Below are 113071 nucleotides of genomic sequence, written 5' to 3' on the forward strand. Positions count from 1 at the left end.
AGTCGGCACTGACGGCGGCCGCGGGCGTACCCCAGCTGGCCGTGCTGCGCGACCCGACCACGGGCGGCGGCTGGGCGACGCTGGGCGCGGGCGCCGACATGATCCTGGCGCTGCCCGGCGCCCAGGTGGGGTTCGCCGGGTCGCGGGTGCGGCCGGCCGACGCCGATCCGGCGGCATACACGGCCGAGGCGCAGTTCGCGTCCGGGCATGTGGACGCGGTGGTACCGGCCGAGGACCTGCGCGCCGAGGTGGCGCTGCGCCTGCGACTGCTGACCTTCCGCCGTGACGGGACGCCCGCCCCCGTCCCGCCGGCCCACGGCGACACAACGCTCCCGGAGACCGGCTGGGACGCGGTCGAGTCGGCCCGCTCGCCCGCACGGCCCCGCGCCGAGGCCTACTTGGACGCGTACTTCACCGAGCGCGCCGCCGTCTCGGGCGACCGCTGCGGCGGCCGGGACCCTGGCATGCTGTGCGGCTTCGGGCTGTACGAGGGCAGCGGCGGGGATGCCGACGGAGACGGCGACGGAGGCGGCGGCGGCGGCGGGGAAACCGTCGGATCCGCCGACAGAGGCACGGACGGATCCGGCCCGCGCACGATCGCGTACGCGGCCCAGTGCGGCACCGCCACCCGCCCGTCCGGCTACCGCACGGCGGCCCGCCTGATCCGTCTCGCCGACCGGCTCGGCCTGCCGGTCCTGACCCTGGTCGACACTCCGGGCGCCGCGAACGACGCGGCGGCGGAGGCGGCCGGTGCGGGACCGGCGATCGCCGAACTGTTCACGGCGGTCGCGACCGCCCGGGTCCCCGTGACCACGCTCCTGATCGGCGAGGGCGGCTCGGGCGGCGCCCTCGCGCTCGCGGCGCCCGGCAACACCTGGGTCGCGCCGTCGAGCTACTTCTCCGTCATCGCACCCGAACTGGCCGCCGCGATCCTCAAGCGCCCGGACTCCGACGTACAGGCGACCGCGAACGAACTACGGCTCAGACCACAGGACTTGGTGGACCTGGGAGTCGCCCGCGGGGTGGCGGGAACGTCAACTCACCCGAACAAGGGAACAGTTGCTCCCCAGAACAGGTGATCGTCACGTATGCGTTTGCTTTTGTCCTATGTGACCAACGATGCTGACGGTGCGCAAGCAACGGGCTGCAGACCGTGACGATGCGCAGTCCCAACTCAGCACAGGTACAAGGAGAACGTCCCACCATGAACGTCATCACCGACATCCTCGCCGGCATCGCCCACTTCCTCGGCTGGCTCGTCTGACCGGAGCCACCGGCCGACGTCGCGATCCGTCGCGCGGAGTCACGCAGGGCGCCGTCTCCCCCGTCCCAGGGGAGGCGGCGCCTTCGTGTGCAACGGACAACGGCAGCAGCCCTGTTGGGCCACAATGGGACCGGCCGCAGTCGATCACGAGTACAGGGGCGCCGCGTGGGCGAGTACATGGAGTTCAGGACCGAGGACGGGACGCTCGTCCCGGTGGACTTCGCAGCCGACGACGACGGCCAGCATCTCGTCAGCGACTCGGACGGCGCCGTGCGGGCCACCCGTACCTTCGAGAGCTCTCTCGCCGGAGTGCGGTCGGCAGCCGAGGCGGCACTCAGGGTGTTCCGTGACGGGTCGCTCAAGCCGGACTCGGTGGAGATCGAGTTCGGGGTGAAGCTCACGGCCGAGGCGGGCGCCCTGATCGCCAAGAGCACGGTCGAGGGTCATCTCGTGGTCAAGCTGGCCTGGTCACCGGGGCAGCAGAACCAGGTGACGGTCGTCGGGCCTCGCGTGGCCGCCGCCGACGCGGTCGAAGGCGCCGCCGTCGTCACCCCGCCGCAGCCGCCCGCGCCACCGGCACCGCCCGCGCCACCGGCACCGCCCGCCCCGCAGCCATGAACGCCTCCTGGCAGGCCCGGATCCGCTGCGGCCGTGAGTCGGGTGCCGGGTTCCTGGTGACCGACCGGCATGTGCTGACCTGCGCCCACGTGGTGAGCTGCCGCGACACCGACGAGGTCACCGTCACCTTCCCGCAGCTGTCCCGCGACGCTTCCCCGAGCTCTTCGAGCAGCGGATACCCCATGCCCGCCCGCGTCGTCGCCCATGGCGGCTGGACCGGCGGGCTCGACCCGGGCGATCTCGCCGTACTCGAACTGGACGAGCCGGTGCCGCTCACGCCCGCCGAGTTCGCCTCGCCCGCCGAGGCCTACGGCGATCCGCCGCGCGCCTGCTCGCGTACGGGTTCCCCAAGGCGTACCACGAGGAAGGCGTGCTCGCCGAATACCGGGCCACCGGCGACCAGTTGATCACCCAGGAGTGGATCCAGCTGGAGGCCTGGGGCCAGGCCGGGCAGACCTTCGCGCCGGGTTTCAGCGGCGCAGCTGTGACGCTCGCGACCAGCGGCAAGGTCGTCGGCATGGTCACCTCCGCCGCCCGCAGCAAGGAAGTACGCAACGGGCGGATGCTCCCCGCGCACGTCATGGCGCACTACTGGCCGAGGCTCGGGGACCTCATCCCGACCGGCGGGATCAGCGCACGGGACAAGGAGCGGCTGCGCACGCTGATCGAGGCCACCGACGCACAGAAGACCTGGCGCACGGCGGGCTGCGCACCCGACCGGCTCTACCGCGACGCGGTGGGCCCGCTCCCGCCGCCGCTGCGGCGGCTGACCTCCCTGTGGGACGTGGCCTGGTATCTGCTCAGCGAGAGCCAGGACACCGAGGCGATCGGCCGGTTCGCGGCGCGCCTGGCCGACTACTGCGAGGACGCGGCCACGCGTGCGGCGTTACGCGGGCTGCTACGGGGACAGGTGTAGCGCCGCCGAAATCCTCGTCCGCGACAACGGCTGTCTCGTCATCACCGAACCCGGCGTCTTCACCCTTCCGCTGCTGCCGTACCTGATGAGCGAACTCCAGGCACTGCGGCGCGAGTTGCCCGCGCGGGTCAGCCTGCGGGTGATGTTCTGGCGCAACATCCGGCCGGCCACCAGGGACTGACCTTCCTGGGACCGTCGATCGATCTCGGCCCCGGCGACAGCCTGGTGATCCTCTCGCGCCCTCTGTACGAGGACGCCGTGAGCGGGCACGCACTGTTCCCCACTGGAGCCTTCATCCCCATGGCACGGCAGGGGGGTGAGGCGGTGGCATACGTCTACCAGGTGCCGCCCGAGCCCACAGCCACCGGCCCCATCGCCGGCCAAACGAACACCGGACCACAGGAGTCGGCCCAACCCCGGAGCCGGCCGGACCGCCGGACCGTGACAACCCGGCGTACGCCGACCCACCCGCCCCGACCACGGGCGAACCGGAACCTCCCCGCGACCTGATCCGCGGCCCGTTCCCGGTCACGGAGATAGTCCACCCCCGGTGACCGCGACCGTCGGCGAGGTCAGGTCGGCGACCGAGCCCGCGAGGAAGTCGCCCAGGCGCGGGCCGCCCGCGACCACCACGATGAACACACCCTGCAGCCGGCCGCGCATCTCGTCGGGCGTCGCGGCCTGCAGCATCGTCGAGCGGAACACCATCGAGACGGTGTCCGACGCACCGGCAGGCGCGAGGCACAGCATCCCGAGCCACAGCTGCCGCGTCAGTCCGAACGCGGCGATGAACCCGCCCCAGCCCACGACCGCGAGCACGATCGCGAACCCGTGCCGGTGCACCCGCCCGTGCCACCCCGAGAACACCCCGCCGAGCGGCGCCCCCACGGCCGGGCGCCGACGAGCAGCCCGGTGGTCGTGGCATCCCCGTGGAACCACACCACCGCGACCGCGGGAAGCACGGCCCGCGGATGCGCGAGGACCATCGCGCACAGGTCGGAGAAGAAGGTCATACGGGGGTTCGGCCGGGTGGCGAGAAACCGCAGCCCGTCCAGGACGGAGGCCCGCTTGCGGGTGTCCCCGCTGCCGGAACGGTCCGGCTTCGTCGAGGGCAGCCGCCACATCGCGTACAGCGCGGCAGTGAAGGTGACGGCGTGACACATGCCGCTGGACGCGTAGAGCCCGAGCTTGCGCCGGTCGACGGTGTCGGCGATCGCGCCCCCGTACAGACCGAAGGCGACGAGGGGGTACCTCCCTGTTCGAGCGGAGCCGAGAACTTGGGGGGGAGGGACCAGCGAGAAGAGCCCGACGAGACCGACGGAGAAGTTGGACCCGGTGATCTCGTACCCCTGCAGCGAGATGGCGAGGGCGGTCATCGCCTGGCCGGTCCAGGAGACGGTGTTCCCGATCCACAGGCGCCGGTAGTCGGCGGAGGTGCGCAGCGGGGTGATGTCGGCGAGGATGCGTACCCGGCGACGCGCGTTCCGACCGGGTATTTCCTCTTCTTCGGTACGGCCCTTGCCGTCGGAGGGGGCACTGGCCACACGGGATGGTAACCCTCGCTGCCCCGAGCACCCCCTACACCAGGTCCACCCGTCCGGCCTCTCCCCGCCCGGCCCACCCCAGCGCGCGGCCCGTCCGGGGCCCCCGCACGATGCGAAAGGGACCGCCGGCCGGCGGCCCTTCACGGTCTGTGCCTCGGGAGGAATTCGCCATGACCGTCAGCCTGGAGCAGCTGCGTCGCTGCCATATCGCCGTAGACCTGGGCGCCGCGCGGACCCGGGTGTTCGTCAAGGGCGCGGGCCTCGTCGTGGACGAGCCCAGCGTGTGCGCCGTCAACACCCGTACGGGGGCGCTGATCGCGGTCGGCGAGTTCGCCGAGCGGATGACGGGCCGCACCCCCGCGTACATCCGCGTGGTGCGTCCGGTCTCCGGCGGCACCGTCGTGGACATCGAGATGTGCCGCCGGATGCTGGGCCACCTCCTCGACGACAAGCTCCGCCGCACCCTGCGCCGCAAGCCCCGCCTGCGCGCCGCGGCCTGTGTCCCGCACGACGCCGATCCGCTCGCGCAGCGCGCGGCCACCGAGACGCTGATCGGCCTGGGCGCGCGCAGGGTCGAGCTGGTGGACACGCTGATCGCCGCGGCCGTCGGCTGCGGTCTGCCGGTGGAGCGGCCCGAGGCCACGATGATCATCGTCTGCGGCGCGGCGACCACGCAGGTCGCGGTGCTCTCGATGGGCTCGATCGTGACGGCCGACCGGATCCCGGTGGGCGGCGATGCGATCGACCACGCGGTGGTGCAGCATCTGCGCCAGCAGCACGAGTTGATGCTGCCGAGCCAGTCCGTACGCCCCCTGCAGCTGGCCCTCAGCGGCAACGGCCTGACCCCGCAGGGCCCCGAGTCCACCGAGATCCACGGCCGCGACGTGGCCACGGGCCTGGCCCGCTCGGTCCAGGTGCAGACGGCGGCCGTACGGGACGCCATCCACACCCCGCTGACCGCGGTGCTCGACGGCATCGGCCGCGTCCTGCGCGACTGCCCGCCGGATCTGGTGGCCGACCTCGCGGACCGCGGCATCATGATGGTCGGCGGCAGCGCGCGCCTGCCGGGCCTGGACCAGATGCTGCGCGACGCGACCGGTATGCCGGTGCACATCGCCGAACGCCCCGACGTCTGCGCGATCCTCGGCCTCGGCGCGATGCTGGAGGGCCGTATCGAGCCGATGCAGCTCAATCCGCTGGCGGACTGACTTCTTGCGGGTCCGGGCGGGGCTTGCGGCCGCGCAGTTCCCGTGGCCCGAACAGTCCCCGCCCACCCGGGGGCCGAAGCCCTTCTCAGGCTATCGGCCCCCACTGACAACGCCCCCGAGCACCCCTGACAACAACCTCGACCCCACTGCCAACGGACCCCCAAGCCCCCCCTGGAGACGCCTCCCGTGTCGCAGTCCCTGCAGTTCATCGGCGCCCTGCTCGTGCTGGCGTCCTGTCTGCCCGCGCGTCTCGGGCGCCTGGCGCCGGCGGCGACACCCCGTCTCTGGCTGCGGTTCGTGGGGGCTTCGCTGATCACGATGGACGCGTTCGCCGAGCAGCAGTGGGGCTTTCTGCTGCTCGGCGGCGCCTGCGCGCTGTACGCACTCTCCGGCCTGGTGGACTGGGCCCGCGGCCGCCCGGCGCCCGGCCGCGAACCCGCCTGACCCGACCGGTGGGCGAGCGAATGGGAGGGTACCGGGATGAGCACGGGAATGAGTGACGACAACGCCGATACGGAGAGCAGCGAGGCAACCGCGGCCCCGGACCGCAGCAAGGCAACCGCCGCACCGGACCGCAGTCCCGCCAAGGGCGCCCACCCCACCGAGGGCGCCCGCCCCGCCGGCGCCCCCGACGAACCCCTCCTCGAAGCGGTCCTGAGCGTCGGCGCCGACCTCGAACTGCGCTCCACGCTGCAGCACATCGTGGAAGCGGCCGCCCGTATCGCCGACGCGAAGTACGGCGCGCTCGGTGTGGTCGACCCCGAACAAGGCCGTCTCACCGAGCTGTTCACGACCGGCATGGACGAGGAGACCCGCGAGCGGATCGCCCGCCTGCCCTGCGGCGAGCTGGGTGTGCTCGGCACCGTCGTCAAGGACCCGCGGCCGCTGCGTATCGACGACCTCACCGCGCATCCGCAGTCCTGCGGCATGCCGCCCGGCCATCCGCCGATGCACAGCTTCCTGGGCGCACCGATCCTGGTGCGCGGCGAGGTGTTCGGGAATCTCTATCTCACCGAGAAGCGCGGCGGCCCCTTCACCCTCGGCGACGAGCAGGTCCTGCGGATCCTCGCCGCGCAGGCCGGTATCGCCATCGGCAACGCGCGCCTGTACGAGAACGCGGCGCAACGCGAGCGCTGGATCGAGGGCACCGCCGCCGTGACCACCGCGCTGCTCGGCGGTGACGCCCCGGGCGACGCCCTGATGGTCGTGGCCGAGCAGGCCCGCAAACTCGCCGACGCCGTGGCGGGCGTGATCCTGCAGCCCATGCCGGACGGCGGCATGGAGATCGTCACGGCGTCCACGTACGAGGATCCGGGCGCCCTGATCGGCACCCAGATCCACCCGGGCAGCCCGGTGCTCGCCCAACTGCTCGGCGGTGAGCCGGTGTTCGTCGAGGACTCCGCGACCGACCCGCGGATGACCACGCCGGTCCGCACGCGGTTCGGCCCGAGCATGCTGCTCCCGCTGCAGAGCGACGGGCGCCTGATCGGCACGCTCGCGCTCCCCCGCGCCCGCGGCGCGCGTCGCTACACCGCCCTGGAGCGCCTGCTCGCCACCCAGTTCGCCCATCAGGCGGCGCTCGCGCTCGTCCTCGCCGAGACCCGGGTCAGCCGCGAACGGCTCGCCGTGTTCGAGGATCGCGACCGCATCGCCCGGGATCTGCACGACCTGGTGATCCAGCGGCTCTTCGCGACCGGAATGATGCTGGAGTCCGCCCAGCGCAGGGCCCAGGTGGACGATGTGCAGGGCACGATCGGCAAGGCCGTGGACGAGCTGGAGTCCACCATCCAGGAGGTCCGTACCGCGATCTTCGCCCTCCAGCAGCCTCCCGCGGACGCCCCCACCACCTTCCGCGGCAAGGTGCTCCGCGAGGCGGCCGGCGCCGCGGCCGCGACGGGCGTCACGCCCTCGACGCACTTCCACGGGCCGGTGGACGCCGCGCTCGGCGAGCGCACGGCCACGCAGCTCCTGTCGGCCCTGCGCCGCGCGTTGGCCGAGGCCTCCCGGCGCACCGCGGTCTCCCGTATCGAGATCACGGTCGACTGCGCGGCCGAACTCCCGGACGGGCGCGCGGCGGTACGCCTCACGGTGTTCGACGACGGTGCGGCGGACACCCCGTCCCCCGACCCGTCCGAGGGCGGCGACGGGGGCACGACGGTGACCTGGCAGTCACCGCTGTAACGCCCCTGGCCTGCTTCTTCGAGATCCCTTCGACGGATCCCGCGCAGCGGGTTGTCAGGGACATGAAGCGCTCCTACAGTCACAGGAGCCGGTGAAGTGGGAGCGCTCCCAAGCACGGGGAGCCGGAACCGCTCCGGAGTCCGCCTTCCCCCCTGCGCCGCCAGGGCCGGCTCCGGAGCAACCCCACCGCCCCCTCGCCCGTCCACTCGCCCGGCGCGCGCCACCTCCTGCCCGTACAGCCAGAGGAGCACCACCACCCCCCGACCACAGGAGACACGATGGCTCGAAGCACAAGACGCCTGCTGTCCTTACTCGCGGCCCTGGCCACCCTGCTCGGCGGGCTCGGCCTCGCCCTGCTCGGCCAGGGCAGCGCCCAGGCGCACGGCGTGACGATGACGCCCGGATCGCGGACCTACCTCTGCTACCTGGACGCCAAGACCGGCACCGGCGCACTCGACCCGACGAATCCGGCGTGCAAGGCCGCGCTCGCCGAGAGCGGCGCGAACGCGCTGTACAACTGGTTCGCCGTGCTCGACTCCAATGCGGGCGGACGCGGCCCGGGTTACGTCCCGGACGGCAAGCTGTGCAGCGCCGGCGACCGCTCCCCGTACAACTTCACCGGCTACAACGCCGCCCGCGCCGACTGGCCGAGGACGCACCTCACGTCCGGGGCGACGATCAGGATCAAGCACAGCAACTGGGCGGCGCACCCCGGGGACTTCCGGGTGTACGTGTCCAAGCCCGGCTACTCGCCCACGCAGCCGCTCGGCTGGGGAGACCTGGAGCTGATCCAGACCGTCACCAATCCCCCGCAGTCGGGCTCGGTGGGTTCCGAGAGCGGCCACTACTACTGGGATCTGACGCTGCCCTCGGGCCGCTCAGGTGACGCGATGATGTTCATCCAGTGGGTGCGCTCGGACAGCCAGGAGAACTTCTTCTCCTGCTCCGACATCGTCTTCGACGGCGGCAACGGCGAGGTGACCGGCATCCGCGACCCGGGCGGCACCCCCACGCCGGACCCGACACCGACGCCGGATCCGACGCCCACACCGGATCCGACCGACCCGCACAGCGGGTGCATGGCCGTCTACAAGGTGACGAACAGCTGGACCGGTGGCTTCCAGGGTTCCGTCGAGGTGATGAACCACAACACCACCGCCCGCGACGGCTGGGCCGTGCGCTGGCAGCCGGGCACCGGCACCCGCCTCAACCAGGTCTGGAACGGCACGCTCAGTACGGCCGCCGACGGAACCGTCACGGTCAGGAACGCGGACTACAACCGCACCATCCCGCCGGACGGCACGGTGACGTTCGGCTTCACGGCCACCTCGACCGGCAACGACCTGCCGGCCGGCTCGATCACCTGCGTCGATCCCTGACAGCGACGGCGCCGGCTCCCGCTCGCCCGGGGGCCGGCGCCGCACGCGTGCCGGGAGGGCCTCAGTCCAGGCAGGCCTCGGCCCGGGCAGGCCTCAGCCCGGGCAGGCCTCAGCCCGGCCAAGTACCGGTCATACGGCGGGTGGCGGCGGCGCCCGCACGGTCGATGGCGGCCTTGACCCCCGCGAACACGGCGCCCTGCAGGGTGGCGGCGAGCAGTACCTCGCCCCAGCCGCGGTGCTCGTCCGTCGCGTCGGGGGCGTCCTCCTCGTGGCCGAGCGCCTGCCACGCCTTGCGGAAGACCATGCCGGCCACCATGCCGCCGAGCGCTCCGAGAGCGAACCCCACGGGCTTGTAGGCGATCTTGACGGCGTTCATCGGCAGCTCTCCCTGTTCGTCTCGGCCCGGGCCGCCGAACGGCGGCTCCCGGCACCCGCTCATGCCGCCACGCGGGTACCCAGACCTGCCGGAAGCTCACCCCGTCCGCTCAGAGCCCGCCTCTCAACTCCCGCCTGCGCCCCGACGCCCGCCGCCGCTCACTCCTCGACGCGGCGCCGGTCCTCCTCGTCCCAGCTGCGGGTGTCGCGCGGCTCCGCGTACGGTTCGTCGCCCAGCGGATGACCGCCGGCGACGGCGCGCTGACGCAGGACCTCCGCGTCGAATTCCAGGCCGAGCAGGATCGCCAGATTGCTGATCCACAGCCAGACCAGGAACACGACGATGCCCGCGAACGTCCCGTAAGTCGCGTTGTACGAGCCGAAGTTCGCGACATAGAAGGCGAACCCGGCCGAAGCCAGCATCCAGATCAGCAGGGCGAGGAAACTGCCGGGCGTGATCCAGCGGAAGCCGCGGGACCTGACGTTCGGAGTGGCCCAGTACAGCAGGGCGATCATGAGGGTCACCAGGACGACGAGGAACGGCCACTTGGCGATCCCCCACACCGTCAGCGCCGAGTCGCCGATCCCCAGCGCGGTCCCCGCCTGGCGGGCGAGGCCGCCCGTGAAGACGACGATGAGCGCGCTGATCACGGCGAGAACCATGAGCACCACGGTCATCCCGAGACGCACGGGCAGCACCTTCCAGACGGGCCGCCCCTCGGGCATGTCGTACACCGCGTTGGCCGCGCGGATGAACGCCGCCACATAGCCGGACGCGGACCAGGTCGCCAGGACCAGACCCACGACGGCCATGACGGACCCGACACCGCCGCTGTCCTGGAGCTGCGTGACCGCCTTGGTGATCACGTCCCTGGCCTCGGCGGGCGTCAACTGCCGCACGTTGTCGAGGACTCGCCTGGTGGCGGACTCGCCCGCGATCCCGAGCAGGGACACGAGGACGAGCAGCGCGGGGAACAGCGAAAGGACCCCGTAGTACGTCAGCGTCGCCGCACGATCGGCCAGCTCGTCCTTACGGACCTCCCGCAGCGTCCCCTTGACCGCGGCCCACCAGGACCGCTTGGGCAGCTCACTCGGCCGGTCGGGGGCCTGTCGTTCCTTCTCGGGTCCCTCGGGGGACTTCGACAACGGAGCCATACGACAGCGAGTAACCGCACGACGGGTGATCACACCGGCCGGACGCATGGCCATAATGCGCCGGTGAGCAGACCTCCCGTTCCGTTGCCCGCCGAGCACATACCGTCCGGCACCACCCCTTGGCGGACCTCCGACGCCCAGCGCTGGCTCGCCACCGCGCCCGCCCTGTGGTCCCACCCCCTGTGGGCGCTCCTGGCGTTGGCCGGCTCGGCGGCATGGGCCGTCGCCTCGGCCCCACTCGACGCATGCACCACTGCCGCGCCGTGCGGCACCGACTGGCCGGGCAATGCGGCCTTCGGCCTGCTGGCGCTGACTCTGTACTGGGTGTGGCGGCAGCCGCGGCTCGCCCTTGCGGGGCTCGCGGCCGTGTCGGCGCTGTCCCTCATGGACACCGCGTTCACGGCGGAGCTCGGTGAAACCTCGACTCTCGTGTTCCTGGGCGCCACCGCGTTCACCGCAGCCGGGCTCGTCCACCGGCTGAGCGTGGCGGGACGCCAGCGGGCGCGCGCCCTGGAGACGGCCGGACCGGTCGCCCGGCCCCTGCCCGCCGCGGCACGGAACTTCCGCCGGGGAGGTTTCTCCTTCTTCCTGGCCGCGGTGTTCCTGGCCGTCGCAGGGTTCGGCGGCTGGCAGGTACAGCAGGTCGTCGACACGTACGAGGAGCGGGCCGCGGCCGCCACCCCTGTGTCCGGGCAGGTCACGGACCAGAGCCGGAACGACGAGGACATCGACGTCCTCACGGTGGAGGCCGACGGGCGCACCCACCGTTTCGAGACGGCCTTCCCCGAGGACTTCCCGGTGGGCAGCCAGGTGGACATCGTCGTGGACGGTGACTGGACGGCGCTGGTCGCGGAGCCGTACGACGCCTTCGGCTGGGAGTTCCTCACCCTGGCCGGCGCCGTCGTGGGGCTGGCGTTCTTCGCCAACGGCGTGGACGGCCTGACCCGTTCGAAGCGCCTGCGGCGCGGCCCTGTGCCGGTGCTGCGGGTGCTGGTGCGCGAGGACCACGAGGACGCCCGCACCTGGGTGTTCGCCGCAGACGACCTCGAGGGCCGGCAGCCGGTCCTGCATTTCCACTCGCTGTGGGCCTACGAGAAGGAGGACGACGAAGCGCACGAGGATCACGTGGACGACGAGGACGACCCCGTCGTCGGCTTCCGCAAGGCCGCTGACATCCTCCGGGGCGAGGACCCGCCCCCGCCGCTGCGGGAGGCCGTCCTGTACGGCGCCTTGTACGCCGGCGCCGAGGTCGCGTTCGTCGCACGCGACGACGCCGACGACCCCGAGGTGGGGGTGCAGTGCAGCGTCACCGCCCTGAAGCCGGCCGCCCCGGCGCTCCCGGCCCGCTGGACGCGCCACCACCGCGCGCGCAAGAGCCCGCAAAGGCCCGTCGACGAGATCACCGCGGGACTGACGCCCACGACAAGCGCACGGACATGGAAGGCACACAGCTTCTCGCGCGCGGTGGGCCTGGGCCTCCTCGTGGTCCAGGGCGGCGCCACCTGGGCCGCACTCGACGACGAGCCGACCTGGTACTGGCTCGTCCTCGCCGCGAGTCTGGCCTGGCTGGTGACGACCGCGGCGACCGCGCTCACCTGGCGGATCACCGCCGACCGGGACGGACTGTGGGTGACCGGGGCCTGGCGCGTCCAGCGGGTCCCCTGGGACATGATCACGTCCGTACGGCACTCCGAGGACCGCATCAGGATCGGCCGCACCGAGGACTCCGCCGTCGAACTCGCCCCCACCGGCTGGGCATGGATGGAGCGCCGCCTCGGCCGCGCACCGCACGCGGTGCGCGCCGCCGAGGAGGTGCAGGCACTGCTGCTCCGCCCGGAACTGCGCCCCCTGGAGGAAGCCCCACCGGGCCGGCAGGGCATGCCGGTCGGGCCCCCGCTGGTGGCCCTGTCGGTGCTGCTTCTGCTGTGACCGGACCTGCGTGCTCCCAAAACACTGAAGGCCCAGCTCAGATCGTTTCTGCGCTGGGCCTCTGGGTGGGGCGGGTGGGACTCGAACCCACGGCCGACGGATTATGAGTCCGCTGCTCTAACCGGCTGAGCTACCGCCCCTTAGCGGCGTGTCGCGTACACATGTACGCGCCGTCTGCCGCAGCATAGCCGGTCATACGATCTCCCGCGTCGGATGGCCTGCTCTGCCCTGAGCTGCGGACGACGGTCCACATCTGGACAGGACTTCAGGCCCGAGCGGATGGTTGCACCGGACATGAAAAAGGACCCTCAAGGGGTCCTTTTCCCGCTGCTCTCCCGACTGGACTCGAACCAGTAACCTGCCGGTTAACAGCCGGCTGCTCTGCCAATTGAGCTACAGGAGATCGAGCTCCCCCGACTGGACTCGAACCAGTAACCTGCCGGTTAACAGCCGGCTGCTCTGCCAATTGAGCTACAGGGGAATGCCTCGTGTGCAACAAGCTCACCTACCTGGGTGTTCCCGGGGCGGCGTGTGCTCGCTGCGACACATACATTAGCGCAAGCAGGGGGGTGCTCCGCCAATCGGTTCCGGGTAGGCGGCCAGCATCGGACGCTAACGGAAGGGTGGCAGCCATGCGGTACAAGCTCACGTTCGTCGCCGGACTGGCCCTCGGCTACGTGATCGGCACGCGTGCGGGACGCGAGCGCTACGAGCAGATCAAGAAGTCGGCACGCCAGATCGCGCAGAACCCCGCGGTCCGCAACACCGTCGAATCGGCCGCGCAGAGCGGCCGTGAGGTGGCCGGCAAGGCCTTCGCGTCGGTGAGCGAGAAGGTCGGCGACAAGATGCCGGACTCGGTCGCCGACCGGGTGCGCTCGCTGCGCGAGAAGTCGCAGAGCGGCGCCGAGGACGACTGGGGTACGAGCAACACCTGAGGTCCGCGTCCGAAGCCCGGGGTGCGCAAGGCGCCCCGGGCTTCGGCGTGTGCAGCGAACATCACACTCCGGCCCCTCGCCACCCCCGCCCCGTAAGGCACACTTCACCGCATGGGGATAGTCGCCGGGCTGGACAGCTCTTCCGAGTTCACACGCATCGTGGTCTGCGACACCGACACCGGTGCCGTGATCAGGCAGGGCTATGCCCCGCATCCGCTGGACAGCTCCGGGGGCAGGCCCTCCGACGTCGACCCGCAGGCCTGGCTGCTCAGCCTGGGCGAGGCCGCCGCCGGCGGGCTGCTCGAAGGCGTGCAGGCCATCGGGGTCTCCGCTCAGCAGAACGCTCTGGTGACGCTGGACTCCCACGGCAACACCGTGCGTCCCGCGCTGGTCGGCGGCGACAAGCGGGCGCAGGTCGCCGCGGCCGATCTGATCGACGGGCTCGGCGGGCGGCAGGCCTGGGCCGAGGCCGTGGGCTGTGTGCCGGCCGCTCAGCACCCCGTGACCAAGCTGCGCTGGCTCGCGCGCACCGAGCCGGAGAACGCCCAGCGGGTCGCTTCCGTGCTGCAGGCGCACGACTGGCTGGTGTGGCAGTTGCTCGGACGGCCCGCGCGCAGGACCGCCGACCGCGGTGGCGCCTCCGGTACCGGCTACTGGTCGGCCGCGACCTCGTCGTACCGGCCGGATCTCGTGGAGCTGGCGCTCGGGCAGCAGGCATCGCTGCCCGAGGTGCTCGGTCCGGCCGACGCCGCGGGGACGACGCCCGAGGGGCTGCTGATCTCGGCCGGTACCGGCGAGACCATGGCGGCCGCGTTCGGGCTCGGCATCGGGGTCGGTGACGCGGTCGTCTCGCTCGGGGCGTCCGGGTCCGTGATGGCCGTGCACCACGAGGCCCTGGTCGACCCGACCGGGATGATCACCTCGCTCGCCGACGCGACCGGAATGCATCTTCCGGTGGTGCACACGCTCAATGCCGTACGGGCGCTGCGGGGCACCGCGGACCTCCTGAGCACCGATCTGGAGGGTCTGTCGGACCTGGCGATGAAGTCGACGCCGGGGTCGCACGGGCTCGTACTCCTGCCGTATCTGGAGGGCGAGAAGACTCCGCAGCTGCCGCACACCGCGGGCACGCTGCACGGGCTTCGGCGTGAGTCGATGAAGCCGGAGCATCTGGCGCGGGCCGCGTTCGAGGGCATGCTGTGCTCGCTCGCGGACGCGCTCGGTGTGCTGCGGGCGCGCGGGGTCGAGGTCCGGCGGGTGTTCCTGCTCGGGGCCGCCGCCGAACTGCCCGCCGTACAGGCCGCCGCTCCGATGCTGCTCGGTGCGCAGGTCCTCGTGCCGCAGCCCGCGGACTACGCGGCGCTCGGCGCGGCACGGCAGGCCGCCTGGGCGCTCGGTGTACAGCAGGGCACGCTGCACCCGTCCGCTCCCCCGGCCTGGCAGGGGGCCGCTACGCAGGTGTTCGAGCCGGGTGAGGAGCTCGCCGTCGGGCAGGCCGTGCGCCAGCAGTACACGGCCTCGCGCGAGCAGACCCATCCGGAGGCTTTCGGGGGCCTGAGCGTCTGAGGCCCCGGGCGGCTTCAGCTCAAGGGCGGGCGGGATTTTCTTGACCCGTCCTTGAGTAATTCGGTTGAGCTCCGGTCGGTGGAGTGTCGCAGGATGGCTGGAACTGAAACGTTGCCTCCGGCTACTGCGATAGGTATCGCGTGCTCATACGACTCCTGCGGGAACATCTCGCTCCCTACAAGAAGCCCATAGCCGTCCTGGTGCTGCTGCAGTTCCTGCAGACCTGCGCCACGCTCTACCTGCCCACCCTGAACGCGGACATCATCGACAACGGTGTCGTGGCCGGGGACACGGGCTACATCCTCACCTTCGGTGCCGTGATGATCGGGATCACCGTGGTGCAGGTGGTGTGCAACATCGGAGCCGTCTTCTACGGCGCGAGGACCGCCGCGGCGCTCGGCCGCGACATACGGGCCGCGATCTTCGACCGGGTGCAGTCGTTCTCGGCCCGTGAAGTGGGCCATTTCGGGGCGCCGTCCCTGATCACCCGCACCACGAACGACGTCCAGCAGGTGCAGATGCTGGTCCTGATGGCGTTCACGCTGATGGCCTCGGCACCCATCATGTGCGTCGGCGGCATCGTGATGGCGCTCTCCCTCGACGTACCGCTCTCCGCGATCCTCGTCGCGGTCGTGCCGGTGCTCGGGATCGCCGTCTCGCTGATCGTGCGCAGGCTGCGGCCGCTGTTCCGCACCATGCAGGAGCGGCTCGACACCGTGAACCGGGTGCTGCGCGAACAGATCACCGGCAACCGGGTGATCAGGGCCTTCGTGAAGGACGGTTACGAGAAGGACCGTTTCAGGAAGTCCAACGAGGACCTCACCGAGGTCTCGCTCGGCACCGGCCGGCTGCTCGCGCTGATGTTCCCGATCGTCATGACGACGGTGAACATCTCCTCGATCGCCGTGGTCTGGTTCGGTGCGCACCGGATCGACAGCGGCGGGATGCAGATCGGTGCGCTGACCGCGTTCCTGGCGTATCTGATGCAGATCGTGATGAGCGTGATGATGGCCACGTTCATGTTCATGATGGTGCCGCGCGCCGAGGTCTGCGCGGAGCGGATCTCCGAGGTGCTGGACACCGAGTCGAGCGTCGTGCCGCCGAAGGACCCGGTGCGTGAGCTGCGGGCGCACGGGCATCTGGAGATCCGGGACGCGGGCTTCCGCTACCCGGGTGCCGAGGAGCCCGTCCTCAAGGCGGTCTCGCTCGTGGCGCGGCCCGGTGAGGTGACCGCGGTGATCGGGTCGACGGGCTCCGGCAAGTCCACGCTGCTCGGGCTCGTACCGCGCCTGTACGACGCGACGGAGGGCCAGGTCCTGGTCGACGGGGTCGATGTGGGCACGCTCGCCCCGCAGTTGCTCGCGCGCACCGTCGGTCTCGTACCGCAGAAGCCGTATCTCTTCTCGGGGACCGTGGCGACGAATCTGCGGTACGGGAATCCGGACGCGACCGACGAGGAGCTGTGGCACGCCCTTGAGGTGGCGCAGGCGGCCGAGTTCGTACGGAAGCTGGAGAACGGGCTCAACTCCCCCATCGCGCAAGGCGGGACGAACGTCTCGGGCGGTCAGCGGCAGCGGCTGGCGATCGCGCGGACGCTGGTACAGCGGCCGGAGATCTATCTCTTCGACGACTCCTTCTCGGCGCTCGACTACGCGACGGACGCGGCGCTGCGCACCGCGCTGGCGCGCGAGACCGCGGAGGCGACCGTGGTGATCGTCGCGCAGCGGGTGTCGACGATCCGCGACGCCGACCGGATCCTGGTGCTCGACGAGGGCAGCGTGGTCGGGGTCGGCCGGCATGACGAACTGATGCGGGACAACGGGACGTACCGGGAGATCGTGCTCTCCCAGCTCACGGAAGCGGAGGCTGCCTGATGGCGGGGCCGGCAGGGCGGATGATGGCCGGTGGCGGGCCCGATCAGCGCTCCATGGACTTCAAGAACTCGGGCAAGCGGCTGCTCGCGCAGTTCAGGCCCGAGCGCTTCACGATGTACGCGATGATCGTCGCGGTCATGCTCAGCGTGGGCCTGTCCGTGGTGGGTCCGAAGATCCTCGGGCACGCCACCGACCTGGTCTTCGCGGGCATCGTGGGCCGCGACATGCCCGCGGGCGCCACCAAGGCCGAAGTGCTCGACAGGATGCGGGCGGACGGTCAGGGCGACCAGGCGGACATGCTGTCCGGGATGGACTTCACGCCGGGTGAGGGCATCGACTTCGATGCGGTCGGCGAGACGCTGCTCTTCGCGCTGGTCGTGTTCCTGATCGCCGGTGCGCTGATGGCGGTGGCGACCCGCCTGGTGAACCGGGCCGTGAACATGACGGTCTACCGGATGCGCGAGGACCTGCAGGCGAAGCTGTCGCGCCTTCCGCTGTCGTACTTCGACAAGCGGCAGCGCGGTGAGGTGCTCAGCCGCGCGACCAACGACATCGACAACATCGGGCAGACGCTGCAGCAGACCATGGGCCAGCTGGTGAACTCGCTGCTCACCATCGTCGGTGTCCTGGTGATGATGTTCTGGATCTCGCCGCTGCTCGCCCTGGTGGCGCTGATCACCGTGCCGCTGTCGTTCTTCGTGGCGAAGAAGATCGGCAAGCGCTCGCAGCCGCACTTCGTGGCGCAGTGGAAGTCGACCGGCAAGGTCAACGCGCACGTCGAGGAGATGTACACCGGGCACAACCTGGTGAAGGTCTTCGGGCGGCAGGACGAGTCGGCCAAGCTGTTCGCGGAGCAGAACGAGGCGCTGTACGAGGCCTCGTTCAAGGCGCAGTTCAACAGCGGGGCGATGCAGCCGCTGATGTTCTTCATCTCGAACCTGAACTATGTGCTCGTCGCGGTCGTGGGCGGGCTGCGGGTCGCGTCGGGTGCGCTGTCGATCGGTGACGTACAGGCGTTCATCCAGTACTCGCGCCAGTTCTCGATGCCGCTGACGCAGGTCGCTTCGATGGCGAACCTGGTGCAGTCGGGGGTCGCCTCGGCCGAGCGGATCTTCGAACTCCTCGACGCGGACGAGCAGTCGGAGGACCCGCAGCCGGGTGAGCGGCCTTCGCGCCTCGAAGGCCGGGTGTCCCTGGAGAAGGTCTCCTTCCGTTACGAGGAGGACAAGCCGCTCATCGAGGACCTGTCGCTGTGCGTGGAGCCGGGGCACACGGTCGCGATCGTCGGGCCGACCGGCGCGGGCAAGACCACCCTGGTCAATCTCCTCATGCGGTTCTACGACGTGACGGGCGGCCGGATCACGCTCGACGGGGTCGACATCGCGAAGATGTCCCGCGACGAACTCCGGGCCGGGATCGGCATGGTGCTCCAGGACACCTGGCTGTTCGGCGGCACGATCGCGGAGAACATCGCGTACGGGGCGCCGAAGGACGTCACCCGCGACGAGATCGAGGACGCGGCGCGTGCGGCGCATGCGGACCGGTTCATCCGGACGCTGCCCGAGGGCTACGACACGGTGATCGACGACGAGGGCACGGGCGTCAGCGCCGGTGAGAAGCAGCTGATCACCATCGCGCGGGCGTTCCTGTCCGACCCGGTGATCCTGGTGCTCGACGAGGCGACGAGCTCGGTGGACACCCGTACCGAGGTGCTGATCCAGAAGGCGATGGCCCGCCTCGCGCACGGCCGTACGTCCTTCGTGATCGCGCACCGGCTCTCCACGATCAGGGACGCGGACACGATCCTGGTGATGGAGAACGGCGCGATCGTCGAACAGGGCACGCATGACGCCCTGTTGGCGGCGGACGGGGCGTATGCGCGCCTGTACAAGGCGCAGTTCGCGGAGGCCGTGGTCGAGGTCGAATAGTCCGTACGTCCGGCGTCTGGACCGCGCTGTGGGCGGCGGCGCACCCTGGGAGCATGCGCAAGGGTGCGGCCGCCGCCGGCAGCGCGGTCTTCTTCGTCGTGGCCCCCGGGACCGTGGCCGGGCTGGTGCCGTGGCTGCTCACCGGGTGGGCGGCGGGCGGGCCCTGGTGGGTGCCCGTCCGGGTCGTCGGCTGGGTGCTTCTGGTGGTCTCGGCGGCGGTGCTGCTGCACTCCTTCGCGCGCTTCGCCGCGCAGGGGCTCGGTACACCCGCTCCGATCGCGCCCACCGGGCATCTGGTGGTGACCGGTGCGTACCGGCATGTACGCAACCCGATGTACGTGGCCGTCTTCGCCGTGATCCTGGCGCAGGGCCTGGTGCTCGCCCGGCCGGTCCTGCTCGGTTACGGGCTGCTTGCCTGGGCGGTCATGGCCGCGTTCGCCCGCGGCTATGAAGAGCCCGCGCTGCGCGAGCAGTTCGGCCAGGAGTACGAGGACTACCGGCGGGCCGTGCGGGGGTGGCTGCCCCGCCTCGTGCCGTACCGGACCGGTCACGCGGACCGGCGCGGGCAGCCCCCGTTTCAGTCCAGATAACCCCTCAGCTGGTCCGCGAAGGCGTGGTCGCGGAGCTTGTTGAGGGTCTTCGACTCGATCTGGCGGATGCGTTCGCGGGTCACGCCGAAGATGCGGCCGATCTCCTCCAGGGTGCGCGGGCGGCCGTCCGCGAGGCCGTAGCGCAGCTGGACGACCTTGCGTTCGCGCTCGCCGAGCGTGGAGAGCACGGCCTCCAAGTGCTCGCGGAGCAGCAGGAACGCGGCCGATTCGACGGGTGAGGTGGCGTCGCCGTCCTCGATCAGATCGCCGAGCGCGACATCGTCCTCCTCGCCGACGGGCGCGTGCAGCGAGACCGGTTCCTGGGCCAGGCGAAGGACTTCGCTGACCCGCTCAGGAAGCAGGTCGAGATGGTGGGCGACCTCTTCGGGCGTGGGCTCGTAGCCACGCTCCTGGAGCATCCGGCGCTGGACGCGGACGACCCGGTTGATGAGTTCGACGACATGCACCGGCACCCGGATGGTGCGGGCCTGGTCGGCGAGTGCGCGGGACATGGCCTGGCGGATCCACCAGGTCGCGTACGTGGAGAACTTGTAGCCGCGCGCATAGTCGAACTTCTCCACCGCCCTGATCAGGCCCAGGTTTCCCTCCTGGACGAGATCGAGCATGGTCAGACCGCGGCCCACGTACCGTTTGGCGACCGAGACGACCAGGCGCAGGTTGGCCTCGATGAGGCGGCGCTTGGCCATCCGGCCCATGACGACCAGCTTGTCGAGGTCGAGGGCGAGTTGAGAGTCGAGGTCGGGGGTGTTGGCGAGCTTCTCCTCGGCGAACAGGCCGGCCTCGACCCGTCGCGCGAGCTCCACCTCCTCGACCGCGGTGAGCAGCGGGATACGGCCGATCTCACGTAAGTACTGGCGGAACAGGTCGGACGAGGGGCCGCCGGTCTCCGCGCGTGCGGGCCGCGGCTCGGGCGGCTCGGGCAGTTCGGTCTCGTCGGCGGCTTCGGGGTGGTGTGCGGCCCGGCTCTGCGGGGGGACGGCCGCGATGAGCTCGGCGGGGGTGTCCGGCTCCGGCTGAGTGCCGCTGGGGATACCGGACTTGCTCAATGTCTGGGTCTGGGTCTGCACCGGGGCGACCTCCAGGGTGATCGCGGCCGCTCGGGGGGTTCGCGGCAGCGGTACGTCGGGGACTTCACCGGTGGCCACGCCACCGTGTGTCCCGTGATCTGTGAGCGGATCCGCGGGGGTTTCGGGCCCACGCCCGGTGGTCCTGCCGCGCTCCGAGGACTCAGGCACCGACCCCAGTGTGGAGTACGACACATCCCCGCCACGAGGGGCGTGCGGTGACTTTTTGAGTCCGGTCCGTGACCGGTCGGTTACCCGCAGAACAAACTCGCATGCTGGTTCGGCCGGGCTCTGTCAGGATCGAACGATGTACGAGCACCATGGCGCGCCGACCGCACCAGAGCCCCCAACAGCCCGCTACGAGGCGCATGTCACCGTCCGGTGCGAGGACGCGGAGGCGGTGGCGCTGTTCGGGAAGTGGGCGGCGCGCGAGGGTCTGAAGACCACCCATATCGTGCTCGCGCGGGGCCGGATGCGCTCGCAGCCGATGCTGACCCTGCGCGAAACGGGTTCTTTCGCGGCGCAGTTGGCGTCGGCGCGTGCGGTGGCGGGGCGGCTGCGGGCGGCGGGCTTCGATCCCGTACGGATCAAAGTGGAGTCGACGCCGTGGGCGCCCGAGGTGCCCGCGCGGCCAACGGGCCGTGAGCACTTCGAGCACCATGTGAAGCTGCTGCTCGACGAGGACTTCGACCGGGCGGCGCTCACCGCGGTGGCGGTCGCGCACGGGGCGCATCTGTCGTGGAACGCTCGGCGGGTGCGGGACGGCGGGCGGCACGAGCGGTTCGTGACGCAGCGCTGCTTCGGGGTGCCGGCCGCGGAGGCGGGGCGGGCTCTTGAGCGGCTGCTCGTCGATCTTGCGGGGTATGAAGTACTGGGGATGGAGCGGGAGTTCGTGCTGTTCGACAGCGATCTCTCGGTGGACGACGGATGGATCGGGGAGCCGGCATGAGCATGCGGGAAGCCGGCGCGAGGATCCGGGGAAACGGCGTGAGGATCGGGGGCACGGCGTGAGTGCGGGTACGGGAAAGAGCGAGGCGTGGCGGCGGTTCGGCCGGGGCGACGTCCACCACGTGCCGGACGAGGAGCTGAGCACAGGGCAGCGCGAGGAGCTGAGTCTGCCGCGTACGTTGCGGCCCTCGGACAGCCGGGTGATCCAACAGGCCGTGTTCGAGCCCGCGTTCAAGCATCTGGACCGGGCCTTCCGCGCGCTCGACCCGGGGTTCGCGGACCAGGAGCAGGCCGCCGCGTGGCGGGCCGCCCGCCAACAGGCCCTCCACACCGTGCTCGCCGCGGTCGCGGACTCCGAGTGGGCCGGTTCTCTGGTGCTGCGCGGCAGTGTGCTGCTGCCGGTGTGGCTGGGCGAGCGGGCGCGGGAGCCCGGCGATCTGGACTTCGTGGTGGTGCCGCAGGACTGGCGGATCGACGAGAAGCGCACGGGGCGGATGCTGGACGCGCTGGCCCGGGGCGCTCAGCGCAAGGCCGAGGAGCAGGGCGGGCCGCTCGCCGTCGCGGCGGGCAGCGCCCTGATCGAGGACATCTGGACGTACGACCGGGTGCCGGGGCTGCGCATGGTGCTGCCGTGGTCCGTGCCCGGACTGCCGGGCGGAGAGGTCCAGTTGGACTTCGTCTTCAGCGAGTACCTCGCGACGCCGCCGCAGCCGGCCGAGCTGTCCGGCGGGGTCGTCGTGCAGGCCGCGACGCCCGAGCTGTCCCTTGCGTGGAAGGTGATGTGGCTGGTCAGCGACAGCTATCCGCAGGGCAAGGACCTGTACGACGCGGTCCTGCTCGCCGAGCGGTATCCGCTGCGCTGGGAGCTGCTCGACAAGGCGTTCCGGCTGGCCGAGGCGGAGCCGTATCCGATCCGTCAGGTCGAGATGGCGGACGTGGAGCAGATCCGGCCCTATCTGGAGTGGGACGACTTCCGCAGGGAGTACCCGCAACTGGACGCGGACCGCGACGACTTCGTGGACCGGCTGATCATGGCGCTGGGGCCGACGTTCCTCGAGGCTCCGGAGGGCAGGACGTCCGGGAGCTGACCTGGGGGACATGGCCTCGGGGAGCCGGCCTCGGAACCCGACCTCCGGAAACCGGCCTCAGAGCGCCGCCGCGCCCCGGTCCTGCAGGGCCCGGTTGTACCGCTGGAGGACCATCAACTCCTCCTGTACGGCGGCCAGCTGGGCCGGGTCGCCGTGTGTGCCGAGGCGGGCGAGGGAGCCCTGTACGTCGCGGATGCGGCGGTCGACGGCGCGGCGGCGGACCCACACGAGCTGCTCGCCCGCGTAGTTCTCGTCGACGGTGCGGCGCAGGATCGCCTCGACCGCGAGCTCGGTGACCATGGCGCGCACGGCGTCGTCGGGGGCCGCCTCACGGACCCGTACGAGATAGGCCTGGGAGTCCTGCATGCCGTACTCGGCGCCGCCCGCGTCCATGATCGCCTGGCGTACGGCGGCGTAGGGCGGGGCGGTGAACTCGTCCACGCCGTATGCGTCGAAGGCCGGGGAGACCAGCTCGGGGCGCTGGAGGGCGAGCTTGAGCAGCTCGCGCTCGGTGGCGTAGGCCGGGTTGCGCAGATTCAGGGGTGCGCCGCCCGAGGCCGGGCGGGCGCCCGTCTCCTCGTACGAGGCGGAAGGCTGGGGCCGCCGGTCGTTCTGGGGGCGGCCGCCCTTGTCGCGGGCCCAGCGGGCGAGCTGGGCGACGCGCTTGACCACGAACTGGGTGTCGAGGATGCCGAGCATGCCCGCGAGCTGGACGGCGACCTCGTGCTGGGCGCCGGTGTTCTTGATCCGGGCGACCACCGGCCCGGCCTCGTCGAGCGCGGCGGCGCGGCCCGCGGGGGTCTCCAGGTCATAGCGGCCCACGATCTGGCGCAGCGCGAACTCGAAGAGCGGGGTGCGCGGCTGGACCAGGTCGGCCACCGCGTCGTCGCCCTTGGCCAGGCGCAGCTCGCAGGGGTCCATGCCGTCGGGGGCGATGGCGATGAAGGTCTCCGCGGCGAACTTCTGGTCGTCCTCGAAGGCCCGCAGAGCCGCCTTCTGGCCGGCCGCGTCGCCGTCGAAGGTGAAGATCACGCGGGCGCTTCCGTTGTCCATCAGGAGGCGGCGCAGAATCTTGATGTGGTCGCTGCCGAAGGCCGTGCCGCAGGTGGCGATGGCGGTCGGCACGCCCGCGAGGTGGCAGGCCATGACGTCGGTGTAGCCCTCGACCACGACCGCGCGAGACGACTTCGCGATCTCCTTCTTGGCCAGGTCGATCCCGTACAGGACCTGTGACTTCTTGTAGATCGCGGTCTCGGGGGTGTTGAGGTACTTCGGCCCGTTGTCGTCCTCGCGCAGCCGGCGCGCGCCGAAGCCGACGACCTCGCCGCCGATGTCGCGGATCGGCCACATCAGACGGCCGCGGAAGCGGTCGATGGGGCCGCGGCGGCCCTCCTGGGAGATGCCGGAGGTGATGAGCTCCTTGTCGGAGAAGCCCTTGCCGCGCAGATAGCGGGTGAGGTGGTCCCAGCCGGCCGGGCTGTAGCCCACGGAGAAGTGCTCGGCGGCGGCCTGGTCGAAGCCGCGCTCGGCGAGGAAGACCCGGCCGATCTCGGCCTCGGGGCTGGTGGCGAGCTGCTCCTGGTAGAACTGCGCGGCGATCTTGTGCGCCTCGATCAGGCGGATCCGCTCGCCGCGCTGGTGGGAGGGGTTGTACCCGCCCTCCTCGTACCGCAGCGTGATGCCCGCCTGGCCGGCGAGCCGCTCGACCGCCTCCGAGAAGGTGAGGTGGTCGATCTTCATCACGAACGTGATGGTGTCGCCGCCCTCCTGGCAGCCGAAGCAGTGGAAGAACCCCTTGCTCGGGCTGACCTGGAAGGACGGCGACTTCTCGTCATGGAAGGGGCACAGGCCCTTCAGGTTTCCGCCGCCTGCATTGCGCAGCTGCAGGTACTCGGACACCACGGCGTCGATCGGGACCGCGTCCCGTACCGCCTTCACGTCCTCGTCATTGATCCTGCCTGCCACGCATGAAGTCTACGGTGCGGCAGTGACAGTCCCCGCTCACTCCTCCAGGAGGGATTCAAGTGGGGTCGTCGGGTCCGCGAGGCGCTCCTGGTCCGGGCGGATGCCGGTACGGATGAGCTGCTGGATCGGATCCGTTACATCCCATACGTTCACGTTCATCCCGGCCAGGACCTTGCCGTCCGCGAGCCAGAACGCGATGAACTCACGCTTCATCGCATCGCCGCGGATGAGGACCTGGTCGTACGAGCCCGGGGGCGCCCAGCCCGAGTACTCCAGGCCCATGTCGTACTGGTCGGAGAAGAAATAGGGGACGCGGTCGTACGTCACCGGGCGGCCGAGCATCGCGCGCGCGGCGGCGGGGCCGCCGTTCAGGGCGTTCGCCCAGTGCTCGACGCGCAGCCGGGTGTCCAGGAGCGGGTGCTGGGCTGCGGCCACGTCGCCGGCCGCGAAGATGTCCGGGTCGGAGGTCCTGAGCGAGGCGTCGACCGCGATGCCGCCGCCGTGGGCGCGGTCCACCAGGGCCAGGCCGGCGGCCTCGGCGAGCGCGGTGCGCGGGGCCGCGCCGATCGCGGCGAGTACCGCGTGGGCGGGGTGCTCGTCGCCGTCGTCGGTGCGGGCCGCGAGGACCAGGCCGTCCTGGCCGACGATCTCGGTGAGCCTCGCGCCGAAGTGGAAGCGCACCCCGTGCTCGCTGTGCAGCTGCGCGAAGACACCGCCCAGTTCGGGTCCGAGCACGCCGTGCAGGGGCGTCGGCTCGGGTTCGACGACGGTGACCTCGGCGCCGAACTCGCGCGCGGCGGCGGCCACTTCGAGGCCGATCCAGCCCGCGCCCGCGATCACCAGATGGCCGTTGTCGCGCCCGAGCTGACCGAGCACGCCCTTGAGGCGCTCGGCGTGGGCGAGGCGGCGCAGATGGTGCACGCCGGTGAGGTCGGTGCCGGGGATGTCCAGGCGGCGCGGTTCGGCGCCGGTGGTGAGCAGCAGCTTGTCGTAGCCGACGACGGTGCCGTCGCCCAGGCGCACCTCGTGGCGCTCGCGGTCGATGGCCACGACGGGCTGGCCGAGGTGGAGTTCGACATCGGCCTGCGCGTACCAGGCCGGCTCGTGCACGAAGACGCTGTCGCGCTCCTCCTTGCCGAGCAGATAGCCCTTGGACAGGGGCGGCCGTTCGTAGGGCCGGTCGCGTTCGTCGCAGAGCAGTATCACGCGCCCGGTGAACCCTTCGGCGCGGAGGGTCTCGGCCGCCTTCGCTCCGGCGAGTCCGCCTCCGACGATGACGAACGTCTGATCCGCGTCGACCACTTGGTGCCTCCTAGCTGTTCACTGCGTGTGCTGCCCCTGCGTTCACCTCAAGGGAGCGTCCCGCACAGAGTGTGATGGGGGAAGGGGGCACGGAGCGAACGAGCCAGTATTTCGTCACTCCGGGTCAGGTCGGCGCGGCGTCGTGGGGCGACGTCACCGCGGCGCGGTGAGGCGGCGGTGCAGGGAGCGGGCCGCGGCGTCGGTGAGGGCGGCGATCTGGTCGACCACGACACGGGCGCGCGCCTTGTCGTCGGCGGCCGTGTCGAACAGCGCGCGGAACTGCGGGTCGAGACCCTCCGGGGCGCGGGCGGTGAGCGCGGCGGCCAGCTCGGCGATGACCACGCGCTGGTCGGCGCGCAGCCGCTCCTGCTCGTCGCGCTGCATCACGTAACGGTCGGCGACCGCCTTCAACACCGCGCACTCGTACCGGGTTTCCTCCGGTACGACGAGTTCGGCGGCGTACCGCGTGAGGCGTCCCGGGCCGTACATCGCGCGCGTGGCGCCCTCCGCGGCCAGGCAGAAGCGGCCGATCAGCTGGCTGGTGGCGTCCTTGAGGCGGGCCTGCGCGACGGCGGATCCGTCATAGCCGTGCGGCCACCACTCCTGTTCGAGGAGCCGGTCGAGCGCGGCGGAGAGCTCCTCGGGGTCGGTGCCCTCGGGGACGTAGCGGCCGATGGCCACCTCGAACACGGCCCGTCGTTCGGGCTCGGCGTGCAGGCAGTTGGGGTCGATGTGGCCGGCGTGCAGCCCGTCCTCGACATCGTGCACGGAGTACGCGACGTCGTCGGACCAGTCCATGACCTGGGCCTCGAAGCAGGTGCGGTGGCCCGGCGCCTCCTTGCGCACCCACTCGAAGACCGGCCGGTCGTCGTCGTACACACCGAACTTCGGTGACGTCGGGTCGGTCGGGTGGGCGCCGCGCTGCCAGGGGTACTTGGTGGCGGCGTCGAGGGCGGCGCGGGTGAGGTTGAGGCCCACCGACACCAGCTCGCCGGAGCTCTGCGACCGTACGAAACGCTTGGGCTCGATCCGGGTCAGGAGCCGCAGCGACTGGGCGTTGCCCTCGAAGCCGCCGCAGTCCGCGGCGAACTCGTTGAGCGCCTGCTCGCCGTTGTGGCCGAAGGGCGGGTGGCCCATGTCGTGCGAGAGGCAGGCGGCCTCGACGAGGTCCGGGTCGCAGCCGAGCGCGGCGCCGAGCTCGCGGCCGACCTGGGCGCATTCGAGGGAGTGCGTCAGGCGGGTGCGGGGGCTGGCGTCCCAGGCCTGGTTGCGTGTGCCCGGCGTGACCACCTGGGTCTTCCCGGCGAGGCGGCGCAGGGCGGAGGAGTGCAGGACCCGGGCGCGGTCGCGCTGGAAGGCGGTGCGGCCGGGGCGCTTGTCGGGCTCGGGGGCCCAGCGTTCGAGGGCCGCGTCCTCGTAGCCGAGGGGCGTGCTGCGGGTTTCGTGCCGGGTGCCTTCGTACGGGTCTTCGTGCGTGCCTTCCATGCAGTGACAGTAGCTCGGGTGGGGCGCACCCCGTACGTCCGTTACGCCGGGACGAGCCGGAGGTGTCCCGTGGCGGCCGGGCTGCGCAGGGCCTGGTCGTAGCGGTGAAGGAGCAGCCGGGCCACCGCCGGGTGGGTACCGAGCGGTGCCGAGGCGATCCAGGGTGCGGCCTTGGCGCAGTCCGCCGCGAAGCGGCCCGGGGCCGTGAAGCAGGAGGCGATCGCGACCCGGTGCCGGCCGCGGGCGGCGAGCGCGCGGATCGCGGCGGGTACGGCGGGCGCCGCGGCGCAGGCGTAGGCGGCGACGACGGGGACGCCGAGGCGTTCGGCGAGCTGTCCGGCGATCCGGCGGGTGCCCGCGGAGGACTCGGGGTCGCGCGATCCGGCGGCGGCGAGTACGACGCCGCTCCCCCGCCGGATCCGGTCGGTCAGCTGCCCCTCGGCGGGCCAGCCGGCCTCGACGAGGCGGTCGTACAGCGCCTCGATCAGGAGCGGGTGCTCCCCGAGCGGCTCGGCGATCCGGGTGCGCAGGGCGGCCGCGCGGGCCGCGGCGGGCAGGTCGTGCTTGACGTGGAACCCGCGGCTCAGGAGCAGCGGTACGAGGACGGCGTCGGTGGTGCCCTCGGCGGCGAGCGCGGCGAGGGTGTCGGGGAGCAGCGGCTCGTCGATCTCGATGTGCCCGAGACGGACGGCCAGTTCGGGCCGCAGCTCGCGGACGCGCTCGCGCAGCGCCTTGACGGTGGCGAGGGTCGCGGGGTTGCGGCTGCCGTGGCCGACCAGGACCAGGGCGGGGGCCTGCTGTGCGTCGGGGTGCCGGCGGCCGTCGAGCCGCACATGGCTGAGCTGGCTGCCGAGCTGGGCGCTGATGCGGCCCATGAGCGTGGCGGTGCTGTCGAAGGTGGCCTCGGCGAGCGCGGTCTCGGCGGCGCTGTCGAAGACGGCCGCGGGGACGGGGGCCGCGGCGACGGGGATCGCGGCGACGGGCGCCGCGGCCGTGCCGCCGCCCGCATTCGTACGCGGCAGCGGCTCGGGCTCGTCGGTGCGAGAGGCGGAACGTGCGCTCGAAGCCGTCATGCGGCAAGCCTGACGGGTGCACATTGCCGGGTCGTTGCGCGGCGATGACAGGTGATTTCGCCTCGTTCACGCACCCGCCTCGGGGATTGTCAGTGACGTACGCGATCCTGGGCGGCGTGGGGGTGCTGCGCGGCCTGTGGGGGGCCGGCGGCCGCAGGTGGCTGTGGGGTGACCGGTGGGAGCGGCGGCCGACGGTTGCGAGGCCTGCGGTGGTGGCGTCCCGAGGCCTGGGGGTTCGGGAATTCATGGGGAAGTTCGTCTACCTGCTGTACGGCGCGCTCACCTGGGGCGTGCGCCTGTGCGCGGTCGGGACCTGCGTGGCCGTCTCGGTCGCCGGGATCCTGGCGCTCGGCGCGCTGAGCGGGCCGCCGCCGCTGGACGGGGCGCTGGCCTGGGGCTGGGTCGCGGCCGGCTGCGCCCTGGGCCGGCCCGTCCTGCTGTGGATACGCAAGGGCGTGGACGAGGTGTCCTGGCGCTGGCCGTATGTGCGCCGGCCGGCCTTCGCGACCGGGCGCGTATCGCTGTCCAAGCACGGTGAGGACGAGGCCGCCGAGGGTGAGCGGTGGTGGCCGGACGAGGAGCCGGAGGGCCCGCTCGGTGCGCCGGTGTGGGTGAAGCTGCGCCGGTGCCTGGCCCTGATACCCGTCGCGATCGCCTCCGCGGCGGTCTTCGGTCTGCTCGGCGCGGGCCTGGACGAGGACGGGGCGGTCGCGCGGATGCAGCGGGAGGGGGCTGTGGCGACGGTCGGCACGGTGGCCGAGGCGCCGCGCGGGGTGCGCGAGAGCCGTGACGACGAGGGGGTGCTCCATGGCTACTGGTCGGACCTGACGCTCCAAGTCCCGGCCGCCGACCGGCCGTTGCCCGCCCGCCATGCCTATACGGAGGCGAAGCCGGCGCGCGGGGACCGGGTCGAGCTGCTGTGGGCGCCCGGCCGGCCCGGGTGGGGCGCCCATGTCGACGAGACGGATGACATGTCGGCGCGGGCGGAGACCCGGTGGGAGCTGTTCCCCGCGCGCGGGCCCGGCGAAGGCAACCTCTTCGTGCTGGTCCTGATGGGTGTGGTCGTGCTCGCCTTCGGGCTGCCCCTGACACTGGCCGCGGAGTACGACGAGCTGCATGAACAGGCCTGGTCACCCTTGGCGCAGACGGGGTACGGGGTGGTGGCGGCCGGAGTGTTCCTGCTGCAGCGGCCGGTGCTGCTCGGCTCGGGTGTGCCGGACAACTCGGCGCTGGCCCTCGCGACGTGGCTGTGTTTCCTCGCGCCGATGGGGCTGCAGATCGTCCATGGAGCGCGAACGTTTCTGCGGTGACGCGGTGGCGCGCCGACGAGAGGCGCGGAACACATACGGGCAAAACACCCCCGAGGGAACCAAGCAGCCACTCCCGGCGTAGATCAAGAGGTACGTGCGACAACGGGGGTGGACATGCGGATGCCGGGAGCCGGCCGAGCGGCCGGGGCGGTGCGGGCCGTGCCCGCGCGGCCGGCCGCGGTGCGAAGGCGCCTGGGCGCGCTGTGGTCGTGGACGCGGCGCACCCTGCGCACGCGGCGCGGACAGCGGCGGGCCGTGCAGACGCTGATGCTGGGGTGTGTGCTCACGCTGCTGCCGTCCACATGGATGCATGCCGCCGCGGCCGGGCGGGTCGGCGATGTGGCGGGGGCGCCGAAGACACCGGTGGCCGTGGTGTTCGGGGCCGGGCTGTGGAAGGGCGAGCCCTCGCCGTATCTGGCGCACCGGCTCGACTCGGCGGCGGAGTTGTACCGTTCCGGGCAGGTCGAGGTCCTGCTCGTCACCGGGGACAACAGCCGGGTGGAGTACGACGAACCGGATGCCATGCGGCGCTATCTGACCGAGCACGGGGTGCCCGACCGGCGGATCGTGAGCGACTATGCGGGGTTCGACACCTGGGACTCCTGTGTCCGCGCGAAGAAGATCTTCGGGGTGGACCGGGCCGTGCTGATCAGCCAGGGCTTCCACATCCGCCGGGCGGTGGCGCTGTGCGAGAAGGCGGGGATCGACTCGTACGGCGTCGGGGTGGCCGAGCCGCACGACGCGACCTGGTACTTCGGGGGCGTACGGGAGCTGCTCGCGTCGGGGAAGGGGGCGAGCGACGCAATGCTCGGACGGGACCCGAAGTTCCTCGGGGAGCGGGAGGACGGGGTGCGCAAGGCGCTGGCCGGCCCGCGCTGAGAGGCGAGGCAGGGCAGGCAACCGGCAGCGCGCCCACGCGAGGATGAGCAGGCAACCGGCAGCGCGCCCACGCGAGGATGAGCAGGCAACCGGCAGCGCGCCCACGCGAGGAAAGCGGGTCAACCGCCCATGAGTGCCCGCACCGTGGGCCCGGCGGTCCAGCCGCCGTCGACCGCGAGTTCCGCGCCCGTCATGTACGCCGCCGCGTCCGAGAGCAGGAAGGTCACCGCCCCCGCGATCTCCTCCGGGACGCCGACGCGGCCCATCGGGGTGCCCGGGTAGCCACCATCGCCGGGCTTGATGCCCAGGCCGGAGGTCATCGGGGTGTAGGTCATGCCGGGGTGGACGGAGTTGACGCGGATCCTCGCCTCGGCGAGTTCCACGGCGGCGATCTTCGTCAGACCGCGGACACCCCACTTCGACGCACCGTAACCGGCGGTCCGGGGCAGCCCGGTGAGGCCGGCGGCCGAGGAGATGTTCACGACGGAGCCGCCGCCGTTCTCGCGCAGGACGGGTATCGCGGTCCGCAGGCCGAGGAACACCCCGGTCAGGTTGATCTCGATCACCTGGCGGAAGTGCTCCACCGTCTCGTGCTCCAGAAGCTCACCGGTGGCGATGCCCGCGTTGTTGACGAGTCCGTGGACGGGCCCGAACTCCGTCCGCGCCGTGGCGAACGCCCCCTGCCAGTCCGCCTCGCACGTCACGTCGTGCCGCAAGAAGCGCGCGGCCTCCCCGAGCGCGGCCGCGGTCTCGGCTCCCTCCTTCTCCAGCACGTCGGTGATCAGGACCTTCCCGCCGCCTTCCACGATCGCCCGGGCGGTCGCGGCGCCCAGCCCCCTCGCGCCGCCGGTGACGATCACTGTCCTGCCGCTCAGCTCTGCGGGCATGGGCTTCCCTCCGGATTCCACGGTCGGCGCCGCGTACCGGCACCGCTCAACCGGCCTTCCCTATATGACTGTTAGGCATATAGGGAAGGCCGGGCCAGTGTGCCAGGGGCCGCCGCGGATGTCAGCGCCCCGCACGAGAACTCCCATCGCCCCTCACCACCGCACCCCCACCCCGCTGAGCCCGCCGTACCCGGCGCGTAACGCGCATGGGTATGGGGTGTAACACCAGGCACGCACGCTGGGCGTATGGCGAAACTCGTACCGTCCGGCACCTCCGGTCCGACCCTCACGCACTGCCCGTACTGCGCACTCCAGTGCGGTATGGGGCTGTCCGTGACGGACGGGCGGGTGGAAGTCGTGGAGCGGGCCGAGTTCCCCGTCAACCGGGGAGCCCTGTGCGGCAAGGGGCAGACCGCGCCCGCCCTGCTCGACCGGGCCGCGCGGCTGACCGAGCCGCTGGTCAGGGATCCGGAGACGGGCCGCCTCGCCCCCGCGAGCTGGGACCACGCGCTCGGCCTGATCGCCGGGCGGCTGCAGGGGACCAGGGACGCGCACGGAGCCGACGCGGTCGCGGTGTTCGGCGGCGGCGGGCTGACCAACGAGAAGGCGTACACGCTCGGGAAGTTCGCGCGGGTCGTGCTCGGCACCTCGCAGATCGACTACAACGGGCGCTTCTGCATGTCGTCGGCCGCGGCCGCGGGACGCAAGGCGTTCGGGATCGACCGCGGCCTTCCGTTCCCGCTGGCGGACATTCCGCGTACGGGTTGTGTGATCCTCGTCGGTTCGAACCTCGCCGAGACCATGCCGCCGGCCCTGCGGTACTTCACGGAGCTGAAGGAGAACGGCGGCACCCTGATCGTCATCGATCCGCGCCGCACCAAGACCGCCGAGCAGGCCGATCTGCATCTGGCCCCGCGCCCGGGCACGGATCTCGCGCTGGCCCTCGGGATGCTGCATCTGGTGGTGACGCAGGGCCGTACCGACGAGGCGTTCATCGCCGAGCGCACCACCGGCTGGGAGGGCGCGCGGGCCGCGGTGATGGCGCACTGGCCCGAGCTGGTCGAGCGGATCACCGGGGTGCCGGTGCCCCAACTGCGGCGCGCGGTCGAGATGTTCTGCGAGCCGGAGAACGCGATGGTGCTCACCGCGCGCGGACCCGAGCAGCAGGCCAAGGGCACGGACACGGTCGGTGCCTGGATCAATCTGTGCCTGGCGACCGGGCGCGCGGGCCGTCCGCTGTCCGGATACGGGTGTCTCACGGGCCAGGGGAACGGGCAGGGCGGACGCGAACACGGCCAGAAGGCCGACCAGTTGCCGGGCTACCGCGATCTCGCCGACCCTGCGGCCCGCGCCCATGTGGCCGAGGTCTGGGGCGTGGACCCCGACTCGCTGCCCGCGCCGGGGCGCAGCGCGTACGAGCTGCTCGACGCGCTCGGCGGCGACATCAAGTCCCTGCTCCTGATGGCCTCCAACCCGGTCGTGTCCGCGCCGCGCGCCGCACATGTCGAGGAGCGGCTGCGGTCGCTCGACTTCCTCGCCGTGGCCGATGTGGTGCTCTCCGAGACGGCGGAGCTCGCGGACGTGGTGCTGCCGGTGACGCAGTGGGCCGAGGAGACGGGCACGCTCACCAATCTGGAGGGCCGCGTCCTGCTGCGGCAGCGTGCGGTGACGGCGCCTTCGGGGGTACGCAGCGATCTCGACGTACTGAGTGAACTCGCGGCGCGGCTCGGGGTGGAGAAGGGGTTCCCGACCGATCCCGAAGAGGTCTTCGAGGAGCTGCGCCGGGCGAGCGCTGGCGGCGCGGCGGACTACTCGGGCATCACCTACCGGCGGCTCGTCGAGGAGGACGGGGTGTTCTGGCCCTGCCCGGAGAACGGCGAGTCCGCCGCGGCCGACGGCCCGACGGGTTCGGGCGCCGGGCCCGCGGCTTCCGCCCTCGGCACGTCGGCCGACGGCCCCGCGAACTCGGCGGAAAGCCCCACGGGTTCAGGCGCCGGTGCCGTCTCGGGGGGCGGCACCGGCCCGGAGTCCGCGAGCGGGGACGCCCGGCACCCGGGGCCCGCGCAGCTGCCGGCCGGCCGGCACTCCGGCACTCCCTCGGGCCCGCACCCCGGCACTCCCCGCCTGTTCCTCGACCGGTTCGCCACCCCCGACGGCCGGGCCCGCTTCGCGCCGGTGACCCACCGGCCGGCCGCCGAGGAGACGGACGCCGAGTATCCGGTGGTCCTGACGACCGGCCGGGTGCTCGCCCAGTACCAGTCGGGCGCCCAGACCCGCCGCGTACCGGAGCTGAACGCGGCCGCACCGGGCCCGTTCGTGCAGCTCCATCCGCGGCTCGCAGACCGGATCGGGGTCGGTGAGGGCGACCCCGTCTCGGTGGTGTCGCGCCGGGGCAGGGCCGTGGCCCCGGCGCGGATCACCACCGCGATACGGGCGGACACGGTGTTCATGCCGTTCCACTGGGCGGGCGAGGGCCGGGCCAACACGCTCACGCACCCGGCGCTCGATCCGACCTCCCGTATGCCGGAGTTCAAGGTGTGCGCCGTACGCCTGGAAGCAGCCGGGCAGTCGGCGGAAGCAGCCGCACGACCGGCCGAAGCGGCCACGCCGTCGACGGAAGGCCTCAACTCCCCGCCCGCGTAAGCCAGTCCCCGCCCGGCAGCACCCGCCCGCCGGCCCGCAGCCGGGCCGCCACCGCGGGTGCCGCCACGTACACCCAGGCGTCCACCGGTCCCGTGGCCGTCTCGACCGTACGGGCGATGCGTTCGTAGTCGTTGTGCGGGTCACCCGGGACGTAGTCCTCCAACCGGTCGAGCAGCGCCAGGAGTTGGGCGTACTCCCCCGGCGCGGGCCGCACGACCTCGCCGTGGACGGTGCCCGCGCCCTCGACCGCGTACGGATAGCCGGGCCCCTCGTACAGGTCCGCCCCCACCCAGCGGGCGGGCTCCGCGGCGACGGTCCGGCCCGCCAGGAACCGCCGGTGGTTGTACTCGCCCGGCCGCAGCGTCCCGTACACGAAGAACGGCAGCACCCCGCCGTCCGGTCTCACTGGGTCGTCTCGCGGCGGACCCAGTCCAGGTACGCCGCGCTGCCGGCCGCGACCGGGGTCGCGATGATCTCCGGTGTCTCGTAGTCGTGCGCCTCCTGGAGCCACTCCTGAAGCAGCGGGTAGCGCTCCGCGGTGGTCTTGAACAGGATCTGCCACTCCTCGGCCGTCTCGGTCTTCCCCTCCCAGCGGTAGACCGACGTGACCGGCGCGGAGATCTGCGCACAGGCCGCGAGCCGCGCGTCGACCGCGCCGCGCGCGAGCAGCTGGGCCTTGAGCGCCGCGTCCGTCGTGGTCAGCACGGTCCACACACCGGAGCCCGTGGACGCCTCCGTCATGTCCTCCCCTTTGCCGGTCATGCCCTCCCTCTTGCCTGCAGCGCCGTCCCCCGTGCTCGCACCCGTCGTACCCGTACCCGTGCCCATTGCCACGTCCACGCCTTCCCTTCCGCAGCCGAGTTGCCCTGGAGATCCAGGCCGAAAGTCCCTATTTGCCGCCATACGTCATAACTGGCCCCGACTGTTACATAACGGGCGGGTTTTCGTGATGCACGCCCCCTACCGTTCCATTGTGGTGGCCGACCCCTCGCCGAATCCCCGGCATTCCCCCTGGTCGGCCACCACCCCCGCGCCGGCCCCCCACGTCCGCGCGCACTCCGCCCGACCGGCCCCTCGTTCGGCCCGGACCCCCGCTCGCCCAGGACCCACCCTCCGATCTGGACCACCGCATGAACCGCCTGTCCCGACGCACCGTGCCGACAGCACTGGCCGCAGCCGCCCTGGCCGCCGTGCTGCTCGGGGGCTGCGGGAACCAGAACGGTCTCGCCGAGGGCACCCGCGCACCCGACGTATCCGAGCAGCCGCACCCGCGGGCGATCTGGCCGGCCTGGTCGGAGTCGCTGCCGAACGCGCTGGGCGACGGCGTCGCGGGGCAGGAGCCGCCGCCCGCGCTCAAGCGGCTCACCGTGCCGAAGGGCGGCTTCGCCGAGGTCGATGTGCGCGACGTGCTGCGCGCGGACCCGGACATGCGCGGATACGCGCGGCTGCGGGACATCTCGGGGCCCGGCCGCTCCGGCATCCGGCCGCCGCGGCTCGTCGACCTCACCGGGGACGGGCACGACGAACTCGTCGTCGCCGTCGACACCTCCTCCGGCCGCACCGTCGTCGCGGTCTACACGGCGCGCGACGGCAAGGCCTACCGCATCCTCAAGTCGGGCGGACAGCGCCTGTGCGTGGAGGCGGTCGGCAGCGATCTGCTGCTCCGCACCCCGAGGAACGGCGGCGAGAACGCCGTGCGCTACCACTGGAACGGTGTGCTGCTCGCGGCGCTCAGCGACACCACCACCTACCCGCGGACCAGCGGCTCCGCCACCCAACGGCCGCGCCCCGGCCACACGGAATCCTGCCCGGCGGACAACAGCGCGGACGGGGGCGCCCCGTGACGGACCGCATGCGCGCCCGGCTCAACGGACTCGGTCTGCGCTGGAAGATCGCCGCACTGCTCGCCTCCGGCTGCGCCCTGGTGGCGCTCGCGATCGGCGGTCTGATCCACCACGCCCGGTACGAACAGGTCGCCGACCAGGCGCGCACCAACGCGACCGCCGAGCTGGTGCGCGTACGGAAGGTGTACGTGGCGACCGGCAGCGTCGACCACGAGGACTCGGCCGCCGCGATCGACTCGCCCGCCCTGCCGGCTCCGCTGCGGGCGGCCGCCCTCGCGAAGCGGCGGACGACCTATCTGCGCCTCGACGGGGACCATCCGGCGGTCTGGGCGGCGCGGCCGATCGGCGAGAAGTCGGTGCTCTCGGTGAAGCTCCCGCTGGACGACGCGCGGGACGAACTCCACGAGCTGGACAACCAGTTGATCGCCTGGGGCACGGTGGTCGTGGCCCTGGCCGCGCTCGGCGGCGCCGCGGTGGCCAGCCGGGTGAGCCGCGATCTGCGCACCGCGGCGGCCACCGCGCGCAAGATCAGCGAAGGCGATCTGGACGCCAGGATCAACCACCCCCGCCCTCCCCGTACGAAGGACGAGGTGGCCGAACTGGCCTGCGCCGTGGACACGATGGCCACGACACTGCAGCAGCGTCTGGAGGCCGAGCAGCGGTTCACCGCGGATGTCGCCCACGAACTGCGCACCCCGCTGACCGGACTGCAGACGGCCGCCGAGCTCCTGCCGCCGGGACGGCCCACCGAGCTGGTGCGCAACCGGGTCGCCGCGCTGCGCACCCTCACCGAGGACCTGCTCGAAGTGGCCCGGCTCGACGCGCGGATCGAACAGCCCGACCTGGAGGTGCACCCGCTCGGCAAGCTGGTGGCGGGGATCATCCAACGGGCCGGATACAAGGCCGAGTTCACCGGGGACATGGACGCGCTCGTACGGACCGACGCGCGCCGCCTGGAGCGCATCCTCGCCAATCTGATCGTGAACGCCCGCCGCCACGGCTCCGCCCCGGTCGAGATCCTGGTGGCGGGCACCTGTGTGACCGTGCGCGACCATGGCCCAGGCTTCCCCGAGCATCTGCTCGCCGAGGGTCCGCAGCGCTTCCTGACCGGCGCGAAGGAGCGCGGCCAGGGCACGGGCCTCGGCCTGACCATCGCGCTCGGCCAGGCCGAAGTGATCGGCGCCCGGGTCGAGTTGGGCAACGCGGACGACGGCGGCGCACTGGCCACCGTCGTCCTGCCCGCAGCGGACACCTGCTAGTACGGGCGCACCGCCTTGGCCTCCCGCAGCGCGAGCGCCCACCACATCAGACGGTCGAGCAGCAGCTTCGCCGCGGCGTCGCACTCGGCCGGATCGCGGTGGCCGCCCTGCGCGTCGAAGTGGCCGAAGGCGTTGTGGAAGGAGACGGTGTCGCGGACGGTGACGGCGTGCAGCTCCGCGAAGACCGTGCGCAGCTGCTCCACCGCGCGCAGACCGCCCGAGACACCCCCGTACGAGACGAAGCCGACGAGCTTGGCCTGCCACTCGGTGAAGTGCCAGTCGATGAGGTTCTTCAGGGCGGCCGGGAACGAGTGGTTGTACTCGGGCGTGAGCACCACGAACGCTTCGGCAGCGGCGAGTTTCGGGGTCACGGCCGCGAGCTGTGCGCGCACCTCGGCGGAGGGCTGATGGGACAGGGCGGTGGGCAGATCGTGCTCGGCCAGGTCCACGATCTCGACGTCGAGGTCGGCGCGCTCGCGGACATGGGCGAGGAACCAGTCGGCGATCACGGGCCCGAAGCGGCCGTGCCGGTTGGAGCCGATCACCACGGCGAGCTTCACCGGGGAGCGGTCGGCGGGGGCGGACAGGGCTGTCGGTTCAGCAACGGTTGTCATGCGGTTCAGGCTCATACTTAAACCAAGGTTGAAGTCAAGCTAGCCTGGCGACATGACCGCACTCGCCTGGGACGCCACCGAAGCCACCGTCGGAGAACTGGCCGCACGCAGCGGAGTCGCGCCCTCCGCACTGCGGTTCTACGAACGCGAGGGCCTGATCACCTCCCGCCGCACCACCGGCAACCAGCGCCGCTACAGCCGCGACACCCTGCGCCGCGTCGCCTTCATCCGTACATCGCAGAAGCTGGGCATCCCGCTCGCGACCATCCGCGAGGTGCTCGGCCTGCTGCCCGAGGACCGCACCCCGACCCGCGAGGACTGGGCACGGATCTCGGAGTGCTGGCGCGAGGACCTGGACCAGCGGATCCGCACGCTGCAGCGGCTGCGGGACAACCTGACGGACTGCATCGGCTGCGGCTGCCTGTCCATCGACCGGTGCCGCCTGTCGAATCCGTACGACGAACTCGGCAGCCACGGGCCGGGACCGCGCCGCCTGATCGAGGAGGACCCGGCCTGCGCGCCGGAATGCGTGCCGGACCCCGTGCCGGCCGGGGGCTGACTCCTTCGCGGTCCCTGGGGGCTGGCTCCTTCGCGGTCCCCGGGGGCTGACTCCTTCGCGCGGTATGTCTACCGTTCCTCCATGACCCCACTCCCCTTGCTCCGTGTCGAGATCGACGGCCGTCCGGCGGACGCCGAGTCCCTGCTGCACCCGGCGACCACCGCGTACGGGCACTTCACCGCGATGCAGGTGCGCGGCGGCGCGACCCGGGGTCTCGCCCTGCATCTGGAACGGCTGCGGAAGGCGACGGACGAGCTGTGGGGGCAGGAGCTCAACGGCGAGCGGGTGCGCGGGCTGATCCGGCACGCGCTCGGCGACACGTACCCGGACGCCTCCGTACGTGTCTATGTGCACTGTCCCGAGATCACCCCGACCGTCATGGTGACCGTGCGCGGACCGCAGCGGATGTCCGGCGCCGAGCAGGCCCTGCAGTCCGTCGCGTACCGGCGTCCTGCCGCGCACATCAAGCACCTCGGCGGGTTCGGGCAGGGCTACTACGGGCAGCGGGCGCGAGCGGCGGGGTTCGACGACGCGCTGCTCGTGGAGGACGACGGCACGGTCCTCGAAGGCGCCGTCACCAACATCGGTTTCCTCGACGACACCGGTGTCGTCTGGCCCGCCGGGCCCTCCCTCGACGGCATCACACTGCAGCTGCTCGAGCCGCGGCTCGCCGGCGCCGGGCTGCCCTCGCGCCGCGCGCGGATCACCCTCGACGGCCTCGGCGCCTTCCGCGCGGCGTTCGTCACCAACTCGCAGGGCGTCGCGCCCGTCGGCCGGATCGACGACACCGTCTTCCCCGTCGACGAGAAGCTGATGGAGCGACTCCACGAGATCGACGCGGCCGTCCCCTGGGACACGGTGTGACCATCTGGGCACGGCCCCCGTGGGACACGGTGTGACCGCCTGAGCACGGCCCCTGTGAGCCGCGTCACCCGTTCACAGGCGCGGCGGCCAACTCGTCCGAGGCCGTACGCGTACGGCGATGACCTGCTGGAACTTACGGGGCACCGGGCCGAATACCGCCGCAACCGCCGGATGATCGACAGGCGTACGGCGCCGACTGGCACTTACCTCGGAAGCGAGGGCGCGACCGAGACGGCGGCACAGGGGGTGCCGCGGGCCGCGCGCCGCCGGAGGAAGCCCCATGCGCATCGCCGCCACCCGTCTGCTCGCAGCATCCGCACTCGCCCTGTCGGCCGGCCTCGCGGCGGCACCGGCAGTCGCGGACAGCACGGGCACCGGATCGCTCGAGCTGTACCCGACGAGCGTCACCCCGGGCGGAACGGTCACGGCGAACACCCCGTCCTGCGGCACCAGCGGCACCGCGGCCGGTGACGCGAGCGCCGTCGGCGCCGGCGGCTTCCGGCTGCAGCCCACCACCCACGCCCAGGACGCGGTGGGCAAGTTCACCGTGCCGAACTCGGCCTCGCCCGGCACGTATGCGATCCGGGCGAAGTGCGCGGGCGGCGCGGAGGTGTCGGGCGATCTGATCGTCACGCTCACCGCTCCGAGCAAGCAGCAGGTCGCACCGAAGGGGCATGTGAAGACGGGGGTCGGCGGCGCACTCGGCCCCGACCCCGTGCAGACCGCGGCGGGAGTGGCGGCCCTGGCCGTCGCCGCCGCGGGCGGTACCTGGCTCCTGCATCGCCGGGCGAGAGGCGACGGGATCTGACGGACACCCTCCGCTGTCCACCGGTACCGCCGTCCCCGCCCCCTCCTCCGACGTGACCGCACGCGGCGGCGGAGGGGGACGAGGGGTCCGGCCAGGGCTGTGTTCTGTGGATCGGGCCGCGCGGTCGCGGCCCACGAACCCTCTGAGGGGGCACGATGGCGTACGACTCAGGCTCCGGTACGGATGACGTCGCGGCCCCTGCCGGACGGAAGGACGCCGGGCAACGCGGCCTGCGGCGCTCGCTGAATGTCGCGATAGCCGCGGTGACCGTGCTCGCGCTCGGCTGCGGGGTGTGGCTGCTCCAGCACGGCACCGCGAGCTCCCCGCCGCCGCAGCCGTCGGCGGCCCAGGCGGGCGGTGACGGTCCCGGCGACGGTGCCGGTCCGGCCTCCGGAGACGCGGGTGCGCCCGCTCTGCCGCCCTCGCCGCCGACCCGGATAACCATCCCGTCGATCAAGGTCGACGCCCCGCTCACCGGCCTCGGTCTCATGAAGGACGGAAGCCTCGAAGTGCCGCCCGCCGCACGGCGCGACCTGGCCGGCTGGTACGAGTCGGGCACGACGCCCGGCGACCGCGGCACCGCGATCGTGGCCGGGCACGTGGACAACGCCGAGGGCCCCTCGGTCTTCTACGCACTCGGCGCGCTGCAGAAGGGCCAGCGCATCGAGGTCCGCCGCACCGACGGCCGCACCGCCGTGTTCACGGTCGACGCGGTCGAGGTCTACGACAGCCGCGCCTTCCCCGACGACAAGGTGTACAGGGCGGCCAAGCGCCCCGAGCTGCGGGTGATCACGTGCGGGGGCGGCTACTCGAAGAAGACCGGGTATCTGGGGAATGTGGTGGTCTTCGCGCATCTGACGGGGGTGGTGTGAGGGGCCGGCCTGCCCGGGCTACTTGACCCACTGTTCGTACGCCATCGTCGCCACGAGCGCGAACACCACCACGAGCAGCACGATCCGTACGAAGCCGCTGCCCTTCTTGAGGGCGGTGTGGGCGCCGATGGTGCCGCCGGCGAGGTTGAACACGGCCATCAGGGCGGCCAGTTGCCACAGGACCACGCCCTGCCAGGCGAAGATCCCGAGCGCGCCCGCGTTGGTGCAGACGTTGGCGATCTTCGCGGTGGCCGAGGCCCGCACCAGGTCGAGGCCGAGTACGGCGGTCAGGGCGAGGACCAGGAACGTGCCGGTGCCGGGTCCGATGAGCCCGTCGTAGAAACCGATGCCGAGACCGGCGATCCCGATCGCCGCCCAGATCTGGCGACGGGTGGCCGGTCCGGGGGCGGGCGCGGAGCCGAAGGACGGCTTGAAGATGACGAACGCGGCCACACCGAGCAGCACCACCATGATGACGGGCTTGAGCACCTCGGTACTCATGCCGGCCGCGAGCACGGCACCGCCCATCGAACCGGTGAGCGCCGCGAGTCCGATCCGTATCGCCGTACGGACGTCGATCGGTGTCTTGCGGACATAGGTGACGGCCGCACCGGTCGTCCCCACGATCGCCACGGCCTTGTTGGTGCCGAGCGCGGTCGTCGCGTGGGTACCGGCGGGAAGCCCGACAAGCAGAGCGGGGATCAGCAGCAGCCCCCCGCCTCCGACCACCGCATCGATCCATCCTGCCGCCGCGGCGGCGAGGCAGAGCAGGACGATGACGGTCAGGGGTATGTCGGGCATGATCGCGACCCTAAGTCACGGGGTAGGTGTGCCGTCCATGGAATTGGCCGCGCTTGAGCGACATCTGAGCTTCGGGATCTGAGCTTCGGGATCTGAGCTTCGGGATCTGAGCTTCGGGGCGCGCCCCCCTTCTCAGCCCGCGAGCGCCGCGATGATCTGACGGGTGGTCTGCGCGGCGACACGAGGGCTGACGGCGGCGTACGTGGTGTACGCGTTGAGTCCGGTGGCCAGGGCCCAGCCGCGGCCTCGCAGCCAAGTGGCCTCGTCCACGCCGAGTTCCGTACGGAAAACCGCGCGGCTCTCGGCGGACAGCAGCGTGAACGCGATCATCAGGTCACAGGCCGGGTCGCCGACACCGAGCCCGCCGAAGTCGATGACCGCGCCGAGACGGCCGTCGGCGGTCAGCAGGTTGCCGGTGTGGAAGTCGCCGTGGAACCACACCGGCGGGCCCTGCCGGCCGGGAGCGGCCAGCGCGGCGTCCCAGAGCCCGGTCATCGCGGCGGCGTCAAAGGTGCCGGCGGTCCGGGCGATCGCGGCACGCGTGTCCCGGTCCCTGGCAAAGAGCGGCTCGCCGGAGAGATCCCCGTCGGCTCCCTCGGTGGTGAACTGCTGCAGGGCGGTGAGGAATCGGGCCAGTCCGGTGGCGGCCTCGACCGAGTCGCCCAGCTGCTCCACGGTCGCGGGCTCGCCGTCCAGCCAGCGGGCCACCGCCCACGGCCAGGGGTAGCCGAGATCCGGTGCGCCCACCGCGACCGGCGTGGGGACGGGCAGCGGGAGGTGGTCCGCGAGCAGCGGCAGCCAGCGGAACTCCTTCTCCGCCTGGCCGATGGCGCCGGCGTGCCGCGGCAGACGTACGGACAGCTTGTCGCCGAGGCGATGGATCACGTGGTCGGAGCCGGCCGCGTCGAGGAGAGTGAGAGGCAGGGCGGACCACTGCGGGAACTGGGTGTCGAGCAGTTGCCGGACCAGTGCCGTGGTGATCTCAGGGGCGCTTCCGAAGGTCGTTTCGGTGGTGCTCCCGAAGGTCGTTTCGGTGGTGCTCCCGGGGGTCGTTTCGGTGGTGCTCCCGGGGGCCGTTTCGGGAGTGCTCCCAGGGGTCGTGTCTGGGGTGCTCCCAGGGGTCGTGTCTGGGGTGCTCCCGGTACGGATGTCCGTACGGTCGGTGCCGGTCAACTGCAGCTCCTGGTAAGCGGGTTGCCGAGAGTACCGCCTCAGGGCGCGGCCTGTGGGTGGGCCGGGGCGGTGGGGAGGCGGTCGGGGGCCGGTGGGGCGGCGGGGTCGATCGAGAGGGTGAGCAAGGTGGCCGCCAGGGCGCTGGCGCCGGCGAGCGAGGCGGCGAACTTGCGGCGGGCCTGGTGGGTGGGGCCGGGGGCGGGCTTGCGGTGGCGGGCCATGGGGTGGCTTCCGTTCTTGGGGTGAGGGGTGAGGGGTGAGGGGTGAGGGGTGAGGGGTGAGGGGTGAGGGGTGAGGCAGGGAGGGAACGGGGCAAGGAGGGAGGCGGGGAGGGGAGCGAGGCGGGAAGGGGAGCGAGGCGGGAAGCGGCTTGCGCGGCGGGAAGCGGCTTGCGCAGCGCGGGTGTTGTCAGTGGGCGCCGATAGGGTTGGAAGGGCTCGGCCCCCAGGGAGGGCGGGGTCTGTCCGGGGAGCTAGAACGTGAAGTTCTCGGCGTGGATGTGCTCCTCCGGCACCCCGGCCCGCACCAGCGCGGCCGTCGCCGCCTCCGCCATCCGCGGTGGGCCGCAGAGGTAGACGTCGTGTTCGGCGAGGTCGGGCACGAGGTTGCGCAGCGCCTGCGGGGCGAGCGGGTCGAAGGACGCGTCGGACGGGCCGAGGAGGTAGTGGAGCGCCGCCTGCCGGGTCGCCGCTATGGCTTCCAGTTCCTCGCGCAGAACCAACTGGGCCGCGTTGTTGGCCCGGTAGAGCAGCGTCACCTCGCCGGGACCGCCGGGGAGCGTCTCGAAGAGGGCGCGCATCGGCGTGATGCCGACCCCGCCCGCGAGCAGCAGTACCTTGCGGCGCGTACGGCGGTGCGCGGTGAGCGCGCCGAACGGTCCGGTGGCCAGGACCCTCGTACCGGGACGCAGCCGACGCATCCGGCGGGTGTGGTTCCCGGCGGCCTTCACGGTGATGCGCAGGGTGTTCTCGCGTACGGGAGCCGAGAGCGAGAAGGGCAGCGCGGTGTGCCAGAGCCTGCGCTGCAGGAACCGCCAGCGGAAGAACTGCCCCGGCTCGGCCCGCAGTTCGTCGAGCCCCTCCCCCTGGATCATCACCGAGACGACCTCGGGGCCCTCCCGGCGTACCTCCGTGACCCGCAGCGCGTGCCGCAGCGCCTGCCGTACGGGGACGACGAGCCGGTACCAGAAGAGCAGCGCGGCGACCGTGGTGTGCAGCAGCGTCCACGTCCATACGGCGAGCATGCTGCCCGCGATCTCGGGCCCTGCGAGCTGGTGGGCGAAGGCGAGCGCGGCGGCGAGATAGGTGAGCAGGTGCAGGGCGCGCCAGGTCTCGTGCGCGACGCGGCGGCGCACAGCGCGGGCGGAGGTTACGGCCACGGCGATGAGCAGTCCGGTACCGAGGGTGGCGGCGGCGAGGGCCGGGTAGCCGAGCAGTTCGCCGCCGGCGGTCAGGAGGTCGGTGCCGCGGTGCACGGCGTATCCGCACAGTGCGAGCACGGTGTGCCCGACGCACAGGCCGATCACCCAGCGTCCGCCCCACGCGTGCCAGCGGGCGAGCCGGTCGGCGCCGACACCGTGCTCCACGGCGGGGACGCGGGCCATGAGGAAGAGCATGACGAGCACGCCGTATCCCGCGAGCAGCCCGCTGAGATGGGCCCCGGTCGCGAACAGCGCGTCGAGCCGCGCGGAGGGGTGCACCTGCACGGCCCACAGCGCGGTGACGGCTGCGGCGCCGGCGAGGAGGCTGCTGCGGAGACGGGCGGGGGAGATACGGAGGGGGGCGGCGGGGGTGACCGCGCGGGCCGGGGTGACCGAGCCGGGCTCGGTGACCGAACGGGGCCGCTCCCCCGCCTCCTCCGTATGCCCGAGCAACACCCTCAGCCCATGCGCCACCACACTCCCCACGGCACGCGTCCGCGGAACGCGCGGCGGCACGGCAGACCGCAGCGGCTCGGCAGGTCGAGGCCGTCCGGGGGGACGCGGCGGTCCGGCGGGACGCAGTGGCACACCCGCCCCCGCGCCGCCCGGCCGCGGCCCCGCCGCCTCGGTCTGCTCGAGATACGCGGCGAGGGCGGGGTACTTGGCCAGCCCCGGTCCCTGCGCCACGTCCCCGAACGGCGCGTCCCCAACTGCAGCATCAGTACTCACGGCGCCTGAACATAGGCCTTCCGGGCCCGACAAATCACCTGGTCAGAGCCGCATCGGTGATCCTTAAGGTTGCTTTGAGGATCGGCTCAAGGCCGGTTAAGAACCAACCGGTCGGCAGCGGCTATTCGCCGCTGAACGGCTCGAAGCCGATGTAGTCGAGAGGGCATTCGTCGCTGCGTCCCAGCCAGGGCAGGCCCTCGGTCGTGAAGCGGCCGCGCAGCCACTCCAGCAGGGTCTCGGTCAGGTCGCTCTCGAGCGGCGGGCCCTGGTCGGCATGGCGCGGTACGACGATCAGCCGCCAGTCGTCCGGAGTGGCACCTTCGGTGAGCCAGCACAGCTGGTCGCCGTCGATGGAATCGGCGAAGGGCAGGAAGCCCCCGGGCTCGGGCCAGACGGCGAGCGGGTGGTACTGCGGGAAGTCGGCGCGGTGACTTCGGTAGGTATCCGAGTACCACTCGGCCCAGGGCGCGAGCGCGTACTGGTCATCACCGAGCGGGGTGTGGAAGCGCAGCCAGCCGGCCCAGGTTCCGGCCCCGTACTGCTCCATGAGCCGCACATACGCGCCGGGCAGCCGCGTTCCCAGCCGCTCGTGCAGCCACTCCCAGCCATGCTTCCCGAGCGCGGGTGACTCGGGCGGGGGAACGAGTGCGGTCAGCGCCTCGAGCCCACTGCCTTCGGTGAGCGCCGAACGCTGCCGGGCAGTGGGCTCCGGTCGCCGTGGCGGCGGTGTCCACGCGGTCGGCTCCAGATCCGTCAGCAGGGCGCTCCTGGCGACGACCGGCCGCAGGCCGTCGGCCACGAGCCGGGCCAGGGTCGGCACGAGTGGGGTGCGGAAGCGCCGCCATGGGTCGCGGCCCGCGTTCTCGTCGTCCTGACAGTGCATCACGACAGGCCACTGGTCGGGGTCGTCGGATGCCGTGGTGTCCCAGAACAGGGTGTCCGCGGTACGGGTGGCGCCGAAGGGAAGGACCCCTGGGGCGGCACGCCGGGTCTGCTCCACCCAGTTCCCGTAGTCGAACCACCCGCGGTGGGCACACGGCATGTGCAGCCAGAGCCATTCGCCGATGTCGAGCGGGCCGTACGCTGCGGCGATGGTCTTGTAGTCGCCGGGCAGGCGGGTCCCCAGCCAGGTCTCGACCGCTGCCCAGTCGACCGGTACGGCGAAGCCGGCCGGCGGTTCGCCGAAGATCCCGGCGAATGCATCGAGGTGTTCATGCGAAGCGCTCACGGGCCTATCGACCGCTCCCAGGGCCGAATGGTTGCCCCGCATCCGCCCCGGCACCTCACACCCCCCACCCCACCCCGCTGAGCCCCCCGTTCCCAACGGGAAACCGGGGCGATCCGGTGGGGCAACACCCGCCGCGCACTCTGAGGGCATGGGACAGCGCATCGTGGTCATCGGGGCCGGCACCGCCGGGGCGCGGCTCGGTCTGCGCCTCGCCGGGAGCGACGCCGACGTCACGCTCGTCGGAGCCGAGCCGCACGCTCCGTACAACAGAGTGCTGCTCGCCGACGTGCTCGCGGGCCGCTATCCGGCAGAGGTGACGGCTCTGCCCGATGCCGGCCCCGTGGTCCAGGACCGGGTCGTCCGCATCGACCGGGAGGCGCGCAAGGTCCACCTCGCGACCGCCGCGCCTCTCCCCTACGACTCGCTCGTGCTCGCCACCGGCTCCAACCCGGTGCTGCCCGCCCTGCGCGGTCTCACCCACGGGCTGCCGGAGAACGTGCACGCCTTCCGCACCATGGACGACTGCCTCGCGCTGGACGAGGCGGTACGGGAAGGAGTACGCGCGGTCGTCATCGGCGGCGGGCTGCTGGGCGTGCTGTGTGCGCAGGCGCTCGCCGAGCGCGGCGCGCAGGTGGTGCTCGCGCAGCAGGGCGAGCACATCATGGAGCGCCAACTCGACGCGGAGGCGGCTGAGTTGGTACGTGAGCACCTCAGGCTGCGCGGCGTGGAGGTGCACACCGAGTGCCGTGTGCGCGAGGTGCGCACGCACGGCGGCCGGGCGGTCGGAGTCTCGCTCGCCGACGGTTACGCGCTCGGTGCCGATCTGATCGTGCTCGCCTGCGGGGTGCGGCCGAGCACCGTGCTGGCCCGCGAGGCCGGGCTCGAGGTCCGCGGCGGCATCGTCGTCGACGACGAGCTGCGCACCAGCGACCCCGCCGTGCATGCGATCGGCGACTGCGCCGAGCACCGCGGCCGTACGTACGGACTCGCCACGCCCGCCCTCGAACAGGCCGACGCCCTGGCCGACTTGCTGCTACACAAGGGCGGCACGTACGAGGGCACGCGTTCCCTCACCCGTCTGACCCTCAGCGACGCGGGTCAACTCCCCCTGGATCTGGCCACGTTCGGCGACCCCTCGATCCGCGAGGGCGATGACGTGATCCGGCTCACCGACGCCACCCGCCGCACGTACCGCAAGGTCGTCGTCCGTGACGACCGGCTCGTCGGCGGGGTGCTGCTCGGCGAGCTGGGCGCCGTGGGGGCGCTCGCCGAAGCCTGGGATGCCGCAGAGCCGCTGCCCCAGGACGCATCACTGCACCATCTGCTCACCCACGACGGAGGCTTCTGACATGCCGCCCACTCTTCCGGCCGCCGATCGGCCCACCCTTCTGCTCGTCGGCCACGGCATGGTCGGCCAGCGGTTCCTGGAGGCGCTCGTCGAGCGCGGTGCGACCGAGAGCCACCGTGTGGTCGTGCTGTGCGAGGAGCCGCGTGCAGCCTACGACCGCGTCCATCTGACCTCGTACTTCGAGGGCAAGAGCGCCGAGGACCTGTCCCTCACCCCGGTCGACTTCATGGCGAAGCACGGCATCGAGCTGCACCTGGGCGAGCCCGCGGAAAGCATCGACCGCGGTGCGAGGACCGTCACCACGCCGAGCGGCCGCTCCTTCGCCTACGACGTCCTGGTCCTCGCGACGGGCTCGTACCCCTTCGTGCCGCCGGTGCCGGGCAAGGACGCCGAGGGCTGCTTCGTCTACCGCACGATCGAGGACCTCGAAGCGATCGAGGCGTACGCGAAGGACTCGACGCGCGGCGCCGTCGTGGGCGGCGGGCTGCTCGGCCTGGAGGCGGCCGGTGCGCTCAAGGGGCTCGGACTGTCCACGCAGATCGTGGAGTTCGCGCCGCGGCTGATGCCCGCGCAGGTCGACGAGGGCGGTGGCGCGGCCCTCCTGAAGACCATCACGGGCATGGGCCTCGATGTGCGTACGGGCGCGGGGACGCAGGAGATCGTCACCGACGAGGCCGGCCGCGTGACCGGGATGCTCCTGACGGACGGGACCGAACTCCCCACGGATCTCGTGGTGTTCAGCGCCGGTGTGCGTCCGCGCGACCAGCTCGCCCGTGACTGCGGTCTCGATGTCGGTGAGCGCGGCGGCATCAAGGTCGACGAGGAGTGCCGTACGAGCGATGACGCCGTGTACGCGATCGGCGAGTGCGCGCAGACCGTGGACGGCAAGGTCTACGGCCTGGTCGCGCCCGGCTATGCGATGGCGGAGGCGGCGGCGGACGCGATCGCCGGGTTCCCGGGCTCGTTCACCGGTGCCGACATGTCGACGAAGCTGAAGCTGCTCGGGGTGGACGTGGCCTCGTTCGGCGACGCCCACGGCGCCACGGAGGGCTGCCTCGACGTGGTCTACGCGGACTCGCGCTCGGGCACGTACAAAAAGCTGGTCATCGACCCGGACGGGAAGCTGCTCGGCGGTGTCCTGGTCGGCGACGCGGACTCGTACGGGATGCTGCGGCCGCTGACCGGCTCGGTGCCGCCCGTCTCACCCGAGCAGCTGGTGCTCCCGGCCGGCGCGGGCGGTCCGGTGAAGCTGGGCCCGGACGCGCTGCCCGACGACGCGATCATCTGCTCCTGCCACAACGTCACGAAGGGCCAGATCTGCGCCTGCGGCACGCTGCCCGAGGTCAAGCAGTGCACCAAGGCCGGTACGGGCTGCGGGAGTTGCGTCAAGACGATCCTGCAGCTGCTTCCGCAGAGCGGCGACAAGGGGCTGTGCGGCTGCTTCGGCCACACGCGTGCGGAGCTGTACGAGATCGTCAAGGTCAAGCGGATCACCTCGTACGCGCGGCTGCTCGACGAGCACGGCCGTGAGAGCGCCCGGGGCAGCGAGGGCTGCGAGATCTGCAAGCCGACGGTGGGCTCGATCATCGCCTCGCTCGCGCCGTCGATCGGCGCGGAGGGTTATGTCCTGGCGGGCGAGCAGGCCGCGCTGCAGGACACCAACGACCACTTCCTCGCGAACATGCAGCGCAACGGCTCGTACTCGATCGTGCCGCGCATCCCCGGCGGTGAGATCACGCCCGAGAAGCTGATCGTGATCGGCGAGGTGGCGCGCGACTACGGCCTCTACACGAAGATCACGGGTGGCCAGCGCATCGACCTCTTCGGCGCGCGGGTGGACCAACTCCCCGGCATCTGGGCCAGGTTGGTGGACGCGGGCTTCGAGTCGGGCCACGCGTACGGCAAGGCGCTGCGCACGGTGAAGTCCTGTGTCGGGCAGACCTGGTGCCGTTACGGCGTGCAGGACTCGGTCCGTATGGCCATCGACCTGGAGCTGCGCTACCGGGGCCTGCGCGCGCCCCACAAGCTGAAGTCCGCGGTCTCGGGCTGTGCGCGCGAGTGCGCGGAGGCCCAGTCCAAGGACTTCGGCGTGATCGCCACGGCCAGCGGCTGGAACCTGTACGTGGGCGGCAACGGCGGTATGACCCCGCGCCACGCGGACCTGCTCGCGCAGGACCTGAGCGACACCGAACTGATCCGCCTGATCGACCGCTTCCTGATGTTCTACATCCGCACCGCCGACCGCCTGGAGCGCACGGCGAGCTGGCTGGAGCGCCTGGAGGGCGGCCTCGACCACCTGCGCGAGGTGATCGTCGAGGACTCGCTCGGGCTCTGCGACGAGCTGGAGTCCCTGATGGCCGACCATGTCGCGGGCTACAGCGACGAATGGGCCGAGACGCTGCGCGACCCCGAGCGCCTCGCGCGCTTCGTGTCCTTCGTGAACGCGCCCGGCACGCCCGACCCCACCGTCCAGTTCGTCGCCGAGCGCGACCAGATGAAGCCGGACCTCCAGGTCCTGATCCCTCTTGACGCCGAAGGAGCGCTGAGCGTCCGATGAACCTTCAACTCAGGCTGGATGAAGGCTGGTTCACCGTCTGCGCGGCCGGTGCGGTGCAGCCCGGGCGCGGGGTGGCGGCCCTGCTGCCCGACGGCCGCCATGCGGCGCTGTTCATCGACCGCACCGGCCGGGCGTACGCGATCGACAACCGCGACCCGTTCACGGGGGCCTCGGTGCTCTCGCGCGGCCTCCTCGGCTCGGCCTCCGGCCGCGCCTTCGTGGCCTCCCCGCTCCTGAAGCAGCGCTTCGACCTGGAGTCGGGCCGGTGCCTGGACGACGAGGAGATCGCCGTCCAGGCCTACGAGGTGCGGCTCGGCTGACCGCGGACGCGGGTCAGGGGCCCGTCACCAGTAGAAGGGCCCCTCCGCGCGCCAGGTCATCTTGCCGAAGACGTCGTTCGTCTCCGGGGTCGAGACGGTGATGTTGCTGACCTTCAGCCCGTACTGGACCCTCGAACGCCCCTCGGGGCAGGTGAAGTCGACGGCCGCGAAGTTCAGGAAGAACCCCGGGCCGAACTCCCGTGTCGGATCCGAGCGATGGGCACTGACGACCCAGCCGGCGTCACCGTGGTAGTACACCCAGGCCAGCGGCTGCTGCGTGGTGCGCACCACGAACGACGTGCTCCAGTCGAAGCTGCCGTCGGCCGCGGTGCAGCCGAAGGTCCTTGCCGTGTCGGCGGCGGCGGAGAACCCGTCGTCGCCGAGGTTCCCCGCGATGTAGCCGGGCAGGTCGCGCACGCCGTGCAGCGTGGTACTGACGGTGAACCCTCCGCAGCCGTCGGTCGGGTAGTACTCGTGGTACCGCAGCTGGCACTTGCGCGGCCCTTCGGCCGAATCGACCACGGGGTCGTAGACGGGCCCGGGCACAAGCCCTGTGTGCTCGACCGTCATCGAGGGCCCGCCCGGCACGTCCGCCAGGACCTCCACGACCACGGGGTGCGCCTGCGCGGGGCCGACTGCCCCGAGGACGAGCCCCAGTGCCGCGGCGGCCGCGAGGAGCCCCCGCATCACCGGTCTTCTCCTGCCTCTCCTCGTCATCAACTTTCCCCCCTGTACGTCGAGTCGAAGAATGCGGCACGACCGTAGCGGGAGCGCTCCCGCCCCACCACGCGAATCGAGCACTCCGCTCGGAGGCACCCGTTCCTTCGGCGCAGGACAGCAATATTTGACCAGTCGTTCCAGTTAAGCCTAGAGTCGTCGACATGGCCCGCACCAAGGAGTTCGATCCCGACGCAGCGCTGCAGGCCGCCATGGAGCTGTTCTGGCGGCGCGGCTACGAGGCGACCTCGATGGCCGATCTCACCGGCCACCTGGGGATCGGGCGGGCCAGCCTGTACGCGACGTTCGGGAGCAAGCACGAGCTGTACCTGAAGGCGCTCGACCGGTACGGGGAGACCCGGGACCCGGCCCTGGTCGAGGAGCTGTCCCAGCACGGCCCGGTCCTGCCGGCCGTCCGCGCACTGGTGCGACGGTTCGCCGACGAGGCCGCGGACGAGACGACCCGCCTGGCAGGATGCCTGGTCACGAATACGGCGGCGGAGCTCGCCGCCCACGACAGGGATGCCGCGCGCCGGGTCGAGCGCAGCTGGGAACACCTGGAGACGCCGCTCCATTCGGCGCTCCTGCGGGCGCGGGCCCAGGGCGAGCTGCCCGAAGGCAGCGAGCCGCTCGCGCTCGCCCGGATGCTGGTCGTCCTGATGCAGGGGATCCGCGTGGCCGGCAAGGCCTCGAGCGATCCGGGACGCGTACGGGACGCGGCCGAGCAGGCGCTGAAGCTGCTCGACGGCTGAACCGGCGGACACGGCCCGCAGCCCGCGCACGGACAGGGGTGCCTTCGACGGCACCCCTTCCTTACGCCGTAATACTGAACCGATCGGTCAAGAAAGAGGGGGATCATGACCGCGCTCCACCAACCACACGCGACGGGCACACCGAGCGACCCGGCCGGACAGAGCGGCCCGGACGCACCAAGCGGCCCGGATGAGCCGAGCGGCCCACGCACACCGAGCGACCCGGGCACACCGAGCAACCCGGGCCCGCCGAGCAGCCCGGACGCCGCACTCCACCCGCCCACCGACTCCCCGCCCCACCCCACCACCGCCGCCTTCGCCCTGCTCGGCACGGTCCAGGCCACCCTGATCTTCACCCTCGCCGCCCTCGCCGTCCCCCTCCCCCGCATCGGCCGTCAATTCGGCCTGGCCCACGCCGACTTGATCCTCCTGAGCGCCTCGTACGGGCTGGCCTTCGCCGGGCTGCTGCTGTTCGGCGGGCGGCTCGCCGACCGGTACGGAGGGCGGCCGGTGTTCGCGGCCGGGCTCGTGGTCTTCGCCGCCTCCTCCGTGCTCGTACCGCTGGCGCCGACGTATCCGGTGCTGCTCGGCGCGCGGTTCGGGCAGGGCGTGGGCGCCGCCCTGACGGCGCCCGCCGCGATGGCGCTGCTGCGCGCGCTCTTCCCCCGGCCCGCCGCGTACGGAAGGGCGATGGCGACCTGGGGCGGGCTCAACATGCTCGGGGCGACCGCGGGGAACGTCCTGTCCGGGGTGGCCACGGCCCTGTGGTCCTGGCGTGCGGCACTCGCGGTGCCGGTCCTCGTGGCGGCCGCGGCGCTGACGCTCGCACCCCGACTGCTGCCGGGTGCCTCCCGCAGGGACGCACCCACAGAACCCGCAGCACTCTCCGCCCCCACCGCACCCATCGCACCCACCGCGTCCGGCAAGTCCCGCCCCGCCCTCGACCTCCCCGGCGCCCTGCTCGCCACCGCCGGTGTGACGCTGGTCAGTTACGGACTCGTCGTCTCCGACACGTACGACTGGATCTCGGGCGCCACCCTCGTGCCGTTGCTCGCCGGCGCCGTCCTGCTCGCGGCCTTCCTCGCGGTGGAGCTCCGCGTGCGCGACCCCCTTCTCCCGCCGCGCTTCCTGCGGGACCGGCGCCGGGCCGTCGGGCTGCTCGCGGTCGCGGTGACGGCCGCCGGAGCCTCCGTCACCTTCGTCGTCCTGTCCCTCCAACTCCAGGAGGAGCGGGGCTGGTCGGCGCTGCAGACCTCGGCCGCGTTCATCCCGTTCGCGGTGGCGCAGCTGGCCGCCGCGCGGGCCGCCGCTCCTCTCATCGCACGCTTCGGGGCCGCGCGGACCACCGCGTACGGGCTCGGCACGGCCGCCACCGGGCTCGGCCTGATCGCCCTGACGGGTCTCGCCGAGCAACTCCCGTACGCCTACAGCCTGTTGCCCGGCACGCTTCTGCTGCCCGCGGGCGCCGCCGTGGCCTTCGCGGGGGCGGCCGTCCTGTCCACCGACCGCGTGCCGGCCGGACAGGCCGGACTCGCGGGCGGCGTCTTCAACACCGCGATGGAGGTGGGCGCGTCGGCCGTCTTCGCGGCGGCGATCGCGCTCGGCGGGGACGCGGCGACCTTCGCGGCGCTCGCGGTCGCCTTCGTCGCCGTCGCGCTCCTCAACTCCCTTCCGAACAACCACCGTTGAGATCACCTCACACCTCAGGAGTACGTATGTCCACCACCGCTCGCACCCGCTTCATCGGCAAGTCCGTCCTCGTCACGGGCGCGGGCACCGGCATCGGCCGCGCCGTCGCGCTGGCCTTCGCCGCCGAGGGGGCGAAGGTCGTCGTCGCCGGGCGCAAGCAGGGGCCGCTCGACGAGACCGTCGCCCTGATCGAGGCGGCGGGCGGCACCGCTTCCGCCGTGACCGCGGATGTCAGCAAGGCCGCCGACGTACGGGAGTTGACCGCCGAAGCCGTACGCCGGCACGGCCGCCTCGACGTGGCCGTCAACAACGCCGGCGTCTTCCGCGGCGGTGGCCCGCTCGCCGAACTCGCCGTCGAGGACTGGCAGACCCTGCTCGACATCAACGTGACGGGCGTCCTGCACGCCCTGCAGGCCGAGATCGGCATCATGCGGGGCCAGGACGGCGGCGGCACCATCGTCAACATCTCCTCCAACCTCGGCGCCCACACCCGCATCCCCGGAGTCGCCGGCTACCTGACGTCCAAGGCCGCCGTCTCCGCCCTCACCCGCGCCGCCGCACTCGACCACATCGGCGACGGGGTGCGCATCAACGCAGTGAGCCCGGGAGCCACCGACACCACCATGTCGCTGCTCCCCGGCGAGACCGAGGCCGACCGGGCCGTCCGCATGAAGGCCTCCAACCCGCTCGGCCGGGTGTCGAGCACCGAGGAGGTCGCGGCGGCCGTCCTGTACCTGGCGTCGGACGACGCGGCCTCCATGGTGGGCACGGACCTGGTGATCGACGGGGGCGCGTCGGCCTGACACTCCGCGGCACATCGGCCTGACACTCCGCGGCGCATCGACCTGATCCCGCCCGGCGCCACCCCTCGGCTGGGCTTACCCACGGGTAAGCCCAGCCGTAGGCTTGCGGTCAACCGAAGCTTCCCCTTCCGGAAGGACCGTCATGACCGCCTGGACCGCGCGCGACATCCCCGACCAGAGCGGCCGCACCGCGGTCGTGACCGGCGCCAACAGCGGTATCGGCCTGGCGGCCGCCCGTGAGCTGGCCCGGCGCGGTGCACGGGTGCTGCTCGCCTGCCGCAGCGAGGCGCGCGGCAAGGAGGCCGAGGAACGGATCGCGTCCGAAGTCCCGGGCGCCGAGGCCGAGTTCGCGGCACTTGACCTGGCCGACCTGCAGTCCGTACGGGACTTCGCGGCCGCCTTCCGCGGCGAGCGGCTCGATCTGCTGATCAACAACGCGGGCGTGATGGCCCTCCCGTACGGGAAGACGGCCGACGGGTTCGAGACCCAGTTCGGCGTCAACCACCTCGGCCACTTCGCGCTCACGGGACTGCTCCTGCCGAAGCTGCTCGCGACGCCGGGCGCGCGGATCGTGAACGTGTCGAGCGGCATGCACTTCCTGTCGAACATCGACATCGGCGACCTCAACTCCGAGAAGAACTACCGGCGTTGGGTGGCCTACGGCCGTTCCAAGACCGCGAACCTGCTCTTCACGCACGAGCTGGCGCGCCGTCTGGACGCGGCCGGCTCCGAGGTGGTCGCGGCCGCCGCGCACCCTGGGTTCGCCCGGACGAATCTGCAGACGGCGGGGGCGCGCATGGAGGGCCGCAGGCTCGCGGAACGCGTCGCCGGACTCGGTACGCAGATCCTGGCCCAGTCCGCCGAGGCGGGCGCGCTGCCCACGCTGTACGCGGCGACGGCGCCCGGGGTGCGCCCCGACTCGTTCACCGGGCCGCGGCTGCAGGGCTGGCGCGGGGCGCCGGTGAAGTCCGTACGCGCGAAGTGGACGCTGAACGATGCCGCGGGCGAGCGGCTGTGGGCGGCTTCGGAGCAGCTCACCGGGGTGACCTACGAGCTGAAGTGAGCCGCCGCCGCGGGTGCGCCGGGCGGCGCGAACGTCCTGCCGGAGGGCGGCCCGAACGTCGGGTCAGGCCGCGGCCCGCAGCTCCACCGCCGCCAGCGGGATGAAGCCGAGCCCGTCGCCGGAGGTGTCGGCCCGGCCGCCCGACAGGCGCTTGAGCATGGCCACGGCGATCCGCTCGCCCTGCGCCTTGGCGCGCTCGGCGTGGGGGCCCGCGTGCAGTCCGTCGACGGTGGCGTGCCACAGCTGGACCCAGCGCCCGAAGTGCTCGGCGGTCATCGGCTCGACCGAGTGCAGGGCGGCGTGCGGGGCGAAGGCGTTGCGCTGGTACTCGGCGCTGCGGAAGAGGGCGCGCTCCCAGAAGTCGGTGATCCGGGGCAGGTGGACCTCGAGGCTGGTGCCGGCGATCTCGGTGAAGAAGGGGCCGATCAGCGGGTCGGCGAAGGCGGCCGTGTAGAAGCGGCGCAGCACGACATCGAGATCGTCGCGCCCGGCGATGTCGGCGCGGTCACGGGCAGCGGAGTGCACGGATTCCATCCTGTCAGGGTCCGCTCGCGTGCGTACCGGGAACAGGGCCGCAAGGCCCCGTGCCGCGGGGCCGAAAGTCCCCGCCGCACCGCGGCGCCCTTCTCATCCGTCCGCCTGCTCCAGCAGCCCCTTCAGCTCGGTGAGCCGCGCCCGCCAGAACTCCTTGTACGCGGCCACCGCGTCCGCGTCGTCCAGCCTGTGGTGACCCAGGGTGATCTGGGTCTTCTCGGGTCCCTTGACCGTCAGGAAGACGGAGATCCGGCTGGTGGCGCCGTCCCAGTCGGCGGTCAGGGACTTGCCGGGGCGGTGCGTGCGCAGGGCCAGATCGCTGTCGGGGAGCCATTGGCGGCGGACCTTCTCGTCGGTGAAGGCCTCCGTGACGCGTACGGCCGGTGCGTTCACGGTCTTGCTCGCCGAGGCCTCCCACGTGCCGTCGCAGGACTGGCCGACCTCGCGCAGACCCCGCTCCTGCTCGTAGCCGACGGTGATCGACTGGGCGTGCCAGCCGTTGACGCCGTGCTCCTCGCGCAGATGCCGGGCGATCTCGGTGTGGCCGCGCCGCCCCGCACCCCACTTGTCGAGCACGGCGAACCAGCCCACCCAGTCCTTGCCGGTGGCCTCGCTCAGGACGGCGGCCGACAGCTTCTCGGTGATCTTCTTTCCGGCGCCGGGGCCGGTGCTCTTCGCGGCGTCGGAGCCGGCGCTCTTCGCGGTGCTCATGAGCCCGACGCTAGGACGGGGGCCGCGCCCCGGCAAACCTGCGCCCACCCTTCGCCCCTTGTTCATGTACAGACAACACTGCCCGCCTAGGTTCTCCAACCGCGCGACCCCGCCGCCGCACCGGCGCGCGGGGCGTCCCCCACCACCTGGAGAGACAGTGGAACGTCGGACCTTCCTGCGCGGCGCGGTCATCGGCAGCTCGGCGGCCGCCTTCGGCGGCACGCTGTGGCGCGGCGCCGCCTTCGCCGACCCGGCCCAGCCCGGCACGGGCCCCTACGGCGCGCTCAAGACGGCGGACGCCAACGGGATACAGCTGCCCGCGGGGTTCACCAGCAAGGTGATCGCCCGTTCCGGACAGAAAGTCGGCTCCACCTCGTACACCTGGCACAACGCCCCCGACGGCGGCGCCTGTTACGCGGACGGCAGCGGCTGGATCTACGTATCGAACTCGGAGATCAGCCCCGGGGGCGGCGCGGGCGCGGTGAAGTTCTCCTCGGCCGGTGCGATCACGGGCGCCTACCGGATTCTGTCCAACACGCGCACCAACTGCGCGGGCGGCAAGACCCCGTGGAACACGTGGCTCTCCTGCGAGGAGGTCGACCGGGGCTACGTCTACGAGACAGACCCGTGGGGCGTGAAGGCGGCCGTGCGCCGGGACGCGATGGGCCGGTTCAAGCACGAGGCGGCCGCGGCCGACCCCGTACGCCGGACGATCTATCTCACCGAGGACGTCTCCGACGGCTGCTTCTACCGCTTCACGCCCACCACCTGGGGCGATCTGTCGGCCGGAAAGCTGGAGGTCCTGAAGATGGGCTCGGGCACCAGCGGCCCGGTCACCTGGGCCCAGGTCCCCGACCCGTCCGGCGCCTCCGCCTCGACCCGCAGCCAGGTCTCCGGCGCCAAGCGCTTCACGGGCGGCGAGGGCTGCTACTACGCGGACGACACCTGCTGGTTCACCACCAAGGGCGACAACCGTGTCTGGCAGTACAACGCGGCCGCGCAGACCCTCGAACTCGCCTATGACGACTCGCTGGTGAGCGGCCCGCCGCTGACCGGTGTGGACAACGTGACGGGCACCGCGTCCGGCGATCTGTTCATCGCCGAGGACGGCGGCAACATGGAGATCTGCATGATCACGCCGGATGACGTGGTCGCCCCGTTCCTGCGGATCACCGGGCAGTCGGGATCGGAGATCACCGGCCCCGCCTTCTCACCCGACGGCACGCGGCTGTACTTCTCCAGCCAGCGCGGCACGAGCGGCAGCTCCTCGGGCGGCATCACGTACGAGGTGACGGGGCCCTTCCGCAGCTGAGGACCACGTCTCAACGGCTGAGCAGCCGCCGGCCGAGCGGCGTCAGCGTGTGCAGGACGCTGGGGCCGTCACGGACCGTCGAGACCAGGCCCGCCTCGCGCAGCACCGAGGCGTGCTGGCTCGCGGAGGCCGGTGACACCCCGACCCTGCGGGCGAGTTCACCGGTCGTGCAGCCGCCGTCGACGGACGCGAGCACGGCCGAACGCGTACGCCCGAGCAGCCGGTCGAGGGGCCCGCGCCCTCCGGCCGGCCGCCCGGTGCCCGCGCCGGTGCGGCGCACCGGGTAGACGAGGACCGGCGGCAGGTCCTCGTCCACCAGGGTCACGGGCCTGCGGGCACAGAAGTACGAGGGCACGAGGACGAGTCCGCGCCCGGCGAGGTGGATGTCGTGCGGCATCGGATAGTCGGCTTCGAGGACCGGCGGTTTCCAGCGGAGCACGGGCCGCAGCCGCGCGAGCATCCCCTCCGTGCCCCCGTCGAGCAGCCCGCGCAGCGCGACCGCGCGCTCGGCGTCGACCTGGGCGTGGACGCGGTCGAGATAGGGCGCGATGCTCGCCCGGTGGTAGTCGCGCAGACTGCCGGTCAGCAGTCCGAGCGTGTGCCGGTCGCCGTCGGCGAGCGGCTGCAGCCACGTCGGCACGGCATCCAACCGGCCCATTTCCAGGCCGAGTTGCTTACGCGGCGTCGAGGCCAGCACGTCCAGGCTCTCGTCGATGGAGCCGTGCAGCGCGCTCGGCGTGAGGAAGTCCGGGAAGTTGCCGCGCTCCGGTATCAGCGCGCCCATGACACCGAGCGCCCGCCGCCCGCGCTCCGGATCGCCGCCGAGCCGGTGGCGGGCGCCGGCCCGCCAGCCGTCCAGCTCTCCCGGGGCCCAGCGGTCGCGCAGCCGGTGCAGGCTGAGCACCGTCTCCCAGAGCAGATGCGCCCGGTCCGCGATCCGTACGCGGGTGAGATCCGCAGCCGTGAAATGGATCCGCAGCACGTCGATTTCCCCCTGTCCGACTCCCCTATTTGGACTGAACCGAAATGCCTCGCGGTTCCTTCCTATCCCCTCGAGGATGGTTCGGGCACGGCTCGTGCGGGGGTACGGGGAGCACGGTGAGCTTTGCACAACTGCGCCCAGGACGGACGAAGTCGGCGGGAGCCGCCCTGGCACTGTTCGCGGCGGCCTTGGTGAGCTGCGGTTCCTCGGGGGGAGGACCGGACACCGGGGCCGCCGCGTCCCGTGCGGCCGACTGGGCGCCGCCGGGCGCGGAGATCACGGAAACGCTGCGGTACGCCGAGTAACTATTCGTTGCGGCGTGTATGCATACCCGCGGAATCAACTACTCCGTCCGCTCTCCGGACATGATTCCCCGGCCGCCCAGGGAATTCCCGTACGGAATAGACGATGCGGAATGGGCCCGCACTCATGGATTCGGCACGGCACCGCACCAGACGGGCCTCGCCCGCCTCGGCCGCCACCCGACGGCGTAGTGGGCCGGTCCGTCTCCGTGCATCTTCCGGGTCCATGGGTGAACCGGCAGGGCACTGGCGGGAGTTGAACAAGGCGTACTGGGACGAGCGGGTGCCCATTCACCTGGGCGGGTCGTTCTACGACATGGAGGGGTTCCGCGCCCGGCCCGATTCCCTGAAGGACTTCGAGACGGCCGAGATGGGGGACGTCAGGGGCAAGCGGCTGATCCATCTGCAGTGCCACTTCGGCCGGGACACACTGTCGTGGGCGGCACGCGGAGCCCGGGCCACCGGTCTCGACTTCTCTCCCCCTGCGATCGAGGCGGCCACGCGGCTCGCCACCCGACTCGGCCTCGACGCACGCTCTTTGACCGCGGATGTCCACGACGCGGCCTCGGCGGTCGGGGGTGAGACCTTCGATGTCGTCCACGTCCGCTTCGGGGCGCTGAACTGGCTTCCCGACATCAACCGCTGGGCGTCCGTGGTCGCCGAACTGCTCGCCCCCGGCGGGCAGTTGTATCTCGCGGAGTTCCATCCCTTCGGCTTCGACCTCGACGACGAGACGGCGAGCACGGTGACCCACGACTACTCCACGAGGGGCCGGAGGCCTCGGGCGGCCCCGGTACGTACGCGGACGAGACGGCGGCGACCGAGGCCGACGAGACCATCGAGTGGCGGCACAGCCTGGCGACCGTGGTCTCGTCGATCGCCGGAGCCGGTCTGCGGATCCGGTTCCTGCACGAGCACGACCACACCTTCTGCCTGCAACGGCAGTCGCTCGTACGCCACGAAGGCGATGTCTACCGGCACCCCGAGGGCACGCCGCGCATCCCCCTCACCTACTCGATCCTCGCCGAGAAGGCCTGAGCCGAAGACCTCGGCCCACGCCAGGTGCCCGCCGTCAGCGGTTCGGCAGCGTGCGTGGGTAGCCGAGGCGGGCGAGGAGGCTCGTGTCCCCGAAGCGGGTGAGCGCGTGGATCCGGTCTCCGCGCAGGGTGAGCACCGTCAGACCGTTCGCCCGCAGGATCGGGGCGTGAGGATCGGGGAGGTAGAGCACCAGAGCCGGCTGGCCGTTGGCGCGGGCGGGGAGGAAGGTCATCTCCTGGAGCTGATGGGAGGTCAGGAACCGGGCGATCGCCTCGGGTCCGCGGTACCCGACGGGCTGGGGCGGCATGGTCAGCCTGGCGTCGTCGGTCAGCAGGGCCACCAGTTCGGCGACATCGGAGCGCTGGAACGCGCTGACGAACCGGTCGACGACGGCCGCTTCGGCCGGCGACTTGGGCACCGGCACGTCGTACGGGTGAAGGCCGGGCGGGAGGGCGGCCCGGGCCCGGACGAGCGCACTGTTGACGGCCGCCTGCGTGGTGTCGAGGATCCCGGCGGTCTCGGCCGCGGGAAAGCCGAGCACGTCACGGAGCACCAGGACCACACGCTGCCGCGGCGGCAGATGCTGCAGACCCGCCACGAACGACAGAGCGATCGACTCCCGGGCGTCGTACCGGGCTTCGGGGCCGGGCGTCAGGCCGTCCGCATCACCGGGGTAGGGCTCGAGCCACCACGGGTCGGCGGCTCCGCCCTGCGCCGGGCCGGGATCGGGCAGACCCGCCGGCTGCGGCCGGCGGGATTCACCGCGCAGGTGGTTGAGACAGCGGTTGGTGGCGATCCGGTACAGCCACGCCCGCAGTGACCTGCCGTCGAACCGGCCGATCGAACGCCATGCCGCCAACAGGGCCTCCTGAAGTACGTCCTCGGCGTCCTGCACCGATCCCAGAATCCGGTAGCAGTGCGCCTGCAGCTCGCGGCGGTGGGGAGCGATGAGTTCACGGAAGGCCTCACCGTCCCCCGCCTGGGCAAGGGCAAGGGTCGCTTCGGTCATGGGGCGGACTGTCCCTTCGTCCGGGCTCTCGGGCTTCTGACAGTGCAACACCCCTGACGGCCCGGATTCATCGCCGTCGCGCCGGTGAATCCTCCGCACGGCCGGTGCTTCACCTGGCAGACGCGCTCACCTGCGGATTCCACCGGCAGCAGTGCGGATTCCACCGGCAGAAGGAGGCACCATGCGCAATCTGATCGTGAGCAGCCTGGTCTCGCTCGACGGCGTCCACGGCGACCCGCAGTCATGGGTCGGGGACTTCTTCGACCAGCAGGCCGCCGAGGAGGCACTCGCCGTACTGCGCGAGAGCGACGCCATGCTGATGGGCAGGACCACCTACACCGAGTTCGCCGCCGCCTGGTCCTCGCCCTCCGGGCTCTACCTGGACCGGATCAACGACATACCCAAGTACGTCTTCTCCTCCACCCTGACCACAGCGGACTGGAACAACTCGACGCTCGTCCCCGGCGACCCGGTCCCCGCCGTGCAGGAACTGAAGAAACAGGGAGACGGGCATCTGATGATCTACGGCTACGGCCGGCTCGCCCAGACCCTCCTCGAACACGGCCTGGTCGACCGGCTGAACTTCCTCGTCGTCCCGGTCATGGCGGGCGGCGGCACTCCGCTGCTGCGCCCCGGCAAGCGCACGAACCTGCGGCTGGCCTCCGTCAGGGAGCGCCGCAACGGCGTGGTCGCTCTCTCCTACGCGAACGCCTGACGTCTCCGCGTACAGACAAAGCGCATCGCGTACAGACAAAGCGCATACAGACAAAGGAGGCGCCCCCCGCACAGGGGCGCCTCCTTCGATGGACCCGGGGCCGTCGACGAACCGGTGAGGGTTTGTCAGGGCATGACCCGCCGACGGCCCCGGTGGTTCAGCCACCGGTCATGGTCCGGCCTCAGCGGCTGTCGCTGCCCTTCGACGCGACCGCGGCGCGGCCGGCCTCGAGACGGGCGACGGGGATACGGAACGGGGAGCAGGACACGTAGTCGAGCCCGACCTCGTGGAAGAAGTGCACCGACTCCGGGTCGCCGCCGTGCTCACCGCAGACACCGAGCTTGAGGTCGGGACGCGTGGCGCGGCCCTGCTTGACGGCGTGCTTCACGAGCGAGCCGACGCCGTCCTTGTCGATGGTCTCGAACGGCGAGACACCGAAGATGCCCTTCTCCAGGTACGCGGTGAAGAAGCTCGCCTCCACGTCGTCGCGGCTGAAGCCCCAGACCGTCTGCGTCAGGTCGTTCGTGCCGAAGGAGAAGAACTGCGCGGCCTCGGCGATCTGACCGGCCGTGAGCGCGGCCCGCGGCAGCTCGATCATGGTGCCGATGGTGAGCTTGAGGTTGGTGCCGGTGGCGGCCTCGACCTCGGCGATCACCGCGTCCGCCTCGTCCTTGACGATCTCCAGCTCCTGGACGGTGCCCACCAGCGGGATCATGATCTCGGCCCGCGGGTCGCCCTTGGCCTCCTTGCGCTCCGCGGCCGCCTCGGCGATGGCGCGGACCTGCATGGCGAACAGACCGGGGATGACCAGACCGAGGCGCACACCGCGCAGACCCAGCATCGGGTTCTGCTCGTGCAGCTTGTGCACGGCCTGGAGCAGGCGCAGGTCGTTCTCGTTGGCGTCCTTGCGGGACTCGGCGAGCGCGACGCGGACCGAGAGCTCGGTGATGTCGGGCAGGAACTCGTGCAGCGGCGGGTCGAGCAGCCGCACGGTGACGGGAAGGCCGTCCATCGCCTCGAAGAGCTCGATGAAGTCCTTCTTCTGCAGCGGAAGCAGCTCCTTGAGCGCTTCCTCACGCTCGTCGTCCGTGTCGGCGAGGATCAGCTTCTCGACCATCTCGCGACGCTCACCGAGGAACATGTGCTCGGTGCGGCACAGGCCGATGCCCTGGGCGCCGAAGCGGCGTGCGCGCAGCGCGTCCTCGGCGTTGTCGGCGTTGGCACGCACGCGCAGACGGCGCTTGCCGTCGGCGAAGGACATGATGCGGTGCACGGCGGCGACCAGCTCGCCGGCCTCCTCGGCGCCGGCGTGCATCCGGCCCTCGAAGTACTCGACGACGGGCGAGGGCACGACGGGCACCTCACCGACGTAGACCTTGCCGGAGGAACCGTCGATGGAGACGACGTCGCCCTCCTCGATGACCACACCGCCCGGCGCGGTCATCCGGCGGCGCTTGGTGTCGACCTCGAGCTCCTCGGCGCCGCAGACACAGGTCTTGCCCATGCCGCGGGCGACGACGGCGGCGTGCGAGGTCTTGCCGCCGCGCGAGGTCAGGATGCCCTCGGCGGCGATCATGCCGTCGAGGTCGTCGGGGTTGGTCTCACGGCGGATGAGGATGACCTTCTCGCCGGAGCGCGACCACTTGATGGCGGTGTACGAGTCGAAGACGGCCTTGCCGACCGCGGCGCCCGGCGAGGCGGCGATACCGCGGGCGATCTTCTCGACCTTGGTGTCCTCGTCGAACCGCGGGAACATCAGCTGCGCGAGCTGCGCGCCGTTGACGCGCTGCAGCGCCTCGGCCTCGTCGATCAGGCCCTGGTCCACGAGCTGTGTGGCGATACGGAACGCGGCGGCGGCGGTGCGCTTGCCGACGCGGGTCTGCAGCATCCACAGCTGACCGCGCTCGATGGTGAACTCGATGTCGCACAGGTCCTTGTAGTGCGTCTCGAGCGTCTCCATGATCTGCATCAACTGGTCGTACGACTTCTTGTCGATGTTCTCGAGATCGGCGAGCGGCACGGTGTTGCGGATACCGGCGACGACGTCCTCGCCCTGCGCGTTCTGCAGGTAGTCGCCGTACACACCCTGGTGTCCCGAGGCGGGGTCGCGGGTGAAGGCGACGCCGGTGCCGGAGTCGGGGCCGAGGTTGCCGAAGACCATCGAGCAGACGTTGACGGCGGTGCCGAGGTCGCCCGGGATGCGCTCCTGGCGGCGGTACAGCTTGGCGCGGTCGCCGTTCCAAGAGTCGAACACCGCGGTGATGGCGAGATCCATCTGCTCGCGCGCGTCCTGCGGGAAGTCACGGCCCGCCTCACGCTTGACGATCTTCTTGAACTCCTTGACCAGCTTCTGGAGTTCGGCGGGGCCGAGGTCGGTGTCGACCGTGACCTTCTTGGCCTCCTTGGCCGCGTCGAGCGCGTCCTCGAAGAGCTCGCCGTCCACGCCGAGGACCGTCTTGCCGAACATCTGGATCAGACGGCGGTACGAGTCCCACGCGAAGCGCTCGTCGCCGGCCTGCTTGGCGAGACCCTTCACGGAGGCGTCCGAGAGGCCGATGTTGAGGACGGTGTCCATCATTCCGGGCATCGAGAACTTGGCGCCCGAACGTACGGATACCAGCAGCGGGTCGTCGGCCTGGCCGAGCTTCTTGCCCATCTTCTGCTCGAGGGCGTCGAGGTGCGCACTGACCTCTTCGCGCAGCTCAGCGGGCTCGGTGCCGCTGTCCAGGTAGACCTTGCAGGCCTCGGTGGTGATGGTGAAGCCCGGAGGGACCGGAAGGCCGAGATTGGTCATCTCGGCGAGGTTGGCGCCCTTTCCGCCGAGGAGGTCCTTGAGGTCCTTGTTCCCCTCGGTGAAGTCGTAGACGAACTTCTGCTTCTTGTTTTCCGACACGGGTCTCGACTCCTCGAGGCTCGGTGGCTGCCCTGACGTCGAGGAACATACCCAGATCGAAGGCTTCTGAGGAGATACACCTGAGCGCCCTACGGCCGTAACCACCCGTCCGCCAGCAGATCGAAAGTGACCCTTCGGTAGGCGAAGTTTTCATCCCCCGAAGGGAGCTTGACCTCATCGAGAAAGATTGCGCTCACATGAGCGGGATCTGGAGCAGTTGAGTTCAAGTCTTGAACGCAAAAAGGGTGGCACCCCGTGCCACCCTTCAGGCCCCACACACCTTCAAGATCCGCTCATGTGAGCAGTGAGCTTCTCAAGGTGGCGAGAATCACGCGATTATCGATCATCAATCGGCGGGCTTTCCCAGGGTCCGGACGCCGTCTTCCCAGCCTCCGGACACCTCCTCAGCCGCCGGACGTGTCCAGCTCCGCCTCTTCGCTCACGCCCGCGCAGTCGTACGGGTCCTTGAGCCAGCCGTCCGGCAGCACGACCCGGTTGTTGCCCGACGTACGGCCGCGCGGGCCGTCCGCGCCGACCGGCCAGGCCTGGTCGAGATCCAGCTCGTCGAGCCCGCCGCGCAGCTCCTGGAGGGAAGAGGTGATCGCCAGGCGCTTGCGCATCTCGGAGCCGACCGCGAAGCCCTTGAGGTACCAGGCCACATGCTTACGGAAGTCGATGACACCGCGTGCCTCGTCACCGATCCACTCCCCGAGCAGCGTCGCGTGCCGCACCATCACCTCGGCAACCTCTCGAAGCGAAGGCGCCGCGGGGGCCTGGTTGCCCTCGAAGATGCCGACCAGGTCGCCGAAGAGCCACGGCCGCCCCAGGCAGCCGCGGCCCACGACCACTCCGTCGCAGCCCGTCTCGCGCATCATGCGCACCGCGTCCTCGGCGGACCAGATGTCCCCGTTGCCCAGCACCGGGATCTCCGGCACGTGCTCCTTGAGCCGCGCGATGGCGTCCCAGTCCGCGGTGCCGCCGTAGTGCTGGGCCGCCGTGCGCCCGTGCAGCGCGATCGCCGTGACGCCCTCCTCGACCGCGATACGGCCCGCGTCGAGATAGGTGATGTGGTCGTCGTCGATGCCCTTGCGCATCTTCATCGTGACCGGCAGATCGCCGGCGCCGCTGACGGCCTCGCGCAGGATCGCGCGCAGCAGGTTCCGCTTGTACGGGAGGGCCGAGCCGCCGCCCTTGCGGGTGACCTTGGGGACCGGGCAGCCGAAGTTGAGGTCGATGTGGTCGGCGAGGTTCTCCTCCGCGATCATGCGGACGGCCTTGCCGACGGTGGCCGGGTCCACTCCGTACAGCTGGATCGAGCGGGGCTTCTCGGTCTCGTCGAAGTGGATCAACTGCATGGTCTTCTCGTTGCGCTCGACCAGGGCGCGCGTCGTGATCATCTCGCTGACGAACAGGCCCTTGCCGCCGGAGGCTTCCTCCTTTGATTCGCCTCCGGCGAATGATCCGCCTTCGGCGAATTGCCGGCAGAGGGTACGGAACGGCGCGTTCGTGATCCCGGCCATGGGGGCGAGCACCACGGGCGGCTGGACGACGTGCGGTCCGACGGTGAGCGGGGAGAAGGAGTGCTGCGGCATCCCGCCATTGTCGCGTACGCGGCCCCCTGGCGGACAGAGTCTTTAGTTAGGCGTACTTTTGATGCATGCCCTCGTCTGCCCCTGTGAGCGATCCCCTGACCCATCGCAGGCGCATGCTGATCCTCGCGATCTGCTGTATGAGCCTGCTGATCGTCAGCCTCGACAACACCGTCCTGAACGTCGCCCTGCCCTCCATGCGCAAGGAACTCGACGCGGATGTGGCGGGCATGCAGTGGACGATCGACGCGTACACCCTGGTCCTGGCCTCGCTCCTGATGCTGGCCGGTTCGACGGCGGACCGGATCGGGCGGCGCAAGGTCTTCACGACCGGACTGGTCCTCTTCACGATCGGCTCGGTGCTCTGCTCGCTCGCGCCGAACCTCGAATCCCTGATCGCGTTCCGCATGGTGCAGGCCGTGGGCGGTTCGATGCTCAACCCCGTGGCGATGTCGATCATCACCAACACCTTCACCGAGCCCAGGGAGCGCGCCCGCGCCATCGGCGTCTGGGGCGCGGTCGTCGGCATCTCGATGGCCGCGGGACCGCTGATCGGCGGGCTGCTCGTGGACTCCGTCGGCTGGCGCTCGATCTTCTGGGTCAACCTCCCGGTCGGCCTCCTCGCCCTCTTCCTGACCCTGCGCTACGTGCCCGAGTCCCGCGCCCCCAAGCCCCGCCGCCCCGACCCGGTGGGCCAGGTCCTCGTGATCGCCCTGCTCGGCTCCGTCACGTACGCGATCATCGAGGCCCCCGCGAAGGGCTGGCTGTCGGCGGAGATCCTCGCGTTCAGCGCCCTGGCCGTCCTCGCCCTCGCCGGCCTCGTGCTCTACGAGCGGCGGCGGGACGAACCGCTGATCGATCTGCGGTTCTTCCGCAGCGCGCCGTTCAGCGGGGCGACGGTCATCGCGGTCAGCGCCTTCGCCGCGCTCTCCGGCTTCCTCTTCCTGTCCACGCTCTATCTGCAGGACGTCCGCGGGTACGACGCCCTGCACGCCGGACTGTGGATGCTGCCCATGGCGGCGATGTGCTTCGTGTGCGCACCGCTGTCGGGACGGCTCGTCGGCAGTCGCGGGCCCCGGATCTCCCTGCTGGTGGCGGGTGTCGCGATGACGGTGAGCGGGGTGCTGTTCGCGGCCTTCGAGGCGGAGACCTCGAACACCACGCTCGTCATCGGGTACGTGGTCTTCGGCATCGGCTTCGGTTTCGTGAACGCCCCCATCACCAACACCGCTGTCTCCGGCATGCCCCGCGCACAGGCGGGCGTCGCGGCCGCGGTCGCCTCGACCAGCCGCCAGGTGGGCGGCACGCTCGGGGTTGCGGTGATCGGGGCGGTGCTCGCGGCAAACATGGCCTCGGCGGCCTCCTCCTCCGCCTCCGTGGACTTCGTCGAGGCGAGCAAGCCCGCGTGGTGGATCATCGCGGGCTGCGGGCTCAGCGTGCTCGTGGTGGGTGCGCTGACCAGCGGGCGGTGGGCCCGGGGTACGGCGATCCGTACGGCCGAGCGGCTTGAGCACACGGAGGCGGCGGAAGCCTCGGTCAAGGTCTGACGACGGCGCGCGGTGGCCGCGCGCATTCTCGCACCGTCCGGGCCGCCTCCTCCCGTCCGGGCCGCCCTCCGCCGTCCGTGCCGCGCCCCGCCTTCCGTGCCGCGCTCCCGCCGTCCGGGCCGCCGTGCGGCCGCCCGTGAAACAATGGGGACGCATGCGACACCTCACCACCTCGGTCGGAGGGACAGCCACCTTCTACCGGGATACGGGCCCTCAAGACGGACCGATCGTGCTGCTGCCGCACGGCTACCCCGGGTCGTCGTTCGTGTACCGGCAGCTGATGGCCGCACTGGACGACCGATGGCGGCTGATCGCCCCGGACATGCCCGGGTTCGGCTACAGCGCCACCCCCGCGCCGGAGGAGTTCGGCTACACCTTCGACGCCTACGCCGACTTCCTGTTCGAGTTCACCCAGAGCCTCGGCCTGAAGCGCTACGTGATCTGGCTGCACGACTACGGCTCCCAGTTCGGGCTCCGGCTCGCGATGCGGGAACCGGGGCGAGTGGCGGGACTGATCATCCAGAACGGCGACATCTACGAGGACGAGTTCGGACCCAAGTACGACGCCCTGCGCCAGTTCTGGGCCGACCCGGGTCCCGAGGCGCGCCGGGGCATCGCCGCCCACGTCAGCCTGGAGGGCTTCCGGGACGAGTTCACGGGCGAACTGCCCCCCGCCGTCGCGGACCGGATCCCACCCGACCTGTGGACCCTGCACTGGGCGCTCATGCAGACTCCCGAACGCGTGGCGAACCTGGTCCGGCTCCTCGAGGACCAGCCGAGCACCCTGGCGTGGTTCGAGCGTCAGCGGGCCTACCTGCGCGAACACCGGCCCGAGACGCTCATCGTGTGGGGGCCTCACGACGGGTACATGCCCGAAGCCGCAGCCCGCGCGTATCACCGCGACCTCCCCGAGGCGGAGTTGCACCTCCTCGACGGGGGCCACTGGCTGCTCGAAACCCACCTCGACGAGGTGGTCCCACTGGTCCGCGCGTTCCTCGATCGCGTGCTGCCCTCGGCGGCGGCTTCGCCCTGACGAGCGACGGAAAGACCACGGCAACAGCAACGGCCCGCAACTCCGAGGGAGTTGCGGGCCGCCGGCGTATCCGGGTCAGCTCTTGGCGGCGTCCTCCGGCTGTGCGTCGCCGGTCGTCGACGACGCACCCTGCGCACGTTCCTGCATCTTGCGGACGAGCTCCTGCTTGAGCTCCTCGGCCGTCTTGCGGTCGTTCGCGCGGGAGGTCGCGGATCCGGCGTCGTTCTTACGGGACAGCTTCTTGCGCTGCCCGCCCACGCCGAGCAGGTTGTTCCGGCTCTTGGCCACGGGTGATTCCCATCAGGTGAGAGAGATGAAGGTGTCGGAGGGGGCGGGGCCCGGCCCGCCGGATCTCACTCGTAGATCGGGAGGTGAAAGTACATGGCGCTGACGGTACCGGAGCGCGGGAGGCGGGCGCACCGCATTACCGGTGGGGTGACAGATGACAGCTGACAGATATTGAAATCTGTCAGCTGTCATGCCAAGCTGAATACGGCACCGTCCTGACCTCCCAAGGAGCCCTCATGAACACCCGCACCCTCGGCACCACCGGCCCGGAGACCTCCGCCCTCGGCCTCGGCTGCATGGGCATGTCCGCGCTGTACGGGGACGCCGACCGCGCCGAGTCCCTCGCCACGATCCACGCCGCGCTCGAAGCGGGCATCACGCTTCTGGACACCGGCGACTTCTACGGCATGGGCCACAACGAGCTGCTGATCAACGAGGCGCTGCGCACCGCCCCCGCCGCCCTGCGCGAACAGGCGCTCACCAGCGTCAAGTTCGGTGCCCTGCGCACCGTCGAGGGCGGCTTCACCGGCTACGACGGCCGCCCGGCCGCGGTGAAGAACTTCGCCGCGTACTCGCTGCAGCGCCTGGGCACCGACCACATCGACATCTACCGGATCGCCCGCGTGGACCCCGACGTACCGATCGAGGAGACCGTCGGCGCGATCGCCGAGCTGGTGGAGGCCGGGCACGTGCGGCACATCGGCCTCTCCGAGGTCGGCGCCGAGACCCTGCGCCGCGCGGCCGCCGTCGCGCCGATCTCCGATCTGCAGATCGAGTACTCGCTCATCTCGCGCGGCATCGAGGCGGAGATCCTGCCGACGGCACGCGAGCTCGGCATCGGCATCACCGCGTACGGCGTCCTGTCCCGCGGCCTGATCTCCGGCCACTTCTCCCGCGACCGCAAGCTCGCCGCGAACGACTTCCGCGGCATGAGCCCCCGCTTCCAGGGCGAGAACCTCGACCGCAACCTCGATCTCGTCGACGCGCTGCGCAAGATCGCCGAGCAGAAGGGGGTCACGGTCGCGCAGACCGCGATCGCCTGGGTGCTCGCGCAGGGTGAGGACATCGTGCCGCTGGTCGGCGCCCGCACCCGCACGCGCCTCGCGGAGTCCCTCGGCGCGCTCGATGTCACCCTGGACGCCGCCGACCTCGACGCCATCGCCCAGACCGTACCGGCGGACGCCGCCGCGGGCGAGCGCTACCCGGCGAACCAGATGGCACACCTGGACAGCGAGCGCTGACCGGCCCCCGGGTACGGTTCCCACCATGGCCACCGAAACGCTGACCGCCGAGCGCATCCTCGCCGCGACCGAGGACGTGCTGCGTCTGTACGGACCCTCGAAGGCGACCGTCGTCGACGTGGCCCGTGCGCTCGGCGTCAGCCACGGCAGCGTCTACCGCCACTTCCGTACGAAGGCGGCGCTGCGCGAAGCCGTCACGAAGCGGTGGCTCGACCGCACCACCGGGGAGCTCCGGCAGATCGTCGAGGACTCCTCCGCCACGGCCGAGGACCGGCTGCGGCGCTGGAACGTCCACCTCTTCGAGGCCAAGCGCGCGAAGGCCGGCGCGGATCCGCAGCTCTTCGCCACGTACGAGGTGCTGCTCCGCGAGAACAGCGAGACGGTCGACGAGCACATCGCGGACCTGGTCGGCCAGCTGACCGAGATCCTCCAAGCAGGGCTCTCCGAGGGCACGTTCACGCTCGGCTCAGCGGATGTACCCGCCGGCGCGCGTGCGGTCTTCGACGCCACGGTCCGCTTCCACGACCCGGTGTACGCGGCGCAGTGGGTCCTCCCGGACATCGAGCGCGAGCTGGCCGCGGTACTCGATCTGGTCCTGAACGGGCTGCGGGTCCGGGCCTGACCCCTCAGCTCTCCACGCCGAGCTGTCGCGCCAGATCCGTCAAGTCCTCGGCGTACAGGTCGAATCGGTCCGCCGAGCCCGGCGGGTCGCCGACCGGCCGTGCCACATAGGCGGTGCGCATCCCGAGCTTCTGCGCGCCGCGCAGGTCCCAGGCGTGCGCGGCGATCATCAGGAGGCGCTCGGGCGGCCGTCCCGAGGCGGTGACGGCAAGGCGGTAGACCTCCGGGTCCGGCTTGTACGCGCGGACGTCCTCGGCGGACAGGGCCTGGTGCCAGCGCAGGCCCGCGGACGCGTTGAGCCGAAGCAACGCTGTACGGCTGGCGTTGGACAGGCCGAGCACCGGAAAGCCGCGCGCCAGCCGAGCGAGTCCGGCCGCGCTGTCCGGCCAGGCCGGCAGCCGGTGGGCCGCCTCGGCGAGGCGGGCGAGAGCCGCCTCGTCCTTGATGCCGACGGCCTCGGCCACCTGCTCGGCGGCCTCGCGGTCGACCACGTCGGTGTCGGCGTAGGCGCGTTCGCCCTCGGCCATACGCTGCTGCTCGCGCGCGATGTGCTGCTGCCACATCGCGACCAGGCGCCCGGCCCGCGGCTCGTCCAGGGTCGGATCGAGCTCGCGGACCGCCGTCCGCAGACCGGTGGGTTCATCGACGAGTGTCCCCAGTACGTCGAAGACGAGGGCGTCGATGTCCAGGTGCGGCATGCCGGATCTCCCACGGTCGAGGGCGAGTTCGGCTCACGAACCTACCTCCGCCCGGCCGCCGGCGGGCGTTCAGGCCACGTCGAGGACCGCCTTGCCGTGCAGGCGGCGGCCGAGCAGCGCCTCCACCGCCTCGCCGTAACCGGTCCACGGGCCGCGCAGACTGATGCCCGGGTCGAGCCGTCCCGCGGCGACCTCGGCGGCGAGCCAGGTCAGGTCGGCCGAGAAGTCCGCGGCCGGATCGCCGAAGAGGAAGAACGTACGGATCGACCGCTCGTGCAGGCCGTCGATCCCCATCAGCGCCTCGGGCGCGAGGACGGTGTCCGCCTCGGCCGAGCGGCCGACGCTGACCAGCGTCCCGTGCGCCTCCAACTTCGCGAAGGCGTCGGCCAGTTGACGTCCACCGACGTTGTCGAGGACCGCGTACACGGGACGCTCCACGGCGTCCGGCGCGGTGTACACCTCCTTCGCCCCCAGGGCGCGCAGCACGTCCGCCTGGGCGGGGTCCCGGCTGATGGCCACGACGTCGGCGCCCCCGCGCGCCGCGAGCTGCACCGCGAAGCGGCCCACGCCGCCGGAAGCGCCGGTGACCATGACCCGGCGGCCGAGCAGCGACCCCATGCGGCGCAGCACGCGCAGGGCGCTCAGGCCGGCGACCGGCAGGGTGCTGACGGCGCCGAGATCCGCGTCGTCGGGCACGGCGCCGAGCCGCGCGGCGGGGACCGCGCGCAGCTCCGCCCAGCCCTGCTCGCCGATGGTGACCACACGGGTCCCCTCGGCCGGCCCCGAACCGTCCTGCGCCGCCTTCTCCACGACGCCCGCGGCGTCCCAGCCGATCACCGTGCCGTCCGGCGTCCAGGCGGCCGCGGCGCCGTGCACCTCGCCGAAGTTGAGCGAGACGGCACTCACCCGCACCAAGGCCTCGTCCGGCGCAGGGACCGGATCCGGGACCTCGGCCAGGGAAAGGTGTCCTGCCGCGCCGTGATCGACCACGAGTGCCCGCATGTCTCCGCCTCCATCGTCAGCTGCCGTCGTACGCCCCGTATCCCACCGAGCAAAGTGCCACAGTGTGGCACTTGCGCCATTAGAGCATACGCTCGGATCGGGCGCGGGCGGCTAGGATGGGGCGCATGACGACCGCAGCGCAGCCCCCGACCTTGCGCGAACGCAAGAAGCAGCGCACCCGCCAGGCGCTGGCCGAGACAGCTGTCACGCTGTTCACCGAGCGCGGCTTCGACGCGACGCCCCTCGATGCGCTGCTCGACGAGGTGGAGGTCTCGCGGCGGACGTTCTTCCGCACGTACCGCTCCAAGGAAGATGTGACGCTGACCGCGGTGAAGGAGCTCTGGGGCACCTTCCTCGACGTCATCGAGGAGCCCGGGCGGTCCGGACCGCTGGCCGATGTGTTCCGGGACGCGATGCTGACCACGCTCGACCGCATGAGCGCCGAGTGGTCCCCGCGGTTCGCGGCCACCCTGCAACTGATCGAGCAGTCACCGTCCTTGCACGGTCACGCGCTGCGGGACTGCGCCGAGATCCAGGCGGGCGTACGGGAGCGTCTCGGCATCGCGGACACGCTCGAGGCGCGGCTGCTCATCGAGTACTGCGTCGCGACCTGGCGCTGCGCGCTCGACGAGTGGCCGGCCCCGTACGCACCGGCGAAGCTGCCCGGGTGCGTACGGCGCGCGTTCGCGGCCATGCCGGACAGCCTCGCGGTCACGGTCTGAGCAACCGAAGGTCCCCGGACCTCAGCTCTCCGAAGGATCCACCGTCGCCTGATGCTCCCCGGCGAGGTGCTCCTCGGCCTTGAGCCATGGCAGGAACTGGGCGCTGCGGCGCCAGCCGCAGGTGCCGCAGACGAGGACGCGCTGCACCCCCGACTTGCTGACCTGGACGGTGTGTTCACGGCCGTGCTGGTCCCAGCGGCTGACCCTGCTGGTGGTCATGGACGGCATACGTGCCTCCTGGCGCATCCGACACGGGAGTTGGCGTGGGGCGCCGACCAGTGTGCAGCATCCACAACATCAACAGGGGCAGCCGTAGGGGATATTGGTCACTCGTTGGCTACTGGTTCAGCGGGAGTGCCAGGTCGACGACCTGACGCCCTTCGGGGAGGGAGCCGAGAGAACTCGCCTTCCCCGTCAGCAGATCGACGCGGAACACGCTGTTCCGAGTGACGGCGTAGCCGGTGTTGATGCCCGAGCGCCCCGAGCTCAGGATGTCGAAGCCGGAGGCCGCGCCCGCGTCCACGCCGAGCTTGCCGGTCGGGGCCAGGCTGCCGTTGTTGGCCGGGGACTGGATCGCGATCTGATCGGCCGAGGTGTCCAGGTCGAAGAGGGTCGTCCCGGTCGCCGCGTCCAGATCGTTGTTGGTGTACGCGGCCCCGGTCACCCCGAGTGCCGTACCGCCGGGCGGAGTCGGGTTGGTGAGCGTCCCGTCGGCGGCGGTGGTCCCGGCGGCGGGCGCGCCGGCCGCGTCGTCGATGTTGTGCCGCAGGTTCTGACCGGTGTCGCTGATGACGCGGAGCCGGTTGGCGGCGGGGTTGAAGTCGACGCCGAAGGACTGGCCCTGCAGCGCGACGGTGAGCTGCGAGACCTTCTCCGCCCGCGCGCCGGCCTCGCGCACGGTGTAGACACCGCCGCGGTCGCCGACCGCGTACAGCTTCTTGTCCTGGACGCGATAGTCGATGCCGATCAGCGAGGTGTCCCCCTGGAGTCCGTCGACCTTGCCGAGCACAACCGCCTTGCCCGGCTGGTCCGTTCGGAAGGCGACGAGCCGCTGGTCGAAGGTGAGCCCGACGGCCCGCGGCCCCGAGGAGCCGAAAGCCCCGGCCGCGCTGCGCGTACCGACGGCCGCGCGGTCCGCCGACGCCGCCGTACCCCCGAGCGCCCCGGCCCCGACGGCCCCGACGGTCCCGAGCGCGAGGCCCATGGTCACGATCCCGATGATGGTCTGCTTGCGCATGTGTACGCCCCCGTGGAGTCGAGTTCCGGTGCCGCGGACCGCCCCCTGCGATCCGCATACGGGTGCTTCGGAGCAGTACTCCCCGGGGATTGGGGCGAGTTGGGCCCGCAGACGAAAGCCCCCGCCTTCCGCAGGCAGACGAAAGCCCCCGCCTCCCACAGAAGGGGAGCCGGGGGCTTCGTACGGGAAGGAGAACCGTCAGCAGCCGACCAGGCGCTGGGCCAGGTAGCCCTCGATCTGGTCGAGCGAGACGCGCTCCTGCTTCATCGAGTCGCGCTCGCGGACGGTGACCGCGTTGTCGTCCAGGGTGTCGAAGTCGACCGTCACGCAGTACGGCGTGCCGATCTCGTCCTGGCGGCGGTAGCGGCGGCCGATGGCGCCGGCGTCGTCGAAGTCGATGTTCCAGTTGGCGCGCAGCGCCTGGGCCAGGCCCTTGGCCTTCGGCGAGAGGTCCGCGTTGCGCGACAGCGGGAGCACGGCGACCTTCACCGGGGCGATGCGGTGGTCGAAGCGCATGACCGTGCGCTTCTCCATCTTGCCCTTGGCGTTGGGCGCCTCGTCCTCGAAGTACGAGTCGAGCATGAAGGCGAGCATGGTGCGGCCGACACCGGCCGCGGGCTCGATGACGTACGGCGTGTACTTCTCGCCGGCCTCCTGGTCGAAGTAGACCAGGTCCTGGCCGGAGGCCTTGGAGTGCGCGGAGAGGTCGAAGTCGGTGCGGTTGGCCACACCTTCGAGCTCGCCCCACTCGGAGCCGCCGAACTGGAAGCGGTACTCGATGTCAGCGGTGCGCTTGGAGTAGTGCGAGAGCTTCTCCTGCGGGTGCTCGTACCACCGCATGTTCTCCTCGCGCAGGCCCAGGCCGGTGTACCAGTTCCAGCGCTGCTCCATCCAGTACTCCTGCCACTTCTCGTCCTCGCCCGGCTTGACGAAGAACTCCATCTCCATCTGCTCGAACTCGCGGGTGCGGAAGATGAAGTTGCCGGGCGTGATCTCGTTGCGGAAGGACTTGCCCATCTGGGCGATACCGAACGGGGGCTTCTTGCGCGCGGTGGTCTGCACCTGGCTGAAGTTGGTGAAGATGCCCTGCGCGGTCTCGGGGCGCAGGTAGGCGACCGAGCCGCTGTCCTGGGTCGGGCCGAGGTGCGTGGAGAGCAGACCGGAGAACTGCTTGGGCTCGGTGAACTGGCCCTTGGTGCCGCAGTTGGGGCAGTTGATGTCCGCGAGACCATTCTCCGGAGCGCGGCCCTTCTTCTCCTCGTACGCCTCGGTGAGGTGGTCCGCGCGGTAGCGCTTGTGGCACGAGGTGCACTCGGTGAGCGGGTCGGTGAACGTGGCCACGTGACCCGAGGCCTCCCAGACCTCGGTGGCCAGGATCACCGAGGAGTCGATACCGACCACGTCCTCGCGCGAGGTGACCATGTAGCGCCACCACTGGCGCTTGATGTTCTCCTTGAGCTCGACGCCCAGGTGTCCGTAGTCCCAGGCGGCGCGCTGACCGCCGTAGATCTCACTGCAGGGGAAAACGAAGCCACGGCGCTTGCTCAGGCTGACGATGGTGTCGATCTTGTCGGCGGCCACGGTGCTCTCTTCAGTACGACGGCGAAGAAGCGCGCTGGATACGCGCTCCTGGAGCGAATGCTTCAGGTTACCGGCGGCTCCCACCCCCGGATCAAATCGGTTCGGGGGTGCATTCCGGGATGCAAGGGACCTTCGACTTGTTGACAATCGTTTCCAGTTTTGTTGAAAATGAGTGTCATGAACGTACGACGCCCCTCCCGTCTGATATCCACGGCCGCCCTCGCCGGTGCCTCCACCCTGGGTCTGCTCGCCCTGTCCGCGTGCGGCAGCTCGAACGCGGCCGACGGCAAGAGCGACGGGAAGCTCGACGTCGTGGCGTCGTTCTACCCCATGCAGTACCTCGCCGAGGAGATCGGCGGGGACCACGTGAACGTGGACACCCTGACCAAGCCGGGCGTCGAGCCGCACGATCTGGAGCTCAGCCCGAAGCAGACCGTCGAGCTCGGCAACGCCGACATGATCCTTTACCTGAAGGATCTGCAGCCCGCCGTGGACAAGGCCATCGACCAGTCCGGCGTGAAGACCGTGGTGGACGCGGCCGGCCTCACCAAGCTGGAGAAGCACGGCTCCTCCGAGGACCACGAGGGCCACGACCACGAGGGCGAGGACGCCCACGCGGATGAGCACGCCGAGGACGAGCACGGTCACTCGCACGAGTCCGAGGCCGGTGAGGACCCGCACATCTGGCTCGACCCGGTGAAGTACGCCGAGGTCGCCAACGGTGTGGGCGACGCCCTGGCCAAGGCCGACCCGGACCACGCGGCCGACTACAAGAAGAACACCGAGGCCCTGGTCGGCAAGCTCGAAGCCCTGAACAAGGACTTCGCGGACGGTCTGAAGAACACCACGACCAAGACCTTCATCACCACGCACGCCGCCTTCGGCTACCTCGCCGAGCGCTACGGCCTGGACCAAGAGGCCATCTCCGGTCTCTCGCCCGAGGCCGAGCCCAGCCCGGCGCGGATCAAGGAGCTGCAGGAGACCGCGGAGCACGACAAGGTCTCGACGGTCTTCTTCGAGACGCTCGCCAGCGACAAGACGGCGAAGACCCTCGCGAAGGACACCGGTCTGAAGACCGACGTCCTGGACCCGCTCGAGGGAATTACCGACAAGTCCAAGGGCGCTGACTACCTCGAGGTCATGCAGTCCAACCTCACCGCGCTGAAGTCCGCGCTCGGCGCCAAGTAATCCACGTACCCCTGCAAGGACCGGAGGCGCGAGCAGCCATGGATCCCGTCATATCCCTGCGCGAGGCACACGCCACGCTCGGCTCGCGCCCCGTGCTGCGCGGCATCGACCTCACCGTGCACCGCGGTGAGGTCGTGGCGCTGCTCGGCGCCAACGGCTCGGGCAAGTCCACCGCCGTACGCTCCGTCATCGGCCAGGTACCGCTGACCAGCGGCTCGGTCGAGCTGTTCGGCAAGCCGCTGAGGAAGTTCAAGGACTGGGGCCGGGTCGGCTACGTCCCGCAGCGCACCACCGCCGCGTCCGGTGTGCCGGCCACGGTGCGCGAGGTCGTCGCCTCGGGCCGGCTCTCCCGTACGAAGCTGCGGCTGCCCGCCAAGGCGGACCGTACCGCCGTCGACGAGGCCATCGCCCTGGTCGGGCTCGCCGACCGCGCGAAGGATTCCGTGAACGCGCTCTCCGGCGGCCAGCACCAGCGCGTGCTCATCGCCCGTGCGCTCGCGGCCGACCCCGAGCTGCTGATCATGGACGAGCCGATGGCCGGCGTGGACCTCGCCAGCCAGGAGATCCTCGCGACCACCCTGAGCGCCCAGGTCGAGCGAGGCGCCACGGTCCTGCTCGTCCTCCATGAACTCGGCCCCCTGGAGCCGCTGATCGACCGCGCCGTCGTCCTGCGCGACGGCTGCTGCGTCCACGACGGGCCGCCGCCGAAGGCCGTCGGCCAGCACGCGCTGCCCGGCCACGACCATGTCCACCCGCATTCGGCCGCCGAGCCGATCCGCACGGGCCTGCTGACCTGAGGGATCTGAACCGATGATGGAACTCCTCCAGAACCCCTTCATGCAGCGCGCGCTGATCGCCGCGGTGCTCGTCGGCATCACCGCGCCCGCGATCGGCATCTACCTGGTGCAGCGCCGCCAGGCGCTGATGGGCGACGGCATCGGCCATGTCGCGATGACCGGTGTCGGCCTCGGCTTCCTGCTCTCGACCAATCCGATCTGGATGGCAACGCTCGTCTCCATCGTCGGAGCTGTGGTCATGGAGCTGATCCGCTGGTACGGCAAGACGCGCGGCGACATCGCCCTCGCCATGCTCTTCTACGGCGGCATGGCGGGCGGCGTGATGCTCATCAACCTGTCCGACGCGGGCTCCAACGCGAACCTGACCTCCTTCCTGTTCGGCTCGCTCTCGTCCGTGTCCGACGCGGACGTGACCGCGATCGCGCTCCTGGCGGCCTTCGTGGTCCTGGTGACGGTCGGTCTGCGGCGGCAGCTCTTCGCCGTCAGCCAGGACGAGGAGTTCGCCCGGGTCACCGGTCTTCCCGTACGGGTGCTGAATCTGCTGATCGCCGTGACCGCGGCCGTCACCGTCACCGTGGCGATGCGCGTGGTGGGTCTGCTCCTGGTCAGCGCCCTGATGGTGGTGCCGGTGGCGGCGGCCCAGCAGATCACCCGCTCGTTCAAGGTGACCTTCGTGCTCGCGGTGGCGATCGGCACGGCCGTGACGCTGTCCGGCACGGTGACCTCGTACTACCAGGACGTTCCGCCGGGAGCGACGATCGTCCTGATGGCCATCGGCGTCTTCGTCGTCCTGACGGCGCTCGCCACCCCGCTCGCGCGGCGCCGGGCCCGTGCGCTGCGGGCCGCGGAGGAGGCGGAGGCCTCGTGCACGCTGCGGGTTCCGGACGTGCGCGTTCCGGACGCCCGCGACGGCCGTGACGAGGTCAAGGTCTGAGCCGGTTCGGGGCCCCGTCATCTAAGGCATGCCTTAGATGACGGGGCAACCTGGCACAATGGCCCGGAGCATTCGTGAGGAGGCCCCTGTGACAGCGCCCGTACGCGGCCGGTCGACCCGGCAGCGCGCCGCCGTGGCGGCGGCTCTCGACGAGGTGGACGAGTTCCGCAGCGCGCAGGACCTGCACGACATGCTGAAGCATCGTGGCGAGTCCGTGGGTCTGACCACCGTCTACCGCACGCTGCAGTCCCTCGCGGACGCCGGCGAGGTGGACGTCCTGCGCACCGGCGACGGCGAGTCCGTCTACCGCCGCTGCTCCACCGGCGAGCACCACCACCATCTGGTCTGCCGCGTCTGCGGCAAGGCGGTCGAGGTGGAGGGTCCTGCGGTGGAGAAGTGGGCCGAGGCGATCGCGTCGGAACACGGCTTCGTGAACGTGGCGCACACGGTGGAGATCTTCGGCACGTGCGCGGACTGCGCGGGCAAGGACGGGGCCTAGGCCTCGGAGTCCGCGTGCGGTACGCCGGTTAGAGTCCGCGTGCGGTACGCCAGTTGACGAAGTCCACGGGCTCCTGGATGACGACGCTGAGCGTCTCCTCGCGGAACTCGGCGTCCCCGAAGAGCCTGCGCAGGAACTCCCCCATCCCGTACGGATGCAGTTGGAAAACCGGGGTGGTGTGCCGTCCGCAGACCAGCACCGGCCAGCGGTCCGGGTTCTCGTCCGTGGTCAGCCAGCAGTAGATGTCGGCGCCCGCGGTCACGCCCCAGGCGACGATGTCCTTCGGGTCGAGGGCGAAGCCGGCGTCCTCGCCCTCCGTCTCCCACGTGTAGCGGGCGTTCTCGGTCTCGTCGTCGAGACCGGAACCGTCCGCGTAGTAGCCGTCGACGTCCGGCTCGGGGTGCTGGATGCTGACGGTCCCCGCGAAGCTCCCCGCCCCGTAGACCTCCATGAACCGCACGTAGTCCGAGGGGAAGCGGGTCCCCCACACCGCCTCGACCGCACTCCAGTCGATCCGCTCGTCGCGCCCGCCCGCCGTCGGCACGACCCGGCTCAGTGCGTCCACCGCCTCGGGCCCGGTCATCGGGTACCGGCCGAGGCGGTGTGCCGGTCGAGCAGGGCGCGGAGGCGGTCGGCGTCCTGAGGCGCGGACAGGGACCGCTTGGGCAGGACCTCCACGCACAGGATGTTGCGGTCGCGGCTGAGCAGGACGAAGTGGTCGCGGGTCTCGCGGTAGCCGCGGAACATCGTCCAGTACTGGGTCAGCACGCAGTGGTCGGTGGCCGTCGAGATCCCCGCGGCCGAGACCGCCGTACGGTAGTCGCCCTGCCACTCCACGGTGCGGATCACGTGGTGGGCCTGCAGATGCGGCATCGACCAGATCAGGGCCGCACAGAAGAACGCGACACCGGCGGAGAGGACCGAGGACTCGTACACGACGAGCGTCCGCACCCCCAGGGCCGCGAACAGCAGCGTGAAGGCCCACCGTACGAAGACGAGTCCGCGTTTGCGGTCCCGCACCGCGATGCCCGCCACTATGTCCCCGTGCCGTGGCCGGTACGTCAACTCCACGGCGCCGATTGTCATGTCCCGCCCCTGATCGCTCATGGAGCGGGACCCTAGCGTGCGGGTCAGCCGAGGGACTTGCCGCCCTCCAGGGACAGCAGGACCTCGTTCGGGGTCGCGCCGCCGAAGCGGCGGTCCCGGGAGGCGTATTCGACACAGGCGCGCCACAGGTCGCGGCGGTCGAAGTCCGGCCACAGGACGTCCTGGAAGACCATCTCGGCGTAAGCGGACTGCCAGAGCAGGTAGTTGGACGTGCGCTGCTCGCCGCTCGGGCGCAGGAACAGGTCCACGTCCGGCATGTCCGGGTAGTACAGGTACTTCGCGAAGGTCTTCTCGTTGACCTTGGACGGGTCGAGGCGGCCCGAGCGGATGTCCTCGGCGAGGGCCTGCGCCGCGTCGGCGATCTCCGCGCGGCCGCCGTAGTTCATGCAGAAGTAGAGCGTGAGCTTGTCGTTGTCGACCGTCTGCTCCTGGGAGATCTCCAGCTCCTTGGCGACCGACTTCCACAGCTTCGGCATCCGCCCCACCCAGCGCACCCGTACGCCCAACTCGTCCAGCTGGTCACGGGTCTTGCGGATGAAGTCGCGGTTGAAGTTCATCAGGAAGCGGACCTCGTCGGGCGAGCGCTTCCAGTTCTCGGTGGAGAAGGCGTAGAGGGAGATGTTGCCGACGCCCATCTCGATCGCGCCCTGGAGGACGTCGAGGACACGCTCGGCGCCGACCTTGTGGCCCTCGGTGCGCGGCAGGCTGCGCTCCTTGGCCCAGCGGCCGTTGCCGTCCATGACGATCGCCACATGGTTCGGGACCAGCTCACCGGGGAGCTTCGGCGGCCGCGCGCCCGAGGGGTGCGGTTCGGGCGTGACGTATTCGCGGCGGTTACGGCCCAGGATCCCGCGTCGTGCCATGTGCTTACTCGCTCCCCTAGCTCTTCTCTACGTAACGCAACGAGCGCAGTCCGCGCTCCAGGTGCCAGTGCAGATAGGCCGATACGAGGCCACTGCCCTCCCTGACGTGCCGTGCCTCGCTCGCGTCCGCCGTCTTCCAGTCTCCTGTGAGCAGCGCGCCGAGCAGGGCGATGGCCTCCGCAGACGGTACGACACTTCCCGGTACGCGGCACTCCGCGCAGACGACGCCGCCGGCGCCGATGGAGAAGAAGCGGTTGGGGCCGGGCATGCCGCACTTCGCGCAGTTGTCGAAGCTGGGGGCGTAGCCGTTCACGGCGAGGGATCTGAGGAGGAAGGCGTCGAGGATCAGGTTGGGGGCGTGCTCGCCCGCGGCGAGGGTGCGCAGGCCGCCGACGAGGAGCAGGTACTGCTGTACGGCCGGTTCGCCCTCGTGGTCCGTGAACCGTTCCGCCGTCTCCAGCATCGCGGTGCCCGCGGTGTAGCGGGCGTAGTCGGTGACGATGCCGCCACCGTACGGAGCGATGGTCTCACTCTGCGTGCACAACGGCAGGCCGCGGCCGATCAGTTCGCTGCCGCGGGCGAAGAACTGCACGTCGACGTGCGAGAAGGGTTCGAGCCGCGCGCCGAACTTGGACTTGGTGCGCCTGACGCCGCGGGCCACCGCCCGTACGCGTCCGTGGCCGCGGGTGAGCAGCGTGATGATGCGGTCGGCCTCGCCCAGCTTCTGGGTACGCAGGACGACACCGTCATCACGGAACAGGCTCATGGAGTCCATTGTCGCCTACGGTCGTGTCTTCCTGGGGCGGGCCTGGCATCCCGTCCGGGTCGGCCTGCTTCGCCGCTCCGCGGCGGGTGGGCTGGACGGGGCTGACGCCCCCTCGCCCGAGCCGCGGGGGCTCCGCCCCCTGCACCCCCGTCAGTCCTGCCGGACCTCAGCAGTCCCCGTTTCGTAGTCGTACACCACGTGGAGGCGGGCGCCATCGGTCGTCACACGGGTGCGGGCCTGTTGGCCCGGAGGCAGGCCGGGGAGCACTGGGTGAACTTCCGTCTCCGTGCGGATGCGGTCCAGCAAGGTTCGGAGTGTCGGGGCATCCGGGGTGGTCGCCAGGTACCAGGCCGTGCCCCGGCCGTATGTGTGGCGGGTGATTGCCGGGCGGCCGTCCGAGAAGGTGGTGACGGCTGCGGCGCCTTCGAGGATGACGTCCTCCGACCACAACGAGCCCTGGCAGTCGGAGAGTTGGATGTGCTCGCCCTCCCGCAGCGGGTCGAACTCGTCCACGCGCAGACCGAGGAGGTCGCGGAGTGGGGCCGGGTAGCCGCCGAGCCATACGCGGTCGTGTTCGTCCGTGATGCCCGAGAAGTACGTCACCACCGCCGTGCCGCCCGACGCCACGTACTCCGTGATCCTGCGCGCCGTCTCCGCCGTCAGCGCGTACAGGTGCGGCACGAGCAGCAGCTTGTACGGGGAGAAGTCCGCGTCCACCGGGACCACGTCGCAGGCCACCGACGCGTCGTACAGGGGCTTGTGCAGCGCGCGGGCGCCGTCGAGGAGGCGGACGTCGGCGCTGGGATGGGCCTCCTGCTCCAGGGCCCACCAGTTGGGCCAGTCCCACACCAGGGCCGCCGAGGCACGCTCGGGCCGTGCGCCCAACAGGCCCGGATACGCGGCCAGTTCCGCGCCCAGCTCGCACACCTCCCCGAAGATCCGCGTCGCACGGCCCCCGTGCGGCACCATCGCCGAGTGGAACTTCTCCGCGCCCCCGCGGGAGGCCCGCCACTGGAAGAACAGCACCGAGTCCGCGCCGTGCGCCACGGCCTGCCAGCTGTCCAGACGCATCCGGCCGACGGGCTTGCGGCCGTTGCGGCGGCGCCAGTTGACCGCTGACGGGGCCTGCTCCATGAGCAGCCACGGGTCGCCGTCCTTCAGGCCGCGCATCACGTCGTAGTGGAAGGCCGTCTCGTGGACCGCGTCGGCGGAGTGCGGATCGGGATACGAGTCGTAGGAGACCACGTCCATCTCGCGGGCCCAGCGGAAGAGGTCGAGGGTCGGGGCGAGCGGCACGAAGTTGGTCGTGACGGGAACATCGGGGGTCAGGCGGTCCAGGACCTCCTTCTCGGCGAGATAGCAGGCGAGGAGCTCGTCGCTGGAGAAGCGGCGGTAGTCGAGCTGCTGGGCCGGGTTGCGGAAGGAGGGCGCGGTGCGGGGCGTGTGGATCTCGTCGAAGTCCGCGTACTGCTGGGACCAGAAGGTGGTGGACCAGGCCTCGTTGAGCGCCTCGACCGTCCCGTACCGCCCGCGCAGCCACGTACGGAAGGCATCCGTGGAGACCTCGCAGTGGCAGTGGCGGGAGATGTGGCAGCCGTATTCGTTGCCGATGTGCCAGAGCGCGAGGGCCGGGTGGTGCGCGTACCGCTTCGCGAGCTGTTCGACGAGGCGGACCGCGTACGTGCGGAAGACCGGGCTCGACGGGCACCAGTGCTGGCGGGAGCCGGGGTAGAGACGGGTGCCGTCCTCCAGGACGGGCAGGGTCTCGGGGTGCAGCCGGGCCAGCCACGGGGGCGGGGACGCGGTCATCGTCGCAAGGCAGACCGCCACCCCGTCGCGGGCGAGACGGTCGAGATGGCCGTCGAGCCACTCGAAGTGGAACTCCCCCGGCACCGGCTCCACGCGCGCCCACGAGAAGATCCCGACCGTCGCGAGGTTCACCCCCGCCTCGCGCATCAACTCACTGTCCTCGGCGTGCACTTCGGGGCCCCACTGCTCGGGGTTGTAGTCCCCGCCGTACGCGAGCGAGCTCAGCTTGCCGTGGAAGCGGGGTATGCGGTCGGTCACCAGGACTCCAGTACGTAGGGGGGCGGCGCCTACTTGACGCCGAGCGTGCCCTGCCAGGCGCGGGCCTCGATGCCGCGGAAGTGGTCGGCCATCGCGCGCTGGGCCAGCTCCGTGTCCCGCAGGCGCAGCGCCGTGAGGATGTCGCGGTGGCGGCGGGCCGTGACGGCGGGGTCCGGGTCGCGGGCCCAGCCGCGGACGCCGGCGACGCGGTGGAAGACGTTCCAGAACGCGGCGAGGAGCTGGGGCACCAGCTCGTTGCCGAGCGAGACGTAGAGCGCCTCGTGGAATTCGCGGTCGATCCCGGGGAAGGGCTCGCCCGCCGCGCCCTTGCGTTCCATCCGCACGATGATCGCTTCGAGGCTGTCGAGCTCGGCGTCGCCGAGGGTCCCCGTCACGCGGCGGATCAGTCCCTCTTCGAGGACCTCTCTGACCTGGAGGATCTCGCCCAACGCATGTGTGTCGTCGTCGACTTGGGCGAGCGTGCGGAAAGTGAGCCCGTCGACGAGCGGAGTCAGCGAGGCCTGGCCGACATAGGTGCCGTAGCCGTGTCTGATCTCCACGATGTCCAGGGCCTGGAGTGCCTTGAGCGCCTCGCGTACGGAGTTGCGGCTGACGCCGAGCGAGTCCATCAGCTCGGACTCGGTCGGCAGCGGTGTTCCCGGGCGCAGCCGGCGATCGAGTATCAGCTGCATGATCTCGCGCCGGATCCGGCCCCCGATGAGACGGCGGCCCACAAGGTCCTCGAACATGGCGCACAGGCTAGACCCGGTGGACATCCCACGTCCCACCTCATGCGCCAACTTTCTTGATGGAGAAGGGTGTTGCAGGTCAGCGTCACATTGCCGCCGCGTCAGCTGTCTAGACCTCTGCACAATGCCGGAATCATCCCGGCGATCCGGCAGATCTGTGCGCGAGCCCTTGACCGCCCCGTACGGCACTCCTATGGTCACGCCAGTCCGATGACGTAGGACGTCCGATCTCCTTCCCCAGTACGTGAGTTCGCAGACCCGTTTCCGTGAGTTCGAAGACCCGCCGGAGGAACCGTGAGCGACGTGAACCAGGGATCGGCCTTGCAGCGCCGCTCCTTCCTGAAGTACACCGGTGCGCTTGGCATGGCCGCCGGCATCACGACAACGCTGTCGGCCTGTTCGGGCGGACCGAAGTCCACCAACGAGACCGGCGGGGGCGGCAAGGGCTCCTCCAGCACGCTCACCGCGGTCATCGGCTATGGGAACGACGGCAGTTGGGATCCCACGCAGACCGCGTCCGCGTTCGCGATGGCGGGCAACCACCACATCTACGAGGGCCTGCTCGACACCGACCCGATCACCCGCGAGCCCTACGCGGCACTCGCCACCGAGGTGCCGGCCGATCTGAACGCCACCACCTGGAAGTTCACGCTGCGCGAGGGCGCCAAGTGGCACGACGGGCAGCCGGTCACCGCGGACGACGTGGTCTTCGTCTTCGAGCGCATCCTCGACCCGGACACCGCGACCCTCGCCAAGGGGTTCTTCGCGAGCTGGCTCAAGGAGGTGAAGAAGGTCGACGACAAGAGCGTGGAGCTGCACCTCAAGTTCCCGTTCCCGGACGGCGCCGCGCGGCTCACGCTCGCGAAGATCATGCCGAAGCACGTCTTCTCGAAGGCGGGCGCCTGGGACGAGGCGATGAAGGGCACCAAGGTGGTCGGCTCGGGCCCGTACCGGATGACCTCGCACCAGCCGAAGACCAACACCACCTTCGAGGCCTTCGCCGACTACAACGGCCCGCGCAAGGCGGCCTTCAAGAAGATGAACTGGCTGACCATCGTGGACGCGTCCGCCCGGGTCGCGAAGATCTCGGGCGCGAGCGCCGGTGCGCAGATCTCCGACAACATCCCGTACGCCAATATCGACCAGCTCAAGAAGGGCGGCCTCACGGTCGAGGGCGGGGCGGGGATGAACAACCTGTTCCTGATGTTCAACACCAAGCACAAGCCCTTCGACGACGTGCGGGTGCGCCAGGCGCTGCACTATGCGATCGACAAGGAGAAGATGGTCGAGGTCGCGCTGCGCGGCCACGGCAAGCCCGCCACCTCCTTCCTCAACGAGGGCAACCCCTCGCACCGGCCGGCCAAGACGGTCTACGGCTACGACCCGGAGAAGGCCGAGCAGCTCCTGAAGGACGCGGGCGTCTCGGGTCTGAAAATCGACCTGATGGCCGTCAACGTCAGCTGGATCGTGGACTGTCTGCCCACCATCAAGGAGGGCTGGGACGCGATCGGTGTCGAGACCACCCTCGAACCGCAGGAGACCACCGCGGTCTTCACCAAGCTGGACCAGAAGCGGGACTTCCAGGTGGTCGCGGCCGCGTCCAACCCCAACCAGTTCGGCCTCGACGCCGACCTGATCATGCATTACAACTACGGCCCGCAGAACCTCTGGTCGACCACGTACTCGAAGTGGGCGTCGAGCTCCGAGGCGAAGAACCTCTTCAAGCTGATGGACCGGGCGACGGCCGAGCCGGACGCCGGGAAGAAGAAGCAGATGACACAGGACTACATCGACATCGTCGCCGAGAACGCGGTCCTGTACCCGGTCGTGCACTCGGAGCTGATGACGGCCTGGGACCCCGAGAAGCTGACGGGGATCGTCGCGCAGCCGTATCCCGGGATCAATCTGCTCAAGGCCAAGTGGGCCAACTGACCGGCGTCCGACCGTAATACGAGGAGCAATACGTGGCCGCGATCGCCAGGATTCTGGCCCGCCGCACAGCCCTGCTCGTGCCCCTGCTGCTGGGCGTGATCCTGTTCGTCTTCCTGGTGATGCAGTTCTCGGACGCCGATCCGGCCTCCGCGTTCTTCCAGGGAGCGAACCCCACGCCGGAGCAACTGCAGGAGTTCCGCGAGGAGAACGGGCTGCTCGATCCCCTGCCGGTGCGCTACCTGGCGTTCGTCGGGGATCTGCTCCAGGGCGACATGGGCACCAGCGCCCTGCGGCAGACGCCGGTGCTCGACGAGATCGGCACCGCGCTGCCGCTGACCCTGCAGCTGACGTTCATGGGCCTCGCGATCGCCGTCGTCGTGGGTCTGCTGCTCGGCGTCACCGCCGCGATCTACCGCGACCGCATGCCCGACCAGGTGATCCGGGTGATCTCCCTGATCGGGGTGGCGGCGCCCGGGTTCTGGCTGGCCCTCCTGATGATCCAGTACCTGGCCAACGGGCTCGGCTGGTTCCCCTCCGGCGGCTATGTGAATCCGGCGGACTCCTTCAGCGGCTGGCTCAGGACCATGGCCCTGCCCGCCGTTTCGCTCTCCCTGCCGATCGCCGCGCAGCTCACCCGTATCGTCCGTACGGCCGTGGTCGAGGAACTCGACAAGGACTACGTCCGTACGGCGATCGGCAGCGGGCTGCCACCGGTGGTCGTGGTCGGCCGCAATGTGCTGCGCAACGCGCTGATCAATCCGCTGACCGTGCTCGGCCTGCGCGTCGGGTATCTGCTCGGCGGCGCGGTGGTCACCGAGCAGATCTTCCAGCTGCCCGGCATGGGCACCCTGATGATCGACGCGGTCAAGAACGGCGATCCGGCCGTCGTCCAGGGCGCCGTGCTCACCGCGGCCGTGGGCTTCCTGGTGATCAATCTGCTGATCGACATCCTCTATCTCCTGGTGAACCCCCGTCTGAGGAGCGCTGCCTGATGCCGACCGATCAGCCGCAGACTCCGGAGAAGGGCCTGCTCGGCGTGACCCGGCGCCGGAGTCTGACAACTGCCCTGTCCCGCCCGGGTGTCCGGCTCCGCGGCTGGCGCCGGATGCCCCTCAGGTCCCGGATCGCGGTCGGCATCCTGGCCGCGGTGGCCCTCATGGCGGTGTTCGCCCCGCTGCTCGCCCCGCACGACCCGCTCGACCAGGCACCCCGGGTGGACGGCACCGGAGCACCCTCCGGCGAGCACTGGCTCGGCCAGGACCACCTCGGCCGCGACATCCTCAGCCGGCTGATGTACGGAGCGCGGATGTCGCTCCTGATCGGGCTCGGCGCGACCCTGCTCGGCCTCGTCGCCGGCGCGCTGATCGGGGCCGTCGCGGCGACCTCGCGCAAGGCCGTCGACGAGTTCCTGATGCGCTGCCTCGACGTGGTGATGGCCTTCCCCGGTATCGCGCTCGCGGCCGTGCTCATCGCGGTGTTCGAGGGCGGGGTGCCGGTCCTCATCTGCACGATCGCGTTCCTGTACACCCCGCCGATCGCCCGGGTCGTCCGCGCGAATGTGATGGACCAGTACGGCGAGGACTACGTCACCGCCGAACGCGTCATCGGCGCCCGCACCTGGCACATCGTCACCAAGCATGTGGCGGTCAACTGTGCCGCGCCCATCCTGGTGTTCTGCACGGTGCAGGTCGCCGACGCCATGGTCTTCGAGGCGTCCCTGTCCTTCATCGGTGCGGGCGTACGGCCGCCGGACCCGTCCTGGGGCAATGTCATCGCCGACGGCAAGGCCCTGGTCCTGATCGACGGCTGGTGGGCCACCTGGTTCCCCGGCCTCCTGATGGTGATCACCGTCCTGGCCCTGAACATCCTGTCCGAGGGCGTCTCCGACGCCTGGGCGGCGCCCGCGGCCCGTGACGTACCGACGAAGAAGGCACGGACCGAGGACGCCCTGGAGGCCCCCGAGGCCGGCACCGGCGAGATCCTGGAGCTGCCGGGCCTCACCGAGGCGGCGGCCCGCCTGCGCGCCCGCGCCCGGCCACTGCCGGAGGGTGAACCCGTCCTGTCCGTACGCGAGTTGGCCATCGGCTTCGAGGAGCGCCACGGCGGCATCGACATCGTCGACGGCATCAGCTTCGAAATGCGGCCGGGTGAAGTCCTCGGTCTCGTGGGCGAGTCGGGCTGCGGCAAGTCGCTGACCGCGCTGACCGTGATGGGGCTCGAGCCCAAGGGTGCGCGTATCCGCGGCTCGGTGACCTTCGACGGGCAGGAGCTGACCGGTCTGCCGATGCGTGCCCGCCGGCGGCTACTCGGACACGACATGGCGATGATCTACCAGGACGCGCTGTCGTCCCTGAACCCGGCCATGACGATCCGCGCCCAGCTCAAGCAGGTCGTACGGCGGGGAGGGGCCCGCACGTCCGAGGAGCTCCTGAAGCTGGTGGGCCTCGATCCCGAGCGCACCCTGCGCAGCTACCCGCACGAGCTCTCCGGCGGCCAGCGCCAGCGCGTCCTCATCGCGATGGCCCTGTCCCGCAATCCGAAGCTGATCGTGGCCGACGAGCCGACCACCGCGCTCGACGTCACCGTGCAGGCGCAGGTCATCCAGCTGCTCCTTCGCCTGCGCGAGGAGCTGGGTTTCGCGCTGATCCTCGTCTCGCACGATCTGGCGCTGGTCGCCGATGTCACCGACCGGGTGGTGGTGATGTACGGCGGGCAGATCGTCGAGTCCGGTGTCACCGCCGATCTCGTGGAGGCTCCCTCGCACCACTACACGCGGGGGCTGCTCGGGTCGGTGCTCTCGCTGGAGGCCTCGGCGGAACGGCTCACGCAGATCAAGGGTGTGGTGCCCTCCCCCGCCGACTTCCCGGCCGGCTGCCGGTTCGCCGACCGCTGTCCGCTGGCGAGCGAGCTCTGCCGTACGACCGCACCCGGGCTCACCGGGGCGAGCCGGGCGCACGAGGCCGCCTGCCACCATCCGGCGGTACCGCTCACCGTGCCGAAGGCCCGTACAGCCGAGAAGACAGCCGAGGAAGCAGCCGAGGAAAGCGAGGCCGTCAAGTGACGGGCACCACCGAGCAGTTGAGTAGGATCGAAGCGGAAGCCGGCGAACCGCTGATCTCGCTGACCGACGCGCATGTGGTGCACAAGGCGCGCTCGGGAGGCGTCCTGAAGCGCGACCGCGTCTACGCCCTGACCGGCGCGGATCTCACGATCGCGCCGGGTGAGACGGTGGGCGTCGTGGGCGAGTCCGGCTGCGGGAAGTCCACCCTGGCGAAGGTCCTCGTCGGAGTGCAGCGGCCGACCGCGGGCACGGTCGCCTTCCGCGGCCGCGACCTGTGGACGATGAAGCCCGCCGAACGGCGCGCCGCGATCGGCACGCATACGGCGATGATCTTCCAGGATCCGTCCACGGCCCTGAACCGCCGCCTCACCGTCCGCCAGATCCTGCGCGACCCGCTCGACGTGCACCGGCGCGGCTCCCCGGCCCAACGGGAGGAGCGCGTACGGGAGTTGATGAGCCTGGTCGGACTGCCCAAGGTGCTCGCCGACGGGCTGCCGGGCCAGCTCTCCGGCGGCCAGCGCCAGCGCGTGGCGATCGCCCGTGCACTCGCGCTCGAACCCGACCTCGTGGTGGCCGACGAGCCGACCAGCGCGCTCGACGTCTCGGTCCGCGCCCAGATCCTCAACCTCCTTCTCGACCTGAAGGAACGCCTGGGCCTCGCCCTCGTGTTCGTCTCGCACGACATCCAGACGGTCCGGCGGATGAGCGACCGCGTGATCACCATGTATCTCGGCCGGATCGTCGAGGAGTCCCCGGCCGACGAGGTGCTCGACGCCGCGCGCCACCCGTACACACGCGCACTGTTCTCGGCCACGCCCGGTCTGCTCGCGCCCATCGACCCCATCCCGCTGGTCGGCCCGGTGCCGTCCGCCACGCGTCCGCCGTCCGGCTGCCCGTTCCGTACGCGCTGCTGGAAGGCCGACGACGTGTGCGCCGGGACGATGCCCGGGCTCGCCGAGTCCACGACCGCCGGGCACCGCTACCGCTGCCACCACCCCGTGGACGGCGCCCAGTCGACCCACGACCTCGTCCACCAGGCCGCCGCCACGGCCGCGCCTGTCACCACCGAAGACCCGGCCGCCGCCACGGCCGTGAAGGAGACTCGATGACGCTCCCCGCCCCGCTGACCGGTGTCGTACCGCCCGTCTGCACCCCCCTGACACCGGACAACGAGGTGGACACGGCCTCGCTCACCCGTCTCGTGGACCATCTGGTGTCGGCCGGGGTCGACGCCCTGTTCGTGCTCGGCTCGTCCTCCGAGGCCGCGTATCTCCCCGACCGCCACCGCCGTCTCGTGGTCGAGACGGTCGTACGCCATGTCGCCGGCCAACTGCCCATCCTGGCAGGCGCGATCGACATGACGACGCTGCGCGTGCACGACCATGTGGACGCGGTGACGGCGGCGGGCGCGGATGCCGTCGTGGTGACGGCGCCCTTCTACACCCGTACGCATCCGGCGGAGATCTCCCGCCACTTCCGCGAGGTCGCGGCGCACTCCGCCGTCCCGGTGTTCGCCTACGACCAGCCGGCGTCGGTCCCGTTGAAGCTCGACCCGGACCTGATCGTCGAGCTCGCCTCGGACGGCGTGATCGCGGGCCTGAAGGACTCCAGCGGCGACGAGGGCGCCTTCCGCGCCTCCCTCATGGGCACCCGCTCGATGCCCTCCTTCTCGGTCCTGACCGGCTCGGAGCTCACCGTCGACTCGGCGCTCGCGATGGGGGCGCACGGTGTGGTCCCCGGTCTCGGCAACGTGGACCCGGCCGGTTACGTACGCCTGTACCGCGCGGCCCTCGAGGGCGACTGGAAGCGGGCGCTTGCCGAACAGGAGCGCCTGTGCGCCCTGTTCGGCATGGTCGAGGCCGGGGACCCGGCCCGCATGGGCCGCTCGTCCTCGGCACTCGGCGCCTTCAAGGCGGCGCTGCAGCTGCGCGGCGTCATCTCCTGTGCGGCGACGGCGGTTCCTCAGGTACCGCTGTCGCCTTCGGAGGTGGAGCGGGTGGGGAAGTACCTGGCGGCGGCCGGGCTCCTGTAGGGCAGGGCGCACTCATCCTGCGGGCTCACGGACCCGGCGACGCCCTCCCTCCTGGAGCCGATCCGGGTTCCGTCTGCTGGGCGACGTCCCGGGCGCGCACGGCTGTGACAGTTGATACCGCCCGGGCAGACGACTGACAGCGCTCGGGCAAGCAACAGCCCACGGCCCGAGGAGCACGCATGACGGTCACCGCCGACCCTGCCGGCGCAGCCACCGCACCCACCCCGTCCGGGCGGATGCGTGCCGCCTGGAAGCGGGCCCACACCCCGGTGCCGGGTGTCCCCAGGTGGGCACGGATCGCGGCGTACGCCATCCCCTTCACCGTGCTCCCCTCCGGCGCCTGGCGGATCCTGACCGTCGTCTTCCATGTCGGCGACGAGGCCACGCACGGGCGGGGCCAGCTGCCCGACTGGCTGCCCGGGCCGGTGTACATCGTCGCCCTGTCGGTCCTCTCCGAGCTGCTCGCCTTCACCGCCGTAGGGCTGATCGCCGCCTGGGGCGAGGTAGTGCCGCGCTGGATCCCGCTGCTCGGCGGCCGCCGGGTGCCGCCTCTCGCCGCGCTCGTGCCCGCCGCGCTCGGTGCCGTGGTCCTGACCGCTCTGTGGACCGCCGCCTTCGTCACCGAGCTGTCCGGTGTCACGCTCCAGGGCAGGCCGCTGCCCGCCGATTCCCCCACGGTGGCGCTGCACGGCTGGGAACTCGCCTTCTTCCACGCCACCTACCTCCCGCTCCTGCTGTGGGGTCCGCTGCTTGCGGCGGTCTGCTTCGCGTACGGGCGCAGGCGCGGCACCTGGTAGAGGGCTCGCATCCGGCTGGGGGCCCGGTCGCGGGCCCCCAGCCGGGCAACTCACGCTACGGAGCGAGCACGTTCGCCGGGATCCGCCGGAACGCGATCTTCTCGTACGTTCCGGCCACCCCGGTCTCGTACAGGAGACCCACCGTGCGCTCGTCGACCTGTACGAGATCCGAGTAGGCGGCCCTGTCCTGGGACAGCGTGAGGACCTTGGTGAAGGTGGCGCCGCGGTCCCCGCTCGCCCAGACGGCCATCGCCTGCCGCGCGGTCGGCACGGACGGACCCGAGAACAGCAACGGGGCGCCCTTTCCCGCCAGTTGGAGCACACTCGCCTGCACCACCGGCACGTCGTTCAGCGTGGGCTGCACGGCGTACGGCCGGGTCAGTGTGCGGCCGCCGTCGCGCGAGTAGCTGTCGAGGCGGTTGCCGACGCTCGTGCCGTTCTGGTCGCGCGAGCTGAAGTAGAGCCTTCCGTCGGGGAGTTCGGCGGCGAGGGACTCGTTGGAGTTGTCAACCCCGTCGTACGAGTCGTCGACGAAGCCGATCCGCCAGGTCTGCCCGCCGTCGTCGCTGTAGAGCGCGTGCGCCCCGTAGTACTTGGCCTCGGCCCCGGTGTCGGCGGACCCGGCGGGCGGCGCGACGGAGTGGTTCGAGGGGACGACCAGCCGTCCCGCGTACGGACCGCGGGTCAGGGCGACGGCATGGCCGGGACCGGTGGCGTACCAGCGCCAGTCCGCGTGCTTCGTGGCCCCGGTGATGTCGCGCGGCGTGCTGAAGGTGCGACCGTCGTCGCGGCTGGTCTGCACGAAGACCCGGCGGCTCTGCTCGGGCGTCGCCTCGCCCCGCATGATCTGGGCCTCGGTGACCTTCCCGCTGTTGTACGAGGTGAGCAGCACGATCCGGCCGGTGCGCGGGTCGACCACGGGGGCCGGATTGCCCCGGGTGTCGCCGCCGCCGGCCGCGACGACGCTCAGATCGCTCCAGGTGCAGCCGCCGTCGCGGGACCGCTTGACGACCACGTCGATGTTCCCGGTGTCCCCCGCACCGCCCACCCTCCCTTCGGCGAACGCGAGCAGGGTTCCGGCGCGGGTCTCGACGACGGCCGGGATGCGGTACGTGGCGTAGCCGCCCTCGCCCGAGGTGTACGGGACGGAGCCGGTGCACGGGGCCGCCGCGGCGGCCGGGCCCCCGGGCAGCAGCAGTGCGGCGAGGGCGGACGTGACGAGGGCGCCCGCCCACAGGGGTCTGGTGCGCTTCCCCGGCAAGTGTTTCCACAGCGAAGTCATCGTGCTCCTTCGTACAGAACGTAGGACGTAGGACGTTCGATGTCTCGCGTGAACGTAATGGGCCGCAGGAGGTACGGCAATACCTTGGAGCGTTCCGGGACGGAAGCGGTCAGACCCCGGTGTCCCCCGGCGCCACCAACCCCGACTCGTAGGCACAAATGACCAGTTGAGCCCGGTCTCGGACGCCCAGCTTGCCCATGATGCGGCTGACGTGGGTCTTGGCCGTGAGCGGGCTGAGGCCCAACGACTCGGCGATCTCGGTGTTGTTGAGGCCGCGGGCGACCAGGGTGAGCACCTCGCGCTCGCGGTCCGAGAGCCCTTCGGGGCCACCGCTGCGCGGGGTGGCCGGGGCGCGCAGGACGCGGGCGATCAGGCGGGAGGTCGGGCCCGGCGAGAGCAGGGACTCGCCGGCCGCCACCGTGCGGATGGCGTCCAGGAGCTCTCCGGGCTTGGTGTCCTTGACGAGGAAGCCGGAGGCGCCCGCGCGCAGCGCCTCGAGGACATGCTCGTCCGTGTCGTACGTGGTGAGGACCAGGACCTTGACACCCGCGAGGTCCTCGTCGGCGGCGATCAGACGGGTGGCCTCGATGCCGTCGAGATCGGGCATGCGGATGTCCATGACCACCAGGTCGGCCCTTTCGCTGCGGGCCAGTTCGACGGCCTCGCGGCCGGTGCCCGCCTGGCCGACGACCTCCATGTCCATGGCCGACTCGACGAGCATCGCGAACGCCGCGCGCACCAGGCGCTGGTCGTCCGCGAGCAGGACGCGGATGGTCATCGCTTGTTCCCCTCCTCCATGGCGGAGCCCGCAGCGGTCTCCGCATCCCCCGGCGCGCCCGCAAGACGCAGCGGCAGCACCGCCGTCACCGCGAACCCGCCCGCCGCACGCGGTGCCGCGTCCAGCGTGCCGCCCACGCTGCGGACCCGCTCCCGCATGCCGACCAGACCGTATCCGGGTGTGCCGGTGCTCACCGGCGCGGCCCCTTCGGGGCCCTCGTCCTCGACGCTCACCCGCAGCCCCCAGCCGCCCTCGGGCCGCACCCGCACCGCCACCTTCACTCCCGCACCCGCATGCCGTACGGCATTGGTGAGCGCCTCCTGCACGATCCGGTAGACGGCCGCGCCGACCGCGGCCGGCACCTCGCCGACCGTGACGTCCAGGGTCACCTTCGCGCCCGCCGTACGGGCCGATTCGACCAGGTCCGCGAGGCCGCCGAGTCCCGGCAACGGGCCGCGCCCGTCGGGCTGTTCGGCCGCCCGCAGCACTTCGAGCGTGGAGCGCAGCTCGCCGCGGGCCGTACGGCAGGTCTCGGAGATGTCGTCGAGCGCCTTGGAGATCGCCGTACGGTCGAGGCGCTCGGGGTCGACGGTCAGGACGTGCGAGGCGACCGAGGTCTGCACGCCGATGAGGGTGATGGAGTGCGCGAGGATGTCGTGCAGATCGCGGGCGATCCGCAGCCGCTCCTCGGCGACTCTGCGGGCGGCCTCCTCCTCGCGGGTGCGTTCGGCGCGTTCGGCCCGTTCGACGATGGACGCGATGTAGTTGCGGTGGACGCGGACCGCTTCGCCCGCGACGGCGCACGCCATGATCCAGCCGGAGATGCGCAGCAGCTCCATGCCCTCGTGCGGGTTGATCGAGAGCAGCATGATCACGCTCAGCCCGAGCAGGGTCGGGATCACGGTCGCGGTGCGGCGGCGCGGGCCGGCCACCGCGAGCGAGTAGATGGCGACCATCGTCACCGGGATCAGCGCGGAGTGCGCGTTGTCCAGGCGGTGGTAGGTGCCCTCGACGAAGATGAGCGCGACCAGCACGCCCATCGGGTACTGCCGCCGCCAGACCAGCGTCAGCGCGGACAGGGCGAACAGCGTCCAGCCGAGCACGTCCGGCGTGTGCGCGTCGGTGCCCTTGCCCACGAAGCCGAGCGGAATCGAGGCGAGTCCGACCGCCGCCGCGAACAACCAGTCACGGCCGGTGGGCTGCTTGCCGCCGCCGTAACGTTCCCCCTTGGCCATCACGGGGTCCATAGTGTCGGATGCCGGCCTGCGGCCGAACCTCCGGGGGTCGGACCCCCGGAGGTTCGGCCTGGCCCTGCTCAGTGCAGCACCGCCGGTTCGCGGTCCCGGTCGGGCAGTGCGCCGCCGCCCGTCTCGGGCCGCTTCGACAGCGGCCCCGGCCACCAGACCTTCCGGCCGAGCGCCATGCTCGCCGAGGTCACGAGGTAGGTCCGGACGAGGAAGGTGTCGAGCAGCACGCCGACCGCGATCACGAAGCCCATCTCGACGAGCTGGACGAGCGGCATGTTCATCAGGACCCCGAAGGTCGCCGCGAGCACCAGGCCCGCGGAGGCGATCACCGCTCCGGTCGTACGGAGGGCAGTGAGGGCGGCCGTCGGGGTGTCCTGGCCCTTGAGCGCCTCTTCGCGCATCCGGTGCATCAGGAAGATGCCGTAGTCGACGCCGAGTGCGACGAGGAACACGAAGGAGAGCAGCGGCAGTCCGGGGTCGGAGCCCTCGAATCCGAAGACCGGCTCGAAGACCAGACCGCCGATGCCGAGCGCGGCGCCCCACACCGCGACCACCGCGGCGGTGAGCAGCAGCGGGGCCACCAGGGAGCGGAGCAGCACGATCAGGATGAGGAGTACGGAGATCAGCACGATCGGGACGACGACGGTGGTGTCCCGTGCGCTGGTGTCGGACAGGTCGAGCTGCTGGGCGCTGACGCCGCCGACGAGGCTGGTTTCCAGCTTGTCGCGCAGCTCCTCGATGGTGGCGGTCTCGCCGGCCGACTGGGGCGGCGCCTTCGCGATCACCGCGAGCTCCGTCCACGTATCGCTGCTGCGGCCCTGTTCCACGGCGGCCACACCCTTGATCTGCCGTGCCTCGGCGAGGACTTGGGCGGCCTCGCCGGCCGGTGCGAGGACCGTGATCGGCTGCGCGGAACGCTCGGGGAAGGCCTCGGCGAGGGTGGTCATCGCCCGTACGGCCTCGGGGGTCTTGGTGAAGGAGTCCTCCTGCTTGACGCTGCCGCTGAGGTTGAACGCGCCGAGCGCGAGGGCGCCGAGCACGGCGGCGGAGGTGGCGAGCACGGCGAGCGGCCTGCGCTGCACCGAGGAGCCCATCGCGCCGAAGAGCGAACGGCGCTGCTTGGGCTGCGAGCCGAAGGCCGGGATCAGCGGCCAGAAGACGCGGCGGCCGAAGAGGACGAGCAGCGCGGGAAGCAGGGTGATCATGGCGACGAGGGCGCACAGCACACCCACGGCGGCCGTCGGGCCCATGCCGCTGCTGGAGTTGAGGTCGGCGGCGAGCAGGCAGAGCATGCCCACGGCGACCGTTCCCGAGGAGGCGAGGATCGCGGGCCCGCAGCCGCGCAGGGCGGTGGCCATCGCGTCCAACGGGCGTTCCGTGACGCGCAGTTCCTCCCGGTAGCGGGCGATGAGGAGCAGCGCGTAGTCCGTTCCCGCGCCGAACACGAGCACCGTCATGATGCCGGTGGACTGCCCGCTGACGGTGATGTCGAAGGCCTGGTGCAGTCCGTACGTGACGGCCAGGGACAGCGCGTCGGCGACGCCCGCGACGATCAGCGGGACCAGCCACAGGAACGGGCTGCGGTAGATCAGGATGAGCAGGATCGCCACGACGGCGACGGTCGTGTAGAGCAGCGGGCCGTCTAGTGAGTTGAACACCTCGGAGGCGTCGGCGGCGTAGGCCCCCGACCCGCCGACGTCGACGCTCAACCCGCCCTCGCCGTCTGCCACTTCACGTACGGAGGCGACGAAGGCGTCGCGCAGCTTCTCGTCCGTGCCGGGCTCGTTGCTCGCCACCGGATAGAACAGAGTGTCGCCGCCCTTCGCGGGCACGGCTTCGGGTGTGCCGGTCAGTTTGTGCTGTGCGGCGATCTCCTCGACCTGCGCCTGCGCGGTAGCCTTGTCCGCCGCGGTCAGCCCGCCGTCGCGGTGGTAGGCGAGCACCAGCTCGGTGGCTTCACCGCCCGGCATCTGCTCCTGGATCTTGGCGACTCGGGTGGAGTCGGCGCTGGCCGGCAGGTAGTCGACGGCCCGGTCCTGCTGCACGTCCCCGGTCTTCCCGGCGAACGGCATCGCGAGCGCCATGATCGCCACCCACAGCCCGAGCACCACCCATGGCACCGCCCGCCTCCGGCTCCTGCCCTGCGTCTTCCCCGCCATGGCGAGTCCCTCCCTGCGTCCGCTGTCCTTGACGCTCACCAGACTCCCGGCGGACGGGAGGGCTTGCGTCGGACGTGGGGGCGAGTTGGGAGGTACTGCTACGGGCGGCATGCGGGGGCGGTTACTCCCGCGGGAGTACGCGGTGCGTCGTCCCGGGAGTACGCGGTGCGTCGTCCCGGGAGTACGCGGCCTACGAGGGCGTGCGCGCAGCCGCCAGGAGGCGGGTGACGTCGTCGGCCTCCATCGTGAGGGCCGATCCCACCGTGGCGAGCACCTCGCGCTCGGCCGGCGTGTACGGGCCGTCCGCCAGGGCGATCCGCGCCGCCTGCAGAAGGATCGACTCCCGCCCGGGCGCGGCCAGATGCGGCGCCAACGGATCCAGCGCCTCGTGGAGTTCGATCGCGAGCGTGACCCCCGAGGGGTCGCAAGGACCGCCCGGCAGCCGCCCGGTGTCCTCCGCCAGCGCCGCGACCAGCGTCGTCAGCTGGTCCTCCGTGCAGTCGTCGAACCCCGCCGACCGCACCGCACCGACCGCACGCGAAAGCACCGTACGAGAGGAGGTACCGCCCGCCGCGAGCACCGCGAGCGCCACCGTGTGCACCGCGTCCCGCAGCATCGCGGAGAACTTGAGCGTGGTCGGGTGGTCGAGCACATCGCAGCCGAAGTGCTCACGGCACGAGGCGCATTCGACGACGGGCCCCGCCTCGCCGCGCGGCAGCAGCGGCACACCGAGCACCGTGAAACGCCGACGGCCGGTCCTGCGCCGGTAGTTGCGGTCTCCCCCGCACCCCGGGCAGAAGAACTCCCCGTCACCGATGGTGTTCCACGCGGTACGGACACCGCAGATGCGTCCCAGTACGCCGGGGTTTCGACCAATTCGTCCACTGGTCCGCACGCCACACCTCCGTAACGCTTCGGCAACGCTGCCGCGTTGGCGTGATGTTAGCCACATCAGTGATTGCCCGTCAGCACCTGTGACGCCACATTGGCCAAGACCGTGCGTACGCACGTACGGAAAGAGGGCGGGGCCCCGGCCGCCGAGAAGCGGACGGGGCCCCGGTGAAGCCGTGCGGAAGGGGGTCAGCGCGAGGCGCGGTTGACGGCCGAGACGACCGCCTTCAGCGAGGCGCGCGTGGTGTTGGCGTCGATGCCGATGCCCCACAGGACCTTGTCGCCGATCGCGCACTCGATGTACGAGGCGGCCTGCGCGGAGGCGCCCTCGCTCATCGTGTGCTCGGAGTAGTCCAGCAGACGGGCGTCGATGCCGATGCCCTGCAGCGCGTGGAAGAACGCGGAGATCGGACCGTTGCCGGTGCCCACCAGCGTGGTCTCCACGCCGTCCACCTCGGCCTCGACGGTGAGCGTGTCGATGCCGTCGCGGTCGGTCGTGGACTGCCCGTTGCGCACCTGGATACGGCCCCACGGGTTCTGCGGGTTGGGCAGGTACTCGTCGCGGAACGTGGCCCAGATGTCGGCCGGCGTGACCTCGCCGCCCTCGGCGTCCGTCTTGGCCTGAATCAGCTTCGAGAACTCGATCTGCATACGGCGCGGCAGATCCAGCTTGTGGTCGTTCTTCAGGACATAGGCGATACCGCCCTTGCCCGACTGCGAGTTGACCCGGATGACCGCCTCGTAGGAACGGCCCACGTCCTTCGGGTCGATCGGCAGATACGGCACGGCCCACTCGATGTCGTCGACCGTGACGCCCTTCGCGGCCGCGTCGGCCTCCATGGCGTCGAAGCCCTTCTTGATGGCGTCCTGGTGGGAGCCGGAGAAGGACGTGTAGACCAGGTCGCCCACGTACGGGTGGCGGGGGTGGACCTCCATCTGGTTGCAGTACTCCCACGTACGACGGATCTCGTCGATGTCGGAGAAGTCGATCTCGGGGTCGACGCCCTGCGAGAACAGGTTCATGCCCAGCGTCACCAGGTCGACGTTGCCGGTGCGCTCGCCCTGCCCGAACAGGCAGCCCTCGACGCGGTCGGCGCCGGCCATGACCGCCAGTTCCGCGGCGGCGACGGCGGTGCCGCGGTCGTTGTGCGGGTGCACCGACAGGCAGACGTACTCGCGGCGGGACAGATTGCGGCCCATCCACTCGAAGCGGTCCGCGTGCGTGGAGGGGGTCGAACGCTCAACGGTGGCAGGCAGGTTGAGGATGATCTCGCGGCCCGGACCCGGCTGCCATACGTCGCATACGGCTTCGCAGACCTCCAGGGCGAAGTCCAGCTCGGTGTCGGTGAAGATCTCCGGGCTGTACTGGTAGCCGAAGGTGGTGCGCTCGTCGAGCAGCTTCTCGGCGTACTCCATCACCAGCCGCGTGCCGTCCACGGCGATCTGCTTGATGTCTTCCTTCGAGCCGCGGAAGACGACCCGGCGGAAGACCGGCGCGGTCGCGTTGTACAGGTGCAGCGTCGCGCGCTTGGCACCCTTCAGGGACTCCACGGTCCGCTCGATCAGATCCTCACGGGCCTGCGTCAGTACGGAGATCGTGACGTCGTCCGGGATCGCGCCCGGCTCCTCGATGATCGACCGTACGAAGTCGAAGTCGGTCTGGCCCGAGGCAGGGAAGCCGACCTCGATCTCCTTGTAGCCCATCTTGACCAGCTGGTCGAACATCCGGCGCTTGCGCTCGGGCGACATCGGGTCGATCAGTGCCTGGTTGCCGTCGCGCAGATCCGTGGAGAGCCAGCGGGGCGCCTTCGTGATGCGCCGGGACGGCCATGTGCGGTCCGGGATGTCGACCTGCTCGTACTGGCCGTACTTGTGGATCGGCATGCCAGAGGGCTTCTGGTCGTGCGTCGCGTTGGTGATGGGCGTCTCATTGCCTGCGAATGCAGTCATTGCGTAGGGCTCCTCATTGGTCCGCTCGTGGCGGCCGACGGGTCGTAGCGCAACACCAAACTCCGCGGGGAGGGGGTCGGCCTACGTCTTACAGGCCCTCGCCGCGGCAGCTAAGGAGAAGCAGCCCGAAACGCATGATGCCGAGCAGCGTAGCCGAGGCACACGCCGGGCGCGGGACTGTTTCAGTATGCGGGACCGGGAGTACCCATCGAAGACGTATCGGACCAGAGGTGACGAATCCCTCGGTTTGGCCGGTCTTCCCTCCATCGCGCGAATCCCGTTCACCGATCATGGTTGCACCTAGTGACAGGTAGGTGACGCAGTGCCACTGTGCCGCCATGGCCACTCACCGACCAGGCTTCGAGCCTGTCTTCTGCACCATCGTGCCGCCCCATGTCCTGGACAAGCTCGCCAGGTCAGGGGATCCGCAGCTGTCCGCAGCCGCCCGCAGGACGCTCGTCGCGGACGCCGCGCAGCGCACCTCCCGCCGGCTGACCACGGTCATCGGCGCGCCCTCCGTGAGCCCCGCGCCCGACGCGGAGAAGCCGCAGCGCACCATCCACGACGCCAAGCACAAGCAGGATCTGCCCGGCAAGAAGGTCAGGGGCGAGGGCGACAAGCCCGGCAAGGACGCCACGGTCAACCGCGCGTACGCGGGACTGGGCGCGACCTTCGAGCTCCTCCTGAAGGCCTTCGGGCGCAACTCCATCGACGGCCAGGGCCTCCCGCTGATCGCCACCGTGCACTTCGGCGAGGACTACGGGAACGCCTTCTGGAACGGCGAGCAGATGGTGTTCGGCGACGGGGACGGCGAGATCTTCCTCGACTTCACGATCCCCGTGGACGTCATCGGCCATGAACTGGCGCACGGCGTCACGCAGTACACCGCGAACTTCTCGTACTTCGGCCAGCCCGGCGCGCTCAACGAGTCGATGTCCGACGTGTTCGGCTCGCTGATCAAGCAGTACACGCTCGGCCAGAGCGCCGACCAGGCCGACTGGCTGATCGGCGCGGGCCTGCTCGCACCGCGTGTCACGGGCAAGGCGCTGCGCTCGATGAAGGAGCCGGGCTCGGCGTACGACGACGACGTGCTCGGCAAGGACCCGCAGCCGGCCACGATGGACGGCTATGTGCGCACCGGCCGGGACAACGGCGGCGTGCACATCAACTCGGGCATTCCCAACCACGCGTTCTACCTGGTGGCGGAGGCACTCGGCGGCAACGCGTGGGAGCGCGCCGGCCAGATCTGGTACGACACGCTCACCGCGGGCGGCCTGGAGATCGACGCGGACTTCGAGGCCTTCGCCAAGGCTTCGGTGGCGGCCGCCGCCTCGCGTTACGGCGAGGGCGAGGAGCACCAGGCGGTCGTCAAGGCCTGGTCCCAGGTGGGCGTCGCCTCGTCGTGAGCGGCTGTCCGGCCGGGATGTGTCCGGTCCGTACGGGGCGGGTACCGCACCGGCCCGCCCCGTACTAGACAGGTAGGCATGCGTATCCAAGTCAGGCGTACCGGAGGGTTCGGCGGACTCGACCACCACCGCCAGGTCGACACGTCGGGCCGGGTCGACGCGGCGGAGTGGAAGGCACTCGCCCAGGCGGCGGTGGCGGAGGGCCGCGGCACACCGCCGATCGGGGTGCCGGACGGATTCACGTACCAGATCACCGTCGACGGACGGACGGTGTACTGCGCGGATCCCCGGCTCACGGAGACCCAACGCAGGCTGATCACCCGGGTGTTGAAGGAAGGCGACTGACACACCCCCGCGCCCGGGCGCCGGTCACAGCATCCCGGCGTCCCGGGCCGTCCATACGGAGGGGAACAGCGGGCGGTAGCCCAGCTCATGGCGGATCCGGGCGGTCGAGAGGACCGCGGCCCACGGGTCGGGTGCCTCCTTGCCGTACGCCTCGGGCGGCACGGTCTGCCCGTGCAGACGGAACAGGTCGACCGTGGTGACCGGTGCGTCGTCGGCGATGTTGTAGACGCCGCGGGCGCCGGGCGCGTACAGTAGCCGCTGCAGGCCCTGGGCGACGTCCGCGTGGTGGCCCATGTGCAGACGCTGCATGGCGGGCCAGTTCACGGCCCACTGCATGACGTCGGACAGGTGCGGGTCGCCGTCTCCGTAGACGAAGGGCAGGCGTCCGATCCGCAGATCGTCCAGGCCCGCCAGCTCGCCCAGGGCGCGCTCGGCCTCCCACTTGGAGTCGGGGTAGGTGCCCCAGAAGGCACCGCCCGGCCGGGTCTCGTCCTCCTCGTCGAGGGGCCTGCCGCGGCCCGCGCCGTAGACGAGGCCGGTGCTGACCTGCACGAACCGCCGCACCCCCGAGGCCACTGCGGCACGGCCGAGCTCGACGGCCGCGTCCCGGTTGACCGCGCGGGCCTCCTCGTCCGGTACGCCGCGGAAGGCAGCGGCCACGTTGACCACGGCGTCGGCGCCCGCGGTCGCCTTGCCGAGCACCTCTGCGTCGCGCAGATCGCCGACCACGACCTGGGCGCCGAGCGCGGCGAAGCGCTCGCCCCGTGCGGGGTCCCGCACCAGGACCCGGATCCCGTCCCCCTGGGGAGCGCTCTGCAGCAGCCGGGGCACGAACCGCTGCCCGACCTGTCCCGTCGCTCCCGTCACCAGTGTCAGCATGGCCGCCTCCTCGTCGTACGGCCGCACTCCACGGCCCTGACCACAGCCTGTGTCCGGCGGGGGCGGGGCGGGAGAGACGCGGTTGTCCGGGGAGCGGACCACCCGGGAGCGCGGATCCGGGGAGCGGACCACCCGGGGAGCGCGGATCCAGGGAGCGGACCACCCGGGGAGTGCGGATCCAGGGAGCGGACCACCCGGGGAGCGCGGATCCAGGGAGCGGACCACCCGGGGAGCGCGGATCCAGGGAGCGGCACTCCCTGGATACGGAGCCGGGGCCGGGCGATCCTGGAGGGGTGAACCGCATCGATCTGGCCGACTTCCTGCGCCGCGCCCGCACCCGTCTCGCCCCCTCGGACGTGGGCCTGACGGCCGGTCCGCGGCGCCGTACGCCAGGGCTGCGGCGCGAGGAGGTGGCACAGCTCGCGGGGATGTCCACGGACTACTACACGCGCCTGGAACAGCGCCGCGGCTCGCACCCGTCGCGGCAGATGCTCACGGCGCTCGCCCGTGCGCTGCGCCTGACCGACGCGGAGCGCGACCATCTGTTCCACCTGGCGGGCGAGGAGCCGCCGCGGCCCGGGACGTCCTCGGGTCATGTGCGGCCGGGCCTGCTGATGATCCTCGACCGGTTGCACGATCTGCCGGCCATGGTGATGGGCGACTGGGGCGAGGTGCTCGCGCAGAACACCCTGTCGGTGGCCATGACCGGCGACTACCGGGGCAGGAACCTGATCCGCAGCTGGTTCCTCGACCCTGCCACGCGCAAGCTCGCCCCGCCCGAGCACCGGGCGATGCACGCCCGGGCGCATGTGGCGGCGCTGCGCGCGGTCGCCGCGGCCCGCCCGGACGATCCGGGACCGGCCGCGCTGGTGGCCGAACTGCGGGGCGCGTCAGAGGAGTTCGAGGCGCTGTGGCGCACGCACGAGGTCGTCGTGCACCGCCCGTCGCCGAAGCGTTTCGTGCACCCCGTGGTCGGCGTCCTCGACCTCGACTGCGAGGTGCTGCTCGGGTACGGCAACGACCAGCAGCTCATCGTCCACTCGGCCCGGCCGGGCACGCCGACGTACGAGCGGCTCGAACTGCTGCGGGTGATAGGACTGCAGGACCTCAGTCCGAGCAGTCGCTAGAACCCCAGCTTGCGCAGCTGCTTCGGGTCGCGCTGCCAGTCCTTGGCGACCTTCACATGGAGGTCGAGGAAGACGGGCGTGCCGAGCAGGGCCTCGATCTGCTTGCGGGACTTGGTCCCGACGTCCTTCAGGCGCTTGCCCTGGGGGCCGATGATGATGCCCTTCTGGCTGGAGCGCTCGATGTAGACGTTCGCGTGGATGTCGAGCAGCGGCTTGTCCTTCGGACGGTTCTCGCGCGGCAGCATCTCCTCGACGACCACCGCGATCGAGTGCGGCAGCTCGTCCCGTACGCCTTCGAGCGCGGCCTCGCGGATCAGCTCCGCGACCATCACCATCTCCGGCTCGTCCGTGAGATCGCCCTCCGGGTAGAGCGGCGGGCTCTCCGGGAGCAGGGGCACGAGGAGGTCCGCGAGCAGACCGACCTGCTCGCCCTTGACCGCGGAGACCGGGATGATCTCGGCCCACTCGAAGCCCAGCTCGGCGGCGAGCCGGTCGATGGCGATCAGCTGCTCGGCGAGCGTCTTGGAGTCGACGAGGTCCGTCTTGGTGACGATCGCGATCTTGGGGGTCTTCTTGATCCCCGCGAGCTCCTTGGCGATGAAGCGGTCACCGGGACCGAGCTTCTCGTTCGCCGGCAGGCAGAAGCCGATGACGTCGACCTCGGCCCAGGTCGTACGGACGACGTCGTTGAGGCGCTCGCCCAGGAGGGTGCGCGGCTTGTGGAGCCCGGGGGTGTCCACCAGGATCAGCTGCGCGTCGTCGCGGTGCACGATGCCGCGCACCGTGTGCCGCGTGGTCTGCGGCCGGTTCGACGTGATGGCGACCTTCTGGCCCACGAGTGCGTTGGTCAGGGTGGACTTGCCCGCGTTGGGCCGGCCCACGAAGCAGGCGAATCCCGCGCGGTGTTTTGCCTGCGGCTCGGAGGAGGGTGCGCTCATGCGGCCCATTGTCCCCGATACACAGGGCCCCGCCTGCCACGGCCCTGGGGAACGGGGCCCACAGGTGGAAAAAGCCCTCGGTCCTGTCAGCCGCCCGACGTACCCTGGCAGTGCAAGGTCCGCCCGACGCAGGCGGCCACCGCACGAGGAGGACACCGCGGCCTCAGAGCCGGCCCATGACTCAGACACCGACAGCTCAGCCCTCCGCGCAGGGCCCCGCACGAGCCCAGTTCACCGTGCCTGCCAAGCACCCCATGGTGACGGTCCTCGGCTCCGGAGACTCCCTGCTGCGTGTGATCGAGAAGGCCTTCCCGGCGGCCGACATCCATGTCCGGGGCAATGAGATCAGCGCCGTCGGCGACCGCGACGAAGTCGCACTCGTCCAGCGCCTGTTCGACGAGATGATGCTGGTGCTCCGCACGGGGCAGCCGATGACGGAGGACGCAGTGGAACGCTCGATCGCCATGCTCAGGGCGAGCGAGAACGGGGAAGGGCCGGACGAGACCCCGGCCGAGGTGCTCACGCAGAACATCCTGTCCTCGCGCGGCCGCACGATCCGGCCGAAGACCCTGAACCAGAAGCGCTATGTCGACGCCATCGACCAGCACACGATCGTCTTCGGTATCGGTCCCGCCGGTACGGGCAAGACCTATCTCGCCATGGCGAAGGCGGTGCAGGCCCTGCAGTCCAAGCAGGTCAACCGCATCATCCTGACCCGTCCGGCCGTCGAGGCCGGCGAGCGTCTGGGCTTTCTGCCCGGCACGCTCTACGAGAAGATCGACCCGTATCTGCGCCCGCTCTACGACGCGCTGCACGACATGCTGGACCCCGACTCCATCCCGCGCCTGATGGCCGCGGGCACGATCGAGGTGGCGCCGCTGGCGTATATGAGGGGTCGCTCGCAGCCCGTCTTCACCAACGTGCTGACGCCGGACGGCTGGCGGCCGATCGGCAGCCTGAAGGTGGGGGACCTCGTCATCGGTTCCGACGGTGAACCGACGCCCGTCCTCGGTGTCTACCCGCAGGGCGAGAGGGACATCTACCGCGTCAGCGCCCAGGACGGCTCCTGGACCCTGTGCTGCGGCGAGCACCTCTGGACCGTCCGTACGGCATCCGACAAGCGCCACGACAAGCCGTGGCGGGTCCTGGAGACCCAGGACATGATCGGCAACCTTCGTGCGGCGCACGCACGGCGGTATGAACTGCCGATGCTCACGGCGCCGGTGGAGTTCCCCGAGCGTGAGGTCCCAATGGACCCGTACGCGCTGGGGCTGTTGCTCGGCGACGGTTGTCTGACAGGCTCCACCACTCCCTCGTTCGCCACCGAGGACCCGGAGCTCGCACACGCCCTGGAGGCTGCCCTTCCGGGGGTGAGCGTGCGCCACAAGAGCGGGCCTGACTACGTCCTCAACCGGATCAAGTCCCCCGGTGACGTGGTCACGCTGGAGAACCCGGTCAGTCGCGTGCTGCGAGCGCTTGAACTGATGCCCTCGCGCTCGGTCAACAAGTTCGTCCCGGACAGCTACCTGTACAACTCGGCCAAGGTCCGCCTCGCCGTTCTGCAAGGCCTCCTCGACTCCGACGGAGGCCCGGTCACGCAGCAGGACCGGACCTGCCGGATCCAGTTCACCACGACGTCGATCCTGCTCCGCGACGATGTGGTCTCGCTGGTCCAGTCGCTCGGTGGTGTCGCGTACACCCGTCGCCGCGCGGCCGAGGGACGCGCGCCCGGTCTGGCGAACGGGAGGCCGGTGGAGCACCGCCGGGACGCTCACGTGGTCGACATCCGCCTTCCCGAAGGCATCGAGCCGTTCCGCCTCACCCGCAAGGCGGAGAAGTACCGCGAAGCAGGTGGTGGCGGCCGCCCGATGCGGTTCATCGACAGCATCGAACCCGCGGGGCGCGAGGAGACGGTCTGCATCCAGGTCGCCGCCGAGGACTCGCTGTACGTCACGCAGGACTATCTGCTGACACACAACACCCTCAATGACGCCTTCATCATTCTGGACGAGGCCCAGAACACGAGCCCCGAGCAGATGAAGATGTTCCTGACCCGCCTCGGCTTCGACTCGAAGATCGTCATCACCGGTGACGTCACCCAGGTCGACCTGCCGAGCGGTACGAAGAGCGGTCTGCGCCAGGTCCAGGAGATCCTGGAGGGTGTGGACGACGTGCACTTCTCGCGGCTCACGTCGCACGATGTCGTACGGCACAAGCTCGTCGGCCGTATCGTCGACGCCTACGAGAAGTACGACACCGAGCACGGCACGGAAAACGGCACCCACAAGGGCGGCCGCAACCGGGACCGCGACACCAAGCGGAAGTAGACACCAGCGCACCATGGCGATCGACGTCAACAACGAGTCCGGCACCGAGGTCGACGAGCAGGCGATCCTCGACATCGCCCGCTACGCACTCGCGCGGATGCGGATCCACCCGCTCTCCGAGCTCTCGGTGATCGTCGTGGACTCCGACGCCATGGAGCAGCTGCACATCCAGTGGATGGATCTGCCGGGTCCGACGGATGTCATGTCGTTCCCGATGGACGAGCTGCGCCCGCCCATGAAGGACGAGGACGAGCCGCCGCAGGGTCTGCTCGGTGACATCGTGCTCTGCCCGGAGGTCGCCGAGAAGCAGGGCAAGGAAGCGGAGACGCAGCACTCCATGGACGAGGAGCTCCAGCTCCTCACTGTGCACGGCGTGCTGCACCTGCTCGGGTACGACCATGAGGAGCCGGACGAGAAGGCCGAGATGTTCGGTCTGCAGGCCGCGATCGTGGACGGCTGGCGCGAGGAGCGCGGCATGACCGGTCCGTCGCCGGCGCCCACGGTCTCGTGAGTACCGGCCTGATCCTCGGCGTCGTCGCCCTGGTGATCGTCGCCTGGCTCGCCTCCTGCGCGGAGGCGGGCCTTGCGCGTGTCTCCAGCTTCCGCGCGGCCGAGGCGGTGCGCACGGGACGCCGGGGCAGCGCCAAGCTGGAGCAGGTCGCCGCCGATCCGACGCGCTATCTCAATGTGGCGCTGCTCGTGCGGGTCGCGTGCGAGATGGCGGCCGCCGCGCTCGTCACGTACGCGTGTCTGCGCGAGTTCGACAAGACCTGGCAGGCGCTCTCGGTCGCCATCGGTGTGATGGTGCTTGTCAGCTATGTGGCGGTCGGTGTCTCGCCGCGCACCATCGGACGCCAGCATCCGCTCAACACGGCGACGGCGGCCGCGTACGTACTGCTGCCGCTGGCCCGGATCATGGGGCCGATCCCCCGCCTGCTGATCCTGATCGGCAATGCGCTGACCCCCGGCAAGGGATTCCGCCGGGGCCCGTTCGCCTCCGAGGCCGAGCTGCGCGCGATGGTGGACCTCGCCGAGCAGGAGTCGCTGATCGAGGACGACGAGCGCCGGATGGTGCACTCGGTCTTCGAGCTCGGCGACACCCTCGTACGCGAGGTGATGGTGCCGCGTACGGACTTGATCGTCATCGAGCGGTACAAGACGATCCGGCAGGCGCTCACCCTGGCGCTGCGCTCGGGTTTCTCGCGGATCCCCGTGACGGGTGAGAGCGAGGACGACGTGGTCGGCATGGTCTATCTCAAGGACCTCGCCCGCAAGACGCACATCAACCGGGACTCGGAGTCCGAGCTGGTGTCGACCGCGATGCGGCCCGCGTCCTTCGTGCCCGACACCAAGAACGCCGGTGATCTGCTGCGCGAGATGCAGCAGGACCGCAATCACGTCGCGGTGGTGATCGACGAGTACGGCGGCACGGCCGGCATCGTCACCATCGAGGACATCCTCGAGGAGATCGTCGGCGAGATCACCGACGAGTACGACCGGGAGATCGACCCGGTCGAGCAGCTCGGCGACGACCGTTTCCGGGTCACCGCGCGGCTCGACGTGGAGGACCTCGGCGAGCTGTACGGGATCGAGGAGTTCGACGACGAGGACGTGGAGACCGTCGGCGGTCTGCTCGCCAAGGCGCTCGGCCGCGTGCCGATCGCGGGCGCGGAAGCACTGGTGGAGCTGCCCGACGGACGGTCCCTGAAGCTCACCGCGGAGTCCGCTGCCGGCCGGCGCAACAAGATCATGACGGTGCTCGTCGAGCCGGTGGTGGCGCCGGCCCTGGAGGACGCTCAGGATGAAACCCGCTGACCTGCGTGCTTTCTGTCTGTCGTTCAACGCGGCGGTGGAGGAGTTCCCCTTCTCGCGCCACCAGGAGCTCTCCACCTTCAAGGTGGGCGGCAAGATCTTCGCGTTCGGCGCGCTCGACGAGAAGCCGCTGACGATCACGCTGAAGGCCGAGCCGGAGAACGCGGTGCTCCAGCGCGAGCAGCACCCGGCGATCGTGCCGGGCTGGCATGTGAACAAGCGGCACTGGAACACGGTGACCGTGAACGAGCTCCCGGACGCCGTCGTCCGGGAGCTCATCGAGGATTCGTACGATCTGGTCGTGGCGGGCCTGCCGAAGGCGGAGCGGCTGCGGCTCGACCGGGGCTGACCCCCGAGGCCCGACTCCCTTACCCCCGTACGGACTTTCGCAGCCCCACCGCAATCAGCGCGGCAGCCGCGAGCACGATCGCCGCGTCCAGGGCGACCACCGTGCGGTACCCGGAGGCCAGATCGTCGGCGGTGGTGGCGAGCACACCGAGCAGCGGGATGCCGACCGTCAGACCGAGCTGCTGGCTGCTGGTGACCAGACCGGTGGCCAGGCCCTGCTGCTCGTCCGGGACGCCGGAGGTCACCGTGATGCCGTACGAGATGATCGCGCCCATGTGGAAGACGCAGGCCAGCGAGGCCACGAGCGTCGCGAGCACGACGCCGAGGGTGCCGGTGCCGGTCACGAGCAGGGCGGCGACGAACACGGCCTGACCGGCGAGCCCGCCGACGAGGACGCGGCGCGAGCCGAAGCGTCCGACGACGCGCGGCGTGAAGGTGCCCGCGACGAGCGCCGCGATGCCCTGCACACCGAAGATCACACCCGTCTCGAAGGCCGAGAGGCCGAGTTCCTCCTGCAGGTACAGGGTCAGGACGAAGACGATCGTGGTCATCATCGAGAAGGTGATCAGTCCGCCGATGTTGCCCCAGGCCACGCTCGGGCGGCGCAGCATCGGCAGCGAGACCAGCGGCTGCGCGGTGCGGGACTCGATCCGGACGAACGCGGCGAGCAGCAGCACACCGGCGGCCAGGGCGAGCTGGACGTCGAGGGTGCCGAAGCCGTGCTCGGCGGCCGTGGTCAGGGCGTAGATCAAGGCGAGCAGTCCACCGGTGACGGTGATCGCGCCGGGCACGTCGAGCTTCGGGCGCTCGGGGCTCTGCGACTCCTTGAGCAGGGCCGGGGCGATGGGCAGGACGATCACCGCGAACAGCGCGAGCAGACCCATCGTCGAACGCCAGCCGAGGGTGTCGGTGAGGATGCCGCCGAGCACCATGCCGACGGTGAAGCCGAGGGACATCAGAGTGCCGGAGAGGCCGAGCGCCCGGTCGCGCTGCGGGCCTTCGCGGAAGGTGGTGGTGAGCAGCGCCATGCCGGTGGGCACGATCGCGGCCGCGCCGATGCCCTGCAGCGCACGTCCGGCGAGGAACGACGGGGCGTCCCACGCGAAGGTCGCGAGCACGGACGCGGCGCCGAACAGGGCGAGCCCGGACAGGAAGAGCCGGCGCCTGCCGTACAGGTCGCCGAGCCGTCCCGACAGGAGCAGGAAGCCGCCGGACGGCAGCGCGAATGCGGTCACGGCCCACTGCAGGGCGGTGGCGCTCATGTTCAGATCGGCGCCGAGCACGGGCAGCGCCACATTCAGTACGGAGAAGTCGAGCGCGACCATGAACTGGGCGGCGCACAGGACGAAGAGCACCAGCTTGTCGCGGGCGGAGAGGCGGGAGGGGGCAGGGGCGGGGGCGGGGTTCTCCCCGGCGGTACGTACGGAACTGTGCGGATCCGATGAGGACTTGGCCGAGGCGGCGGAGGTGTCGAGTGCCATGACCAAGAGCTTCGGGCCGCCGGAATATCCGTGGAGAGTGGGAACTTATCCTGGTGGCCGCACCACCAGGCGCGGCCGGCCCGCATCACAGGCCCGTCATGGCCGCACCACCAGTGAAGCTCCGGGGGGAGAGCGAGTGACCGAGACCGCCGCGATGAAGACCCACCGTCTGGCGGAGCTGCGCGAGTTCCTGATGAGCCGCCGGGCGCGGGTGACACCGGCCGAGGCGGGGCTGCCCGACGGCGGCCGGCGGCGTACGCCAGGGCTGCGCCGCGAGGAGGTGGCGGTGCTCGCCGGGGTTGGGGCCTCCTGGTACCAGTGGCTGGAACAGGGCCGCGACATCTCCGTGTCCCCGCAGGTCCTGGACTCGGTGGCGCGGGTGCTCCGGATGTCCAGCGCGGAGCGGCGGCATCTGTACGTCCTCGCGGGGCTCAATCCGCCCGCGCTGCAGGCCGAGGTGCCGGACGGTTCGATGTGCGAAGGCCTGAAGCGGCTCATCGACGCGTGGATGCCGTATCCGGCGCACATCATGGACCAGTACTGGAACTGCGTCGCGTACAACGACGCGGCCGCCGCGATCCTCGGGATGCGGCCCGGTATCCGGCAGAACTGTCTGATCTCCTTCTTCACCGACGAGGTCTACCGCTCGCGGGCCACGCACTGGGAGGCGAACGCCGAGATCCTGGTCGCCCAGTTCCGCTCGGCCT

General features: G+C 71.0%; 104 protein-coding genes, 3 tRNA genes and 2 pseudogenes (2 of these 109 cut by a window edge). 61 read left to right on the forward strand and 48 right to left on the reverse strand.

Annotated elements, in window-relative coordinates; genetic code table 11:
* The 5 genes from H9Y04_RS26525 to H9Y04_RS26540 form a co-directional block, all read left to right on the forward strand.
* Positions 1-1079, forward strand: the 3' portion of a protein-coding gene (locus H9Y04_RS26525; protein WP_187816569.1) for a carboxyl transferase domain-containing protein. It extends 526 nt beyond the left edge of the window; only the last 1079 of its 1605 coding nucleotides appear in the window; the start codon falls outside the window, past its left edge; the stop codon is at positions 1077-1079.
* A gap of 350 nt (positions 1080-1429) precedes the next feature.
* Complete coding sequence (locus tag H9Y04_RS26530) at positions 1430-1882, forward strand: CU044_2847 family protein (RefSeq protein ID WP_308801111.1); 453 nt, start codon at positions 1430-1432, stop codon at positions 1880-1882.
* Entirely contained in the window at positions 1879-2289 is a 411-nt protein-coding gene (locus H9Y04_RS46950; RefSeq protein ID WP_236071470.1) for a trypsin-like peptidase domain-containing protein, read from the forward strand. The genes H9Y04_RS26530 and H9Y04_RS46950 overlap by 4 nt, the downstream gene beginning before the upstream one ends.
* Positions 2253-2798, forward strand: coding sequence for a hypothetical protein (locus tag H9Y04_RS46955; protein ID WP_236071471.1), 546 nt, complete (start codon positions 2253-2255; stop codon positions 2796-2798). Before H9Y04_RS46950 ends, H9Y04_RS46955 begins: the two co-directional genes overlap by 37 nt.
* Complete coding sequence (locus H9Y04_RS26540) at positions 2761-2979, forward strand: hypothetical protein (RefSeq protein ID WP_187816570.1); 219 nt, start codon at positions 2761-2763, stop codon at positions 2977-2979. The genes H9Y04_RS46955 and H9Y04_RS26540 overlap by 38 nt, the downstream gene beginning before the upstream one ends.
* Before the next feature lie 356 nt (positions 2980-3335).
* On the opposite strand, the pseudogene H9Y04_RS26545 reads toward H9Y04_RS26540, so the two are convergent.
* A pseudogene (locus H9Y04_RS26545) lies at positions 3336-4174 on the reverse strand (MFS transporter); the annotation flags it as partial.
* A 338-nt stretch (positions 4175-4512) separates the two neighbouring features.
* On the opposite strand from H9Y04_RS26545, the gene H9Y04_RS26550 reads away from it, so the two are divergent.
* The 4 genes from H9Y04_RS26550 to H9Y04_RS26565 all read left to right on the forward strand — a co-directional run bounded on the left by H9Y04_RS26550 (position 4513) and on the right by H9Y04_RS26565 (position 9110).
* On the forward strand, positions 4513-5550 hold the full coding sequence (locus H9Y04_RS26550) for a rod shape-determining protein (RefSeq protein ID WP_187816571.1): 1038 nt from the start codon (positions 4513-4515) through the stop codon (positions 5548-5550).
* A 186-nt stretch (positions 5551-5736) separates the two neighbouring features.
* On the forward strand, positions 5737-5994 hold the full coding sequence (locus H9Y04_RS26555) for a CBU_0592 family membrane protein (protein ID WP_187816572.1): 258 nt from the start codon (positions 5737-5739) through the stop codon (positions 5992-5994).
* A 48-nt stretch (positions 5995-6042) separates the two neighbouring features.
* Positions 6043-7731, forward strand: a complete 1689-nt coding sequence (locus H9Y04_RS26560; protein ID WP_187816573.1) for a sensor histidine kinase — start codon at positions 6043-6045, stop codon at positions 7729-7731.
* Positions 7732-8009: 278 nt separating this feature from the next.
* On the forward strand, positions 8010-9110 hold the full coding sequence (locus H9Y04_RS26565; protein WP_187816574.1) for a lytic polysaccharide monooxygenase: 1101 nt from the start codon (positions 8010-8012) through the stop codon (positions 9108-9110).
* Between the two features lie 109 nt (positions 9111-9219).
* Here the strand turns inward: H9Y04_RS26565 and H9Y04_RS26570 are convergent, their stop codons facing one another.
* Together H9Y04_RS26570 and H9Y04_RS26575 are read right to left on the reverse strand one after the other, a co-directional pair.
* Positions 9220-9486 carry a DUF4235 domain-containing protein gene (locus tag H9Y04_RS26570; RefSeq protein ID WP_187816575.1) on the reverse strand — a complete coding sequence of 89 codons (267 nt, stop codon included), beginning with the start codon at positions 9484-9486 and terminating at the stop codon, positions 9220-9222.
* A gap of 158 nt (positions 9487-9644) precedes the next feature.
* Complete coding sequence (locus H9Y04_RS26575; protein ID WP_236071473.1) at positions 9645-10640, reverse strand: YihY/virulence factor BrkB family protein; 996 nt, start codon at positions 10638-10640, stop codon at positions 9645-9647.
* Between the two features lie 63 nt (positions 10641-10703).
* On the opposite strand from H9Y04_RS26575, the gene H9Y04_RS26580 reads away from it, so the two are divergent.
* A complete protein-coding gene (locus H9Y04_RS26580; RefSeq protein WP_308801112.1) occupies positions 10704-12569 on the forward strand; it encodes a hypothetical protein in 1866 nt (621 codons plus the stop codon).
* 66 nt (positions 12570-12635) lie between these two features.
* Here the strand turns inward: H9Y04_RS26580 and H9Y04_RS26585 are convergent.
* The 3 genes from H9Y04_RS26585 to H9Y04_RS26595 all read right to left on the reverse strand — a co-directional run bounded on the left by H9Y04_RS26585 (position 12636) and on the right by H9Y04_RS26595 (position 13050).
* A tRNA-Ile gene (locus H9Y04_RS26585) sits at positions 12636-12709 on the reverse strand.
* Positions 12710-12899: 190 nt separating this feature from the next.
* Positions 12900-12972: transfer RNA gene (locus H9Y04_RS26590), tRNA-Asn, on the reverse strand.
* 5 nt (positions 12973-12977) lie between these two features.
* Positions 12978-13050: transfer RNA gene (locus H9Y04_RS26595), tRNA-Asn, on the reverse strand.
* Positions 13051-13201: 151 nt separating this feature from the next.
* Between H9Y04_RS26595 and H9Y04_RS26600 the strand changes: the two genes are divergently transcribed.
* The 5 genes from H9Y04_RS26600 to H9Y04_RS26620 all read left to right on the forward strand — a co-directional run bounded on the left by H9Y04_RS26600 (position 13202) and on the right by H9Y04_RS26620 (position 19462).
* Entirely contained in the window at positions 13202-13504 is a 303-nt protein-coding gene (locus H9Y04_RS26600; RefSeq protein WP_187816577.1) for a YtxH domain-containing protein, read from the forward strand.
* 111 nt (positions 13505-13615) lie between these two features.
* Complete coding sequence (locus H9Y04_RS26605) at positions 13616-15070, forward strand: FGGY family carbohydrate kinase (RefSeq protein ID WP_187816578.1); 1455 nt, start codon at positions 13616-13618, stop codon at positions 15068-15070.
* Between the two features lie 140 nt (positions 15071-15210).
* Positions 15211-16944: an ABC transporter ATP-binding protein gene (locus tag H9Y04_RS26610; protein WP_187816579.1), complete on the forward strand. Its 1734-nt coding sequence runs from the start codon at positions 15211-15213 to the stop codon at positions 16942-16944.
* Positions 16944-18872 carry an ABC transporter ATP-binding protein gene (locus tag H9Y04_RS26615; protein ID WP_187816580.1) on the forward strand — a complete coding sequence of 643 codons (1929 nt, stop codon included), beginning with the start codon at positions 16944-16946 and terminating at the stop codon, positions 18870-18872. The genes H9Y04_RS26610 and H9Y04_RS26615 overlap by 1 nt, the downstream gene beginning before the upstream one ends.
* A gap of 53 nt (positions 18873-18925) precedes the next feature.
* Positions 18926-19462, forward strand: coding sequence for a methyltransferase family protein (locus H9Y04_RS26620; RefSeq protein WP_187816581.1), 537 nt, complete (start codon positions 18926-18928; stop codon positions 19460-19462).
* On the opposite strand, the gene H9Y04_RS26625 is transcribed toward H9Y04_RS26620, so the two are convergent.
* Positions 19450-20718, reverse strand: a complete 1269-nt coding sequence (locus H9Y04_RS26625; RefSeq protein ID WP_187816582.1) for an RNA polymerase sigma factor — start codon at positions 20716-20718, stop codon at positions 19450-19452. The two genes, H9Y04_RS26620 and H9Y04_RS26625, sit on opposite strands and share 13 nt — an antisense overlap.
* Before the next feature lie 136 nt (positions 20719-20854).
* Between H9Y04_RS26625 and H9Y04_RS26630 the strand changes: the two genes are divergently transcribed.
* Both H9Y04_RS26630 and H9Y04_RS26635 read left to right on the forward strand, forming a co-directional pair.
* Positions 20855-21496: a hypothetical protein gene (locus H9Y04_RS26630; RefSeq protein WP_187816583.1), complete on the forward strand. Its 642-nt coding sequence runs from the start codon at positions 20855-20857 to the stop codon at positions 21494-21496.
* 58 nt (positions 21497-21554) lie between these two features.
* On the forward strand, positions 21555-22583 hold the full coding sequence (locus H9Y04_RS26635) for a nucleotidyl transferase AbiEii/AbiGii toxin family protein (RefSeq protein WP_308801113.1): 1029 nt from the start codon (positions 21555-21557) through the stop codon (positions 22581-22583).
* A gap of 57 nt (positions 22584-22640) precedes the next feature.
* Here the strand turns inward: H9Y04_RS26635 and dnaG are convergent, their stop codons facing one another.
* The 4 genes from dnaG to H9Y04_RS26655 form a co-directional block, all read right to left on the reverse strand.
* Complete coding sequence (gene dnaG, locus H9Y04_RS26640; RefSeq protein ID WP_187816585.1) at positions 22641-24548, reverse strand: DNA primase; 1908 nt, start codon at positions 24546-24548, stop codon at positions 22641-22643.
* Between the two features lie 36 nt (positions 24549-24584).
* Positions 24585-25850 (reverse strand): NAD(P)/FAD-dependent oxidoreductase, encoded by a 1266-nt coding sequence (locus tag H9Y04_RS26645; protein WP_187816586.1) that lies wholly within the window; start codon positions 25848-25850, stop codon positions 24585-24587.
* Positions 25851-26003: 153 nt separating this feature from the next.
* Positions 26004-27335, reverse strand: a complete 1332-nt coding sequence (locus H9Y04_RS26650) for a deoxyguanosinetriphosphate triphosphohydrolase (RefSeq protein ID WP_187816587.1) — start codon at positions 27333-27335, stop codon at positions 26004-26006.
* Between the two features lie 41 nt (positions 27336-27376).
* Positions 27377-28210, reverse strand: coding sequence for a sirohydrochlorin chelatase (locus tag H9Y04_RS26655; RefSeq protein WP_187816785.1), 834 nt, complete (start codon positions 28208-28210; stop codon positions 27377-27379).
* A gap of 443 nt (positions 28211-28653) precedes the next feature.
* On the opposite strand from H9Y04_RS26655, the gene H9Y04_RS26660 reads away from it, so the two are divergent.
* Both H9Y04_RS26660 and H9Y04_RS26665 read left to right on the forward strand, forming a co-directional pair.
* Positions 28654-29718, forward strand: a complete 1065-nt coding sequence (locus H9Y04_RS26660) for a hypothetical protein (RefSeq protein WP_187816588.1) — start codon at positions 28654-28656, stop codon at positions 29716-29718.
* A 114-nt stretch (positions 29719-29832) separates the two neighbouring features.
* Positions 29833-30597: a SanA/YdcF family protein gene (locus H9Y04_RS26665; RefSeq protein ID WP_187816589.1), complete on the forward strand. Its 765-nt coding sequence runs from the start codon at positions 29833-29835 to the stop codon at positions 30595-30597.
* Between the two features lie 119 nt (positions 30598-30716).
* Here H9Y04_RS26665 and H9Y04_RS26670 read toward each other — a convergent pair whose 3' ends face one another.
* Complete coding sequence (locus H9Y04_RS26670; RefSeq protein ID WP_187816590.1) at positions 30717-31484, reverse strand: glucose 1-dehydrogenase; 768 nt, start codon at positions 31482-31484, stop codon at positions 30717-30719.
* Positions 31485-31730: 246 nt separating this feature from the next.
* On the opposite strand from H9Y04_RS26670, the gene H9Y04_RS26675 reads away from it, so the two are divergent.
* The gene (locus H9Y04_RS26675) at positions 31731-34127 is read left to right on the forward strand and encodes a molybdopterin oxidoreductase family protein (RefSeq protein ID WP_187816591.1); all 2397 of its coding nucleotides are present in this window, start codon (positions 31731-31733) and stop codon (positions 34125-34127) included.
* On the opposite strand, the gene H9Y04_RS26680 is transcribed toward H9Y04_RS26675, so the two are convergent.
* Positions 34108-34533 carry a gamma-glutamylcyclotransferase family protein gene (locus tag H9Y04_RS26680; RefSeq protein WP_187816592.1) on the reverse strand — a complete coding sequence of 142 codons (426 nt, stop codon included), beginning with the start codon at positions 34531-34533 and terminating at the stop codon, positions 34108-34110. The two genes, H9Y04_RS26675 and H9Y04_RS26680, sit on opposite strands and share 20 nt — an antisense overlap.
* Positions 34530-34889, reverse strand: a complete 360-nt coding sequence (cutA, locus tag H9Y04_RS26685) for a divalent-cation tolerance protein CutA (RefSeq protein ID WP_236071475.1) — start codon at positions 34887-34889, stop codon at positions 34530-34532. The genes H9Y04_RS26680 and cutA overlap by 4 nt, the downstream gene beginning before the upstream one ends.
* A gap of 368 nt (positions 34890-35257) precedes the next feature.
* Between cutA and H9Y04_RS26690 the strand changes: the two genes are divergently transcribed.
* Both H9Y04_RS26690 and H9Y04_RS26695 read left to right on the forward strand, forming a co-directional pair.
* On the forward strand, positions 35258-35971 hold the full coding sequence (locus H9Y04_RS26690) for a hypothetical protein (protein ID WP_187816593.1): 714 nt from the start codon (positions 35258-35260) through the stop codon (positions 35969-35971).
* Entirely contained in the window at positions 35968-37230 is a 1263-nt protein-coding gene (locus tag H9Y04_RS26695; RefSeq protein ID WP_308801114.1) for an ATP-binding protein, read from the forward strand. Before H9Y04_RS26690 ends, H9Y04_RS26695 begins: the two co-directional genes overlap by 4 nt.
* Here the strand turns inward: H9Y04_RS26695 and H9Y04_RS26700 are convergent.
* Positions 37227-37844, reverse strand: coding sequence for an NADPH-dependent FMN reductase (locus H9Y04_RS26700; RefSeq protein ID WP_236071477.1), 618 nt, complete (start codon positions 37842-37844; stop codon positions 37227-37229). The two genes, H9Y04_RS26695 and H9Y04_RS26700, sit on opposite strands and share 4 nt — an antisense overlap.
* 52 nt (positions 37845-37896) lie before the next feature.
* Between H9Y04_RS26700 and soxR the strand changes: the two genes are divergently transcribed.
* From soxR to H9Y04_RS26720, 4 genes are all read left to right on the forward strand, one after another.
* On the forward strand, positions 37897-38403 hold the full coding sequence (gene soxR, locus H9Y04_RS26705) for a redox-sensitive transcriptional activator SoxR (RefSeq protein WP_187816595.1): 507 nt from the start codon (positions 37897-37899) through the stop codon (positions 38401-38403).
* 81 nt (positions 38404-38484) lie between these two features.
* The gene (locus H9Y04_RS26710; protein WP_187816596.1) at positions 38485-39267 is read left to right on the forward strand and encodes an aminotransferase class IV; all 783 of its coding nucleotides are present in this window, start codon (positions 38485-38487) and stop codon (positions 39265-39267) included.
* A 280-nt stretch (positions 39268-39547) separates the two neighbouring features.
* Positions 39548-40075: a GVDTG sorting domain-containing protein gene (locus tag H9Y04_RS26715; protein ID WP_187816597.1), complete on the forward strand. Its 528-nt coding sequence runs from the start codon at positions 39548-39550 to the stop codon at positions 40073-40075.
* A 230-nt stretch (positions 40076-40305) separates the two neighbouring features.
* Positions 40306-40947 carry a class F sortase gene (locus tag H9Y04_RS26720; RefSeq protein WP_187816788.1) on the forward strand — a complete coding sequence of 214 codons (642 nt, stop codon included), beginning with the start codon at positions 40306-40308 and terminating at the stop codon, positions 40945-40947.
* Positions 40948-40965: 18 nt separating this feature from the next.
* Here H9Y04_RS26720 and H9Y04_RS26725 read toward each other — a convergent pair whose 3' ends face one another.
* The 5 genes from H9Y04_RS26725 to H9Y04_RS26745 all read right to left on the reverse strand — a co-directional run bounded on the left by H9Y04_RS26725 (position 40966) and on the right by H9Y04_RS26745 (position 46298).
* A complete protein-coding gene (locus H9Y04_RS26725) occupies positions 40966-41748 on the reverse strand; it encodes a sulfite exporter TauE/SafE family protein (protein WP_187816598.1) in 783 nt (260 codons plus the stop codon).
* A gap of 132 nt (positions 41749-41880) precedes the next feature.
* Positions 41881-42729 carry an aminoglycoside phosphotransferase family protein gene (locus tag H9Y04_RS26730; RefSeq protein ID WP_187816789.1) on the reverse strand — a complete coding sequence of 283 codons (849 nt, stop codon included), beginning with the start codon at positions 42727-42729 and terminating at the stop codon, positions 41881-41883.
* 230 nt (positions 42730-42959) lie between these two features.
* On the reverse strand, positions 42960-43142 hold the full coding sequence (locus tag H9Y04_RS26735) for a hypothetical protein (protein WP_187816599.1): 183 nt from the start codon (positions 43140-43142) through the stop codon (positions 42960-42962).
* A 251-nt stretch (positions 43143-43393) separates the two neighbouring features.
* Entirely contained in the window at positions 43394-45070 is a 1677-nt protein-coding gene (locus H9Y04_RS26740; protein WP_308801115.1) for a ferredoxin reductase family protein, read from the reverse strand.
* Positions 45071-45191: 121 nt separating this feature from the next.
* A complete protein-coding gene (locus tag H9Y04_RS26745) occupies positions 45192-46298 on the reverse strand; it encodes an SMI1/KNR4 family protein (protein ID WP_187816600.1) in 1107 nt (368 codons plus the stop codon).
* A 148-nt stretch (positions 46299-46446) separates the two neighbouring features.
* Between H9Y04_RS26745 and H9Y04_RS26750 the strand changes: the two genes are divergently transcribed.
* Genes H9Y04_RS26750 through nirD form a run of 3 tightly spaced genes read left to right on the forward strand, consistent with a single transcriptional unit; the run spans position 46447 to position 50523 of the window.
* Positions 46447-47646, forward strand: coding sequence for an NAD(P)/FAD-dependent oxidoreductase (locus H9Y04_RS26750; protein WP_187816601.1), 1200 nt, complete (start codon positions 46447-46449; stop codon positions 47644-47646).
* Position 47647: 1 nt separating this feature from the next.
* Positions 47648-50203 carry a nitrite reductase large subunit NirB gene (gene nirB, locus H9Y04_RS26755; protein WP_187816602.1) on the forward strand — a complete coding sequence of 852 codons (2556 nt, stop codon included), beginning with the start codon at positions 47648-47650 and terminating at the stop codon, positions 50201-50203.
* Positions 50200-50523: a nitrite reductase small subunit NirD gene (gene nirD, locus H9Y04_RS26760; RefSeq protein WP_187816603.1), complete on the forward strand. Its 324-nt coding sequence runs from the start codon at positions 50200-50202 to the stop codon at positions 50521-50523. Before nirB ends, nirD begins: the two co-directional genes overlap by 4 nt.
* A 24-nt stretch (positions 50524-50547) precedes the next feature.
* On the opposite strand, the gene H9Y04_RS26765 is transcribed toward nirD, so the two are convergent.
* Positions 50548-51210, reverse strand: a complete 663-nt coding sequence (locus H9Y04_RS26765; protein WP_187816604.1) for a hypothetical protein — start codon at positions 51208-51210, stop codon at positions 50548-50550.
* Positions 51211-51404: 194 nt separating this feature from the next.
* On the opposite strand from H9Y04_RS26765, the gene H9Y04_RS26770 reads away from it, so the two are divergent.
* The 4 genes from H9Y04_RS26770 to H9Y04_RS26785 all read left to right on the forward strand — a co-directional run bounded on the left by H9Y04_RS26770 (position 51405) and on the right by H9Y04_RS26785 (position 55547).
* On the forward strand, positions 51405-51992 hold the full coding sequence (locus H9Y04_RS26770; protein ID WP_187816605.1) for a TetR/AcrR family transcriptional regulator: 588 nt from the start codon (positions 51405-51407) through the stop codon (positions 51990-51992).
* 105 nt (positions 51993-52097) lie between these two features.
* Positions 52098-53681, forward strand: coding sequence for an MFS transporter (locus tag H9Y04_RS26775; protein ID WP_187816606.1), 1584 nt, complete (start codon positions 52098-52100; stop codon positions 53679-53681).
* 26 nt (positions 53682-53707) lie between these two features.
* Complete coding sequence (locus H9Y04_RS26780) at positions 53708-54484, forward strand: SDR family NAD(P)-dependent oxidoreductase (RefSeq protein ID WP_187816607.1); 777 nt, start codon at positions 53708-53710, stop codon at positions 54482-54484.
* A 142-nt stretch (positions 54485-54626) separates the two neighbouring features.
* Positions 54627-55547, forward strand: a complete 921-nt coding sequence (locus H9Y04_RS26785; RefSeq protein WP_187816608.1) for an oxidoreductase — start codon at positions 54627-54629, stop codon at positions 55545-55547.
* Positions 55548-55610: 63 nt separating this feature from the next.
* Here H9Y04_RS26785 and H9Y04_RS26790 read toward each other — a convergent pair whose 3' ends face one another.
* Positions 55611-56081: a group III truncated hemoglobin gene (locus tag H9Y04_RS26790; RefSeq protein ID WP_187816609.1), complete on the reverse strand. Its 471-nt coding sequence runs from the start codon at positions 56079-56081 to the stop codon at positions 55611-55613.
* Positions 56082-56174: 93 nt separating this feature from the next.
* The gene (locus H9Y04_RS26795; protein ID WP_214661642.1) at positions 56175-56792 is read right to left on the reverse strand and encodes a DUF4287 domain-containing protein; all 618 of its coding nucleotides are present in this window, start codon (positions 56790-56792) and stop codon (positions 56175-56177) included.
* 157 nt (positions 56793-56949) lie between these two features.
* Here H9Y04_RS26795 and H9Y04_RS26800 point away from each other — a divergent pair, with 157 nt between their 5' ends.
* Complete coding sequence (locus tag H9Y04_RS26800) at positions 56950-58104, forward strand: alkaline phosphatase PhoX (RefSeq protein ID WP_187816610.1); 1155 nt, start codon at positions 56950-56952, stop codon at positions 58102-58104.
* Positions 58105-58114: 10 nt separating this feature from the next.
* Here H9Y04_RS26800 and H9Y04_RS26805 read toward each other — a convergent pair whose 3' ends face one another.
* Positions 58115-59086: an ArsR/SmtB family transcription factor gene (locus H9Y04_RS26805; protein ID WP_187816611.1), complete on the reverse strand. Its 972-nt coding sequence runs from the start codon at positions 59084-59086 to the stop codon at positions 58115-58117.
* A 116-nt stretch (positions 59087-59202) separates the two neighbouring features.
* Here H9Y04_RS26805 and H9Y04_RS26810 point away from each other — a divergent pair, with 116 nt between their 5' ends.
* The 3 genes and pseudogenes from H9Y04_RS26810 to H9Y04_RS47815 all read left to right on the forward strand — a co-directional run bounded on the left by H9Y04_RS26810 (position 59203) and on the right by H9Y04_RS47815 (position 60426).
* Positions 59203-59391 (forward strand): hypothetical protein, encoded by a 189-nt coding sequence (locus H9Y04_RS26810; RefSeq protein WP_187816612.1) that lies wholly within the window; start codon positions 59203-59205, stop codon positions 59389-59391.
* Between the two features lie 367 nt (positions 59392-59758).
* Positions 59759-60034 (forward strand): annotated as a pseudogene (locus tag H9Y04_RS47810) (class I SAM-dependent methyltransferase); the annotation flags it as partial.
* 218 nt (positions 60035-60252) lie between these two features.
* Entirely contained in the window at positions 60253-60426 is a 174-nt protein-coding gene (locus tag H9Y04_RS47815) for a hypothetical protein (RefSeq protein WP_306660178.1), read from the forward strand.
* 34 nt (positions 60427-60460) lie between these two features.
* Here the strand turns inward: H9Y04_RS47815 and H9Y04_RS26820 are convergent, their stop codons facing one another.
* Entirely contained in the window at positions 60461-61435 is a 975-nt protein-coding gene (locus tag H9Y04_RS26820; protein WP_187816613.1) for a sigma-70 family RNA polymerase sigma factor, read from the reverse strand.
* Between the two features lie 181 nt (positions 61436-61616).
* On the opposite strand from H9Y04_RS26820, the gene H9Y04_RS26825 reads away from it, so the two are divergent.
* Positions 61617-62150, forward strand: a complete 534-nt coding sequence (locus H9Y04_RS26825; RefSeq protein WP_187816614.1) for a dihydrofolate reductase family protein — start codon at positions 61617-61619, stop codon at positions 62148-62150.
* Between the two features lie 181 nt (positions 62151-62331).
* Here the strand turns inward: H9Y04_RS26825 and ppdK are convergent, their stop codons facing one another.
* Both ppdK and dusB read right to left on the reverse strand, forming a co-directional pair.
* Positions 62332-65043: a pyruvate, phosphate dikinase gene (ppdK, locus tag H9Y04_RS26830; protein ID WP_187816615.1), complete on the reverse strand. Its 2712-nt coding sequence runs from the start codon at positions 65041-65043 to the stop codon at positions 62332-62334.
* A 404-nt stretch (positions 65044-65447) separates the two neighbouring features.
* Positions 65448-66635 carry a tRNA dihydrouridine synthase DusB gene (dusB, locus tag H9Y04_RS26835; protein WP_187816616.1) on the reverse strand — a complete coding sequence of 396 codons (1188 nt, stop codon included), beginning with the start codon at positions 66633-66635 and terminating at the stop codon, positions 65448-65450.
* Between the two features lie 65 nt (positions 66636-66700).
* Between dusB and H9Y04_RS26840 the strand changes: the two genes are divergently transcribed.
* Together H9Y04_RS26840 and H9Y04_RS26845 are read left to right on the forward strand one after the other, a co-directional pair.
* Positions 66701-68179 carry an MFS transporter gene (locus H9Y04_RS26840; protein WP_187816617.1) on the forward strand — a complete coding sequence of 493 codons (1479 nt, stop codon included), beginning with the start codon at positions 66701-66703 and terminating at the stop codon, positions 68177-68179.
* Positions 68180-68333: 154 nt separating this feature from the next.
* Positions 68334-69212 carry an alpha/beta fold hydrolase gene (locus tag H9Y04_RS26845; protein WP_187816618.1) on the forward strand — a complete coding sequence of 293 codons (879 nt, stop codon included), beginning with the start codon at positions 68334-68336 and terminating at the stop codon, positions 69210-69212.
* 75 nt (positions 69213-69287) lie between these two features.
* On the opposite strand, the gene H9Y04_RS26850 is transcribed toward H9Y04_RS26845, so the two are convergent.
* The gene (locus H9Y04_RS26850; protein ID WP_187816619.1) at positions 69288-69500 is read right to left on the reverse strand and encodes a DUF6243 family protein; all 213 of its coding nucleotides are present in this window, start codon (positions 69498-69500) and stop codon (positions 69288-69290) included.
* 236 nt (positions 69501-69736) lie between these two features.
* On the opposite strand from H9Y04_RS26850, the gene H9Y04_RS26855 reads away from it, so the two are divergent.
* Both H9Y04_RS26855 and H9Y04_RS26860 read left to right on the forward strand, forming a co-directional pair.
* Entirely contained in the window at positions 69737-70741 is a 1005-nt protein-coding gene (locus H9Y04_RS26855) for an aldo/keto reductase (RefSeq protein WP_187816620.1), read from the forward strand.
* Positions 70742-70766: 25 nt separating this feature from the next.
* Entirely contained in the window at positions 70767-71363 is a 597-nt protein-coding gene (locus tag H9Y04_RS26860) for a TetR/AcrR family transcriptional regulator (protein WP_187816621.1), read from the forward strand.
* Between the two features lie 4 nt (positions 71364-71367).
* Here H9Y04_RS26860 and H9Y04_RS26865 read toward each other — a convergent pair whose 3' ends face one another.
* Entirely contained in the window at positions 71368-72060 is a 693-nt protein-coding gene (locus H9Y04_RS26865; protein ID WP_187816622.1) for a haloacid dehalogenase type II, read from the reverse strand.
* 69 nt (positions 72061-72129) lie between these two features.
* The gene (locus H9Y04_RS26870; protein ID WP_187816623.1) at positions 72130-73062 is read right to left on the reverse strand and encodes a zinc-binding dehydrogenase; all 933 of its coding nucleotides are present in this window, start codon (positions 73060-73062) and stop codon (positions 72130-72132) included.
* A gap of 125 nt (positions 73063-73187) precedes the next feature.
* Between H9Y04_RS26870 and H9Y04_RS26875 the strand changes: the two genes are divergently transcribed.
* Entirely contained in the window at positions 73188-73784 is a 597-nt protein-coding gene (locus H9Y04_RS26875; RefSeq protein WP_187816624.1) for a TetR/AcrR family transcriptional regulator, read from the forward strand.
* Between the two features lie 21 nt (positions 73785-73805).
* On the opposite strand, the gene H9Y04_RS26880 is transcribed toward H9Y04_RS26875, so the two are convergent.
* From H9Y04_RS26880 to H9Y04_RS26890, 3 genes are all read right to left on the reverse strand, one after another.
* A complete protein-coding gene (locus H9Y04_RS26880; RefSeq protein ID WP_187816625.1) occupies positions 73806-74012 on the reverse strand; it encodes a hypothetical protein in 207 nt (68 codons plus the stop codon).
* A 109-nt stretch (positions 74013-74121) separates the two neighbouring features.
* The gene (locus H9Y04_RS26885) at positions 74122-75021 is read right to left on the reverse strand and encodes a DUF4394 domain-containing protein (protein WP_187816626.1); all 900 of its coding nucleotides are present in this window, start codon (positions 75019-75021) and stop codon (positions 74122-74124) included.
* A 198-nt stretch (positions 75022-75219) separates the two neighbouring features.
* On the reverse strand, positions 75220-76602 hold the full coding sequence (locus H9Y04_RS26890) for a glycine--tRNA ligase (protein ID WP_187816627.1): 1383 nt from the start codon (positions 76600-76602) through the stop codon (positions 75220-75222).
* A gap of 177 nt (positions 76603-76779) precedes the next feature.
* Here H9Y04_RS26890 and H9Y04_RS26895 point away from each other — a divergent pair, with 177 nt between their 5' ends.
* From H9Y04_RS26895 to H9Y04_RS26910, 4 genes are all read left to right on the forward strand, one after another.
* Positions 76780-77790, forward strand: coding sequence for a metal ABC transporter substrate-binding protein (locus H9Y04_RS26895; RefSeq protein WP_187816628.1), 1011 nt, complete (start codon positions 76780-76782; stop codon positions 77788-77790).
* Positions 77791-77828: 38 nt separating this feature from the next.
* Entirely contained in the window at positions 77829-78587 is a 759-nt protein-coding gene (locus H9Y04_RS26900; RefSeq protein ID WP_187816629.1) for a metal ABC transporter ATP-binding protein, read from the forward strand.
* 16 nt (positions 78588-78603) lie between these two features.
* The gene (locus H9Y04_RS26905) at positions 78604-79521 is read left to right on the forward strand and encodes a metal ABC transporter permease (RefSeq protein ID WP_187816792.1); all 918 of its coding nucleotides are present in this window, start codon (positions 78604-78606) and stop codon (positions 79519-79521) included.
* A gap of 88 nt (positions 79522-79609) precedes the next feature.
* Positions 79610-80020 carry a Fur family transcriptional regulator gene (locus H9Y04_RS26910; protein ID WP_438818150.1) on the forward strand — a complete coding sequence of 137 codons (411 nt, stop codon included), beginning with the start codon at positions 79610-79612 and terminating at the stop codon, positions 80018-80020.
* A 28-nt stretch (positions 80021-80048) separates the two neighbouring features.
* On the opposite strand, the gene H9Y04_RS26915 is transcribed toward H9Y04_RS26910, so the two are convergent.
* The 6 genes from H9Y04_RS26915 to H9Y04_RS26940 form a co-directional block, all read right to left on the reverse strand.
* Positions 80049-80603, reverse strand: a complete 555-nt coding sequence (locus H9Y04_RS26915; protein WP_187816631.1) for an SMI1/KNR4 family protein — start codon at positions 80601-80603, stop codon at positions 80049-80051.
* Positions 80600-81127 carry a YcxB family protein gene (locus H9Y04_RS26920; RefSeq protein WP_187816632.1) on the reverse strand — a complete coding sequence of 176 codons (528 nt, stop codon included), beginning with the start codon at positions 81125-81127 and terminating at the stop codon, positions 80600-80602. Before H9Y04_RS26920 ends, H9Y04_RS26915 begins: the two co-directional genes overlap by 4 nt.
* A gap of 23 nt (positions 81128-81150) precedes the next feature.
* Positions 81151-81990 carry an isoprenyl transferase gene (locus H9Y04_RS26925; protein ID WP_187816633.1) on the reverse strand — a complete coding sequence of 280 codons (840 nt, stop codon included), beginning with the start codon at positions 81988-81990 and terminating at the stop codon, positions 81151-81153.
* 16 nt (positions 81991-82006) lie between these two features.
* Positions 82007-82756 (reverse strand): DNA repair protein RecO, encoded by a 750-nt coding sequence (gene recO, locus H9Y04_RS26930; RefSeq protein ID WP_187816634.1) that lies wholly within the window; start codon positions 82754-82756, stop codon positions 82007-82009.
* A gap of 150 nt (positions 82757-82906) precedes the next feature.
* Positions 82907-84823, reverse strand: coding sequence for a beta-galactosidase (locus H9Y04_RS26935; protein ID WP_308801116.1), 1917 nt, complete (start codon positions 84821-84823; stop codon positions 82907-82909).
* Between the two features lie 29 nt (positions 84824-84852).
* On the reverse strand, positions 84853-85572 hold the full coding sequence (locus H9Y04_RS26940; protein ID WP_187816635.1) for a FadR/GntR family transcriptional regulator: 720 nt from the start codon (positions 85570-85572) through the stop codon (positions 84853-84855).
* 363 nt (positions 85573-85935) lie between these two features.
* Here H9Y04_RS26940 and H9Y04_RS26945 point away from each other — a divergent pair, with 363 nt between their 5' ends.
* From H9Y04_RS26945 to H9Y04_RS26970, 6 genes are all read left to right on the forward strand, one after another.
* Positions 85936-87504 carry an ABC transporter substrate-binding protein gene (locus tag H9Y04_RS26945; RefSeq protein WP_187816794.1) on the forward strand — a complete coding sequence of 523 codons (1569 nt, stop codon included), beginning with the start codon at positions 85936-85938 and terminating at the stop codon, positions 87502-87504.
* A gap of 32 nt (positions 87505-87536) precedes the next feature.
* On the forward strand, positions 87537-88496 hold the full coding sequence (locus tag H9Y04_RS26950; RefSeq protein ID WP_187816636.1) for an ABC transporter permease: 960 nt from the start codon (positions 87537-87539) through the stop codon (positions 88494-88496).
* Positions 88496-90565 (forward strand): dipeptide/oligopeptide/nickel ABC transporter permease/ATP-binding protein, encoded by a 2070-nt coding sequence (locus H9Y04_RS26955; protein WP_187816637.1) that lies wholly within the window; start codon positions 88496-88498, stop codon positions 90563-90565. The genes H9Y04_RS26950 and H9Y04_RS26955 overlap by 1 nt, the downstream gene beginning before the upstream one ends.
* A 53-nt stretch (positions 90566-90618) precedes the next feature.
* The gene (locus H9Y04_RS26960; RefSeq protein ID WP_187816795.1) at positions 90619-91674 is read left to right on the forward strand and encodes an oligopeptide/dipeptide ABC transporter ATP-binding protein; all 1056 of its coding nucleotides are present in this window, start codon (positions 90619-90621) and stop codon (positions 91672-91674) included.
* On the forward strand, positions 91671-92597 hold the full coding sequence (locus H9Y04_RS26965) for a dihydrodipicolinate synthase family protein (RefSeq protein WP_187816638.1): 927 nt from the start codon (positions 91671-91673) through the stop codon (positions 92595-92597). The genes H9Y04_RS26960 and H9Y04_RS26965 overlap by 4 nt, the downstream gene beginning before the upstream one ends.
* A 179-nt stretch (positions 92598-92776) precedes the next feature.
* Complete coding sequence (locus H9Y04_RS26970; protein WP_187816639.1) at positions 92777-93394, forward strand: hypothetical protein; 618 nt, start codon at positions 92777-92779, stop codon at positions 93392-93394.
* Positions 93395-93449: 55 nt separating this feature from the next.
* Here the strand turns inward: H9Y04_RS26970 and H9Y04_RS26975 are convergent, their stop codons facing one another.
* The 6 genes from H9Y04_RS26975 to leuA all read right to left on the reverse strand — a co-directional run bounded on the left by H9Y04_RS26975 (position 93450) and on the right by leuA (position 101701).
* Positions 93450-94676 (reverse strand): sialidase family protein, encoded by a 1227-nt coding sequence (locus tag H9Y04_RS26975; RefSeq protein WP_187816640.1) that lies wholly within the window; start codon positions 94674-94676, stop codon positions 93450-93452.
* Positions 94677-94785: 109 nt separating this feature from the next.
* Entirely contained in the window at positions 94786-95454 is a 669-nt protein-coding gene (locus H9Y04_RS26980) for a response regulator (RefSeq protein WP_187816641.1), read from the reverse strand.
* Positions 95451-96689, reverse strand: coding sequence for a sensor histidine kinase (locus H9Y04_RS26985; RefSeq protein WP_236071480.1), 1239 nt, complete (start codon positions 96687-96689; stop codon positions 95451-95453). Before H9Y04_RS26985 ends, H9Y04_RS26980 begins: the two co-directional genes overlap by 4 nt.
* Positions 96690-96769: 80 nt before the next feature.
* Positions 96770-98860, reverse strand: a complete 2091-nt coding sequence (locus H9Y04_RS26990; RefSeq protein WP_187816796.1) for an MMPL family transporter — start codon at positions 98858-98860, stop codon at positions 96770-96772.
* 190 nt (positions 98861-99050) lie between these two features.
* A complete protein-coding gene (locus H9Y04_RS26995; protein ID WP_187816643.1) occupies positions 99051-99812 on the reverse strand; it encodes a tellurite resistance TerB family protein in 762 nt (253 codons plus the stop codon).
* Positions 99813-99940: 128 nt separating this feature from the next.
* Positions 99941-101701: a 2-isopropylmalate synthase gene (gene leuA / locus H9Y04_RS27000; protein WP_187816644.1), complete on the reverse strand. Its 1761-nt coding sequence runs from the start codon at positions 101699-101701 to the stop codon at positions 99941-99943.
* Between the two features lie 338 nt (positions 101702-102039).
* Here leuA and H9Y04_RS27005 point away from each other — a divergent pair, with 338 nt between their 5' ends.
* Together H9Y04_RS27005 and H9Y04_RS27010 are read left to right on the forward strand one after the other, a co-directional pair.
* Positions 102040-103107 (forward strand): M4 family metallopeptidase, encoded by a 1068-nt coding sequence (locus H9Y04_RS27005; protein ID WP_187816645.1) that lies wholly within the window; start codon positions 102040-102042, stop codon positions 103105-103107.
* A 78-nt stretch (positions 103108-103185) separates the two neighbouring features.
* Complete coding sequence (locus H9Y04_RS27010) at positions 103186-103452, forward strand: protealysin inhibitor emfourin (RefSeq protein WP_187816646.1); 267 nt, start codon at positions 103186-103188, stop codon at positions 103450-103452.
* Positions 103453-103476: 24 nt separating this feature from the next.
* Here the strand turns inward: H9Y04_RS27010 and H9Y04_RS27015 are convergent, their stop codons facing one another.
* Positions 103477-104331 carry an NAD-dependent epimerase/dehydratase family protein gene (locus H9Y04_RS27015; RefSeq protein WP_187816647.1) on the reverse strand — a complete coding sequence of 285 codons (855 nt, stop codon included), beginning with the start codon at positions 104329-104331 and terminating at the stop codon, positions 103477-103479.
* 293 nt (positions 104332-104624) lie between these two features.
* Between H9Y04_RS27015 and H9Y04_RS27020 the strand changes: the two genes are divergently transcribed.
* A complete protein-coding gene (locus H9Y04_RS27020) occupies positions 104625-105458 on the forward strand; it encodes a helix-turn-helix transcriptional regulator (RefSeq protein WP_187816648.1) in 834 nt (277 codons plus the stop codon).
* Here H9Y04_RS27020 and era read toward each other — a convergent pair.
* Positions 105455-106405, reverse strand: coding sequence for a GTPase Era (gene era, locus H9Y04_RS27025; protein WP_438818151.1), 951 nt, complete (start codon positions 106403-106405; stop codon positions 105455-105457). The genes H9Y04_RS27020 and era overlap by 4 nt on opposite strands.
* 167 nt (positions 106406-106572) lie before the next feature.
* Between era and H9Y04_RS27030 the strand changes: the two genes are divergently transcribed.
* The 4 genes from H9Y04_RS27030 to H9Y04_RS27045 are packed head-to-tail and all read left to right on the forward strand — an operon-like array spanning position 106573 to position 110884.
* The gene (locus H9Y04_RS27030) at positions 106573-108723 is read left to right on the forward strand and encodes a PhoH family protein (protein ID WP_187816650.1); all 2151 of its coding nucleotides are present in this window, start codon (positions 106573-106575) and stop codon (positions 108721-108723) included.
* 13 nt (positions 108724-108736) lie between these two features.
* A complete protein-coding gene (gene ybeY, locus H9Y04_RS27035; RefSeq protein ID WP_187816651.1) occupies positions 108737-109234 on the forward strand; it encodes an rRNA maturation RNase YbeY in 498 nt (165 codons plus the stop codon).
* The gene (locus H9Y04_RS27040; RefSeq protein WP_187816652.1) at positions 109231-110538 is read left to right on the forward strand and encodes a hemolysin family protein; all 1308 of its coding nucleotides are present in this window, start codon (positions 109231-109233) and stop codon (positions 110536-110538) included. Before ybeY ends, H9Y04_RS27040 begins: the two co-directional genes overlap by 4 nt.
* Positions 110525-110884, forward strand: coding sequence for an MmcQ/YjbR family DNA-binding protein (locus tag H9Y04_RS27045; protein ID WP_187816653.1), 360 nt, complete (start codon positions 110525-110527; stop codon positions 110882-110884). Before H9Y04_RS27040 ends, H9Y04_RS27045 begins: the two co-directional genes overlap by 14 nt.
* Before the next feature lie 19 nt (positions 110885-110903).
* Here the strand turns inward: H9Y04_RS27045 and H9Y04_RS27050 are convergent, their stop codons facing one another.
* Positions 110904-112364, reverse strand: coding sequence for an MFS transporter (locus H9Y04_RS27050; protein WP_187816654.1), 1461 nt, complete (start codon positions 112362-112364; stop codon positions 110904-110906).
* Positions 112365-112518: 154 nt separating this feature from the next.
* Here H9Y04_RS27050 and H9Y04_RS27055 point away from each other — a divergent pair, with 154 nt between their 5' ends.
* Positions 112519-113071: the 5' portion of a helix-turn-helix transcriptional regulator gene (locus tag H9Y04_RS27055; protein ID WP_187816797.1), read on the forward strand. 305 nt of this gene lie beyond the right edge of the window; 553 of the gene's 858 nt are visible here — the first part of the coding sequence; the start codon lies at positions 112519-112521; the stop codon falls past the right edge of the window.

This window comes from Streptomyces polyasparticus, from assembly GCF_014493765.1.
In the GTDB taxonomy this organism is placed as follows: Bacteria; Actinomycetota; Actinomycetes; order Streptomycetales; family Streptomycetaceae; genus Streptomyces; species Streptomyces polyasparticus.

What these genes read in the sequence shown, in the direction of transcription:
- H9Y04_RS26650 (WP_187816587.1), bottom strand. Translation starts at nt 27,335, where the DNA reads ATGGAAGGCACGCACGAAGACCCGTACGAAGGCACCCGGCACGAAACC.
- H9Y04_RS26550 (WP_187816571.1), top strand. Translation starts at nt 4,513, where the DNA reads ATGACCGTCAGCCTGGAGCAGCTGCGTCGCTGCCATATCGCCGTAGAC.
- cutA (WP_236071475.1), bottom strand. Translation starts at nt 34,889, where the DNA reads ATGACCGGCAAAGGGGAGGACATGACGGAGGCGTCCACGGGCTCCGGT.
- leuA (WP_187816644.1), bottom strand. Translation starts at nt 101,701, where the DNA reads ATGACTGCATTCGCAGGCAATGAGACGCCCATCACCAACGCGACGCAC.
- H9Y04_RS26690 (WP_187816593.1), top strand. Translation starts at nt 35,258, where the DNA reads ATGAACCGCCTGTCCCGACGCACCGTGCCGACAGCACTGGCCGCAGCC.
- H9Y04_RS26880 (WP_187816625.1), bottom strand. Translation starts at nt 74,012, where the DNA reads ATGCCGTCCATGACCACCAGCAGGGTCAGCCGCTGGGACCAGCACGGC.
- H9Y04_RS26975 (WP_187816640.1), bottom strand. Translation starts at nt 94,676, where the DNA reads ATGACTTCGCTGTGGAAACACTTGCCGGGGAAGCGCACCAGACCCCTG.
- H9Y04_RS26560 (WP_187816573.1), top strand. Translation starts at nt 6,043, where the DNA reads ATGAGTGACGACAACGCCGATACGGAGAGCAGCGAGGCAACCGCGGCC.
- H9Y04_RS27050 (WP_187816654.1), bottom strand. Translation starts at nt 112,364, where the DNA reads ATGGCACTCGACACCTCCGCCGCCTCGGCCAAGTCCTCATCGGATCCG.
- H9Y04_RS26655 (WP_187816785.1), bottom strand. Translation starts at nt 28,210, where the DNA reads ATGGGCCGCATCAGCGCCCAGCTCGGCAGCCAGCTCAGCCATGTGCGG.
- H9Y04_RS26620 (WP_187816581.1), top strand. Translation starts at nt 18,926, where the DNA reads ATGCGCAAGGGTGCGGCCGCCGCCGGCAGCGCGGTCTTCTTCGTCGTG.
- H9Y04_RS27010 (WP_187816646.1), top strand. Translation starts at nt 103,186, where the DNA reads ATGCGTATCCAAGTCAGGCGTACCGGAGGGTTCGGCGGACTCGACCAC.
- H9Y04_RS26670 (WP_187816590.1), bottom strand. Translation starts at nt 31,484, where the DNA reads ATGCCCGCAGAGCTGAGCGGCAGGACAGTGATCGTCACCGGCGGCGCG.
- H9Y04_RS26565 (WP_187816574.1), top strand. Translation starts at nt 8,010, where the DNA reads ATGGCTCGAAGCACAAGACGCCTGCTGTCCTTACTCGCGGCCCTGGCC.
- H9Y04_RS26915 (WP_187816631.1), bottom strand. Translation starts at nt 80,603, where the DNA reads ATGACCGGGCCCGAGGCGGTGGACGCACTGAGCCGGGTCGTGCCGACG.
- H9Y04_RS26865 (WP_187816622.1), bottom strand. Translation starts at nt 72,060, where the DNA reads ATGCCGCACCTGGACATCGACGCCCTCGTCTTCGACGTACTGGGGACA.
- H9Y04_RS27030 (WP_187816650.1), top strand. Translation starts at nt 106,573, where the DNA reads ATGACTCAGACACCGACAGCTCAGCCCTCCGCGCAGGGCCCCGCACGA.
- H9Y04_RS26665 (WP_187816589.1), top strand. Translation starts at nt 29,833, where the DNA reads ATGCGGATGCCGGGAGCCGGCCGAGCGGCCGGGGCGGTGCGGGCCGTG.
- H9Y04_RS26870 (WP_187816623.1), bottom strand. Translation starts at nt 73,062, where the DNA reads ATGCGGGCACTCGTGGTCGATCACGGCGCGGCAGGACACCTTTCCCTG.
- dusB (WP_187816616.1), bottom strand. Translation starts at nt 66,635, where the DNA reads ATGCCGCAGCACTCCTTCTCCCCGCTCACCGTCGGACCGCACGTCGTC.
- nirD (WP_187816603.1), top strand. Translation starts at nt 50,200, where the DNA reads ATGAACCTTCAACTCAGGCTGGATGAAGGCTGGTTCACCGTCTGCGCG.
- H9Y04_RS26840 (WP_187816617.1), top strand. Translation starts at nt 66,701, where the DNA reads ATGCCCTCGTCTGCCCCTGTGAGCGATCCCCTGACCCATCGCAGGCGC.
- H9Y04_RS26775 (WP_187816606.1), top strand. Translation starts at nt 52,098, where the DNA reads ATGACCGCGCTCCACCAACCACACGCGACGGGCACACCGAGCGACCCG.
- H9Y04_RS26600 (WP_187816577.1), top strand. Translation starts at nt 13,202, where the DNA reads ATGCGGTACAAGCTCACGTTCGTCGCCGGACTGGCCCTCGGCTACGTG.
- H9Y04_RS26860 (WP_187816621.1), top strand. Translation starts at nt 70,767, where the DNA reads ATGGCCACCGAAACGCTGACCGCCGAGCGCATCCTCGCCGCGACCGAG.
- H9Y04_RS26795 (WP_214661642.1), bottom strand. Translation starts at nt 56,792, where the DNA reads ATGAGCACCGCGAAGAGCGCCGGCTCCGACGCCGCGAAGAGCACCGGC.
- nirB (WP_187816602.1), top strand. Translation starts at nt 47,648, where the DNA reads ATGCCGCCCACTCTTCCGGCCGCCGATCGGCCCACCCTTCTGCTCGTC.
- H9Y04_RS26855 (WP_187816620.1), top strand. Translation starts at nt 69,737, where the DNA reads ATGAACACCCGCACCCTCGGCACCACCGGCCCGGAGACCTCCGCCCTC.
- H9Y04_RS46950 (WP_236071470.1), top strand. Translation starts at nt 1,879, where the DNA reads ATGAACGCCTCCTGGCAGGCCCGGATCCGCTGCGGCCGTGAGTCGGGT.
- soxR (WP_187816595.1), top strand. Translation starts at nt 37,897, where the DNA reads ATGACCGCACTCGCCTGGGACGCCACCGAAGCCACCGTCGGAGAACTG.
- H9Y04_RS26660 (WP_187816588.1), top strand. Translation starts at nt 28,654, where the DNA reads ATGGGGAAGTTCGTCTACCTGCTGTACGGCGCGCTCACCTGGGGCGTG.
- H9Y04_RS26920 (WP_187816632.1), bottom strand. Translation starts at nt 81,127, where the DNA reads ATGAGCGATCAGGGGCGGGACATGACAATCGGCGCCGTGGAGTTGACG.
- H9Y04_RS26925 (WP_187816633.1), bottom strand. Translation starts at nt 81,990, where the DNA reads ATGGCACGACGCGGGATCCTGGGCCGTAACCGCCGCGAATACGTCACG.
- H9Y04_RS26765 (WP_187816604.1), bottom strand. Translation starts at nt 51,210, where the DNA reads ATGCGGGGGCTCCTCGCGGCCGCCGCGGCACTGGGGCTCGTCCTCGGG.
- H9Y04_RS27015 (WP_187816647.1), bottom strand. Translation starts at nt 104,331, where the DNA reads ATGCTGACACTGGTGACGGGAGCGACGGGACAGGTCGGGCAGCGGTTC.
- H9Y04_RS26700 (WP_236071477.1), bottom strand. Translation starts at nt 37,844, where the DNA reads ATGACAACCGTTGCTGAACCGACAGCCCTGTCCGCCCCCGCCGACCGC.
- H9Y04_RS26780 (WP_187816607.1), top strand. Translation starts at nt 53,708, where the DNA reads ATGTCCACCACCGCTCGCACCCGCTTCATCGGCAAGTCCGTCCTCGTC.
- H9Y04_RS27005 (WP_187816645.1), top strand. Translation starts at nt 102,040, where the DNA reads ATGGCCACTCACCGACCAGGCTTCGAGCCTGTCTTCTGCACCATCGTG.
- H9Y04_RS26825 (WP_187816614.1), top strand. Translation starts at nt 61,617, where the DNA reads ATGCGCAATCTGATCGTGAGCAGCCTGGTCTCGCTCGACGGCGTCCAC.
- era (WP_438818151.1), bottom strand. Translation starts at nt 106,405, where the DNA reads ATGGGCCGCATGAGCGCACCCTCCTCCGAGCCGCAGGCAAAACACCGC.
- H9Y04_RS26940 (WP_187816635.1), bottom strand. Translation starts at nt 85,572, where the DNA reads ATGTTCGAGGACCTTGTGGGCCGCCGTCTCATCGGGGGCCGGATCCGG.
- H9Y04_RS26710 (WP_187816596.1), top strand. Translation starts at nt 38,485, where the DNA reads ATGACCCCACTCCCCTTGCTCCGTGTCGAGATCGACGGCCGTCCGGCG.
- H9Y04_RS27045 (WP_187816653.1), top strand. Translation starts at nt 110,525, where the DNA reads ATGAAACCCGCTGACCTGCGTGCTTTCTGTCTGTCGTTCAACGCGGCG.
- H9Y04_RS26750 (WP_187816601.1), top strand. Translation starts at nt 46,447, where the DNA reads ATGGGACAGCGCATCGTGGTCATCGGGGCCGGCACCGCCGGGGCGCGG.
- ybeY (WP_187816651.1), top strand. Translation starts at nt 108,737, where the DNA reads ATGGCGATCGACGTCAACAACGAGTCCGGCACCGAGGTCGACGAGCAG.
- H9Y04_RS26905 (WP_187816792.1), top strand. Translation starts at nt 78,604, where the DNA reads ATGGAACTCCTCCAGAACCCCTTCATGCAGCGCGCGCTGATCGCCGCG.
- recO (WP_187816634.1), bottom strand. Translation starts at nt 82,756, where the DNA reads ATGAGCCTGTTCCGTGATGACGGTGTCGTCCTGCGTACCCAGAAGCTG.
- H9Y04_RS26725 (WP_187816598.1), bottom strand. Translation starts at nt 41,748, where the DNA reads ATGCCCGACATACCCCTGACCGTCATCGTCCTGCTCTGCCTCGCCGCC.
- H9Y04_RS26990 (WP_187816796.1), bottom strand. Translation starts at nt 98,860, where the DNA reads ATGGCGGGGAAGACGCAGGGCAGGAGCCGGAGGCGGGCGGTGCCATGG.
- H9Y04_RS26785 (WP_187816608.1), top strand. Translation starts at nt 54,627, where the DNA reads ATGACCGCCTGGACCGCGCGCGACATCCCCGACCAGAGCGGCCGCACC.
- H9Y04_RS26715 (WP_187816597.1), top strand. Translation starts at nt 39,548, where the DNA reads ATGCGCATCGCCGCCACCCGTCTGCTCGCAGCATCCGCACTCGCCCTG.
- H9Y04_RS26895 (WP_187816628.1), top strand. Translation starts at nt 76,780, where the DNA reads ATGAACGTACGACGCCCCTCCCGTCTGATATCCACGGCCGCCCTCGCC.
- H9Y04_RS26575 (WP_236071473.1), bottom strand. Translation starts at nt 10,640, where the DNA reads ATGGCTCCGTTGTCGAAGTCCCCCGAGGGACCCGAGAAGGAACGACAG.
- H9Y04_RS26790 (WP_187816609.1), bottom strand. Translation starts at nt 56,081, where the DNA reads ATGGAATCCGTGCACTCCGCTGCCCGTGACCGCGCCGACATCGCCGGG.
- H9Y04_RS26675 (WP_187816591.1), top strand. Translation starts at nt 31,731, where the DNA reads ATGGCGAAACTCGTACCGTCCGGCACCTCCGGTCCGACCCTCACGCAC.
- H9Y04_RS26735 (WP_187816599.1), bottom strand. Translation starts at nt 43,142, where the DNA reads ATGGCCCGCCACCGCAAGCCCGCCCCCGGCCCCACCCACCAGGCCCGC.
- H9Y04_RS26630 (WP_187816583.1), top strand. Translation starts at nt 20,855, where the DNA reads ATGTACGAGCACCATGGCGCGCCGACCGCACCAGAGCCCCCAACAGCC.
- H9Y04_RS26820 (WP_187816613.1), bottom strand. Translation starts at nt 61,435, where the DNA reads ATGACCGAAGCGACCCTTGCCCTTGCCCAGGCGGGGGACGGTGAGGCC.
- H9Y04_RS26900 (WP_187816629.1), top strand. Translation starts at nt 77,829, where the DNA reads ATGGATCCCGTCATATCCCTGCGCGAGGCACACGCCACGCTCGGCTCG.
- H9Y04_RS26885 (WP_187816626.1), bottom strand. Translation starts at nt 75,021, where the DNA reads ATGCGCAAGCAGACCATCATCGGGATCGTGACCATGGGCCTCGCGCTC.
- H9Y04_RS26980 (WP_187816641.1), bottom strand. Translation starts at nt 95,454, where the DNA reads ATGACCATCCGCGTCCTGCTCGCGGACGACCAGCGCCTGGTGCGCGCG.
- H9Y04_RS26605 (WP_187816578.1), top strand. Translation starts at nt 13,616, where the DNA reads ATGGGGATAGTCGCCGGGCTGGACAGCTCTTCCGAGTTCACACGCATC.
- H9Y04_RS26965 (WP_187816638.1), top strand. Translation starts at nt 91,671, where the DNA reads ATGACGCTCCCCGCCCCGCTGACCGGTGTCGTACCGCCCGTCTGCACC.
- H9Y04_RS26970 (WP_187816639.1), top strand. Translation starts at nt 92,777, where the DNA reads ATGACGGTCACCGCCGACCCTGCCGGCGCAGCCACCGCACCCACCCCG.
- H9Y04_RS26995 (WP_187816643.1), bottom strand. Translation starts at nt 99,812, where the DNA reads ATGTGGCTAACATCACGCCAACGCGGCAGCGTTGCCGAAGCGTTACGG.
- H9Y04_RS26570 (WP_187816575.1), bottom strand. Translation starts at nt 9,486, where the DNA reads ATGAACGCCGTCAAGATCGCCTACAAGCCCGTGGGGTTCGCTCTCGGA.
- H9Y04_RS26955 (WP_187816637.1), top strand. Translation starts at nt 88,496, where the DNA reads ATGCCGACCGATCAGCCGCAGACTCCGGAGAAGGGCCTGCTCGGCGTG.
- H9Y04_RS26615 (WP_187816580.1), top strand. Translation starts at nt 16,944, where the DNA reads ATGGCGGGGCCGGCAGGGCGGATGATGGCCGGTGGCGGGCCCGATCAG.
- H9Y04_RS26875 (WP_187816624.1), top strand. Translation starts at nt 73,188, where the DNA reads ATGACGACCGCAGCGCAGCCCCCGACCTTGCGCGAACGCAAGAAGCAG.
- H9Y04_RS26845 (WP_187816618.1), top strand. Translation starts at nt 68,334, where the DNA reads ATGCGACACCTCACCACCTCGGTCGGAGGGACAGCCACCTTCTACCGG.
- H9Y04_RS26985 (WP_236071480.1), bottom strand. Translation starts at nt 96,689, where the DNA reads ATGGCCAAGGGGGAACGTTACGGCGGCGGCAAGCAGCCCACCGGCCGT.
- H9Y04_RS26945 (WP_187816794.1), top strand. Translation starts at nt 85,936, where the DNA reads ATGGCCGCCGGCATCACGACAACGCTGTCGGCCTGTTCGGGCGGACCG.
- H9Y04_RS26770 (WP_187816605.1), top strand. Translation starts at nt 51,405, where the DNA reads ATGGCCCGCACCAAGGAGTTCGATCCCGACGCAGCGCTGCAGGCCGCC.